The sequence below is a fragment of the Pseudomonas violetae genome (genome assembly GCF_023072615.1).
Classification (GTDB): domain Bacteria; phylum Pseudomonadota; class Gammaproteobacteria; order Pseudomonadales; family Pseudomonadaceae; genus Aquipseudomonas; species Aquipseudomonas violetae.
In genome coordinates this window covers 1-113,933 of record NZ_JAKNRW010000015.1, presented here as the reverse complement: position 1 = coordinate 113,933, position 113,933 = coordinate 1, and the positions used below count along the sequence as shown (strand labels likewise).

At 57.7% G+C, this 113,933-nt stretch carries 95 protein-coding genes and 9 pseudogenes; 53 read left to right on the top strand and 51 right to left on the bottom strand.

Annotated elements, in window-relative coordinates:
* Positions 1-128: 128 nt before the first annotated feature.
* The 18 genes and pseudogenes from tssK to L9059_RS18020 form a co-directional block, all read left to right on the top strand.
* Positions 129-872, top strand: a pseudogene (tssK, locus tag L9059_RS18105) (type VI secretion system baseplate subunit TssK); the annotation flags it as partial.
* Positions 869-1,549 (top strand): type VI secretion system protein TssL, short form, encoded by a 681-nt coding sequence (gene tssL, locus L9059_RS18100; protein ID WP_247292328.1) that lies wholly within the window; start codon positions 869-871, stop codon positions 1,547-1,549. The pseudogene tssK and the gene tssL, both read left to right, overlap by 4 nt.
* A gap of 8 nt (positions 1,550-1,557) precedes the next feature.
* A complete protein-coding gene (locus L9059_RS18095) occupies positions 1,558-3,285 on the top strand; it encodes an OmpA family protein (RefSeq protein WP_247292327.1) in 1,728 nt (575 codons plus the stop codon).
* Positions 3,286-3,300: 15 nt separating this feature from the next.
* Positions 3,301-3,792 carry an Hcp family type VI secretion system effector gene (locus L9059_RS18090; protein WP_247292326.1) on the top strand — a complete coding sequence of 164 codons (492 nt, stop codon included), beginning with the start codon at positions 3,301-3,303 and terminating at the stop codon, positions 3,790-3,792.
* Between the two features lie 155 nt (positions 3,793-3,947).
* The gene (tssH, locus tag L9059_RS18085; RefSeq protein WP_247292325.1) at positions 3,948-6,605 is read left to right on the top strand and encodes a type VI secretion system ATPase TssH; all 2,658 of its coding nucleotides are present in this window, start codon (positions 3,948-3,950) and stop codon (positions 6,603-6,605) included.
* A gap of 2 nt (positions 6,606-6,607) precedes the next feature.
* Entirely contained in the window at positions 6,608-8,989 is a 2,382-nt protein-coding gene (locus tag L9059_RS18080) for a type VI secretion system Vgr family protein (RefSeq protein WP_247292324.1), read from the top strand.
* A 31-nt stretch (positions 8,990-9,020) separates the two neighbouring features.
* The gene (locus tag L9059_RS18075; protein ID WP_247292323.1) at positions 9,021-11,630 is read left to right on the top strand and encodes a hypothetical protein; all 2,610 of its coding nucleotides are present in this window, start codon (positions 9,021-9,023) and stop codon (positions 11,628-11,630) included.
* Between the two features lie 2 nt (positions 11,631-11,632).
* Positions 11,633-12,145 carry a hypothetical protein gene (locus tag L9059_RS18070; protein WP_247292322.1) on the top strand — a complete coding sequence of 171 codons (513 nt, stop codon included), beginning with the start codon at positions 11,633-11,635 and terminating at the stop codon, positions 12,143-12,145.
* A gap of 111 nt (positions 12,146-12,256) precedes the next feature.
* Positions 12,257-12,763: a hypothetical protein gene (locus L9059_RS18065; RefSeq protein WP_247292321.1), complete on the top strand. Its 507-nt coding sequence runs from the start codon at positions 12,257-12,259 to the stop codon at positions 12,761-12,763.
* Positions 12,764-12,994: 231 nt separating this feature from the next.
* Positions 12,995-13,258 carry a PAAR domain-containing protein gene (locus L9059_RS18060; RefSeq protein ID WP_247292320.1) on the top strand — a complete coding sequence of 88 codons (264 nt, stop codon included), beginning with the start codon at positions 12,995-12,997 and terminating at the stop codon, positions 13,256-13,258.
* Positions 13,259-13,260: 2 nt separating this feature from the next.
* The gene (locus L9059_RS18055) at positions 13,261-14,496 is read left to right on the top strand and encodes a hypothetical protein (protein WP_247292319.1); all 1,236 of its coding nucleotides are present in this window, start codon (positions 13,261-13,263) and stop codon (positions 14,494-14,496) included.
* Between the two features lie 9 nt (positions 14,497-14,505).
* A complete protein-coding gene (locus L9059_RS18050; protein WP_247292318.1) occupies positions 14,506-17,880 on the top strand; it encodes an ImcF-related family protein in 3,375 nt (1,124 codons plus the stop codon).
* Positions 17,877-19,460 carry a type VI secretion system protein TssA gene (gene tssA, locus L9059_RS18045; RefSeq protein ID WP_247292317.1) on the top strand — a complete coding sequence of 528 codons (1,584 nt, stop codon included), beginning with the start codon at positions 17,877-17,879 and terminating at the stop codon, positions 19,458-19,460. Before L9059_RS18050 ends, tssA begins: the two co-directional genes overlap by 4 nt.
* A 24-nt stretch (positions 19,461-19,484) precedes the next feature.
* Positions 19,485-21,254 (top strand): type VI secretion system baseplate subunit TssF, encoded by a 1,770-nt coding sequence (gene tssF, locus L9059_RS18040; RefSeq protein ID WP_247292316.1) that lies wholly within the window; start codon positions 19,485-19,487, stop codon positions 21,252-21,254.
* Positions 21,218-22,315 carry a type VI secretion system baseplate subunit TssG gene (tssG, locus tag L9059_RS18035; RefSeq protein ID WP_247292315.1) on the top strand — a complete coding sequence of 366 codons (1,098 nt, stop codon included), beginning with the start codon at positions 21,218-21,220 and terminating at the stop codon, positions 22,313-22,315. Before tssF ends, tssG begins: the two co-directional genes overlap by 37 nt.
* Entirely contained in the window at positions 22,296-22,832 is a 537-nt protein-coding gene (tssJ, locus tag L9059_RS18030) for a type VI secretion system lipoprotein TssJ (RefSeq protein ID WP_247292314.1), read from the top strand. Before tssG ends, tssJ begins: the two co-directional genes overlap by 20 nt.
* A gap of 3 nt (positions 22,833-22,835) precedes the next feature.
* A complete protein-coding gene (gene tssE / locus L9059_RS18025) occupies positions 22,836-23,276 on the top strand; it encodes a type VI secretion system baseplate subunit TssE (protein WP_247292313.1) in 441 nt (146 codons plus the stop codon).
* A 23-nt stretch (positions 23,277-23,299) separates the two neighbouring features.
* Positions 23,300-24,451, top strand: coding sequence for an OmpA family protein (locus L9059_RS18020; protein WP_247292312.1), 1,152 nt, complete (start codon positions 23,300-23,302; stop codon positions 24,449-24,451).
* Between the two features lie 440 nt (positions 24,452-24,891).
* Here the strand turns inward: L9059_RS18020 and L9059_RS18015 are convergent, their stop codons facing one another.
* Genes L9059_RS18015 through L9059_RS18005 form a run of 3 tightly spaced genes read right to left on the bottom strand, consistent with a single transcriptional unit; the run spans position 24,892 to position 26,398 of the window.
* Complete coding sequence (locus tag L9059_RS18015; RefSeq protein WP_428480284.1) at positions 24,892-25,317, bottom strand: LIC_13387 family protein; 426 nt, start codon at positions 25,315-25,317, stop codon at positions 24,892-24,894.
* Positions 25,318-25,325: 8 nt separating this feature from the next.
* On the bottom strand, positions 25,326-25,847 hold the full coding sequence (locus L9059_RS18010) for a thioesterase family protein (protein ID WP_247292310.1): 522 nt from the start codon (positions 25,845-25,847) through the stop codon (positions 25,326-25,328).
* Positions 25,844-26,398, bottom strand: a complete 555-nt coding sequence (locus L9059_RS18005; protein WP_247292309.1) for a winged helix-turn-helix transcriptional regulator — start codon at positions 26,396-26,398, stop codon at positions 25,844-25,846. Before L9059_RS18005 ends, L9059_RS18010 begins: the two co-directional genes overlap by 4 nt.
* Positions 26,399-26,751: 353 nt before the next feature.
* On the opposite strand from L9059_RS18005, the pseudogene L9059_RS18000 reads away from it, so the two are divergent.
* Positions 26,752-27,123, top strand: a pseudogene (locus tag L9059_RS18000) (transposase); the annotation flags it as partial.
* Between the two features lie 128 nt (positions 27,124-27,251).
* Here L9059_RS18000 and glyA read toward each other — a convergent pair.
* The 3 genes and pseudogenes from glyA to L9059_RS17985 form a co-directional block, all read right to left on the bottom strand.
* On the bottom strand, positions 27,252-28,490 hold the full coding sequence (glyA, locus tag L9059_RS17995; RefSeq protein WP_247292308.1) for a serine hydroxymethyltransferase: 1,239 nt from the start codon (positions 28,488-28,490) through the stop codon (positions 27,252-27,254).
* An 11-nt stretch (positions 28,491-28,501) separates the two neighbouring features.
* Positions 28,502-28,872 (bottom strand): annotated as a pseudogene (locus tag L9059_RS17990) (threonine synthase); the annotation flags it as partial.
* A gap of 103 nt (positions 28,873-28,975) precedes the next feature.
* The gene (locus L9059_RS17985; protein ID WP_247292307.1) at positions 28,976-30,181 is read right to left on the bottom strand and encodes a benzoate/H(+) symporter BenE family transporter; all 1,206 of its coding nucleotides are present in this window, start codon (positions 30,179-30,181) and stop codon (positions 28,976-28,978) included.
* A 349-nt stretch (positions 30,182-30,530) separates the two neighbouring features.
* Between L9059_RS17985 and L9059_RS17980 the strand changes: the two genes are divergently transcribed.
* A complete protein-coding gene (locus L9059_RS17980) occupies positions 30,531-31,919 on the top strand; it encodes an aminotransferase-like domain-containing protein (RefSeq protein WP_247292306.1) in 1,389 nt (462 codons plus the stop codon).
* 190 nt (positions 31,920-32,109) lie between these two features.
* Here the strand turns inward: L9059_RS17980 and L9059_RS17975 are convergent, their stop codons facing one another.
* Positions 32,110-33,162 carry an SDR family oxidoreductase gene (locus L9059_RS17975; protein WP_247292305.1) on the bottom strand — a complete coding sequence of 351 codons (1,053 nt, stop codon included), beginning with the start codon at positions 33,160-33,162 and terminating at the stop codon, positions 32,110-32,112.
* A 116-nt stretch (positions 33,163-33,278) separates the two neighbouring features.
* On the opposite strand from L9059_RS17975, the gene L9059_RS17970 reads away from it, so the two are divergent.
* Positions 33,279-34,166, top strand: a complete 888-nt coding sequence (locus L9059_RS17970; protein ID WP_247292304.1) for a LysR family transcriptional regulator — start codon at positions 33,279-33,281, stop codon at positions 34,164-34,166.
* Positions 34,167-34,385: 219 nt separating this feature from the next.
* On the opposite strand, the pseudogene L9059_RS17965 reads toward L9059_RS17970, so the two are convergent.
* Positions 34,386-34,498 (bottom strand): annotated as a pseudogene (locus L9059_RS17965) (transposase domain-containing protein); the annotation flags it as partial.
* A 65-nt stretch (positions 34,499-34,563) separates the two neighbouring features.
* Between L9059_RS17965 and L9059_RS17960 the strand changes: the two are divergent.
* The gene (locus L9059_RS17960; RefSeq protein WP_247292303.1) at positions 34,564-34,818 is read left to right on the top strand and encodes a helix-hairpin-helix domain-containing protein; all 255 of its coding nucleotides are present in this window, start codon (positions 34,564-34,566) and stop codon (positions 34,816-34,818) included.
* Complete coding sequence (locus L9059_RS17955; RefSeq protein ID WP_247292302.1) at positions 34,811-35,524, top strand: helix-turn-helix transcriptional regulator; 714 nt, start codon at positions 34,811-34,813, stop codon at positions 35,522-35,524. The genes L9059_RS17960 and L9059_RS17955 overlap by 8 nt, the downstream gene beginning before the upstream one ends.
* A gap of 702 nt (positions 35,525-36,226) precedes the next feature.
* On the opposite strand, the gene L9059_RS17950 is transcribed toward L9059_RS17955, so the two are convergent.
* The 5 genes from L9059_RS17950 to L9059_RS17930 all read right to left on the bottom strand — a co-directional run bounded on the left by L9059_RS17950 (position 36,227) and on the right by L9059_RS17930 (position 42,367).
* The gene (locus L9059_RS17950; protein ID WP_247292301.1) at positions 36,227-37,570 is read right to left on the bottom strand and encodes a TRAP transporter large permease; all 1,344 of its coding nucleotides are present in this window, start codon (positions 37,568-37,570) and stop codon (positions 36,227-36,229) included.
* Entirely contained in the window at positions 37,563-38,135 is a 573-nt protein-coding gene (locus L9059_RS17945) for a TRAP transporter small permease (RefSeq protein ID WP_247292300.1), read from the bottom strand. Before L9059_RS17945 ends, L9059_RS17950 begins: the two co-directional genes overlap by 8 nt.
* A 168-nt stretch (positions 38,136-38,303) precedes the next feature.
* A complete protein-coding gene (locus L9059_RS17940) occupies positions 38,304-39,317 on the bottom strand; it encodes a TRAP transporter substrate-binding protein (RefSeq protein ID WP_247292299.1) in 1,014 nt (337 codons plus the stop codon).
* A 321-nt stretch (positions 39,318-39,638) separates the two neighbouring features.
* On the bottom strand, positions 39,639-41,366 hold the full coding sequence (locus L9059_RS17935; protein WP_247292298.1) for a cobaltochelatase CobT-related protein: 1,728 nt from the start codon (positions 41,364-41,366) through the stop codon (positions 39,639-39,641).
* Positions 41,367-41,386: 20 nt separating this feature from the next.
* Positions 41,387-42,367 (bottom strand): AAA family ATPase, encoded by a 981-nt coding sequence (locus L9059_RS17930; RefSeq protein WP_247292297.1) that lies wholly within the window; start codon positions 42,365-42,367, stop codon positions 41,387-41,389.
* Between the two features lie 218 nt (positions 42,368-42,585).
* On the opposite strand from L9059_RS17930, the gene L9059_RS17925 reads away from it, so the two are divergent.
* On the top strand, positions 42,586-42,834 hold the full coding sequence (locus tag L9059_RS17925; RefSeq protein WP_247292296.1) for a hypothetical protein: 249 nt from the start codon (positions 42,586-42,588) through the stop codon (positions 42,832-42,834).
* On the opposite strand, the gene L9059_RS17920 is transcribed toward L9059_RS17925, so the two are convergent.
* From L9059_RS17920 to L9059_RS17905, 4 genes are all read right to left on the bottom strand, one after another.
* Complete coding sequence (locus tag L9059_RS17920) at positions 42,824-43,231, bottom strand: DUF3461 family protein (RefSeq protein ID WP_247292295.1); 408 nt, start codon at positions 43,229-43,231, stop codon at positions 42,824-42,826. The two genes, L9059_RS17925 and L9059_RS17920, sit on opposite strands and share 11 nt — an antisense overlap.
* Positions 43,232-43,526: 295 nt before the next feature.
* Positions 43,527-44,459, bottom strand: coding sequence for a CobW family GTP-binding protein (locus tag L9059_RS17915; protein ID WP_247292294.1), 933 nt, complete (start codon positions 44,457-44,459; stop codon positions 43,527-43,529).
* Positions 44,446-46,074: an amidohydrolase gene (locus tag L9059_RS17910; protein ID WP_247292293.1), complete on the bottom strand. Its 1,629-nt coding sequence runs from the start codon at positions 46,072-46,074 to the stop codon at positions 44,446-44,448. Before L9059_RS17910 ends, L9059_RS17915 begins: the two co-directional genes overlap by 14 nt.
* Positions 46,071-47,486 (bottom strand): sodium/glutamate symporter, encoded by a 1,416-nt coding sequence (locus L9059_RS17905; RefSeq protein ID WP_247292292.1) that lies wholly within the window; start codon positions 47,484-47,486, stop codon positions 46,071-46,073. Before L9059_RS17905 ends, L9059_RS17910 begins: the two co-directional genes overlap by 4 nt.
* Before the next feature lie 237 nt (positions 47,487-47,723).
* Between L9059_RS17905 and L9059_RS30745 the strand changes: the two are divergent.
* Together L9059_RS30745 and L9059_RS17895 are read left to right on the top strand one after the other, a co-directional pair.
* Positions 47,724-47,855: pseudogene (locus tag L9059_RS30745) on the top strand (LysR family transcriptional regulator); the annotation flags it as partial.
* A 108-nt stretch (positions 47,856-47,963) separates the two neighbouring features.
* Positions 47,964-48,617, top strand: a complete 654-nt coding sequence (locus tag L9059_RS17895; protein ID WP_247292330.1) for a LysR family substrate-binding domain-containing protein — start codon at positions 47,964-47,966, stop codon at positions 48,615-48,617.
* 67 nt (positions 48,618-48,684) lie between these two features.
* Here the strand turns inward: L9059_RS17895 and L9059_RS17890 are convergent, their stop codons facing one another.
* From L9059_RS17890 to L9059_RS17880, 3 genes are all read right to left on the bottom strand, one after another.
* Positions 48,685-49,818 carry an aminotransferase class V-fold PLP-dependent enzyme gene (locus L9059_RS17890; protein ID WP_247292291.1) on the bottom strand — a complete coding sequence of 378 codons (1,134 nt, stop codon included), beginning with the start codon at positions 49,816-49,818 and terminating at the stop codon, positions 48,685-48,687.
* Between the two features lie 195 nt (positions 49,819-50,013).
* Positions 50,014-51,336 carry an MFS transporter gene (locus L9059_RS17885; protein ID WP_247292290.1) on the bottom strand — a complete coding sequence of 441 codons (1,323 nt, stop codon included), beginning with the start codon at positions 51,334-51,336 and terminating at the stop codon, positions 50,014-50,016.
* A gap of 68 nt (positions 51,337-51,404) precedes the next feature.
* Positions 51,405-53,069, bottom strand: a complete 1,665-nt coding sequence (locus L9059_RS17880) for a GMC family oxidoreductase (RefSeq protein ID WP_247292289.1) — start codon at positions 53,067-53,069, stop codon at positions 51,405-51,407.
* A 186-nt stretch (positions 53,070-53,255) separates the two neighbouring features.
* Here L9059_RS17880 and L9059_RS17875 point away from each other — a divergent pair, with 186 nt between their 5' ends.
* From L9059_RS17875 to L9059_RS17850, 6 genes are all read left to right on the top strand, one after another.
* A complete protein-coding gene (locus tag L9059_RS17875; protein ID WP_247292288.1) occupies positions 53,256-54,074 on the top strand; it encodes an IclR family transcriptional regulator in 819 nt (272 codons plus the stop codon).
* Positions 54,075-54,276: 202 nt separating this feature from the next.
* Complete coding sequence (locus L9059_RS17870) at positions 54,277-55,665, top strand: aminotransferase family protein (RefSeq protein ID WP_247292287.1); 1,389 nt, start codon at positions 54,277-54,279, stop codon at positions 55,663-55,665.
* A 223-nt stretch (positions 55,666-55,888) separates the two neighbouring features.
* A complete protein-coding gene (gene pdxR, locus L9059_RS17865; RefSeq protein ID WP_247292286.1) occupies positions 55,889-57,355 on the top strand; it encodes a MocR-like pyridoxine biosynthesis transcription factor PdxR in 1,467 nt (488 codons plus the stop codon).
* Between the two features lie 511 nt (positions 57,356-57,866).
* On the top strand, positions 57,867-59,627 hold the full coding sequence (gene xsc / locus L9059_RS17860) for a sulfoacetaldehyde acetyltransferase (protein ID WP_247292285.1): 1,761 nt from the start codon (positions 57,867-57,869) through the stop codon (positions 59,625-59,627).
* A gap of 147 nt (positions 59,628-59,774) precedes the next feature.
* Positions 59,775-60,725, top strand: coding sequence for a bifunctional enoyl-CoA hydratase/phosphate acetyltransferase (locus L9059_RS17855; protein WP_247292284.1), 951 nt, complete (start codon positions 59,775-59,777; stop codon positions 60,723-60,725).
* 27 nt (positions 60,726-60,752) lie between these two features.
* A complete protein-coding gene (locus tag L9059_RS17850) occupies positions 60,753-61,052 on the top strand; it encodes a DUF6506 family protein (protein ID WP_247292283.1) in 300 nt (99 codons plus the stop codon).
* Positions 61,053-61,081: 29 nt separating this feature from the next.
* Here L9059_RS17850 and L9059_RS17845 read toward each other — a convergent pair whose 3' ends face one another.
* Positions 61,082-61,765, bottom strand: coding sequence for a hypothetical protein (locus L9059_RS17845; RefSeq protein WP_247292282.1), 684 nt, complete (start codon positions 61,763-61,765; stop codon positions 61,082-61,084).
* Between the two features lie 282 nt (positions 61,766-62,047).
* On the opposite strand from L9059_RS17845, the gene L9059_RS17840 reads away from it, so the two are divergent.
* A complete protein-coding gene (locus L9059_RS17840; RefSeq protein ID WP_247292281.1) occupies positions 62,048-63,118 on the top strand; it encodes a YeiH family protein in 1,071 nt (356 codons plus the stop codon).
* A 103-nt stretch (positions 63,119-63,221) separates the two neighbouring features.
* The gene (locus tag L9059_RS17835; RefSeq protein ID WP_247292280.1) at positions 63,222-63,995 is read left to right on the top strand and encodes a TSUP family transporter; all 774 of its coding nucleotides are present in this window, start codon (positions 63,222-63,224) and stop codon (positions 63,993-63,995) included.
* 23 nt (positions 63,996-64,018) lie between these two features.
* Here L9059_RS17835 and sorB read toward each other — a convergent pair whose 3' ends face one another.
* The 10 genes from sorB to L9059_RS17785 all read right to left on the bottom strand — a co-directional run bounded on the left by sorB (position 64,019) and on the right by L9059_RS17785 (position 74,827).
* Positions 64,019-64,657, bottom strand: a complete 639-nt coding sequence (gene sorB / locus L9059_RS17830) for a SorB family sulfite dehydrogenase c-type cytochrome subunit (protein WP_247292279.1) — start codon at positions 64,655-64,657, stop codon at positions 64,019-64,021.
* Between the two features lie 10 nt (positions 64,658-64,667).
* Positions 64,668-65,927, bottom strand: a complete 1,260-nt coding sequence (gene sorA, locus L9059_RS17825; protein ID WP_247292278.1) for a SorA family sulfite dehydrogenase catalytic subunit — start codon at positions 65,925-65,927, stop codon at positions 64,668-64,670.
* Between the two features lie 449 nt (positions 65,928-66,376).
* Positions 66,377-67,084 (bottom strand): hypothetical protein, encoded by a 708-nt coding sequence (locus tag L9059_RS17820; RefSeq protein WP_247292277.1) that lies wholly within the window; start codon positions 67,082-67,084, stop codon positions 66,377-66,379.
* Between the two features lie 189 nt (positions 67,085-67,273).
* Positions 67,274-67,570 (bottom strand): DUF6388 family protein, encoded by a 297-nt coding sequence (locus L9059_RS17815; RefSeq protein WP_247292276.1) that lies wholly within the window; start codon positions 67,568-67,570, stop codon positions 67,274-67,276.
* Between the two features lie 65 nt (positions 67,571-67,635).
* The gene (locus L9059_RS17810) at positions 67,636-68,850 is read right to left on the bottom strand and encodes a D-alanyl-D-alanine carboxypeptidase family protein (protein ID WP_428480283.1); all 1,215 of its coding nucleotides are present in this window, start codon (positions 68,848-68,850) and stop codon (positions 67,636-67,638) included.
* Positions 68,851-68,960: 110 nt separating this feature from the next.
* Positions 68,961-70,346, bottom strand: coding sequence for a sensor histidine kinase (locus tag L9059_RS17805; RefSeq protein ID WP_247292274.1), 1,386 nt, complete (start codon positions 70,344-70,346; stop codon positions 68,961-68,963).
* Positions 70,324-71,004: a response regulator transcription factor gene (locus L9059_RS17800; protein ID WP_247292273.1), complete on the bottom strand. Its 681-nt coding sequence runs from the start codon at positions 71,002-71,004 to the stop codon at positions 70,324-70,326. Before L9059_RS17800 ends, L9059_RS17805 begins: the two co-directional genes overlap by 23 nt.
* A 375-nt stretch (positions 71,005-71,379) precedes the next feature.
* The gene (locus L9059_RS17795) at positions 71,380-71,766 is read right to left on the bottom strand and encodes a DUF1850 domain-containing protein (RefSeq protein ID WP_247292272.1); all 387 of its coding nucleotides are present in this window, start codon (positions 71,764-71,766) and stop codon (positions 71,380-71,382) included.
* Positions 71,763-73,790, bottom strand: coding sequence for a TRAP transporter permease (locus L9059_RS17790; protein ID WP_247292271.1), 2,028 nt, complete (start codon positions 73,788-73,790; stop codon positions 71,763-71,765). Before L9059_RS17790 ends, L9059_RS17795 begins: the two co-directional genes overlap by 4 nt.
* Positions 73,791-73,873: 83 nt before the next feature.
* Entirely contained in the window at positions 73,874-74,827 is a 954-nt protein-coding gene (locus tag L9059_RS17785) for a TAXI family TRAP transporter solute-binding subunit (RefSeq protein WP_247292270.1), read from the bottom strand.
* 346 nt (positions 74,828-75,173) lie between these two features.
* Between L9059_RS17785 and nhaA (L9059_RS17780) the strand changes: the two genes are divergently transcribed.
* The gene (gene nhaA, locus L9059_RS17780) at positions 75,174-76,370 is read left to right on the top strand and encodes a Na+/H+ antiporter NhaA (protein WP_247292329.1); all 1,197 of its coding nucleotides are present in this window, start codon (positions 75,174-75,176) and stop codon (positions 76,368-76,370) included.
* Positions 76,371-76,631: 261 nt separating this feature from the next.
* Here nhaA (L9059_RS17780) and L9059_RS17775 read toward each other — a convergent pair whose 3' ends face one another.
* Positions 76,632-77,150 (bottom strand): peroxiredoxin family protein, encoded by a 519-nt coding sequence (locus L9059_RS17775; protein ID WP_247292269.1) that lies wholly within the window; start codon positions 77,148-77,150, stop codon positions 76,632-76,634.
* Between the two features lie 168 nt (positions 77,151-77,318).
* Between L9059_RS17775 and L9059_RS17770 the strand changes: the two genes are divergently transcribed.
* Positions 77,319-78,059 carry a glutaredoxin gene (locus L9059_RS17770; RefSeq protein WP_247292268.1) on the top strand — a complete coding sequence of 247 codons (741 nt, stop codon included), beginning with the start codon at positions 77,319-77,321 and terminating at the stop codon, positions 78,057-78,059.
* A gap of 104 nt (positions 78,060-78,163) precedes the next feature.
* Here L9059_RS17770 and L9059_RS17765 read toward each other — a convergent pair whose 3' ends face one another.
* The 6 genes from L9059_RS17765 to L9059_RS17740 form a co-directional block, all read right to left on the bottom strand.
* The gene (locus tag L9059_RS17765) at positions 78,164-79,405 is read right to left on the bottom strand and encodes a cation:proton antiporter (RefSeq protein ID WP_247292267.1); all 1,242 of its coding nucleotides are present in this window, start codon (positions 79,403-79,405) and stop codon (positions 78,164-78,166) included.
* A 405-nt stretch (positions 79,406-79,810) separates the two neighbouring features.
* Positions 79,811-80,515: an ROK family protein gene (locus tag L9059_RS17760; RefSeq protein ID WP_247292266.1), complete on the bottom strand. Its 705-nt coding sequence runs from the start codon at positions 80,513-80,515 to the stop codon at positions 79,811-79,813.
* Positions 80,512-82,341, bottom strand: a complete 1,830-nt coding sequence (locus L9059_RS17755; RefSeq protein ID WP_247292265.1) for a glycoside hydrolase family 15 protein — start codon at positions 82,339-82,341, stop codon at positions 80,512-80,514. Before L9059_RS17755 ends, L9059_RS17760 begins: the two co-directional genes overlap by 4 nt.
* Before the next feature lie 2 nt (positions 82,342-82,343).
* A complete protein-coding gene (gene zwf, locus L9059_RS17750; RefSeq protein ID WP_247292264.1) occupies positions 82,344-83,750 on the bottom strand; it encodes a glucose-6-phosphate dehydrogenase in 1,407 nt (468 codons plus the stop codon).
* A gap of 303 nt (positions 83,751-84,053) precedes the next feature.
* On the bottom strand, positions 84,054-84,263 hold the full coding sequence (locus L9059_RS17745; protein ID WP_247292263.1) for a hypothetical protein: 210 nt from the start codon (positions 84,261-84,263) through the stop codon (positions 84,054-84,056).
* Between the two features lie 127 nt (positions 84,264-84,390).
* The gene (locus tag L9059_RS17740) at positions 84,391-84,999 is read right to left on the bottom strand and encodes a LysE family translocator (RefSeq protein WP_247292262.1); all 609 of its coding nucleotides are present in this window, start codon (positions 84,997-84,999) and stop codon (positions 84,391-84,393) included.
* A 111-nt stretch (positions 85,000-85,110) separates the two neighbouring features.
* Between L9059_RS17740 and L9059_RS17735 the strand changes: the two genes are divergently transcribed.
* Positions 85,111-85,974: a LysR family transcriptional regulator gene (locus tag L9059_RS17735; protein ID WP_247292261.1), complete on the top strand. Its 864-nt coding sequence runs from the start codon at positions 85,111-85,113 to the stop codon at positions 85,972-85,974.
* A gap of 90 nt (positions 85,975-86,064) precedes the next feature.
* Here L9059_RS17735 and L9059_RS17730 read toward each other — a convergent pair.
* The 3 genes and pseudogenes from L9059_RS17730 to L9059_RS31025 all read right to left on the bottom strand — a co-directional run.
* Positions 86,065-86,445 (bottom strand): annotated as a pseudogene (locus L9059_RS17730) (MFS transporter); the annotation flags it as partial.
* Positions 86,337-86,798, bottom strand: coding sequence for a PAAR domain-containing protein (locus L9059_RS17725; protein ID WP_247292260.1), 462 nt, complete (start codon positions 86,796-86,798; stop codon positions 86,337-86,339). The pseudogene L9059_RS17730 and the gene L9059_RS17725, both read right to left, overlap by 109 nt.
* 223 nt (positions 86,799-87,021) lie before the next feature.
* Positions 87,022-87,192, bottom strand: a pseudogene (locus L9059_RS31025) (DUF6124 family protein); the annotation flags it as partial.
* 192 nt (positions 87,193-87,384) lie between these two features.
* Between L9059_RS31025 and L9059_RS17720 the strand changes: the two are divergent.
* Positions 87,385-87,741: an ASCH domain-containing protein gene (locus L9059_RS17720; protein ID WP_247292259.1), complete on the top strand. Its 357-nt coding sequence runs from the start codon at positions 87,385-87,387 to the stop codon at positions 87,739-87,741.
* A 4-nt stretch (positions 87,742-87,745) separates the two neighbouring features.
* Here L9059_RS17720 and L9059_RS17715 read toward each other — a convergent pair whose 3' ends face one another.
* From L9059_RS17715 to nhaA (L9059_RS17700), 4 genes are all read right to left on the bottom strand, one after another.
* Positions 87,746-88,006, bottom strand: coding sequence for a helix-hairpin-helix domain-containing protein (locus L9059_RS17715; protein WP_247292258.1), 261 nt, complete (start codon positions 88,004-88,006; stop codon positions 87,746-87,748).
* Between the two features lie 344 nt (positions 88,007-88,350).
* The gene (locus tag L9059_RS17710; protein WP_247292257.1) at positions 88,351-89,217 is read right to left on the bottom strand and encodes an ADP-polyphosphate phosphotransferase; all 867 of its coding nucleotides are present in this window, start codon (positions 89,215-89,217) and stop codon (positions 88,351-88,353) included.
* A gap of 12 nt (positions 89,218-89,229) precedes the next feature.
* Positions 89,230-89,502: a hypothetical protein gene (locus tag L9059_RS17705; RefSeq protein WP_247292256.1), complete on the bottom strand. Its 273-nt coding sequence runs from the start codon at positions 89,500-89,502 to the stop codon at positions 89,230-89,232.
* A 529-nt stretch (positions 89,503-90,031) separates the two neighbouring features.
* Positions 90,032-91,393 (bottom strand): Na+/H+ antiporter NhaA, encoded by a 1,362-nt coding sequence (gene nhaA / locus L9059_RS17700; RefSeq protein WP_247292255.1) that lies wholly within the window; start codon positions 91,391-91,393, stop codon positions 90,032-90,034.
* A 379-nt stretch (positions 91,394-91,772) separates the two neighbouring features.
* Between nhaA (L9059_RS17700) and L9059_RS17695 the strand changes: the two genes are divergently transcribed.
* Positions 91,773-92,642, top strand: coding sequence for a YihY/virulence factor BrkB family protein (locus tag L9059_RS17695; protein WP_247292254.1), 870 nt, complete (start codon positions 91,773-91,775; stop codon positions 92,640-92,642).
* An 82-nt stretch (positions 92,643-92,724) separates the two neighbouring features.
* Here L9059_RS17695 and L9059_RS17690 read toward each other — a convergent pair whose 3' ends face one another.
* The 4 genes from L9059_RS17690 to L9059_RS17675 form a co-directional block, all read right to left on the bottom strand.
* On the bottom strand, positions 92,725-94,062 hold the full coding sequence (locus L9059_RS17690) for a DUF2254 domain-containing protein (protein WP_247292253.1): 1,338 nt from the start codon (positions 94,060-94,062) through the stop codon (positions 92,725-92,727).
* A 151-nt stretch (positions 94,063-94,213) separates the two neighbouring features.
* Positions 94,214-95,440, bottom strand: coding sequence for a DesA family fatty acid desaturase (locus L9059_RS17685; RefSeq protein WP_247292252.1), 1,227 nt, complete (start codon positions 95,438-95,440; stop codon positions 94,214-94,216).
* A 34-nt stretch (positions 95,441-95,474) separates the two neighbouring features.
* Positions 95,475-95,987: a peroxiredoxin family protein gene (locus L9059_RS17680; protein WP_247292251.1), complete on the bottom strand. Its 513-nt coding sequence runs from the start codon at positions 95,985-95,987 to the stop codon at positions 95,475-95,477.
* A 437-nt stretch (positions 95,988-96,424) separates the two neighbouring features.
* The gene (locus tag L9059_RS17675) at positions 96,425-97,231 is read right to left on the bottom strand and encodes a PRC-barrel domain-containing protein (protein ID WP_247292250.1); all 807 of its coding nucleotides are present in this window, start codon (positions 97,229-97,231) and stop codon (positions 96,425-96,427) included.
* Positions 97,232-97,837: 606 nt separating this feature from the next.
* Between L9059_RS17675 and L9059_RS17670 the strand changes: the two genes are divergently transcribed.
* The 4 genes and pseudogenes from L9059_RS17670 to L9059_RS17655 all read left to right on the top strand — a co-directional run.
* A complete protein-coding gene (locus L9059_RS17670) occupies positions 97,838-98,152 on the top strand; it encodes a DUF2834 domain-containing protein (protein ID WP_247292249.1) in 315 nt (104 codons plus the stop codon).
* Complete coding sequence (locus tag L9059_RS17665) at positions 98,149-98,577, top strand: MAPEG family protein (RefSeq protein ID WP_247292248.1); 429 nt, start codon at positions 98,149-98,151, stop codon at positions 98,575-98,577. Before L9059_RS17670 ends, L9059_RS17665 begins: the two co-directional genes overlap by 4 nt.
* A 337-nt stretch (positions 98,578-98,914) precedes the next feature.
* Complete coding sequence (locus L9059_RS17660; protein WP_247292247.1) at positions 98,915-99,448, top strand: GNAT family N-acetyltransferase; 534 nt, start codon at positions 98,915-98,917, stop codon at positions 99,446-99,448.
* A gap of 227 nt (positions 99,449-99,675) precedes the next feature.
* A pseudogene (locus L9059_RS17655) lies at positions 99,676-100,302 on the top strand (transposase); the annotation flags it as partial.
* A gap of 167 nt (positions 100,303-100,469) precedes the next feature.
* Here L9059_RS17655 and L9059_RS17650 read toward each other — a convergent pair.
* Positions 100,470-101,039 (bottom strand): DJ-1/PfpI family protein, encoded by a 570-nt coding sequence (locus L9059_RS17650; protein WP_247292246.1) that lies wholly within the window; start codon positions 101,037-101,039, stop codon positions 100,470-100,472.
* A 368-nt stretch (positions 101,040-101,407) separates the two neighbouring features.
* Between L9059_RS17650 and L9059_RS17645 the strand changes: the two genes are divergently transcribed.
* Both L9059_RS17645 and L9059_RS17640 read left to right on the top strand, forming a co-directional pair.
* The gene (locus tag L9059_RS17645) at positions 101,408-101,953 is read left to right on the top strand and encodes a GNAT family N-acetyltransferase (protein WP_247292245.1); all 546 of its coding nucleotides are present in this window, start codon (positions 101,408-101,410) and stop codon (positions 101,951-101,953) included.
* Between the two features lie 123 nt (positions 101,954-102,076).
* Entirely contained in the window at positions 102,077-102,946 is an 870-nt protein-coding gene (locus L9059_RS17640; RefSeq protein ID WP_247292244.1) for an AraC family transcriptional regulator, read from the top strand.
* 155 nt (positions 102,947-103,101) lie between these two features.
* Here the strand turns inward: L9059_RS17640 and L9059_RS17635 are convergent, their stop codons facing one another.
* Positions 103,102-103,989 carry a LysR substrate-binding domain-containing protein gene (locus tag L9059_RS17635; protein WP_247292243.1) on the bottom strand — a complete coding sequence of 296 codons (888 nt, stop codon included), beginning with the start codon at positions 103,987-103,989 and terminating at the stop codon, positions 103,102-103,104.
* 108 nt (positions 103,990-104,097) lie between these two features.
* On the opposite strand from L9059_RS17635, the gene L9059_RS17630 reads away from it, so the two are divergent.
* The 8 genes and pseudogenes from L9059_RS17630 (at position 104,098) to L9059_RS17595 (ending at position 113,845) form a co-directional block, all read left to right on the top strand.
* Complete coding sequence (locus L9059_RS17630; RefSeq protein WP_247292242.1) at positions 104,098-104,433, top strand: carboxymuconolactone decarboxylase family protein; 336 nt, start codon at positions 104,098-104,100, stop codon at positions 104,431-104,433.
* Positions 104,434-104,439: 6 nt separating this feature from the next.
* On the top strand, positions 104,440-104,814 hold the full coding sequence (locus L9059_RS17625; RefSeq protein ID WP_247292241.1) for a tautomerase family protein: 375 nt from the start codon (positions 104,440-104,442) through the stop codon (positions 104,812-104,814).
* A 110-nt stretch (positions 104,815-104,924) separates the two neighbouring features.
* Positions 104,925-105,254 (top strand): DHCW motif cupin fold protein, encoded by a 330-nt coding sequence (locus tag L9059_RS17620; protein WP_247292240.1) that lies wholly within the window; start codon positions 104,925-104,927, stop codon positions 105,252-105,254.
* Between the two features lie 311 nt (positions 105,255-105,565).
* On the top strand, positions 105,566-105,898 hold the full coding sequence (locus tag L9059_RS17615) for a hypothetical protein (protein WP_247292239.1): 333 nt from the start codon (positions 105,566-105,568) through the stop codon (positions 105,896-105,898).
* A gap of 88 nt (positions 105,899-105,986) precedes the next feature.
* Positions 105,987-106,530, top strand: a pseudogene (locus tag L9059_RS17610) (DinB family protein).
* A gap of 665 nt (positions 106,531-107,195) precedes the next feature.
* A complete protein-coding gene (locus L9059_RS17605; protein WP_247292238.1) occupies positions 107,196-108,320 on the top strand; it encodes a response regulator in 1,125 nt (374 codons plus the stop codon).
* A 99-nt stretch (positions 108,321-108,419) separates the two neighbouring features.
* The gene (locus L9059_RS17600) at positions 108,420-112,964 is read left to right on the top strand and encodes a PAS domain-containing hybrid sensor histidine kinase/response regulator (RefSeq protein WP_247292237.1); all 4,545 of its coding nucleotides are present in this window, start codon (positions 108,420-108,422) and stop codon (positions 112,962-112,964) included.
* A gap of 11 nt (positions 112,965-112,975) precedes the next feature.
* The gene (locus L9059_RS17595) at positions 112,976-113,845 is read left to right on the top strand and encodes a diguanylate cyclase (protein WP_247292236.1); all 870 of its coding nucleotides are present in this window, start codon (positions 112,976-112,978) and stop codon (positions 113,843-113,845) included.
* The last annotated feature ends 88 nt before the right edge of the window (positions 113,846-113,933 follow it).

The window sequence follows — 113,933 nt, the reverse complement described above, 5'->3', positions numbered from 1 at the left end:
CTCGGCTTGCTTGAGAATGGCCATGATTTGGCTGTCTGAAAAACGTGATCTCTTCACGCAAAATTTCCTTGATCCGATTAGGAGAAAATTCTACTTCTGGTGAGTATTTTTTTCAGGGGGGATTACCGGATAACCTGTTGACCCAGTTGTCCGCCAAACGGCAACGGCTGATGGGTATGCGCCGTGAAAGCAATCAGCGCATGGCTGACTTTGCTGTGGCCGATGTGTCGTTGTTCTGGCTGCTCAACGCGTTGAACACCTATCAACCGGTACTGGCTGATATTAAGGCACACCCTGCGCGGCATCCCGAGCAGGTGTACCTGGAGTTGATCAAGCTGGCTGGCAGCCTGCTGACCTTTTCGCTGGAACACGATATCGACAAGATCCCAGCCTATCGGCATGAACAGCTTGAAACCGTATTCCCGCCCTTGATGCGCACCATTTCTACCTTGCTGGAAGCCAGCCTGCCATCGCGGGTTATTGCCCTGGAGTTGGAAGAAGTGGGGGCCAATCGCTGGCAAGTCACGCTCAACGATGCACGCCTGCGTGAGCGGGACGGTGCCGACTTTTATCTGTCGGTGCGCTGCCGCATGCCGGCCGCACAGTTGCAAGACCAGTTTCCGCGCTTGTGCAAGGTGGGGACACCGGACGATGTCGATCACCTGGTCAACGCTGCGCTTGACGGTGTTCCGTTGCAGCCGCTCAGTCATGTGCCGGCGGCCATTCCGTTGCGCCTGGAGAACCAGTACTTCGCTCTCGATCTGGGTCATGCCAAGGGGCAAGCGATGCTGGCCGAAGGGACCTGCGCCTTCTACGTCCCGAGCACGTTGCTCGACATCAAGCTTGAACTGTTTGCGGTACTACGCGCATGAGCCTGACCTCCTCGAAAAAACGCACCCTCACCGCGCACGATCTCGATGCACTGTTGCAAGACAGCTACCTGCTAGTCGTCGAGCTGCGCCAGGGCGCTTCGGTGCAAGATAGCCCAGACCTGTGGAAGCGCTGCGAGAAGCAGGTCGAGCAGGTTCAACAGAGCCTCAAGAACGCCGGAGTGAACAAGCGCAGCATCGAGCTCATCAGCCACGCCCAATGTGCCTTGCTGGATGAGACCGCGCTCGGCTGCGCCAAGGGTGATGCCCATGCCAAATGGGCAAGCCAGCCTTTGCAGACCCGGTTTTTCAGCAGCCACCAGGCCGGTGAGTTTCTGTATGACGACATGCGCGAAGCACTTCGCCAACCCGCACCTGATGTGTTGGTACTGACGGCATTCCAGCGGGTCCTGATGCTCGGCTTTCAGGGTCGATACCGCGACGTGAACGATCCCGAGCGTGAGCAACTGTTAGCCGCCTTGAATGCACGGGTCGCTCCCTTGGAACTCAATCATGTGGTTATGACACAAGGCATCGGCCAGCGAATGAATTCCTTACGCGGATTGCGTTCGCCCCTGGCTCATATCCTCATGGCGGGCCTGTTGCTGGTCGGCGCCTGGTGGGGGTTGGATCATTGGCTGGGCGGTCTGATCGCTACGCTTGTGCCAGGCCAAGTGTGAGGGGTGTGATGACGCTCACGCTGACACGCGGTCTGTGGCTGTGGGCCGGCGTGCTGGCCTTGACGCTTTTGATGGTTATACCGTTCACCGGCTGGATAAGTGAAGTGGCGGCCTTGCTCGTTGTGATCGTGGTCGCTTGGGCCTGGATCCGGGCGGGACGCCGTTTTGCACGGCAGGGCCAGCGGCTGGTGCTGGCCGGTGATACATCCCTGCCGCCGACGGCCTACCGTCAGCCGGTGGTGTTGGTCTGTGGCGATGGTCTGACTGGCCTGTTCGGCGCGGTGCCTGCTGAACAATTGGCCCTGCGCACCACCTCGCAAGGCTGTTATGTGCGTATCCCTAGCCTTGAGCAATTATTACCGATCACCACTGGCATCCAGGCCTTGCGTCCGGACTGGAGTGGGCAACTGAGCGTGATGTTCATCGCCAACCCCGACGAGCACTCCGACGCCGCAGAGCTGGCTGGCCAGGTGCGTGCCTTTTGCAATCAGATCGCCCTGGTACGCAAACGTGGTATTGCGCTACCGCTGATGCTGGTGAGCTATCTGCAAGCTGCAAAAGGTGAGGATGCCTGGTTCAGTTGGGAGGGCGCTCAATCCAACCCTCTCGTGCGCGAGGCCGGTGCCTGCGTTAGCCTGGCCGACTGGCAGCGACAGGCCTCCGACAGCGCAACTTACGCTGCACGCTTGTGCAGTGGCGTACAAGTAAGCAGCGCGGCGACGTGGCTGAAGGAAACACTTCTCCCGCACTTCGAGACCCGTGACGCCCACTATCCACTGGCCTGCACCATCACCCTGGTACCGGTTCTGCCCCAACGGGTCACCGGCAATCTATGGCAGCAATGGTTGCGTGACAAGGTGGGGTTGAGTGACGTCGGGCAATTTCTGGTGGGGTCGAGTTCAGCCTTGCCGTTTCCTGACCCGCTGCTCAATCTGTTGCCGCTCCATGCCCGTCGCTCCCCGGCCCTGCGGGCGAGTGCCGTGGCGTTCTGGTTGTTCGCGGTGGCCGGTGCTGTGGCCTTGGCCAGCTCGGCCTGGCAGAACAACCTGCTGTTGCGCCAGACCAGTGATGATTTGCGGCGCTACACCTCTATTCCTCTGGCGGAGCGTCATGACCAGCCCGAGTTCATCTTGCGCGAGAGCGCTGTAGCAGTGCTGCGCCAGGACGCCATGCGCCTGGACGACTACTACCGGCAGGGTGAACCGCTGGCGCTGGGCCTGGGCCTGTATCGCGGTGAACTGCTGCGGCTGCCTCTGCTGGAGACCATCGCCAGTCATCGGCAACCGTCCCAGGCCCCGACGCTCGCGAAGATCCCCAATCCGGTGCGGCTGGACAGCCTGTCACTGTTCGGAACGGGAAGCGCCGAGCTCAAGCCGGGCTCGACCAAGGTGCTCGTCAATGCTCTGGTCAACATCAAGGCCCAGCCGGGCTGGCTGATCGTCATCGCCGGGCATACCGATGTCACCGGCAACCCTGAGCAAAACCTTGAGCTGTCCCGTGCTCGGGCTGCTTCTGTGCGCGACTGGATGCAGCGCATGGGCGACATCTCCGACAGCTGCTTTGCGGTCCAGGGTTTTGGCGCTAGCCAGCCCCTGGCCAGCAATGACACCGAGCTCGGGCGTGCAGCCAACCGTCGCGTCGATATCCGCCTGGTGCCGGAAGTGGGGGCCTGTGTGCTGCCCACTGCGACATCGGGCAGACACCCCTTGCCGCATCCTGCGGCATTCAAATTTTGAGAAAAGGAGCTTCACATGGCTATTCCCGTTTACCTATGGCTGAAAGATGACGGCGGCGCTGAAATCAAAGGGTCCGTGGACGTACAAAAGCGCGAAGGCAGCATCGAGGTCATCGCCCAGGACCACTGCCTATACATCCCCACCGACAACAACACCGGCAAGCTGACCGGCACCCGGGTTCACACCCCGTTCCTGTTCTCCAAGGAAATCGATGCCTCCAGCCCTTACCTGTACAAGGCTGTGACTACCGGCCAGACCCTCAAGAGCGCTGAGTTCAAGTGGTATCGCATCGATGACGCCGGCCAGGAAGTCGAGTACTTCATCACCACGCTGGAAAACGTCAAGGTCGTAAAAGTCGCGCCGAAAATGCACGACGTCAAAGACCCGAGCAAGGAAAAGCACAACCACCTGGAGCAGGTTGAGCTGCGCTACGAGAAGGTCACCTGGACCTACAAAGACGGCAACATCATTCACTCCGATTCCTGGAACGAACGCCAGAGCGCCTGACGCGAGAGGACCGGCAGGCGGGTTTCCGTCTGCTGGTTCGCGGTGCGTTGGGTTGAGCGTCCGTTCGCGGGCGCTCAGCCAAACACATCGAGCTGCACACTCACTGCATGTTCCTTTGACGACACGTCGAGAATCCAGAACAGGGATGTATCCCCATGGCCCAGAATTCCACCCGTTTGCTCCGCCGCCTCAACCCCTATTGCGCTCAGGCACTGAGCGCGGCGGCCTCCTTGTGCCAGAGCCGCGCCCATGGGCTGATCAGTATCGAGCACTGGCTGCTCAAGTTGCTGGAGCAGGGCGAGGGCGACCTGACCCTCATCGCCCGTCGCTACGAATGGGATCTGGACGCCCTCTGGCGTGGCCTGCTCGACCACCTCGACACCCTGCCGCGTAGCGTGCAAAGCAAGCCGCAGCTGTGCGGCAAGCTGCAACAACTGATCAAGAACGCCTGGTTGCAGGCATCCCTGGACGGCAACAACGACACCCTGCGTTCGGCCCACCTGCTCGGCGCACTGCTGGAAACTCCCAGCTTGCTCGCCTGTGACGCCGCTTGGCCGCTGCTCAGTATCAGCGACACCCAGTTACAGCGTTTATTCGAAATGCTCGACCAGCACTCCGAAGAGCGCCCACAGGTGCAACAAGAGGCTGCACTGAGCCGAACCGAAACCTCTGTAGCGCACGCTTCATCCAGTGCCGAGCAGTCGGACGCCTTGCGAGCCATCTTGGACAAATTCACCCAGGACATTACCGCCAAGGCCTGGGCAGGACAGATCGACCCTGTGTTTGGCCGAGACGATGAGATCCGTCAGGTCATCGACATTCTTAGTCGTCGGCGCAAGAACAACCCGATCCTGGTCGGTGAGCCCGGGGTGGGTAAAACCGCTCTGGTTGAAGGTCTTGCATTGCGCATCGTCGAGGGCAATGTCCCTGACAGTCTCAAACCGGTCAGCGTACGTACCCTCGACTTGGGCCTGCTGCAAGCCGGCGCCGGGGTCAAAGGCGAATTCGAACAACGCCTGAAAAACGTCATCGACGCGGTACAGCAATCACCTTACCCGGTGCTGCTGTTTATCGACGAAGCCCACACCCTGATTGGTGCTGGTAACCAGGCCGGCGGTGCAGACGCCGCTAACCTGCTCAAGCCCGCCTTGGCGCGTGGCGAACTGCGTACCATCGCCGCCACCACATGGAGCGAATACAAACAGTATTTTGAGCGCGATGCCGCCCTAGAGCGCCGCTTTCAGATGGTCAAGGTCGACGAGCCGGACGACGCCAACGCCAGCCTGATGCTGCGCGGCCTCAAGGCGCGTTACGCCAGTCACCACGGTGTGCATATTCAGGACGCGGCGGTACAGGCTGCGGTCAACCTCTCGCGACGCTACCTGACCGGTCGCCAACTGCCGGACAAAGCCGTCGACCTGCTCGACACCGCCAGCGCACGGGTCCGCATGAGCCTCGACTGCGAACCGCAACCGTTGGTGCGCCTCAAGGCGCGGCAGACCGCCCTGGAGCTGGAACGTCAGGCCCTGGAAGAAGACCAGCAACTGAGTGGCAGCCCCGCCGATGAGCGCCTGGCAATCATTGCCGCGCTACATGCCGACTTGCACCACCAGAAAATTGAGCTTGAGGAGCAATACCGGCACGAACTCGACCTCACCCAGCAGCTGCTCGACGCCCGTCAGGCCGAACCGCCACGGATGGAGGCCTGCCTGCACCTGCAACAACAGCTGAGCGACGTACAGGGCAGCCAGCCATTGCTGTCTCTCGACGTCGACGCGCGCAGCGTGGCTGAAGTGATCGCCGACTGGACCGGCGTGCCCTTGGGCAGTTTGCTCAAGGACGAACAAGCCAACCTGCTGGAACTGGAATACCAATTGGGCGAACAGGTAATCGGCCAGGACCACGCCCTCGGCGCCTTGGCCCAGCGCCTCCGTGCGGCCAAGACCGGCCTGACGGACGAGAAAGCGCCATTGGGCGTATTCCTGCTGGTGGGTACCAGCGGCGTCGGCAAGACCGAAACCGCCCTGGCCCTGGCCGACAAGCTGTTTGGTGGCGAAAAATCGCTGATCACCATTAATCTCTCGGAATACCAGGAAGCCCACACCGTCAGCCAACTCAAAGGCTCACCGCCTGGCTACGTCGGTTATGGCCAGGGTGGCGTGCTCACCGAAGCTGTGCGCCAACGGCCCTACAGTGTGGTGCTGCTCGACGAGGTGGAAAAAGCCCACCGAGACGTGCTTAACCTGTTTTATCAGGTGTTCGACCGTGGCTGCATGCGCGATGGCGAAGGGCGGGAAATCGATTTTCGTAATACGGTCATTCTCATGACCTCAAACCTTGGCAGCGATGAACTGCAAGCCTGCCTGCAAGAGTTCCCCGACGCGCCGGACAGTACCCTGCACGAGTTGCTGCGCCCGATTCTGCGCGAACATTTCCAGCCGGCCTTGCTGGCCCGCTTCCAGACCCTGATCTACCGCCCGCTGCAAGCCGACGCTCTTAAACGCATCGTCGCCATCAAGCTCGCCCAGGTGGCCAAGCGTTTGCAACGACACTACGGCTTGACCTGTCAGATCGACGCCGACCTCAACGACGCCTTGGTGGCTGCCTGCCTGCTGCCCGACACGGGCGCACGCAACATCGACAGCCTGCTCAACCAGCAGATCCTGCCGGTGCTCAGCCAGCAACTGCTGCAACGCCAGGCCGCGAGGCAGAAAACCCTCGGTGTGACCCTGGGCTATAGCGATGAGGAAGGCATTGTTCTGCATTTCACCGACGCTCACGACACGGCGGCCACCGTCGCCCTGGAGGCCTGATCATGCTCAATCAACTGCGCACCTTTTTTGATCACAGCCGCCACAAACTCAAGGTGCGCGACGTTGACGCACTGCTCGACGTCCTCGCCTTTGAAGGCACAGAGGCCCTGAGCCAACCGTTCAACTACCGCGTGGAATTTACCTGCGTCGACGGCGATATCGGCGCCGAAACAATGCTCGGCCAGAACGCCAGTTTCAGCCTGTACGGCGCCCCACAAAACCTGCCTTTTTTGGGTCTGAGTGCGCCCAAGGTGCAGCCATTGCGCACGCTGCATGGTGTGATCACCGGTTTTAAACGCTTGTCCGGCTCTGTTGATGAAGCCCGCTACGAAATCACCCTGGAACCGCACCTGGCCTTGCTTGGCCAAGGCCAGCAATTTCGGATCTACCAACACCAATCGGTGCCGCAGATTGTCGAAAGCATCCTGCGCAGTCGCCACGATTTTGAAGGCCAGGACTTTTTCTTCAATCTGGTGCGTGAATACCCCAAGCGCGAGCAGGTCATGCAGTACGGCGAAAGCGACCTGGCTTTTATCGACCGCCTGCTGGCCGATGTGGGCATCTGGTACCGCTTTACCCGCGATGAGCGCCTGAACATCGACGTGGTGGAGTTTCACGACGATCAGCGTCATTACCAGTTCGACGTCAAACTGGCGTACCGCCCGCAATCCGGGCTGAGCAGTAGCGGGCAAGACGGCGTGTGGGCCCTGCAATCCAGCCATCAGGTGGTGGAAAAGCACGTCAACATCCGTGCCTACCATCACCGCGTCGCCAACGCCCACCTGAACGGCGACATCGATCAAACCCGTGGTGCCAGTACCACCTACGGCGAGGCCTACCACTACGCTGAAGCCTACACAGTACTGGGCGACCCTTATGCCCATGACGAAGACCTGCAAAGCGAAAGTGGTTTTTTCTATGCCCGTCTGCGTCATGAGCGTTACCTCAATGGCCAGACCCAGCTCAGCGGTATTAGCAGCAGCGCCACCTTGGCCCCCGGGCAGGTGCTCAAGATCTCCGGCGGTGCGCCGCAGGCCTTTGCGCCTGGCGTGGTGATCACCCAACTGAGCACCCGTGCCGCACGGGATAGCAGTTTTGAGGTCAGCTTTGAGGCCATCCCGTACTCGGAAACCGTGTGCTTTCGCCCGGAGCAGCAAAACAAACCGCAAATTGCCGGCACCGTCCCGGCCCGCGTCACCAGCCCGCAGGAGCACGATCCTTACGGTCACATCGATATCGAAGGGCGCTACAAAGTCAATTTCCTGTTCGACCGCGACAGTTGGAAACCCGGCGAAGAAAGTCTGTGGTTACGTCTGGCCCGCCCGTACGCCGGTGACACCCACGGCCTGCACCTGCCGCTGATTCCCGGTACCGAAGTGGCCATCGCCTTCGAGCAGGGTGATCCGGACCGGCCTTACATCGCCCATGCCCTGCATGACAGTCAGCACCCCGACCACGTGACGCTGGGTAAACGCGACTACACACGCAACGTGCTGCGCACGCCAGCCAACAACAAGCTGCGCATGGAAGATCTGCGCGGGCAGGAGCACATCAAGCTCAGTACCGAGCACAGCGGCAAGAGCCAACTCAACCTCGGGCACCTGGTCGATGCGCAGAAGCAAAAACGCGGTGAAGGCTTTGAACTGCGCACCGACGGCTGGGGCGCGATTCGTGGCGGCAAAGGGCTGTTTATCAGTGCCGACGTGCAACCCAAAGCTCAGGGACAGATGCTCGATATGAGCGACGCGTTGGGCCGGTTGCAGCAGGCCGGCGATCAGTTGGGCGGGTTGTCAACCGATGCCCAGGCCGCCAACGCGGATCCAGCGGATGTGCAGGCGCAGCTAACGTTAATGCGGGACCAACTCGATACGCTCAAGGCCGCAGTTGTGCTTCTTAGTGCTCCCCAGGGCATCGCCCTGACCAGCGGCAAGCATTTGCAGTTGGCGGCGCAGGACAACCTGATGATTAACGCCGGGGCCGAGGCTGATTTCAGCGTGGTCAAGCGGCTGTTTATAGGCGTGGGCCAAGGGTTGAGCCTGTTTGTGCGCAAGCTGGGCATCAAGTTGATCGCCAACCAGGGCCCGGTGAGTGTCCAGGCCCAGAACGACACCCTAGAACTGATGGCCCGCCATGGCCTGGAGATCATCAGTACCGAAGATGAAATCCGCATCGTCGCGAAAAAGAAGATCACCCTCAATGCAGGGGGCAGTTACATCACCCTTGATCAGAGCTGCATCGAGTCCGGTACCCGAGGGGACTACAACATCAAGTCGGCGCACTTCGACTACCTGGGCCCCGCTCAGCAAGTACTGGATATGCCACAGCCACCTCAATTGACCGAGCATCAATCCAAGTCCCAGGGGCTTATGGATTTCTCTGGCTGATCCCTTTGCAGAACCAGGAGTGAAGTACACCATGGCCAGCTTGTTCTCTCAGTTTTTTGATCTTTTCAGTAGTGATCGGAAGGCACCGACTTATGTGTCAGATTCATCGGTTTTGCGGACGCCGGAGACTCCTCCTGCTCAGCCTCAGGCGCCGGTACCCGCCAGCACTGTCACGCTGCAACCGCTGAAGAACTGGAGCCATCCCTTCAAGGACAAAAATCCCCCACTGCTGCAATTGACTCAATTGGCTAAGGCGGCGTCGGGTTACTACCCGTTGGGACGTAATGGCTTGTGGCACGGCGGCGTGCATTTTGACAGCGGCACCGCTGGTACCCAGGAACAATCCAGCGTGCATTGTCTGGCCGATGGTGAAGTGGTGGCTTACCGCATCGACAAGCACTCGCCGACCACGGCCTACTTCGTCAATACACTGACCGTGCAAAAACCCTTCTCACGCAATTTTGTGCTGGTACGCCACCGTCTTCAGGCTCCTAAGATTGAAGGCAGCCCGGACGTGCCACCCAGCCTGACCTTTTACAGCCTGTACATGCACTTGCAGGACTGGGCGGTTTACCAGCGTGCGCCGGCCATACCCCGTCCAGCGTTCTGGCCCGAGGGGGAGACCCGTCGGGTCAAGGCGACGGCAAATGACGTACTGGCTGGCCCCCCAGAGCAACGAGGCTTGAATGTGCGAAACCAGGCGCAGCGGGGCAAAGTGCTCGCTCTCCTGCCACGGGGCGCGGAGGTGACGGTCAGCGGTGAGGGTGATTACCGCAAGCTGGAGAACACCAACGGACCGGACGTCCTGAAAAGTGCTGATGGCTCACTGCTCGGCTACCTTTCCTTTGAGCATTTAGAGCCCATCGCTGGGGGGGAGTTTCGAGTCAAGGCTACCTCTCTGAATGTCCGCGAAGAAGCGAGCGCCAGCAGTACCCTTATTAAGGAACTGCCAAATGGCACTGAGGTGACGATCAGCGGTGAGGGGGCGTTTCGAAAGCTGGAGCGGGTGAACCAGTACGTTCATTTCAATTCGCTGGAGGGCGCGCGCGAACCGATGGCGGACCGCATTGTGGTACTCGACCAGCCCATAGCCATCAAGGCCGCTGATTTGATCGGTCACATCGGCCTGTATCAAGACAGCGGTGCAGAGCGCCCAGAAGAAAAACTGCACCTGGAAGTGTTCAGCGGCGATAACGTGGAAACGTTCATCAAGGACAGTCGGGACTGGGCGGACCTAATGCCTGCCACAGACAAAACCTGGTTAAAGCTAGCCAAGGGCACCACAGTGGTGACCCACCAAGTTAGTTTCAGCGCCACACAACCGCCCACTCTGAGCGAAGCCAGCACACCCAGCGATGCCGATCTATTGGTCCCTAAAAGCCTGCTCGATGGTCTGCCTGCCGAGAAAAAAATCGTGATCCCTGCGACGGCTGAACGCAAAGCCTGCAACTGGTACCGTCTTGAGGGATTGCTCCACGACGCCAACAACACGTTGCTCGACGGTTGGGTGCGTGAAGAAGTGGGAGTCACTCCCACTCCTTGGGTCAATCCGTGGTCGTGGGAGGGCTACGATGTCATTTTCAACTATGACACCCCACGGCAAGCTCTGGCCTCCTTTCTTCGGGCCGTTAACCGCTTTAGTGAGGACCAGCTCGAACGTCATGGCGCCTTGGCCGATGCGTCGGACAAAGGACCGATGAAGAGTCGTCTGTACGACATCATTGACCGTGACCGTGATGGCAAAATGACCGCTGAAGAGCTGCAAGCAGCGATTAACCTGCCAGCACACGCGCAATCGTTGTCGCAGTTGATCATCCACTACGAAAGCGAGTGGCACTACAAACCGCAGAAGTGGGACGCGCTGGACGAAGTGCTTGGCCATAGCGGCTCGACCCCACACCTGAACTGGTTGGCGGAGAAAGAGCGGATCAAGCAGATGAGCTGGTGGGATGAGGTGGCGCCAAAGGTTGGGCTGCCGGCACATGGGCAGGTATATCACTTTCATCCGGTGGGGTTGGTGGGGAATCTGTATACCTTGCGACGGCAGGGTAGTGATCTTGTTGTGCAGCGAGGTCAAGTTACTTTCGACGCGGAGGGGAATGATATTCCGAACAGCCCTTATTTTAGCCGGCGCTTACATTGGCCGGGTGGAGCTTCTGGTGTGACATTGGGGCGCGGTTACGATATTCGCCACAGGACACAGGGCGCTGTGCGCGCGGATCTAATTGCAGCAGGAGTAGATATTGTTTCGGCCGAGAACTTCTCTCGTGGTGCGGGCCTGTCCGGGAATGCTGCTCGCGATTTTGTTAGCGCGAACCGTGATGCATTTGGAGCGATTTCACAGCGAGCACAGCGTGTTCTGTTTGAATATGTGGTGTATCCGCGATATGAGGCTGCGACTCAGCAACAATATAACTCAAGCGTAACGTCAGGTGGGGCAACATGGGAGCAACTGGATGATCGCGTGAGAGACATAGCAGTTGACTTAACTTATCAGCAAGGCAGTGTTTGGAATCGGCAGGCTCCACATATCCGAGGGAATAATAGGGAGTTGTTAGCAATATGCATTCAAGAAACTCCAGAGTTGGTGCAGTATGAGCAAGGCCGAAATAGAGCCAGGTACCTTAGGGGTGGGAATTAAGATTGAAAATCTATTACGGTTTTTTTATGTCGATGCTATTGATTTCCTCGTTTATTGTTGGCCAAGCGAGCGGGGCATCAAAAGAATTAACTCAGAAGGGTGAGGGTGAAGAAGCGTCACAGTCTTTTTTGTGGTCTGGATATTATTTGAAAAAAAGTGAGCTGTGCACATCTCCAGGTAGTGGAGATGACTGCTCGGAGCAGTTTCATGACTGTCTCAAGGTAGAGCCGGGGCGCCAAGGCTATCTAGTGAAACTGTACAGTACGCAGGCGGATCAGAATGTTTGCTCCTTTACGTTTCAGATGGATGCTGCGGATGGGGTACTTGTTTACAAAACACAATTTGGACGTGTGCTCTTACAACGAAATGGTGAGTCATTGGAAATTTCGTCGGAAGGAATAGATCCGACAGCTCTTGGCTTAGGTGTGTGCGGAGTGCACGCAGATATTGATGGCCTGAAATTTCCTCTGGTCAGTAAGTCTAATGCTATTTCAGCATGTCCGGCGCATAATTAAGATGTACACATTGTCGATGTGTTTGCACCATGTTGGGGAAAGGGTGAGCGGCGGCGTTGTGGGGTTTGAAGAGAGGAAGATTTTATACGACTTAGTTGAAAGAGCTCTGGTATGAAATCCTTTGAATTGAAGGTTGTTGTTTTTTTGATTTTCAGCGGTATACATACAATTTCGCACGGAGCCGAAACTACCCTGTGCACCACTGATGAGGTGATGATCGCCTCGTGTCATTTAAATGAGAAAAAAAATAGAATTCTATCTTTTTGTTCTAGCGCTGATAAAAAAGTAGTTAGTTACAGGTTTGGTTTAATTTCAAAGGTGGAACTGGATGCTGTTTTTTCAAGTGAGGCCCCGCTAAGTCGATGGGTGGATACTGCTACTTATACAGTTTATTTGGGGTTTAGACGGGCTAAGTATAGTTATGTTTTTGGTGTGCCACAGGAGACGCTTGGTGCTAAAGCATTTTTGGATGTGGCTAAGGATAACAAAGATTTAATGAGCGCTGAGTGCACTGATAATTCTTTCGGGGAAAAGGACTTGGGTAGTGAGGCAATACATGAGGTGGAGGATGAGTTTGTCAGGAGTAATGGTTTTATATTTCCGCCTAATGACAACTAGAAAAGTGACGAGAAGAGGCCTTGAATTCAATTCTCGGGGTCTTTCTGTCTGGGGTGGCAGTCATGCGAGCCATAAAGTCGCTTGACTGGGTATCGATGGTCCATCACGCGACATGAACGGTCCTAATGATTTTTTTGTAAAAATTTGATGGTTCTGCCTCCGGAGGTATTGAGTGAACAAAGCCCCAGCGACGAGTAAGTAACTGGATCTTTTTTTGAGTAGGGATAAGGCATGAAAAACATCATTCGTATTGGCGACAAAACAACCGGCGGCGGCACGGTTCAATCGGGTTCTATCGTTATGAAGTTCCGCGGTATCGGTGTGGCTCGCAAGGGTGACCCGGTCGATTGCCCGATTCCCGGCCATGGTAGAACGGAGGTTGCCGAGGGGCACCCAACGTTTCACGACAAGGGTATTCCGGTCGCGTTTCACGGGCATCGCTGCGCGTGCGGTTGCACTTTGATTTCGTCGCTGCCTGAAGCGAGCGCGAGCTAGCCATGACGGTCAGATTGGATCAAGTCCCAGCTCTGGCGCCACGACCTGTGCGGCCGAGGGCTTGGCTTTGGCTGGGTGTATTTCCACTGCTGCTGTTGCTGCTGGGTGTGGGCGGGATGTTTTTGTTCGGCACTCAAGCGTTGCGCGAACAGCCCGTGAGTTTCTGGGGACTGGCCTTTGGTGTACCGCTTCTGGGCTGGTGCCTGCTGAGTTTCGGGCGTGTTTTATTGTATCTCGGTCAACAGCAGGTCGCTGATGGGTGGGATCAGGCACGTGAAGAGGATTTGATTCAAAAACTCCGGCGTGGTCGACGCGTACAGCAGGTGCTGGCTGTCAGTCTGCACACGGCCCTGCGAGAGCCTGAGGCGTCGTCAGCCACACAACTGAAGGCCTTGCTCGACGGGGTCAAAGCCCTCAAAGCGCAACCGTCCAGGCAGGACCAATCTGTGTTGCGCCATAGCCGTATCGCCGGCGATACGGCTGAAGTTCCCGAACTGGCACTGCATCGGGTATTGACCCAGATGCTTGCCGATCTTGCGCCAAGCCTGACACAGGTACCTGACGCTACGCCGTTGGCCTTGTTGTTGGAGGTCGGTAGCACATTGCCGGAGAACGTGTGGCAGCGGGTATGGCGACAGGCATGGAGCGAGTCCGGTATTCGCCAGTCAACCGTGCTTGTTGAGGAGGATGGGTTAGAAGCCTTGGATCAGTGGCTTGATCACCGCATTGGTGATCAGGCGCTGCTGTTAGTGGTGGCGGTACAGTTTGCGCCGCAGCAGCCAGAAGGGACGGCTGAAGCGGCCGTCGGACTGCTGTTTGGCAACCGCCTGACGCAAACCGTCTTGCCATCTATGGCCTACCTGCATCGCCCGGAACAGGAACGCGAGCCGACCACCGATGCCTTGCTTTATGCCGCGAGCCAGGCCTTGGACTGGGTGCCACTGGACGCGCAATCAATCGAGCAGACGTGGCGAGTGGGGGTTGATACGCAACGTGATGCTGCGCTGACCACTGTCTTGGCCGACGTGTCGATCCCGGTGAAGCACAACCAAGGGTTTTACGACCTGGATGCTCAGTTGGGGCACCCGGGCAAAGCGTCACCGTGGCTGGCGATTGCCGCCGCAACGCAGACCATTCAGAGCGGCGCTGGGCCGCAGTTCATTTTTAGCGGGGGCGGCTGTGTTGATGCAGGGCTCTGGAGCACGGTCTTGACGCCTGTGCCATCGCTCTCGAAGTAGGAATTTCGAATGCAGTTTCGACGTGTTGTGTGGTTGGCGGTTCTGGTCGTCGTGCTGTTGCTGATCGGTACGGTACTGGGTGTATTGGTCTGGCATTACCCAGAGGTGTTTGGGTTTCGGTCCGGTAGTGATCGCCAAACTACGGGATTGTGGGTGATAGCCGCTACGATCTTGCTCCTGGTGATGTGCGTCGGTGGCTACCATTTGTTGGGGCATCAGTTGGGACGTTCGGCTTATCTCCGTCAGGAGGGGGATGATGTGCCCCAGCCCACGCAAGCTAGCCACCCTGAATCCCGTGATGCTCAGGCTGCGCAACGAGTCAGCTCGATTAAAGCCTATTTGCGCGAGCGTTACGGCGTCTTCTGGCGCCGCAAAGTCCGCCTGCTTCTCGTCGTCGGCGAACCCGCTCAAATCGAAGCCATCGCCCCGACCCTAGCCAAGCAATTCTGGCTGGAAGGCCAAGGCACCGTCCTGCTGTGGGGCGGCAGCGCCCAGGCGATGCTGGATCAGTCATTCCCTGCGCAGTGGAGTGGCCTGAGTCGCTGGCGAGCGCTGGACGGTGTGGTCTGGGCGCTGGACAAAACCCAGGCTGCTGATGATGCAGCGATGGGCGCGGGCGTGCGCCAATTGCAGCGCCTAGCCCGAGGTTTGCACTGGCAGTTGCCGTTGTACCTGTGGCAGGTCTGCGACAGTGGCTGGTCACAGGACACCCGTAAGGCGCATCCGGTGGGCTGCCTGCTGCCGGCACGCTTTGATGCACAGGCGTTGCAAGACCGTTTGAAGGGTTTGCTGGAGCCTTTGCGCCGTGAGGGCTTGGCGCAAATCAATGGAGTGATGGGGCATGACTTTCTGCTGCGCCTGTCCCGGGATTTACAGGGCGAGGGTATTGCCCGCTGGCGTCACACACTGGGCCCCCTGGCCGGTGAGTTTGCCCGTGGCGTGCCGTTGCGTGGGTTGTGGTTCAGCCTGCCGGTACCGCGCACGAAACAAGTGGAACATATCTGGTCGGTAGCCCCTGTATGGCGTGGCGTACTCGAAGACAAAATCGCCAGCGGCCGCCGACTGGGCTGGAGCGCGCCACGCGTCGGTTATGCGCTGGTGCTGGGACTGGCAGTGCTGTGGGGCGCCGGGTTATTGCTGTCGTTCGTCAGCAACCGGGTGCAAATCGCCCAGGTGCAGACCTCGTTGACGGCATTGCAGCAGCCGGGCAGTGGTGACGAGCAACTGAGTGCGCTCAACGATCTGGTGCGCGAACTGGCGCGTCTGGATTACCGCGCCGCACACGGCGTGCCCTGGTACCAGCGTTTCGGTCTGAACCAGAACCAAGCGCTACTCGATACGTTGTGGCCACGCTACGTCGACGCCAACAACCGCTTGATCCGTGATCCGGCGGCAGCCAATTTACAACGTCAGCTCAACGTCTTAATCAACCTGCCACCGGGCAGCGAGCAACGGATCGAGCGGGCCCAGGACGCCTACGAACAATTGAAGGCGTACCTGATGATGGCGCGCCCGCAAAAAGCCGACGCAACTTTCCTGACCAACGCGCTGGGCCACGCCGAGCCTGTACGCGATGGTGTGTCACCGGGGCTTTGGCAAGGCCTGTCGCCGAACTTGTGGCAGTTCTATGGCGAACACCTGGCGACGCACCCAGACTGGGCTATCAAGGCCGACCCGAGGCTGGTCGCTCAGGTCCGGCAGGTCTTGCTCCGCCAGTTGGGTCAGCGTAATGCCGAAACCAGTCTGTACCAGCAGGTCCTCGATGTAGCGGCCAATCAATACCCTGAGTTGAGCCTGCAACAGATGGTCGGCGAAACCGACGCCCTGATGCTGTTCTCTACCGACGCCAGCGTACCGGGGGTGTTCACTCGCCAAGCCTGGGAGGGCCAGGTGCGTCAGGCCATTGATGACATCGCCGAAGCGCGCCGCGAGGAAATCGACTGGGTGCTCAGCGGCAACCAGACTGACATCGCCGCCGAGCTGACCCCGGATGTGCTCAAGGAGCATCTCACCGAACTGTACTTTCAGGATTACGCCAGTGTCTGGCTGGACTTTCTCAACTCCCTGCGCTGGAACCAGGCCAATAGCCTGGGCGATGTGATCGACCAGTTGACCCTGATGACCGATGTCCGCCAATCGCCGCTGATTGCCCTGATGAACACCTTGTCCTACCAGGGGCAGGCCGGCACCCGCAGCCAGGCCTTGGCCGACTCGCTGATCAAATCCGCGCAACAGTTGATCGCCAAGGACAAAGTGCCCGTGATCGACCAACTGGCACAGGAGCCGCGTAGCCCGCTGGATGCGACCTTTGGCCCGTTATTGACCCTGCTGGGCAAGGACCCCGAGGGCAAGGCCGATAACGATCGCCTGAGCCTGCAAGCGTTCCTGACCCGGGTCACCCGGGTGCGCCTGAAACTACAACAAGTGAGCAATGCGCCCGACCCGCAGGAAATGACCCAGGCCCTGGCGCAGACAGTATTCCAAGGCAAGAGCGTCGACCTGACGGACACCCAGTCCTACGGCAGCCTGGTCGCCGCCAGCCTGGGGGCCGAGTGGAGTGGGGTCGGCCATACGCTCTTTGTGCAGCCGTTGGATGAAGCGTGGCAGCGGGTCTTGCAGCCCTCTGCGGCGGGCCTCAATAACCAGTGGCAACGGGCGATTGTCAAAGACTGGCAAGGCGCCTTCGCCGGGCGCTACCCGTTTGCGAACACCGCCAGCGATGCCTCGTTGCCCATGCTGGGGCAGATGATTCGCGCCGACTCCGGGCGCATCGAACAGTTCTTGCAGCGCCAACTGAGCGGTGTACTGCGCAAGGAAGGCAGTCGCTGGGTGGCCGACCCGCGCCATAGCCAAGGGTTGCGCATCAATCCACAGTTTTTGGCGGCGATTAACCAGCTCAGCCAGTTGGCCGATGTGATCTACACCGACGGCGGTATGGGCCTGAGTTTCGAGCTGCAAGGCAAACCGGTACGCGATGTGGTGCAAACCACCTTTATCCTTAATGGCAATGAACATCAGTACTTCAACCAGAAAGAGCTCTGGCAGCGTTTTAGCTGGCCCGGCCGCAGCGACCATCCGGGCGCCAGCCTAAGCTGGACCAGCATCCATACCGGTGAGCGCTTGTTCGGTGACTATCAGGGCACTTGGGGCCTGATCCGCCTGCTGGAAAAAGCCAGGATCACCCCCTTGGACGACGGCGACAGCCGCTACCGCATGGTCCTCAAGGCTCCGGATGGCCTGAACCTGACCGGGAACCTGCGCACCGAACTGGGTGCAGGGCCGTTGGCCTTGCTCAAGTTGCGTGACTTCACGTTGCCACCGCAGATATTTCTTAGTGAGGGCGCAGCAGACGTGCCCTATGCGCAGAACGGGGGCTTTGAATGAGCCTGCGCACCTTGATTAGCCACTGCCTGGGTGAGCGCGACCCTCTGGCCCTGGCCCGCAGCCAAGCCGAGCGCTGGCAACCGTTGCTCCAGCCCATCAGCGCCGACTCGCCCGTGGGTGAAGACCCCGGCTATGACGATGATTTTCAGCGCATGCGCGAAGAGGTCAACAAGTTGTCCGGGGCGGATGCCGAACGGGTCGTGCAACTGGCAGAAAAGCTACTGACCCATACCTGCAAAGATCTGCGGGTGGCCACCTACTACCTGTGGGCGCGCTTGCAGAAGGACGGTGAGGCGGGACTGGCGGATGGGCTGACCTTGCTGGCTGCATTGGTGGAACGTTACGCCGCCGAGGTGCTGCCGGCGCGGCCCAATAGTCGCAAGATGGCCCTGGAGTGGCTGGCCAGCAGTAAGGTGCTGGACAGCCTGTCGCTGTACCCGGAGGTGGTGCGCAGTGAGGCCGAGCGCACGGTGGCGGCGCTGGCCTGGCTGGAGCGCGGGCTTGAAGCGTGGCCGCAGGATCAGCGTCCGGCCCTGGGTGCGTTGTATGGCGCATTGTCCGCCCGGCTGACGCAATCTGGCGGAGTAGACGCACTGGTGCCGCAGCACACCAGTCATGACGCTAATGCCCACACGACCGCGCCGACCGCCATGTCCATCAAGTCCGGACGTGACCTCCTGGACAGTGGCCGGGCGCTGGCTGGTTATTTGCGCGAGCAGCCCCAAGGCTGGCTGGCAGCTCATCGACTGATGAAAAGTTTGCGCTGGGACACAGTCCACCAAGCACCGCCCCAGGAAACCAACGGCAATACGCGGCTGGCGTCGCCTCGTGCTGATTATCGGGCGCAACTCAAACGCTTGTACCTGCAACAGAGCTGGTCTGAACTGCTTGATCAAATCGAGCGGATCTACGCCGAGGGAGTGAATCATTTTTGGCTGGATTTGCAGTGGTACCTGTACCAGACGCTGAGCAAGCAACCCGCACCTCACGACAGCTGGGCCGATATCGTCAAACGTGATCTGGGCATGTTCCTCGAACGCTTGCCGGGCCTGGAACTGTTGCACTGGAACGACGGCACACCCTTCGCCGACGAAACCACCCGCGACTGGATCATCCAACACGTCAGTGGTAATCGCGCGCAGCAATGGCTGCCGACCCCGAAGGCGGTGCTGACCACAGCAGATAGCGACATCCTGTCGCTTGAGAGTGAAGCCCTGGCCCAGGCTGACAGTGACGGCGTGGACGTGGCCCTGGCCTGGCTGGCGGCACGTCCGAACATACAGACCGGACGCCAGCGCTGGCTGTTGCGCCTGCTGATGGCGCGGGTGGCCGAGCAATACGGCAAAAGCGACCTGGCCATGCACCTGCTCGCAGAACTGGACGCCACCGCCCAGCACCACGCTCTGGCGGTGTGGGAGCCGGAGCTGAATTTCGAGGTCAAGGCCCGCCTGCTCAAGCTGCTGCGCCTGAAAGCGCAGCGCAACGATGCCGACAAACCCACCCTGGCCCGGCGTACTGAGGCGCTGCTGGCGTCGTTGGTGGCCATTGACCCGGTACGCGCGGCAGTGCTCTGCGGCTAACCCTCATTTATCAGGAATCTCTCTGTGAGCACGGACAATTTAACCCTGCGCTACTTCGACGCCGAAATGCGTTACCTGCGCGAAGCCGGCAAGGAGTTCGCCGAAGCGTTCCCGGACCGGGCGGCCCAGCTCAACCTGGACAAACCGGGCGCGCAAGACCCGTATGTGGAGCGCCTGTTCGAGGGCTTTGCCTTCTTGATGGGGCGCCTGCGCGAAAAACTCGACGATGACCTGCCGGAGCTGACCGAAGGCCTGGTCAGCCTGCTGTGGCCGCATTATTTGCGCACTATTCCTTCATTGTCAGTCGTCGAGTTGGTGCCTGAACTCGCGCAGATGAAACGCAGCGAGCCCATCGGCAAGGGGTTTGAGGTGTTGTCGCAACCCATCGGTCCGCAACGCACCCGTTGCCGGTACACCACCACCCAGGACCTGATGTTGCAACCACTGGCCCTGGAGTCGGTGCGACTGGCCTACGAACCGGACGGCCGCTCGCTGCTGCGTCTGCGTTTTGCCTGCGGTGCATTGACCGACTGGAGCCAGATCGACCTGAGCCGCCTGCCGCTGTACCTGAATGCCGATGCGCCACTGGCCAGTGCCTTGCACCAGGCGCTGACCCTGAACACCCAGGCGTTGTACGTGCGTTTTTCGGGGGAACAAGAGCGCCATGCGCTGGACGGTCATTTTGCGCCCAAGGGGTTCGCCGACGAGGATCGCCTATGGCCCAAGGGCGACAGCGCCTTCAGCGGTTATCAGTTGCTGCTGGAGTACTTCACCTTTCGCGAAAAATTCATGTTCGTGACCCTTTGCGGCCTGGAACACCTGAACCTTACCGCAGGCTCACCCTGGTTCGAACTGGACGTGGTACTGCGTGAAGCCTGGCCACAGGAATTCAGTGTGAGCAGCGAACACATTCGTCTGCATGCTGTGCCAGTGATCAACCTGTTCCCGCTGGAAGCCGACCCACTGACCCTGGCGCCGTTGCAAACCGATTACTTACTGCGACCCATGCGCTTGCAGGACGGCCACACCGAAATTTATTCGGTCGACCAGGTGACCTCCTCAAAAAACGCCGTGCGCCAGGACTATGTGCCGTTCAGCAGCTTTCGCCACAAGGGCGGCATGCTGCGTGACGAGGCGCCGGAGCGTTATTTTCATACCCGCTTGAAGCGTTCTGCCAAGGGTTTGCATGACACCTGGCTGATCCTGGGCGGTGACGGTTTTGACCAGGATCAGTTGCAGGGCGGTGAAAGCCTGTCCCTGCGCTTGACCGGCACCCATGGATTGCTCCCGCGCAAGGCACTGCAAAGCACCTTGCTCGACACCCTGGTGCAATCCACCCAAACCGGCTTGCGGGTGCGCAACCTGTGTGCGCCGAGCTTGCCGCAGTACCCGCCGAACCGTGACCGTTTTCATTGGCGGGTGCTCAGCCACCTGGGCTCGAATTTCCTGCCGATGCTCGACAGCGCCGAGGTGCTGCGCGGGACCCTGGCGCTGTACGACTGGACCGGCAGCGAACTGAACCGCCGGCGCCTGGAGGCGATTGTCGAGGTTCGCCATCACCTGGTGCAGCGCTTCGAGAAAGGCTTTTTGCTGCGCGGGGTGGATATCGAAGTCACCCTGGATGCCAATGGCTTTTCCGGTGAGGGCGACATCAGCCTGTTTGGCGAGATGCTCCATCGCTTCTTTGGCCTGTATGCCGACATTCATTTGTTTAACCAGCTCACGCTGATCCTGCAACCTACTGGGAAGTGCCTGCGATGGAACGAGAACCACAGTCAGCGTATTCCCGGCTGAAAGCCGCTGGTTTACTCCAAGCGCTGGATGGGCGGGTCGCCGAGGCCAACCTGTACCGGTTCTGCCAGTTGCTGGAACAGGCCTTACCTAATCACCCGCCCCTGGGCAGCACCGCGCACCCGGCGGATGACCCGGTGCGCTTTCGGCCCGACCCTGGCATGGGATTTCCGGCGGGGGAATTGAAGGCCATCGAAACCGACGAGGACCATCCCGAACGTCCGGCGACGGTACGCACGCGTCTGCTGGGCCTGTACGGCGTCGACTCGCCGATGCCGACGACTTTTCTGGACGACATCGCCCAGCGTCGCGAAGGTCATGAGGCGCTGGAGGCGTTCCTGGACATGTTCAACCACCGGATCTTCACCCAGTTCTATCGCATCTGGCGCAAATACTCCTACCCGGCGACGTTCGAGGCGGGCGGGAATGACGCCACTTCGCAATGCCTATTGGGGCTGATCGGTCTGGGGATTCCCGGCACAGCCAAGCAAATTGCTACGCCGATATCGCGCTTCCTGGCGTTGCTCAGCGTGATGCGCCTGCCGACGCGCAACGCCGAAGGCATCAGCGCACTGGTCAAGTTACTGGCCCCCAACACCAAAACCCGGGTGACGCCGCACTGGCCACAGAAAGTGCCCCTATCACAACCGGCCAGCCTGTCCACCACTCACCCAGTGAGTTTGTCCCAGGGCACGCCGTTGGGCAGCGTTGGCTTTGATGCCAACAGCCAGTTGCACCTGGCGCTGTTCACCGAGGACCCAGGAGAGGCGCGCGGCTGGTTGCCGGGCAGTCAACTGCACAACGACTTGCTGGTGTTACTGCGGGTGTATCTGGGCTGGCGTTGCACCGCGAAATTGCAGTTGTCGCTGCCGATACACAGCCTGCCCAAACCGGTGCTGGGCGGAGCGCCAGTGCTGCTGGGCATGACCGGTGTCCTGGGTCTGGGCAGCGAAGCCTGGCAGGTTGGAGAACACGAAACCATCACCATCAACCTGGGCCGATACCAAGGCCTGCACAGCAACCCCCAGTACAGAGAGGCGCAGCATGTCGCGTATCGTTTTTAATCTATTGAAGGTGGCAATGCTCGGTGCACTGCTGGGTGGGTGCGGGTTGACTCAGACCGTGAGCGACGCCACCACGTCGACGGCCAAGGCGATTTTCTACAAACAAGTGAAGACCCTGCACCTGGACTTTACCGGCCGGGCAGCAATGAACACCGATACGGCGGACATGAGTGGCTTATCGGTGCCCACCGTGCTTCGTGTGTATCAGCTGCGCGACAACAAAACCGTGGACAAGGCCACCTATGACAGCATGCTGAGCGATGCCGACAACCTGCTGCGCGCCGATCTGCTGGATCAGCAAGCGATGGTGGTTAAACCCGGAGAGGGCGCACAACTGAACGTGCCCCTGAATAAAGATGCTCAGTTCGTGACCGTGGTGGCGCTGTTCCGCACCCCCGATACCCAGATGAACACCTGGCGCCTGACACTGACTCGCGATGATCTTGACCCGGACCGGGCGCGGGTCATCGAGTTGGGCAACAACCGCCTGACCTTGCAACCGTTGGCGGAGGATTAAGCCGTGAGCGAGCTGAACCCTTCGCTCTACGAAATGCTCCTGCAAAATTTCGATGACGAGTTGGACCTGTACCGGGTCCGGGAAGAGGACCAGCACACCCTGTCGGTGCTGGATAACCTGCAACGCATCCTCAACAGCCGGGCGGGATCGCTCAGTCATTTGCCGGACTACGGCCTGCCGGATATGGGCCTGATTCTTCAAGGACTGCCCGCCTCAGCGCATGGGCTGATGGGCACCCTGGTCAATACCTTGCTCAAGTACGAGCCGCGCCTGGAAGCAGTGAATATCGAACTGCTGCCGCAGACCCAGCCGGGTCATCTGGAGTATGCCCTGGACGCGCAACTCAAAGGGGGCGAGCGGGTGACCTTCGGCACGACCCTGGCGCCTGAGGGCAAAGTGTTGGTGCGTCACCTGAAGCGGCAGAACTACCTGTCGAAGCCGTAAACCTGTAACGGAAAGGAAGCTGGATGACGGCGTTATTTGAAATGCGTATCCGGGTCGGCGGTGACCCGCGCGACTACAGTGAATTTACCGCACTGCGTGACGAGTTGGCCAAGCTGAGCCACCCGGCGTGCCCGGACGTCGACTGGGCCAAGGTCGAGCAGTTGTGCCTGACGTTGTTCCACAACAATGGCGCAGAGTTGCAAACCGTTGCGGCATACGTGCTTGCACGTAGTCAACGCCACGGCCTGGAAGGCATGGCGCAAGGGGTGACGCTGATCAAGGCGCTGTGCAGCGAATGGGCACGCGTGTGGCCGCCCATGGCATCGGTGCGCCTGGACATTTTGTCCTGGCTGTTCGCCCAATTGCAGCCATTGCTGCGCAGCCTGCAAATCACGACGCAGACGCTGCCCGCCCTGGAGCGCCTGGACAGTGAGTTGGCGGGGTTAGCTACGCAGTTGAATCGTCAGGGGCAAGTGCCTCTGGTCACGTTACAGGTATTACGTCATCAGGTCGGCGGCCTGATGCAACGCCTGGAGCGCAACGTTTCTTCTGGCGAAATACTGCTGATGTCGACGAGGGTTCCGGAACCGGCTTTCGTGATGCCGGTGGTGATTCTGCCAGCTCACCCGATGCCGGACGTGCCGCCAGCGGCCTCGGAAACCCGCAAGCGCCGTATCGCCCTGTGGCTGTTTGCGGCGGCCGCGACGATTGCCCTGGCCAGCGGGTTTTGGTGGCGTGACTGGTTGGCTGCTCCGGACAAACGGCTGATTAAAATCATCCAGCAAGAACAGATGGCTCCCTATCCGGTGCGACTGGACAGCCTGTCACTGTTTGATGCCGGTAGCACCGAGCTCAAACCCGGCTCGACCAAGGTGCTGATCAATGCCTTGGCCAACATCAAGGCTCAATCCGGCTGGCTGATTGAGATCGTCGGGCACACCGACACCACGGGTAACGCGGAGCAGAACCTTCAAATCTCGTACGCTCGCGCCTCGGCAGTGCGCGACTGGATGCAACGCATGGGCGACATCCCCAGCAACTGTTTTGTTGTCCAAGGAGCGGCAGGCAGTCAACCGATTACCAGCAATGACACCGCGTCTGGACGAGCGGCCAACCGCCGTGTCGATATCCGTCTGGTGCCGCATGTGGAAGCCTGCATGAATGCTGCGCTTTGAGAAGGCGACGTCGAAGGTTGAACGTATCAAAAATGTACTGTGATGAATGCATGAGTAGGGTCCGCCGGACCCATATTGAAAAAAATAGGAGAGCTGATGACCCCGCCAATTGATAAAACGATCCAAGTACTGGAAGAGCTAAGCAGCAAAAGGAGATGGGGTGCTAGGGGGCGAGTGTTCGAATCACTCCGTCCCGACCATATTTTTCAATGACTTAGCCCAATCTGAAAGGATTGGGCTTTTTCATGGCTGCGTTTTTCGATTTCTGGTAGTTAAATGGTAGTGAATTGAGACTTGCTGGCGGCTCTTTGCTGAGACTGTCACAGAAAGTGGTCTTAATCCGCTTGATCGCATCCAGCATTGGGTGAAATTGGCCTCTGCTATGAAGCAGCAATCGGGCAAAGCCATGAGGGTATTTGCATGCGCTGAGCACCGCCGCCTCACGCGAAAAGGTGAATATTTGCGAGGATAAATCCGGCGACATAGGACAGGAATGCCAGCGAGATACCTTGCAACGGGCGAATGAACCAGTACAGTTTCGCCATCGTGAGGTAGGCAACAAGCACGATCAAGCCTGTGAATCCGAGGAAATAAGAATGAAAGAGCAGCATCGGATGCTGAAGTGCCAGATAACCGAAAACCATTCCGAACAAAATTGCGCCCAGACTGTGGCTTGCGTTGAAGCCGATCCATGCTTTCCACACGCTTGTCTGGCGGCTGATGACGGGCGACGTCGTTTTAAGTCGTGCTAGTAAGTCGGTGTCGCGCGGATGGAGCTTGTCGCCAACGTAGGTGTAGGCCAGATGTACCAGGCCTAACAACATGATGATTCCCGCACTGATTGATACGAGTATTTGCGCTAGCATGGTGGTTCCTAATAAACGCTCATCAGACGTTCGGTTTCGACCCACGCGGAGATCGATGCGGGGAATTCAGGCGAGGCCGGATTGAGCCCCATCGCATTGCGCACGTCCGTGCTGCTCACGAAACCTTCGCTGCCGACAATCGCGCCTTTGCTGTGGCCATGCGCCATCGTCCTGCCGTCCTGCAGAAACTCGAACGCCATGTAGTTCCAACGCGCGTCCCAGCATATCGTCGAAAAGCGCAAGGTATAAACCGCGAACGGCTTCAGGCCGCGACGATACGAAATGATGCTGCCGCCCAGCATGGGACGCCATCCCTTGCGTAGCGCGACCTTGATGAATCCGGCGCGGGTGAAGTATTCGATCAGGGCCAGGTCAGTGATCGTCATGTAGCGGCCGTTGTTCATGTGGCCGTTGATGTCGAGGTCATTGGGCCAGACGCGCATGATCAGCTCAATGGTGTCGCCCATCTGGATCGGTGATTTAAAACGGGCTCGTAGCCAGGTCCGGAACAGCCGAAAGTAAAGACTCATGCTGATTTCTCTTTCTTCGATTTTTTTGGCGTAGCTATCGGCCGCAGTTCGATGCGTCGCTGTTTTTCGTAGGCTGCGACTAGTGGGGCAATCCGTGGATCGGTACTGCCGGGGCCAGGAACCCAGTCAAGGTCGCGCAGGGTTAGCGCTTTGCCAGACCGATTGCGGGGCCGCATGGGCTCAAGCACCTCGCCCGACTCGCGCTCGATGATCTGGACCGGAATCGAATCGGGAGTTTGTAGCCAGCGGTCGCCCCACTGTAGCAATGCGATCAGGACGGGCAAGAGATCTCGTCCCTTTTCGGTTAGATGGTAGGCCTTGCGAAGCGCATCGTCACGGACCGGCGCCTGCACCAGAATATCGGCGGCAATCATTGCATTCAGGCGCGTAGTCAGGATGTTGCGTGCGATGCCGAGGTGCAATGCAAACTCGTCGAAACGGCGCGTGCCGAACACGACTTCGCGAATTAGGAGGAGCGTCCAGCGATCGCCCAGCACCTCAAGAGCGCGGGCGGCAGAACAGAGGGACTCGTTGACTCTCAGGCGTGGCATAGGGTTTCAATTGCAAAAAATGGAGTCTCGAGACTATGTTCTTCAGTTTTAATATGCAACTAATTTAGTTTCGTAATAAAACTTAATCTGTATTTTTTCGCAATTCTTTCAAGGCACCCTATACAGGTGGAGAGTGAGAGTGACCAGCACCGTGGGAAACCTGTCCGGCCTTGCATTCGTGGGGTAGTCACGGTGGTGAGTGGAACAAAAGACCTTTGAAAACAATCGGTTGTATCAGTGAGAAGGGCGGCTCTGGAGCTCATGCTCGACCGTTAGATCCTGACTCAGAGTGTGTGAAAACGCTGCGCGAACCCTTGCTATGATTTCTGAGGATTTCATCGCAAGGATCGCCCATGAAGCGCTTTATTCAAGGTGAGCATCGAGGTCAAAACACCTTGCTGCCCGAGGGCTTCGACGACCACGTCAGCGATACCAACCCGGTGCGCGTAGTCGACGTCTTCGTCGACGAACTCGAGCTGGTCAAGCTGGGTTTTGAAGGGGTCATCCCGGCAGGTACTGGCCGGCCTGCTTACCACTCCGCAATCTTGCTGAAGATCTATATCTACGGCTATCTCAACCGCATCCAATCGAGCCGGCGTTTGGGGTGAAAAGCTCAACGCAACGTCGAGCTGATGTGGTTGGTCGGGTATCTGATGCCGTATTTCAAGACCGTCGCCAACTTCCGGAAAGACAACAGCAACGCCATCCGAGGTGTCTGTCGCAAGCGCCCATGAGCTCGTTTATTGCTAGGGCGAGTGTTCGAAGTTGCCCGTATGACTTGCTACGCCTCTCACCACCGGTGATCACAAACTTGATGGGCAGCCTATAGGTATCCGGTATGTTCCTCCAGCAATCAACTCAGCAGATACACCGGAAAACATTCACACAAGTGCATCACCCGGAGCCGCGTGTTATCCCGCAGTGCCGCGTTGTTCGGTTGTTCCAGCAGGTCGGCGATCAGGTGCGCCACTTCAGCGCACTCTGCCTCGCCAAAGCCACGGGTCGTCAGTGCTGGCGTTCCAATGCGGATGCCGCTGGTGATGGCCGGCTTCTGCGGGTCGTCGGGAATCGCGTTTTTGTTTAGCGTGATGTGGGTGCTTTCCAACAGCGCTTCGGCGTCTTTGCCGGTGATGTTCATCGAGCGCAGATCAAGTAGGAACATGTGGCAGTCGGTGCCGCCGGACACCACGCGCAAACCACGACGGGTCAGGATGTCGGCCATGGTCCGGGCGTTGTTGATCACCCGTTGCTGGTAATGCTTGAACCCATCGCCAAGGGCTTCGTTGAACGCCACGGCCTTGGCTGCGATGACGTGCATCAGTGGCCCGCCCTGATAAACCGGGAAAATTGTCTTGTCCAGCAGCGCAGCGTATTGTGCTTTGGCCAGGATCAGACCGCCGCGCGGGCCACGTAAGGTTTTGTGGGTGGTGGAGGTGATGAAGTCGGCGATGCCGACCGGCGACGGGTACACGCCCGCCGCAATCAGCCCGGCATAGTGCGCCATGTCGACCATCAGGTAAGCGCCAACTTCATCGCATATGTTGCGAAAGCGCTGAAAATCAATGATTCGGGAATATGCCGAGGCCCCGGCAATGATCATCTTCGGGCGGTGCTCCCGTGCCAGCGCTTCCATTTCAGCGTAGTCGAGGGTCTCGGTTTCCTTCTCCAGGCCATAGGAAAATGCCTTGTAGAACTTGCCGGAAAAATTCACCGAGGCGCCATGGGTCAGGTGCCCGCCGTGAGCCAGGGACATCCCCAGAATCGTGTCACCGGGTTCGAGCGCCGCCAGAAACACCGCTTGGTTGGCCTGGGACCCGGAGTGTGGCTGGACGTTGACGTATTCGCAGTTGAACAGTTTGCGGGCGCGCTCGATGGCCAGGTTTTCGATCTCGTCCACGACCTTGCAACCGCCGTAGTAGCGCTTGCCCGGATAGCCTTCGGCATATTTGTTGGTGAGCACCGAACCCTGGGCTTGGAGCACTTCTTCGCTGACATAGTTTTCTGACGCGATCAGCTCCAGGTGGGTTTCCTGGCGATTGCGTTCGCGGTCGATCAGGTGGGCGATGGCGGGGTCTAAATTCTGCAGGCTCATGGTGTGATTCCTTAGGTAAGCGCTTCGGCCAGCGGTGTAGGCACGTGATGCGGCTGCACCCGTGACTGGCCTCTGGTCGAGTCGGATAGAAAAATGGAGGTGCCTTTCAGGCCGCTGTCGGTGATCAGGATTACGGCGGTCTGCGGGGTGTCGGGGGGTTCTTCGGCATATTTGAGCGGGTCAGCGAAGGCACTGGCGGCTTCAGGGGGCACGCCGGTACTGGCGGCCAATCGGAACGCTGCCGCGACAATGCTCGGGCCACTGACGCAGATGAACTCGCCACCGCTGGCGGTCGCTGCACGCATGGTTTGAGGCGGTCGCGCGGCAACGCGACATTAATGCTGCTGGCGAGGCTGGTGAGGGCAATGCGTTCGGTTTGCTCGGCCAGTTTGCTCCTGTTCGAGCAGGCAGACAGGCGTTGCCGTGGGCCGCCGCCGACACGCCGGCGATGCCACCGCCGACCACTATGAAGTTGTAACGAACGGTCATGGTCGGCTGCCCTCGGCGATGGCGGCGGCTTTGCTTTCCCTGGTGTAAGTCAGCACGAAGTGCGCCACGAGGCCGAAGATCAAGCCCCAGAATGCAGCGGCCAAACCGAGGAAGCTCATGCCCGAGGCGGTGACCAAGAAGGTGATCAGCGCCGCTTCACGTTGTCTCTCGTCCGTCATGGCGCCGGTCAGCCCGGCGCTGATTGCACCGAACAAGGCCAGGCCCGCGAGGGAGGCAATCAACTCTTTAGGCAGGGCGGAAAACACCGAGGCCAGGGTTGCGCCAAAGGTGCCTATCAGAATGTAGAACACCCCGCAGGCAATCCCGGCGATGTAGCGTTTGTCACGGTATTCGTGGGCTTCGTGGCCGGTGCAGATCGCCGCCGTAATCGCTGCCAGGTTAAAGCCGTGGGAGCCGAACGGGGCCATCAGAATCGAGCCAATCGCGGTGACCGAAATGATCGAGCGCGCCGGGGTGTTGTAGCCCGAGGTACGCAACACCGCCATGCCGGGGACGTACTGGCCGGTCAGCGTCACCAGGGCCAGTGGCAGGCCAATGTTGATGATTGCGTGCCAGCTCCACTCGGGGGCGATGAAGACCGGGTGGGCCACCGCGATGATGATCGAACTGCTGTTGAGCTCACCGAACGAGGCGGCTACGGCGCACCCGACAATCAGCACCGAGAGAATGGTGTAGCGCGGCGACAAGCGTTTGAAGATCAGGTAGGCCGCGATCATCGAGAGCACCAGTACAGGTTGCAGCTTGATCGAGGTGAACAGCTCAGCGCCGAAGCGAAACAGAATGCCCGCGAGCATGGCGGCAGCGATGGCTTTGGGCAGGCGACTCATCAGTTTGTCGAACGCCCCGGACAATCCGACTACGGCGATGATCACCGACGCCACTAGATAGGCGCCGATGGCCTGGGGCAGGGTAACGGTGGGCAACATCGACACCAGCAATGCCGCGCCCGGCGTCGACCACGCTGTGATCACTGGAATCCGCAGGCGCCAGCTCAGGAACAGGCCGGTAATGCCGCTGCCGATGGAAATGGCCCAAATCCACGAAGACACCACATCGTTGGGCAGATGGGCCTCCTTAGCTGCCTGAAATACGATGATCAAAGGGCCGGCATAGGAAATGATCACGGCGATGAAGCCCGCAATGACCGCTGACAGGGATAGATCCTTTCTGAGTGTGTCCATGATGTCTCGACTTGGCGCGGCAGGGTCGCGCAGTGATCAGGGGTGGATTGAGTCGATTGGTTCGATTCTAAATGAGTGTATTTGAATGGATTGAGTTGATTCAATAGGCGGTGAGGTTGTTGCACGATGTTTTTTTGCTGTCGGCGCCATATTATCGGTTGTTATTCTCTTAAATAATTGATTTATAGGCTTATTATCTCTTGTGTAAATATCTTATCGTTGTGGCGAATTTCGATTAAATTGCCACATCAATCGACTCAATTTATGGATTGAGTCGATTGATTGGTTGCCTGGCCTCAATGTGATATGCTCAGATATTGATCATTTCTACGATGGGCAGTAATCATTCATGTGGGTTCCCCAGCTAAGCGAGTTCAGCCAGCCGATGTATTTATCGATTGCTGATGCGTTGGCGCGCGATATCAGCAACGGCGTGTTGAACGAAGGTGATCGCCTGCCGACCCTGCGGGAGCTGGCCACCACCCTGAATGTCACTCCGGGCACCATCAGTCGGGCCTACAGCGAAGCCCACCGACGTCGTCTGGTGCAGGGGGAAGTCGGGCGGGGCACTTATGTGCTCAATCAGAAGCCGCTGGAACTGCCAGCCAGCAGCAGCGTCGCGCCGCTGAACCTGGGGCAATCTGAATTACTCGATCTGTCGATCATCAAGCCCTACAGCGAAACCCTGGAATACTGGTTGCGCGACGCATTGGTGGGCATGGCCAAGAGCCCCGATTTTACCCGTACCCTGGATTACGCACCGGAGGGCGGTCACCCGGCTCATCGCGAGGCGGGTGCGCAGTGGTTGCGCCATTCGTTGCCCGATGCTCAATGGCAGCAAGTGGTGATCACCGCCGGTGCCCAGCATGGTTTGATGGTCGCGATGAGCGCCCTGACCCACGCCGGTGACCTGGTGCTCTGCGAAGAGCTTTGCTACCCCGGCATAATTTCCCTGGCTCATGGTCTTGAGCGCCGCCTGCGTGGCGTGCCGATGGACGATGAAGGGATCATTCCCGAAGCGCTGCGCGAACTGTGCCTGCGGGAGAAACCGGCGATGCTGGTTTGCGTCGCGACCTGTCAGAATCCGACGGCGGCGATCATGTCGCAAAAACGCCGAGCACAAATCGCGGCACTGGCCGAAGAGTTTGACTTCATCATCCTGGATGATGATATCTACGGCTTCCTCGCCACCGACCCGTCGATCAAACCGTTGTCGGCGTTTGCGCCGGATCGTTCGGTGTACCTGACCAGCCTGTCGAAATCGATCATGCCAGCGCTGCGCGTCGGCTATATCTATAGTCCGCCCAAATTGCTGTCGCGTCTGACCTCGATGGTGCGCAGCAGCGTCTGGATGCCGTCGCCGCTGACTGCGCAATTGGCCAGCAATGTGATCACCGAAGGCCTCGACAAAAAACTGATCCGTATCCAGCGCAACGAAGCCGCTGCGCGGCAAGCGATTGCCCAGGAAGCCTTTGCCAATTTCGAGCTCAAGACCCAGCCGTATTCCTACCACGTCTGGTTGACGCTGCCCGAGCCGTGGACCTGCGACGAGTTCACCATGCTGGCGCGGAGCAACGGTGTGCTGGTGCTCAGTGGCACCCAGTTTCAGGCCGAACGCTCCGGGACTACCCGCTGCGTACGGTTGGTACTGATGTCGCCCACCAGCCAGGACGAATTGCGCTTCGCCCTGACCAAGCTGATCAGCCTGATCGAATCTGACCCGCGACGTTACTACTGAGTCGCCGCCGGCTGCGATCTTTCTCGCTCCCAATAGTTAACTTATTCGAGCATAGAGGGGCTTCTGTCGTGCGAAGTCCTCGACTAAGGCGCGCGGCGTTTTTATTTTTTGTTGAACAACAATCCTGGCGAACTTTGCCATGTCGTGGCCATCTTTTGCTGGCCGTGACGCATCAGGATTATTGTCTTGCTCACTGTTTGTTTTCGTCCTTGTTTTTCTTAAACCATCCATGCTTCCAATACCACGCCACAGTGTCAGAAATGGTCTGCTCCAGCACTCGAAAGCTCAGGCCAAGCTCTTGTTCACTTTTGCGGTGGTTAAAACAGGTACGGTGCTCCTCTCGTATCAATAGGCGCAACGTCGCCATGCTCAGCAAAATAGGCTTGCCGGTCAGGCGCGCGTAGACCTCCTGCACCGCCGCCAATAGGTATAGCGCGGGCAGTGGCAGTTGCCGAACAGGGGTTTTGACCCCCGCTATACGTCCCAGGACAGGTACCAACTGGCGCATGGTCAAGTTCCGGCCGGCCGCGAGGTAGCGCTCTCCTCGTCGTCCATTTTTGGCCGCGGCAATCTGAGCCCATGCCACATCACGGGCATCGACTACGGAGAAGGTACCGGGGATCAGCCCGGGTAACTTGCCGTTGACGACATCCTTGACCAATTGTCCCGAGGAGGTCGGGCCCATATCGCCAGGTCCCCACATCCAGCCGGGCAGAACCATGCAGGCATGCATCTGGGGGTGGGTTTCAAGAAACGTCAAGACGACACGGTCCGCGAGGATCTTGCTGCGGTAGTAGTCATCCGCATCGGTTTCGGACCGCAGGCATGTCTCATCGATAGAGGTGCCAGGGTCCCCGTCGAGCACGGCGATCGAAGAGGTATGGACAAATCGGCGTATCCCCGCGCGGTAGGCCTGGTGAAGCAAGTCTCGCGTACCGGCGACATTGATCTTTTCGAGTTCTGCCCAGTGGCTGCCACCCTTGTAGTTATCGCGAAAGAACGCCGCCGTATGAAACACCGTATCGCAGCCTTGCAGCGATGTTGCGAACGCGTCGATATCGGCCATGTCACCAACGACCAGCTCCACACTCGGGAGGTCGTTGAACTGCTGCTCACCTTTGTCTCTTGAACGGACGAGGGCTTTGACGGCGTAGCCACGGGCGACCAGTTCCCGCACCAGGTTGTTTCCCAGCAAACCGGTTGCGCCAGTGACGAATGCGTTGCGCAGGGGGCTCGTAGTCATACATTCCATTCCAGTCGTTTCGAAGGCCGGTAGATATACCGTTCAGGCTGCGTCCGAAAAACAGCGACTACTGCATAATGGCTTTGCATATATGCAGACCCTGGAGGATAGGAGGTATGACGTTGCAGGCAAATTGGGACGACCTTCGTCTGCTGTTGGCGGTCTCGCGGCGTGGCAGTTTTCTTCAAGCGGGCCAACTGCTGGGGATCGCGGCGTCTACCGTGTCCCGTCGCCTGACCCAACTGGAAGCGGCCCTGGGTGAGCCGCTCGTTGAGCGCGGCGTTGAAGGCTGTTGGTTGACCTCGCGGGGGCAATCGCTGGTGGAAGTCGCCGTGGCTGCGGAGGCGGGCTTGAGGCGTCAGACGGCGGCGGACCTGTCCGGGGAGCACACAGAACTATGCGGCAGTGTGCTGGTCAGTGCCGGTGAGGGGTTTTCTTCTTGTGTGTTGGAGGCCGCGAGTCATTTTACTGCCCTGCATCCGCGCTGTTCCGTGGAGTTACTGGTCGCCACCGACTTTCACAAGATCGTCCGCGGGGTGGCGGATATCGCCATACGCACAGCACATCTGGGCGAGCCATCGTTGATTTATCGGCCCATAGGCAAGCTCACCTACGGCGTCTTCGCTGATGCAGGGTACCTGAAGCGATCTCCAGGGGTGACCCTGGCTACGGCGGCAAACATCGCCTTGCTTCCTCCGCTGGATATGTTGCCTCAAATGCGTGCCGCAAAGGCTGCGGGTCTGGACCGTGCGCACATCAGCGTGAACTCGTTCGCTGTCCAACTGGAGTCGGTGCGGCAGGGCATGGGCGTGGCTGTACTGCCGCGTATTCTGGCGACGGGCCTGACGGAGTTGTTCCCGGAGCTTGAACTTCCAGAGATGGAGGTCTATCTGGTAACCCGGCCTCAGGCGTTGAAACAGGCGCACATCAGGTGTTTCTTTGACATCTTGGAGCAGGTATTGCTCGAAGTCCTCTGCGTCGGCAGGCGTCAAAGGGCGAGCTGACAACATCGCAGACAGGCGTCGCAGCATGGGGGTGAGTACGGATCGCTGAGGGGTACTGCTGATCTTCATCGCCGCGCCGGCGATGGTTGCCGCTAGCCAAAGCATGGTCATGCTGATTGCAGGCAGAGCGCTGCAAGGCGTCGGGGCCAGTTCAAATACAAAACGCCCGATGCGATGCATCGGGCGTTGGGGTGAAACAGGTGTAAACCTATTTCAGGACTACACAGCCCGCTGAGTTGGCAGCCGCTCAGCACGTCCTTGATATAGGCATACGGATCATGCCCGTTCATGCTCGCCGACTGGATTAAACTCATGATCGCAGCCGCCCGTCTATTGAGATGCCCTCTGCCGTCGGGCAAACTCCGGTTGCTTCATTGGCTGATAACAGGAGTTACGGATGCCATTTCCACAGACGGAACATAATGCCTTGTTGGCCCTAAAGGGCACAGGGCCGGCCGTTATCGCTCGCCTTGAGCAGATGGGCATTGACTCGCTGGCTGTGCTCAGCGAAGCGAATACTTGTGAGGTCCTGGTTCAGGCATCGGCAGCAGTGGGATCGACTTGCTGGAAGAATAGCCCCCTGGCTCGGGCCGCCACTAACGCGGCCATTGAGCTTGCAAAGGACTCTCAGTTGAGCACACCTAGTGCGTAAAGCTGATCGCTTATTTCAATTGGTAAATCTGATTCGTGTCCATCAGCCAATCTCTGCTGAACGATTGGCTAGCCGAATTGGCGTTTCCGTTCGCTCAATTTATCGATATATCGACGACCTTTCCTTCAGTGGTATCCCAATCTATGGTACCGCCGGCGTGGGGTATGCCTTGGATGCCGATTTTGAGATGCCGCCTTTAACGTTGAACAGGCTTGAACTGGATGCATTGATGCTCGGGGTGGAAATGCTTTCAGCTTCCGCCGATAACGATCTAAGTGCTGCGGCAAGGATGTTGTTGAGCAAAATCTCAGCGTCCATAGCCCATCACAAGGTTGACCCCAGCACGGCAAAAATCAGGGCGCTTGGAACAACACCTTCGTCGACGCGTTGCCATCTGGCAACCCTTCGAAATGCCATCGAAAACACTCAGGCGCTGAAGATAACTTATACCAGCTTGGACGGTGCGGTTTCGCAACGCCTCATTTCGCCCCTTGGCCTTTTCTACTGGGGAGGAAAGTGGACAGTTGGAAGCTGGTGCAGTGCCAGGGCGGCTTACCGCGATTTTCGGGTCGATCACATAACCTCCATCGCTATCGCCCAACAACCATCACCTGACAATCCTGCCCTTGATCTCCAAGCGTATATGAAGCACCAGGCACGTCAGTGGAAGGCGATCACCGCCACTGACACTACGCTGTCAGTATGAGCCACTGATATTTGGGACCCCTCAACACACAGAAGGTCATTCCTATGCAGCACTCATCTCATGTACTCGAATTAGCCATTTTCAAGGTCAAACAGGAATGCGTTGCGCAAGTGCCTGTACTCCGCGCTGGACTTCGTGAAACGTTAAAGACCTTCCCCGGATTAATCGAGTACCGTGCCTACTGCCCTATGACTGACGACCGAGTCTTCGCGGACTTAGCAATGTGGGACAGTCTTGAGAACGCACAAAAAGTGGCAAAGGCGTTCAACGATGGAGATCCGAGATTCTCCGAGTATATGTCCGCTATTGAAAACCTGACGTTTATGAGTCACCTCGTTCCAGAGATGAGTTGACCCTGACAGACTGCCAGAGCAGGTAAGAGACACCGATGCCTTTGTTGTTTGACATCGGTGTCGTCAATTCCTGTCTAAGTGTTCTCAGCTCACCTATTGCTAGGTTCCGGGATAAGCGTCCGGCGAAGACACCTTGATGCAGCATCCAGGGCAATGGTGACCTCTGCGACATTACCTCAAAACTATTTCAGACCTATTCGAGTGGGTCATTCAACCAAATATGATGAGTGCCATCGGTTTCGATTTTGATCCCCCCTGATCCCGATATCCCTATCCTCCAAGGCATAGGCCTTGGATCTCCAACACTTGGCGTGCTGGAGATCCCGGTCAAAAAATCAGGTCAGTACCGTCAATAACCCAATAGTGCGGGTAGGGTTAGGGTGATCGCAGGCACATAGGCGATGATCAAGGTCGCGATGGTCAGGATCGCCACGAAAGGCAAGGCCTTGTGCGATATCTCCTCGATGGCGGTGCCTGAGATGCCGGAGGCGATGAACAGGTTTTCGCCCATCGGTGGGGTCATGAAACCGATACTCAGGCAGCAGATCAGTACGATGCCGAAGTGCACCGGGTCGATGCCCAGGCTGTAGGCAATCGGCAGAATCACTGGGGTGAGGATCATGATCGCCGCCAGCGTTTCCATGAACATGCCTACAAACAGCAAGAAGCCGATGATCAATATCCAGATGAGATAGAGGTTGTCGGTCAGGCTGAGCATCGAGTCGGCAACGATGGCAGGAATCTGGTTCTCCACCAGCAGGCGGCCGAATACAGTAGCGGTGAACAGAATCACCAAGACCCGTCCGGTGATCCAGGTCGTGGTTTCCAGGGACTTGAACAGATCCTTGATGTGCAGTTCCTTGTGAATGAACAGGCCGACAAACAGGGTGTAAAAGATTGCCACGATGGCCGATTCGGTCGGTGTGAACAGACCGGTGTAGATGCCTCCGAGAATCACGAAGGGTGCGAGGATCGACCAGAAGCCATCACGCAGGGCTTTGCGGATTTTCGCCGTGGACCAACCTTCGTTACTGCCGGTGTAGCCCAGTTTTTTGCAGCGAAAGTAGTTCATAAACAGCAGCCCGCCGGCCAGCATCAGCCCGGGTACGACCCCTGCGATGAACAGCTTTGGAATGGATACCGAGCCGAAGGCGCCGTACTTTTCTATGGCCTGCGATGAAGGCAGCAGCCCCATGGCCGAAATGCCGAAGATCACCATTGGAATCGACGGTGGGATGATGATCCCCAGGCCGCCGGAAGAGGCGGTGACAGCCGAGGCATAACCCTTGCTGTAACCACGCTTGACCATCGCTGGAATCATCAGCATGCCGACCGCGGCAGTGGTGGCCGGGCCGGAGCCGGAAATAGCCCCGAAGAACAGACAGGCCATCACGGCGGCGGCGGACATGCCACCTGTAATAGGTCCGGCGAAACTTTCCGCCAGGGTCACCAGGCGTTTTGAGATGCCCGCCGCCTCCATTAAGGCTCCGGCGAGAATAAAGGCCGGCAACGCCATCAGGGGAAAGGAGCCTACGGAGGTAAAGGCGATCTGCACGAACTTGATAGGGTTCTCGCCCAGGTAGACAAAAGAGGCCAGGGCTGAGACGGCCAATGAAATGCTGATTGGAGTGCCTATCAACAGGAGCAGGAGAAAGGTGCCGAATAGGATGTAGACGATATTGGTGTCAAGCATGGACCCGCTCCCGGAGTTTTTCGTCGTCGTGCTGTGCGGATTCTTGAATGATCTTGTCGAGCTCCTGGGTTTGCGGGTCGCGGATGTCGATGCCCTTGACCAGCTTGTAATAGTTGACCTGGAGAACGCGCAGGGTCATCAGGCTGAATGCGATGGGCAAGATCAGGTACAGGTATTTCATCGGAATACCCAGAGTTTGGGATTTCCAGAATACGTTGGCCTTCATGAAGAAGATCACACTGAGGTAGACGAAATAGCTGTTGAAAGCGACCCAGATCAGATCAGAGAGGACTTCGAGTGCTGTCGCCAGCTTGCGAGGCATGAACCTGAACTGGAAGGTAACGCGGTTGTGGGCTGCCAGCTTGGCGGCGTAGCTGGCGCCGAAAAAGGCGAACCAGACAAACATGTAAGTGACCAGTTCTTCGGTCCAGGAGATCGAATGGTTAAATAGGTTACGGCTGAGAATCTGGGCAAACAGGATGATCACGAACAGCGCCAGCAGAGTGCGGCAAATGTAGTTTTCCAGGTTGTCGATGATCTTGAACAGCGTACTGGCAGGTTTCATGTGGGCACCTCCTGAAACGTAGCACCCAAGGCAGGGTTCAACGCTTCACCGCGTGGGTCGAATAGCCAGGCGTTGCCGGTCGGCGAGCTGGCGGTTCTGAGTCGAGGACATCGGGCAGTTCAGCCGCCCGATGTTTGCACAGTGGGTTCTGGAGCCTCGCGTACAACGCTAGATCTGGTCGCGACCGAGCGATTTTAGGGCTTTGTTCAAGTTGTCCTTGCCGAGTTGGTCGTAATACTTGGGCCATACCTGGGAGACGGCGGTATTGATCCATTCCTTCTCATCATCGGCCGGGTCGGAAATGACCATGCCTTTTGCGGTCAGATCCTTCCTGATTTTGGTTTCCTCAGCTACCAGAAAGCTCGCACTGTATTCGGTGGCTGCCTTGCCGGCCTCCAGGATGGCCTTCTGTACATCGGCGGGTTGCTCCTGGAATACTGACTCGCTGACGATCAGTGGTTCGATGGAAAACAGGTAGCGAATGTTGGTGATGTACTTTTGTACCTCGTCGAACTTCATCGTGCTGACGGTGATGTAGGGGTTGTCTTGGCCATCGACCACTTTTAACTGCAAGCCGGTGAACGTCTCTGACCAGGCCATCGGCGTCGGGTTGATGCCCCAGGCGCGGTAGGTATCGATCATGATCTCGTTCTTCGGCACTCGGATTTGCAGGCCTTTGAGGTCGGCAAGCGTGGTGACCGGACGCTTGGAGTTGGTCAGTACGCGAAAGCCCGAGTAGGCCCAGCCAACTATACGCACACCGGCATCACGCACGGTGTTGTCGACCAGCGTTTGGCCGATATCACTCTGGGTCAGTTTCACGGCATCATCCAGGCTCTGGATCATATAGGGCAGGGTGAGCACACCGACCGTTGGAGAGAAGGGCGTGACGTTGTTAACGGCCAGGACAGAGAAGTCCAAGGTGCCCATGGCCGCGTTGCTGACGGTGTCCTCTTCGCTGCCTAGCTGGCCATTGGGGAACAATTTGGCATCGTGTTTTCCACCTGTTCTGGCCTTGAACTCCTCGGCAAACTTGACGCCAAGCTCATACTGGGTGCCGCCTACGTTATCGCCCAGAGCCATTCGGAAGGTCTTGGCCTGAGCCAGACCGCTGCTGAGGGCTGCGGCCGAAAGGCACAGGACCAGGCCGAGCTGGCGGGTAAAGTTTTTGCTGGGTGTCATGACTGCGTACTCCTCTGTAGTTTTTGTTGTAGTTGTTTGCTACGAAAGTGCAGAAATAGCCTGATGCAACGAGCTGCAGCAGTGCTCCGCGTAAAGTCAGACTGGCTGAATGAAGCCTCGTTGTTTCCTTCAACAAGTTCAATATCCGCCCAGGATACGACCCTGTTTAGGGCCACATTATGCCCGCGGCTGGGGCCAGAAAATTGAGCGCATCAATAGGGTGCGTAAGTGCTCTGGAACTCTGCCCAAGGGGGTGTTTTCGCTTTTTTTCAGTGCGTTTATGTAGAGTGTACGAAGGCCTTGCAGAGGCGTCGGTGAATGTCAGTGCCTACCGTTGAGCAGACGCAGGATCTCGTCGAATACGGCATTGTCCAGGCTACGCGACAAATCAAGTTCCAGGCTATGGCGATAATAAGCGCTCAGGTCAAGCCCGACGCCGAGGGCGTACAACTCGATGCTGTTCTCCTGTTCTATCTGTTGTGACACGTGTTTGAGGTGCAGGTCGAGGATGTCCTGCTGGTTGGTCTGGTGGGTGGCGCTGTCCATCGGGCAGCCGTCGGAGATGATGATCAGGATGCGCCGACGTGCGTCGCGCTGCAGCAGTCGCTGACGCGCCCAGAGGATTGCCTCGCCGTCGATGCCTTCGCGAAAAAGATCGGACTTGAGCAGCGCTGCAATGTTCGGCCGGGCGCGGCGCCAGGAAGTTTCGGCATCCTTGTAGACCAGATGGCTAAGCTCGTTAAGTCTTCCCGGATTGACTGGCTGGCCCATGGCGCGCCAGCGCTTTAAAGGGCGTCCACCGTTCCACTGGCCGGTGGTGAAACCGAGGATTTCACTGCGAGCACCAGCCAGCTCCAGGGCACGGCTGAAGGCGTCAACCAACAAGGCGACGCTCTCGATGTGGTTGCGCATGGAGCCGGAGTTGTCGATCAGCAGACTGACCAGACAATCACAGTGCGGACGCTCATGCTCGTGACGAAAAATCTCGCGTTGCTCGGGGCTGATGATCAGGCGACTGAGGCGGCTGGCATCGATCTGTCCCTCGGTCTGGGCGAAGATCCAGCCATCTCGACGAGGCGCTGCCAGCAAGGCACCCAAGCGCTTGGCCAAGCGGGGCAGATTAAGGCCCTGGCCGGCCAGGCGACGGTCCAGGCGCTGACGCAGTTCGCGCAACAATTCGGGCCGTACCAGGCCGTTGGCGTTACGCTCGCGATCGTATTCGCGGCTGAACACCTGATAAGTAAAGGCGTTGTCGCTGGCCCGTGGATTATTTTGGGCAGCACCGCTGCTGCTGTCATCACCTTCGCCATCCTGATCAAAGTCCAATAACAGGGCGAAGGCCAGATGAGTCTTTTCGGCGACTTCCGAGACCTTGCGCTCGTCGCTACCGAGCAGGTCGTCATCCAGTTGCTCGATCAGTTCCTGTGCCTTGGCGGCAATCAGTAAGGCGTACTCGGTAAACTCGACCTGGATATGGCGACAGCGGCGCATCAGCCCGAAGGCCGCACCGAAATGGCCGAGCAGGCTCAGGCGTGGTGCTTCAATGAGCATCTCCGTCTGTTCCCCGGTGCGGCCGCCACACAGCAGAATCCAACTCATCTGCGCCAAAGTGAAGAGCAGCAACCCGACGTGACCTTCGGCCTGTCCAGCATCCAGAAACTGCTGGCTCCACTGCTCGAAGCGCTGCAACAGATTGCGCCGCGCGCCTGGGTGACTGTCGGCCACCAACGACTCCACGCGCAGTTGTTCCAGCAGCTCGAACACCAGGCGCGCGATGGGCTGCGCCGGGAGAACCTGGCGCACCAGCGCTTGATCACTGTGCTTCAAACGCAGCGCCAGGCTATCCGCCACCCCACGCCAGGCTCGACTCTCATCGTGTTCGGGGTCTGGGTGCAGGTGTGGGGCGCGCACCGGGAAATGCCGTTCCTGCACTTCAAGGCGGCCGCCGCGGTAACGTAGGTACCGCTCGCCGGACAGTGCCCGCAGTGACGCCGCGCAAAGTTCCTCAAGTTGTTGCTGGCGTTTTTCGCGGCGTGGCGGCGGGTTCATGATGGTCTTCCTGTGTGGGTTCAGGCCAATGCCAGCAGGGGGAACGCCGATTCGGTCAGCTCCTGGTCAAAACAGCGTTGGTAGTATTCGGCGACGATCGGCCGCTCGGATTCATCGCATTTATTGAGAAACGACAGGCGGAAAGCCAGCGCCGTGTCGCTGAAAATTTCTGTGTTTTCCGCCCAGGAGATCACGCAACGTGGCGACATCAGGGTCGACAGGTCACCTGCGGCGAAGCCTTGGCGGGTCAGGTCAGCTACCGCCACCATCTGCGTCAGCAGCCGTTCGCCATGCCGGGCCTGCAGGTGTGGCACTCGCGCAGCAACAATCGCGACTTCTTCAGACTGGGGCAGGTAGTTCAGGGTGGCCACTATGTTCCAACGATCCAGCTGCGCCTGATTGAGTACTTGGGTGCCGTTGTAAAGCCCGTTGAGGTTGCCCAGGCCAACGGTGTTGGCGGTAGCGAACAGGCGGAATGATGGGTGCGGATGGATCACTTGATTCTGGTCGAGCAGATTGAGCCTGCCGTCGCGTTCAAGGATGCGCTGAATCACGAACATGACGTCCGGACGGCCAGCGTCGTATTCGTCGAAGATCAGCGCCATGGGCCGACGCAGAGCCCAAGGCAAAACACCTTCCTGGAATTCGGTGACTTGCTTACCCTCACGCAGGACAATGCCGTCCTTGCCGATCAGGTCCAGGCGGCTGATATGACCGTCCAGGTTGACGCGTGTGCAAGGCCAGTTAAGCCTCGCAGCAACTTGTTCGATATGGGTCGATTTACCGCTGCCGTGCAGGCCTTGCAGCATCACTCGGCGATTGCGGGTGAAGCCCGCGAGAATCGCCAGGGTGACTTCCGGGTTGAAGCGATAGGCCGAGTCGACCTCCGGCACATGTTCCTTTGAGGAAAGGAATACGGGAACGCGCATGTTGGAGTCGATACCGAACAACTCCCGGACAGGGACCAGGCGGCTGGCAGGTTCGAAGTTCAGGTCGGTCATCAATATCGCCTTGGGGCCGTAAAGGAGGTCTTGATTCTAGGGAGGTGGCCCGTGTTGGGGAGGGACCAGATACCGTCACCCGATGCGGCCAGTCGGGGTGGCTGGCGCCACGTTCGGGCTACAACTGGCTCTATGGTGTGTAGCAGTAGCGGCTAAGGATGGTGTCAGTCGTTAATCCCGCGGCTGTTGCCGCCCAAAAAACCTGAGGGGCCAATCAGATGTCCACCGATTCGCTGACGATCAAGCTAGGCCCGGAGCTTCTCGCGCTATTTCGCCGTTACGAGGCGCACACGCAGATTACCCCGCAGTTTTACATCGACGAGCTGCTGGCCAAGACCCGGCCGACCTTGCAGGCCGTGGTCGAGGCGTTGGACGAAGCCGCAGGCAATCCCGAGGCGCTGGCTGAGTTGTTCGGTCGCAAGATGGCCAGCCTGGTGCAGCAGCAGAACGATCGGGTCAGTGCTTGAGATCGACTCGATTCAGTTGTTCGATGTTCTCGCGGATCTCCACCAGCCTCGCCTCGACCACATTCTCCAGGTGATGCAAATCCTGTAGCCACTCTTGCTTGGCTGAGAGGGGCTGTTCATTGGTACCGGTCAATTGCTTGAGCTCGGCCAGAGCCTGTTGCAGCATCGGGCTGCAATCGGTCAGTTGCCGCCAGGCCTGGCTGTGACGGCTCTGTCCCGGAATGGAGATACGTGGTCGGGCGAAGGTGAATTTCTGACTATGCCGGCGCAATGAGGTAACGGGGCGCAGGTAATGGATCTTGAGCACGTCGCGGTCGTGCTCGCGGCGCAGACTGAAGCGGGAGATGAGTTCGAAGGCACTGATGCCCATTTCTTTTAGAGTCGTAAAGTCGGTCATGGCAGGTATCTCGTCTGTCGTTAGTCTGTTGGGTGGTTGTCGGCTCCTTTGGTGTCTGCGCAACAGGCAGCAGTGGGCCTGCTGTAGTCGCAGGTTACGGAGCTGTCTGGCGCGATTGTTATTGTTTTCAGACCTGGGTCGTTGTGGCCTGTCGAGTAACGACAGGCTGGACCGAGGTGAGGAGGCCGCTCTCATCGAATGAGAGGTGCGCGCAGTTTAGCCAGCGCGGGCCCGTCGCCAAGGACCAGCCCGGATCGTCCTGTGGGGCCAGGCGCGGGTCGCAAGCGGGTCCGGATCAGGCCGGCGGGCTTTGATTGCGCTCGAGTTGCATCAGTCCGGCGGTCAGTTCATCAAAGCGCGCGCATCTGATGCCAATACACACCAAATAGTTGCCCGCCATGGCCCGTGTGGCAGCCAGCCAGCGGATGCTACGACCACTTAGCTGCAAAACCTGAGGCCCGTTACGATCGAGCCGGTCCAGTATCCCTTTGGCGCGCAATACGACATCGGCATATTCACGCAGCAGTTGTTCGAGCCGGGTGGCATCAATGGCCGCTGCGTACTTCAAACTGACAGAACACCAGCTATTTTCATTCGCGGCGGCTGCCATGGGTCTCAGGTGATCAGCCGCCGGGACTGGGCGGGCTATGGCTGATGGACTTGGCAAGCTGTCATTGAGTGCCCGCATCGCCCAGCCATTCAGGTCCCGAAGGGCGGCCAGCACTTGCGCATATTCGGCGGTATCGACCGCCGGCAGGCGATTGATGATCAATTGGTCGGAGGCGGTAATCTGGGCGCGCCAGACGTCCCCGGTATAACGGTTTCGGGCATGAAGGGAAGTCTGACTGGCGTCGACCAGGCAGACCACCGAGTTCAGCTTCAACTGACGTGATACCCGCGCAATATCGGCGATTCTTGCAGGTTCAGCGACACCGCTGGCTTCGATATAGATCGCGCCGGGGCGCTGCTCCATGCGCAACGCTTGGGCCAATTGTTCTGCCAGGGTGCCGCCCAGGGTGCAGCAGATACAGCCATTGCCCAGTCGCAGGATTCTGTCATCGCGGTAATCAATGAGCTCGGCGTCGATATTGATGTCGCCGAAGTCATTCACCACGATCAGGCTGTCGCGGGGCAGCCCCTGTCGAATCAGCTGATTGAGGTAGGTGGTCTTTCCCGCACCGAGGAAGCCGGTGATGACCGTAAGGGGGACCGGATCAGGTAGTGGCATGGACCTCACCTCCCAATACCGTCGCCAGTACACGGATAGTGCGCAATTGCGCCGGGTCGATGGTCAGCGGGTCCTGATCGAGCACTACCATATCAGCGAATTTTCCAATCTCGAGGCTTCCGACCTGGTGGTCGAGGCGCAAGGTGTAGGCCGCGCCAAGCGTTATCATTTCCAGAGCCTGTGGAACACTCACTCGCTCTTCTTCACCCAACACTTCACCGGACGCGCTTTCTCGCATCACCGCACACCAGGCTGTGAATAAGGGCCCCAGTGGCGTGACCGGGGCGTCGCTGTGGATCGCGGTGACTATGCCCAAGCGCCGCGCCGAGGCAAGCGGCTCAAGTCGCCGACTGCGCTCGTAGCCCAAGGTGCGTCGGCGGTGAATGTCGCCCCAGTAATACAAATGGTTGGCAAACATGTTCAGGCACAGACCGAGTTTGGCCGTGCGCCGTAGCTGAGCATGATCAATCACTTGGCAATGCTGCAGCGTATGCCTGTGATCGGCACGCGGCCAAAGATCGAGGGCGCTTTCCACTGCATCCAGCATCAACTCGACCGCTTCGTCGCCGTTGGTATGGATATGCAGTTGCAGCCCGGCCTGGTGGTAAACCTGTACCATCTGTTGCAGGGCCTCGGGGGGCGCATTCCAGATGCCATTGGCATGACCGTCGTGGTAGTAGGGCCACTTCATTCGCGCCGTATAGCCCTGAATAGAGCCGTCCGTCATCATTTTCACCAGGCCGAACTTCAGCTTGTCGTTGCCCAGTGGGAGGCACTGTTGCAGTCGCTCGACCCCCTGTTCCGGCGACCAGGCCAGAGCGCTCATTGCCGGCACCAGGCGCACTGGAAAATGAGCTTCGCTCGTCACGAGTCTCAGCGCTGCGATACCGTCGTCGGTCAAGGGATTGTAGAGGTCAGTGATGGTCGTGATCCCGACATTACGGGCAGCCAGGCCATACCGTCGCAGCGTGCCGGGGGACGACACCGCCTCGAACAGATTCATCTCCAGGGCCTCGAAAATGGCATGCATCGCCGCCATTTCCTGCAGTTCGCCGTTGGGCTGGCCGTCGGCGTCGAGCGTGATGCCTTCAATACCAGGATGGCGGTGAAGATTAGACCGTTCGAGCATCCGGCTGTTGACCGTCATGACGTGCAGGCTCGCATGCATTACCACGACAGGTCGGTCTTCCACCGCGGCATCCAGCAGGTGTCGATCGAGCCGGGCACCCTCGAAATAGACGGGGTCGAAGCCCCAGGCAATCAGCGGTTCGCCGGGTGCGAGCGCCTCGGCAGTCTCGCGCAAGCGTTGTTGCATGGCCGCGATACTGTCTGCACCGGCCCAGTGAAACCCTTCAGGATCGACGCGGGAAAAGTATCCCAGATAGAGGTAATTCCACATTGCTCCTTCGAGGGCATGGCTATGGCCTTCGACGAAGCCCGGCATAATGATGTTGTCCGCAAAGCGCCGATCCAGCGTGTAGTCCCCCAGCTCCTGCATCGCTTCCAGCGGGCCGACGCACAGCACACGACCGTCGCGCACCGCAATGTGAGTGGCTTCAGGCTGGGATGGGTTCATTGTAAGGATGCGCACGGCGGTGAAGACGGTAATGCTCATTTGCAGGACTCCTTGATCCGAGTGAGCGGCGAAGGGGTAGTACTTGCTCTGAAATTCATCAGCAGTGGAATGCAGGCGAGAAAGAACAGTGCAGTGCCTGCGAAGACCATGAGGTAGTTCCACCCACCCAGCGAGGGCACGATCGGGGCAAAGAAGAACAGGATGTGGAAGGTGGTGAAGATGATCGCCAGGTTGAAGAAAGCGAGCTCTTTAGGCACGGACGTACTGAAGTCTGCATCCATCATGCGTAACAGCAGCAGCCCCGTGCCGGTCGAGCCACAGCAACAACCAAAGGCAGTAATGGCCCGCTCCGGCCCGAGGGCGCCGCTCAGGCGCCCGAAATAGAGACAGCCGATCAACGTGACCAGCGTAACGGTAACCGTCACCAGCAGGATGGGCGTCAGCAGTGCGTAGAGCACGGCAAACTGGATGCTCATCAGGGTACCCACGACCATGAAGTCGATTGATGAGCCGGTGATGCGTTTCAGCGTTTCGTCGTCGACGCGGTGGGACAGGCCGCAACGGTCGATCACCAGGCGCATCACCACACAGACAGCCAGGCCATGAAGGAAAAACAGGTTATAGCTGAATAACACCGAGAGATTGACGCCGCCTGCTGAGAAATCCTTGATCTGAACTTGCATGAAGCTCAGCCAGACGTAGGTAATCAGGTAGGCAACGGCGAGCAGTCCGAGATGATAGGCCAGCGAATCGAGATTCGCCGGGTGCGAGACCATACGGCCGCTGCTCGGTACTTGTGCCCCATTGTAAAAACCGGATTTGAATTGTTCATCGATGTTCGAGGCCTTGTTGGCATTGAGACCTCGGCGGATAAAGTTGTTAGCCATCGGCACACCGACAAGGAAGGCCACCAGAAAGCCAAGGGACGCATAAATCAGGCCGACCTGTGCGGCATTTTCAATGCCGTATTCTTTCTCCCAGATGCCGCCGTAGGTCAGCGCCTGGCCCGGGCCTTGGGTAAAACCATGAGTGACGATGGCGCCGAGCCATTCGCTGATACCGGCGCCGGTCATGGCGTCATAACCGCTGATGACCAGATAGCCGATCACGCCTTGCAGTCCCAGGCTGATCGTCCATATCAGTGTGAGCCACAGGCCTCCGCGCACCACGCTGCCGCCTGAAAGGGACGCGTCCTTGCTTTTGCCGGTGAGGCACAGAGACATGAAGCTCAGGGTAAAAAAGTGAAAGGTCAGGGTTTCGAAGTCACTGGCCTTAAAGCCAGGGATCAACTCGAACGATAACAACGTGAATCCGAGCATGCCGCCGATCATGCTGGCCGGTGCCAGTGAGTTACGGAACAGGCCAATGCGGTTGCGCAAGATGCTGCCCAACAGCAGCATGCCGGCCAGTAGGGCAAAGGCGATTATGCCGTGGAAGGTGCTTTCCATCATCAACCTCTTCTTATACTTATTATATTTTTTGAATGGTGATTTGACGTAGCAACGTCATGCACCACCGCTGTTTGCACTGTGATCTTTCAGGTCACTACCCCCTTTTCAGTGGGGGTTCAGCTCATTGCGGGAGACTTCGATCACGCCATTCATACTTGGCTCACCTCAACAGTAGAGTAATGAATGTGACCTGTATAATATCGGTTCGGTAACGAATGATGCCTGGAAGGTATTAATGTGCGAATCGATCTGCGCCATCTACGGGCCTTCGAGGCTGTCGCCGAAGAACTGCATTTTCGCCGTGCGGCCGAGCGCCTGAATCTGGCGCAACCGGCCTTGAGTCGAACCATTCAGCAACTGGAGGAGAGCGTCGGTGAGGTGCTGTTGTTGCGCAGCAACCGACGGGTCGAGTTGACCGAAGCAGGCCGCGTTTTCCTCGCTGGAAGCCGAATGGTATTTGAGCGACTGGACAGCGCCGTGCATCAGGCACGCAAGGCGGGTGCTGGCCAGATTGGCCAATTGCGTATCGGCTACACCGATTTCGCGGTCTCAGGACAGCTGCCACCCATCCTTGACGGCTTTCATCGGTGCTACCCGCAAATCAGGGCCGAGCTGGCTTTTGGTTCGACCCAACAGCAACTCGAATTATTGAAGGGTGGCACCATTGAGTTTGCGTTTATCACGGGCCCCCTGCTGGATCCGGATATCGACAGTATCGAGGTGCAACGCGATCGCTTTGTCGCGGTGTTGCCTCAGCACCATCGGTTGGCAGAACGGTCCGAGGTGATGTTGTCGGATCTCGCGCAGGAGCCTTTTGTGATGGGCGTGATGAGCCACTGGTCGCACTATCGACGACAGCTCGATGCGCTCTGCATCAGTGCCGGTTTCCTGCCCCAGGTCGTACAGGAGGCGTACAACAGCGAAGGGGTCTTTGGTTTTGTTGCGGCCAATATCGGCGTTACTGTCCATCTGGAAAGCGCGGGTAATTTCAATCGTAAGGGCGTGGTGCTGATTCCGCTGAAAGGGATCGACGCCCGCGTCAGTACTCTGGCCACCTGGTTGAAAAACCCGGTGACGCCGGTCCAGAAAAATTTTATCGACTTCCTCAGGCAGTGGGCGCCGCCGATTTGAGGCTACGTCGGCGGATCGGCTCACAGCAGGTAGTCATCCTCTGCGAGCCGCGAGGCAGGTCGGTGGTTCAGTTGCGCATGACCTCGTCCAGCGCCTGTTGGAGTGTGCTGACCGTGCGCTCGATATTGTGCAGCTTGTCGAGTCCGAACAGTCCGATTCGAAAGGTCTGGAAGTCGGCCGGCTCGTCGCATTGCAACGGCACTCCGGCGGCGATTTGCAGGCCGTGCGCGGCAAACTTCTTGCCGCTCCTGATCTCGGCATCATCGGTGTAGCTGACCACCACGCCAGGGGCCTGGAAGCCGGCGGCTGCCACACTCTTTATTCCTTTGTCGGTCAACAGGGCGCGAACGCGGTCGCCCAGCTCCTGCTGTTCGTCGCGGACCTTGTCGAAGCCGTAGGCTTGAGTCTCCTTCATTACGTCACGAAAATGCGCCAGGGCATCGCTGGGCATCGTCGCGTGATAAGCATGCCCGCCCTGTTCGTAGGCCTGCATGATCTGCAGCCATTTTTTCAGGTCGCAGGCGAAGCTGCTGCTCTGCGTCTGCTCGATGTGTTTGAGGGCCAAGGAGCTGAACATCACCAAGGCGCAGCAAGGGGACGCGCTCCAGCCTTTTTGCGGCGCACTGATCAGCAGGTCGATAGCGCACTTTTGCATATCGACCCATAGTGCACCCGAGGCGATGCAGTCGAGCACGAACAGGCCTCCCACCGCATGCACGGCATCGCCGACTGCGCGCAGGTAGTCATCGGGCAGGATCATTCCCGATGAGGTTTCGACGTGGGGGGCGAAGACGATCTGCGGCTTCTGTGCCTGAATGGTTGCCAGCACTTCGTCGAGTGGGGGAGGGGCGAAGGCGGATTGGCGGCCGGGCTCAATCGGTCGGGCTTTGAGCACTGTGGTGGCCGCCGGAATGTTGCCCATCTCAAGGATTTGGCTCCATCGATAGCTGAACCAGCCGTTGCGTATCACCAGGCATTGCTGGTCGCTGGCAAACTGTCGCGCCACCGCTTCCATGCCGAAGGTGCCGCTGCCAGGCACTACCGCAACGGCCTGGGCGTTGTAGACCTGTTTCAGGGTGCTGGAAATGTCGTTCATCACCCCTTGAAAGGACTGCGACATGTGGTTAAGCGAGCGGTCGGTGTAGACCACCGAATACTCGATCAGCCCCTCGGGGTCGATACTGGGATATAGCTTTGACATGTGTGACTCCTGTGGCAGAAATCTCAATGTGATCGACCCTGCCCTAAGCGTTGGCAAATGACAAGATTGCTCAAGAATGAATTGCAGTACCCGTCACGCAGGGCCAGGTCTGTCTGGCCTCCGTGAGGGGCGTGCGCGCAAAGCCTTGCCCTCGCAATGAGTCGGGCGATGCGCCGGGTTCATTGGATCAGTCTGTCATGAGGACGTGGTGCTTTGGGCGGCACTGAACTCGTTGGTCAACGGTTCGCCTTTGCGTTTGCCGATCCACCAGGCGCAATACGCACTGATGGCGCCGGCGAACAGTACGTAGAGACAGGTCGTCCAGGGCTGGCCACCGCTGCTGCGCATCAACGCCGTAGCGATCATGGGCGTCAGCCCGCTGGCGAAGATACCGGAAAATTGATAGACGAACGAGATGCCGGTGTAGCGCACTTTCGCGTCGAAAAGTTCACAGAACATGGCGGCCTCGGGACCATAGACCGCAGCGTAAAAAATACCGAAGGGAACCACAATGGCCATCCAGATCATGAACATGTCGCCATTGCTGGTCATCATCAGCCAGAAGGCCGGAAACGCGGAGAGGGCAGTGATCAGCGAGCCCCAGAAGTAAACGCGGGTGCGGCCGACTCTATCGGACAAGGCGCCGAACATCGGAATGGTGAAGCACATCACCACCGCTGCCACCATCACCCCGATCAATGCTTCGGAACGCGGCAGGTTGAGCGTCTGGGTCAGGTAACTGAGCGAGAATACGCCGAACACATTGAAGAACACGCCGTCGATGTAGCGTGCCCCCATACCGGCCAGCACGTTCTTTGGGTAACGTTTCATCATGTCTATGAACGGAATGGCGGCTTCGGCGTTGGCTGCTTTAACCTTGGCGAACTCAGGACTTTCCATCACGTTCAGACGAATCCAGGTGCCAACGAACACCAGGCCTGCGCTGAGCAGAAAAGCGATGCGCCAGCCCCATTCGAGAAACTGTGCGTCGGTCAGGATGTAGGACAGCAGTCCTACCACACCAGAGGCCAGGCACAAGCCTATTGCCAGGCCGATTTGAGGCAGGCTGGCGTAGAAACCGCGTTTATGTTCGGGTGCGTACTCGAAAGCCATCAGCACGGCGCCACCCCATTCGCCACCCAGGCCGATGCCCTGGACGATGCGCAGCAGCAGCAGAAGGATCGGCGCCCAGATACCGATGCTGTCGTAACTGGGCACCAGGCCAATGAGGAAGGTGGCCACGCCCATGATCATCATGGTCATGATCAGCATGCTTTTTCGACCGATCTTGTCGCCGAAATGACCGAAAATTACCCCCCCGATAGGTCGGCTGAGGAAGCCGACGGCGAATGTGCCGTAGGCCAGCATGGTGGAGACCAGTGGGTCATCGCTGGGGAAGTACAGGTGGTTGAATACGATGCCGGCGACGACGCCATAGAGGAAGAAGTCATACCACTCGATGGTGGCGCCTATAACACTTGCTATTACCACCTTGCGCACGGGGCTGGGCGTGGACATATCAGTATTCCTGTTGTTGTCTTTATATGGAGGGTGAGCGGATGTGGCGCGCTACTTTCAATGCTCCATCAGGATGCAAATGTGCTGCGTGCAGGTGCGGGTGCCGCTACGGTGTGTTGTGTGCGGGCGCCGGGCTGGAGGCAGTCTTGGAGGATCATCGTTGAGGCTTTCTCGGCAATCATCACCACGGGGACGTTGGTGTTGCCCGAAACCAGGGTTGGCATGATCGAGCAGTCGACCACCCGCAAGCCCTGCACGCCGTGAACGCGCAGGCGCGAATCCACCACCGCTTGTGGATCGTTACCCATCTTGCAGGTGCCGGACGGATGGAAAATGGTTGCCCCGTATTGGCGGCAGAACTCCAGAATCTGCTCGTCACTCTGGTGCTCGATTCCAGGCCGATACTCGCGGCGAATCAAACGCTTGAGTGGCCCGGTTTGTGCCAGCTTGCGGGTGTAGCGCACCGCTGCAATCACCGTTTTGCGGTCCAGTTCGGTCGACAGGTAATTGGGCTGCATAGACGGCGGCTGCAAGGGGTCGGTAGAGGTAATGCGCACGTAGCCGCGGCTTTCGGGGCGCAGTTGGCAAACCGACATAGTGAAGCCCGAGAAGGGATGTACGCTGCCGCCGGCAGAGTCGGCACTCAGGGTGCCGAAGTGATACTGAATATCGGGGGTGTCACTTTGTTCCAGCACCCGGGTGAACAGCCCGCCCTGGTTGATGCCAATCGCCAGCGGACCGCCGCGGGTCAGCAGCCACTGCAGGCCCATGCGCAATTTACGCAGCGGCGAACGCAGGTCATCGTTGGTGGTGATCGGTTGAGTGCATTCGTAGATCAAGCGAATCTGCAAATGGTCTTGAAGGTTTTCACCCACACCAGGCAGTGCATGTACCGTTGGGATGTTGAATTTTTTCAGCAGGTCTGCGGGACCGACGCCAGATAATTGCAGTAACTGCGGTGATTGCAGCGCTCCGGCGCTGAGAATCACTTCGCGCCTGGCGTTTACGGTGAGTGACTGACCGTTCTGGCGATACTGGACGCCGACTGCGCGGGCCCCTTCGAAAAGGACTTTTTCGGCTTGGGCTTGCGCCTCGATAGCCAGGTTCGCACGATGCTTGGCGGGGTGCAGGTAGGCCACTGCGGTACTGCAGCGCAAACCCTTGCGCGTGGTCAATTGGTAGTAGCCAACGCCTTCCTGATCACCGGTGTTGAAGTCCTGGATATGAGGCACACCGAGCTCCTTGGCCGCCCCGATAAAGCCTTCAGTGAGTGGATGCCGAGCCTTGATGCTGGATGCCGATAACGGTCCGTCGGTGCCGCGAGTGGGGCCGGGGCCCAGGTCGTTGCATTCGGCGCGGCGGAAGTAGGGTAATACATCGTCCCAGCCCCAGCCGACATTGCCGGCACTGGCCCAGGCATCGTAATCAGCGCGCTGGCCACGAATGAAAATGAGACCGTTGATTGAACTGCAGCCACCAAACACCTTGCCGCGCGGCCAGTAGATTCGCCGCTCGTTCATGCCGGGATCTGGATCGGTGTAGAAGCCCCAGTTGTAGACTGGGTGGAACATGGTCTTGGCGTAACCTATCGGGATGTGGATCCACGGATACCGATCCGCAGGCCCCGCCTCGAGTAAGCAAACGCTGTATCGTCCGTTCTCGCTGAGTCTATTGGCCAGCACGCAACCGGCTGAACCGGCGCCGACAATGACGAAGTCATAAGTACGTGACATCCGAAAACCTCTTTTTATTGTTGTGAATCCGAGTCGAGGATTTAAAATAGAACAGTACATTCCATTTATATGGGGCCAGAGTTAGAGCGTTTGTGAGTCCACTCGGTTTTTTTTACCAAGGTCTAAAGTAACTCGCTAATAATTAATGAGTTATCTGTGTGTTTTACTTTTATTGGATTTTTAATAATGGTACGAAATAGACCGAATAATGAAAGCGGCGTGTTGGAGCCGATTGCCGGAGACAACCCGGATCGCAGTCTGCGGGCCTTGCTGTTATTGGAGGCGGTTGCCACTGCCCACGCCCCTATGTCTCTCGCACAGTTGTGCGACCGGCTGGAGGCGCCCAAAGCTACTCTGCTGCGAATGCTCGTAGCACTGGAACGGCTTGGCTATCTGTTGCGCGAGGTGGACGAGAAGGCCTACCTGCTCGGCCCTCGCGCCAATCGTTTGGGACTGTCGCTATTGCGTAACGAAGTCGTGCTTCAGCGAAGCCGCCTGATTCTGCAGACGCTGGTGCGGCGACTGGGTGAAACCTGCAACCTGACGGCACTGGATGGCGACAGTGTGATTTACATCGACCGTGTGGAAACACACGAACCCCTGCGCCTGCATGTCGAGCCCGGTACCCATGTGCCGTTGCATTGCACCGCCAGTGGCAAGTTGTTTCTCGCCCAGATGCCGGCGGAACGCCGCAGTGCCGTGCTCAAGCAACTGGAGCTCACGGCGCAGACAGACCGCAGCATTACCGACATCGACCTGCTGGAGACCGAGCTGGAGCGGATCCGCGTACGCGGAGTAGGGATTGACAGTGAGGAGTTTGTCAGAGGAATGGTTGCCGTGGCCGTGCCCATCATCAGTGCCCAGGGTCACTGTCTGGCGGCGTTGGCCTGCCATGCGCCGACGGCACGCAAGAGCCTGGGCGACTTGATCGAATACATTCCCCGGTTGCAGGCGGCGGCCGAGCAACTGGCCCTTTCTTTTGAATTGGAATCCTCTCAGGGCTGAGCATTGCGGATGACGGCTGGCATCACGCGTGGGCGAAAACTGGTTCTAACTGTGCGCGCTGCTTGTTCTTACTTTCGACTACAGGGGTGGATCGGGCGGTGCTGCGTTGCGATGCCCAGTACTGCTCCTGCGTATGTCGGTGCGGGGAGCGAGTCTCCTGCCCGGTGACCAACAATAAAAGTGCACCAGTCGAGAGGTAAGCATGAAAACAACAGCTCACGAGTACGATGCAGTCGAGGCATTGGCCAGTGACCGCGCTCACGTCTGGCATCATCTGTCCCAGCACAAACCGCTGGAACAGAACGATCCGTTGATGATCGTCAAAGGCAAGGGCATGCAGGTCTGGGACATCAAGGGCAATGAGTACCTGGACGCGGTCTCTGGTGGTGTGTGGACCGTCAACGTGGGTTACGGTCGCGAGAGTATTGCCGACGCGGTGCGCGATCAGCTGGTGGATATGAATTTTTTCGCCGGCTCCGCCGGCAGCATCCCTGGCGCGTTGTTCGCCAAAAAACTGATTGAGAAGATGCCTGGCCTGAGCCGGGTTTACTACTCCAACTCCGGCTCCGAAGCCAATGAGAAGGCCTACAAGATCGTGCGGCAGATTGCGCACAAAAAATACGGGGGCAAGAAGCACAAGATCCTGTTCCGCGAGCGTGACTACCACGGCACCACCATTACAGCACTGAGTTCAACCGGCCAGTTCGAGCGCAAGAACCAATACGGCCCCTTCACCCCGGGTTTCGTCGAGTTTCCACATTGCTGCGAATACCGCTCGCAGTTCGGTGAAATAGCCGACTATGGCGTGCGCGCCGCTATGCAGATGGAGCGCGTCATCCTCGCGGAAGGGCCGGATACCGTGGGCGCCGTGGTGCTCGAGCCCATCACCGCTGGGGGAGGTGTAATCACGCCGCCGGAGGGTTACTGGGAGACCATTCAGGCGATCTGCAAGAAGTACGACATCCTCCTGCACATTGACGAAGTGGTCTGCGGTCTGGGCCGCACGGGCAAGTGGTTTGGCTATCAGCATTACGGCATCAAGCCGGACATCGTCACCATGGCCAAGGGCGTGGCCAGCGGTTACGCGGCGATCTCCTGCACAGTGACCACCGAGGAAGTGTTCGAAGCGTTCAAGGGGGAGGCCGATGACCGGATGGGCTACTTCCGTGACATCAGCACCTTCGGCGGCTGCACCGCAGGCCCGGCGGCGGCGCTGGAGAATATGCGAATTATCGAGGACGAGGACTTGTTGGAGAACGTCACCCATATGGGTGAGTACTTCATGGGTCGCCTGCGTGAATTGCAGGACAAATATCCAATCATCGGTGATGTACGCGGCAAGGGCCTGTTCTGTGGTCTGGAATTGGTCAAGGACCGCAAGACCAAGGAGCCGGTGGCGGAGAGTGTGCCGATTGCCATCGCCGCTGACTGCATGCGCCAAGGGGTGATGATTGGGCGTACTAACCGAAGCTTCGAGCAGCTCAACAATACGCTGTGCTTCGCTCCTGCGTTGATCGCCACACAAAAGGAGCTGGATGTGATCATCGTCGCCCTGGACAACGCCTTTGGCCGCCTTGCAACTCATTCGTAACGCTGGCGAACCCTGAGCAGACCGGCCCCTTTACTTCGTTGAGGGGGGCCGGTTTTGTGCGTCTGCAGCGTTATAGGTCGGGCGCTGGATAGTCTTGCCGAGGTGTTGTTGCTAGTCTGCTTGGCAATCGCCGCGTTAGCGCTGTGCTGGCAAGAGCATTTTGAAGTGACTGGCCGAGTGGTGTGCGGTGCCAGCGCTTCTCGTTCGTTGAGTCGAGGCCGCTATGTTTCAGTTGTTCCATTTGTCCGCCGAAAAATCTACCAACCTGCAGCAGCAACTGCGCGAGCAGATTGCCCAGGTGATTCTCAACGGCAATATACCGCTCGACAGCGCGTTACCCTCCAGTCGCAAGCTGGCCAAACAGCTGAACATTGCGCGCAATACTGTGGTTCTGGCCTACGAACACCTGCTCGACGATGGTTACCTGCTAGCCCGCGAACGTAGTGGCTACTACGTCAATCCGGATATTTTGGCGCGTAAGGTCGAGGCGCCGCGCGCCGACCGGGATGAGGCCGCCACCACCAAGCTGGACTGGTCGCACCGGCTCGTCATGCAACCCTCGCAGCAACGCAACATGAGCAAGCCACGGGATTGGCAGAATTTTAAATACCCGTTTATCTATGGGCAGTTTGACCCGGCCCTGTTTCCAACGGCCAACTGGCGGGAATGCTGCCGCGACGCGGTGAGCATCCCGGCGATCCGTGATTGGGCCTCGGACCGCTTCGATAACGACGATCCTCTGCTGATGGAACAGATCAGGACACGCCTGTTGCCGCGTCGTGGTGTCTGGGCTTCGCCTGAGCAGATCCTGGTCACGGTGGGCGCGCAGCACGCGCTTTATATGCTGGCGCGTCTGTTGTTGCGCCCCGACAGCCTGATGGGCATTGAAGAGCCGGGCTACATGGACATCCGCAATATCGCCATGCTCAACCCCTCGAGAATCCAGCCGTTGGCGGTGGACAACCAGGGCCTGATGCTGAGCGAGGAGCTCAATGGCTGCGATCTCATCTACACCACTCCCAGCCATCAGTGCCCGAGCACTGTGACCATGCCCTTGGAGCGCCGCTACGAATTATTACAGCGGGCCAATGATCACGATTTTTTAATCATTGAGGACGACTACGAAAGCGAGACCAACTTCAAGGGCAGCCCGATCCCGGCGCTCAAGAGTCTGGACAAGCATGATCGGGTGCTTTACGTCGGCAGCCTGTCAAAGACCTTGGCGCCCGGCCTGCGGGTGGGCTATCTGGTGGGGCCTGAAGCCCTGATCCGCGAGGCGCGGGCATTGCGTCGACTGATGGTGCGTCATCCTGCGGCGAACAATCAGCGCTCAGTGGCGCTGTTCCTCGAGCGCGGTTATCACGATGCGTTGATCATGAGCCTGATGCGCGCGTACGAGGAGCGTCATCAGCAAATGGGCGCTGCCCTGCGTGAGTACCTGCCTGAATCCTCCAAAGAGCCAAGCTTCGGCGGCTCTTGTTACTGGGTCAAAGGGCCCGACAGCCTCGATGCGCGACGCCTGCAGAAGGAAGCCGCCGAGCACGGCATCCTGATCGAGCCCGGCGATATTCACTTCTTCGGTGAGCAACCGCCGCTCAACTACTTCCGACTGGGATACTCATCGATTCCCGCCGATCGCATCCGTCCAGGGATCAAACTGCTTGCTGAGCTTATCCAGCCAATAAGCTGACCGTCCCTCTACAGCGCATTTCCTTGTGGGAGCTGGCTTGCCAGCGATGGCATCAACACGGTGCCACTAAGACACCGCGTCGTCTGAATCGCTGGCAAGCCAGCTCCCACATTGAGCGCGTATTGCCTCATGGCCAATTTTTTTGCATCGTCGCCCAAGTCAATAGCGGTGTGGGTTTCAGGCGTGCACGACGCCAGCCGTGCACGTCCCCGGATCGTCTGTGCGCGCTGAAAAATCTGGACCCAGCTGGCTCAACAGGTGGGCTTCAACTGGTTCTATCTGGCACCTCCACCGACTCCTACTCTAGCCCTAAGGCAGCCCGTCCTCGCTTCAAGACGTACGTGAGGCGGCTCACTCGACCTGCCCCAAAACTCCATCACAACAACAATCGGAGAGATCGGCATGCGTAAAGGACCTGACGTGTATCCCTATGTGCCATGCCGGTGAAAGGCTGAGCCCCGAGTCATTGGCGGCGCAGCCGCCGTACCTAAGTAACGAGAGGATTATCGATATGCCACGCATGACCCCCAGCGAAGCAATGGTTGAAACATTGGTAGCAAACGGCGTCACCGACGTCTTTGGCATCATGGGTTCGGCCTTTATGGATGCGATGGATATCTTCGCTCCGGCCGGCATCCGTTTTATCCCTGTGGTGCACGAGCAGGGCGCCGGTCACATGGCCGACGGCTTTTCGCGGGTCAGTGGTCGTCACGGCGTGTGCATCGCGCAGAACGGCCCCGGCATCACCAACTTCGTTACCGCCATCGCCGCTGCTTACTGGGCGCACAGCCCGGTGGTGGTGATTACGCCCGAAACTGGCTCGATGAGTCAGGGCCTCGGAGGCTTCCAGGAAGCCCAACAACTGCCGTTCTTCGAAACCATTACCAAGTACCAGGCCCATGTGCCTAATCCTGCGCGAATGGCGGAACTGACCGGACGCTGCTTCGATCGGGCGATGCAAGAAAACGGTCCGACCCAGTTGAACATTCCGCGTGACTTCTTCTACGGCGATATCAACGTCGAGATCCCTACGCCGATCCGTATCGAGCGTAGCGCCGGTGGGGAACAGAGTCTGGCCGAGGCGGCCCAGATACTGGCGGCGGCGAAATACCCGGTGATCATCTCCGGTGGTGGCGTGGTCATGGGCGACGCAGTCGAAGCCTGTCAGGCGCTCGCCGAATACCTCGGCGCCCCGGTGGTCAACAGCTACCTGCACAATGATTCCTTTCCGGCCAGTCACCAACTGTGGTGCGGCCCGCTTGGCTACCAAGGCTCCAAGGCCGCAATGAAGTTGCTGTCGCGTGCCGACGTGGTGCTGGCTCTGGGGACTCGCCTGGGTCCATTCGGTACCTTGCCGCAGCACGGCCTTGATTACTGGCCGAAGCAGGCGAAGGTGATCCAGATCGATTGCGACTCGAAAATGCTCGGGCTGGTGAAAAAAATCACTGTGGGCATCTGCGGTGACGCCAAGGCCGCGGCGGTTAACCTGCTCGGTCGTCTGGAGAACCTCGACGTTCAGTGCCTGGAAAACAAGGGAGCCCGTGCCGAGGAAATCGCCAAGGAAAAATTCGAATGGGAAAACGAGCTCAATGCCTGGATCCACGAGAAGGACGAATACTCGCTGGACATGATCAAGGAACAGAGTGGTGAGGAGGGCAACTACCTGCATCCGCGCCAGGTCCTGCGTGAACTCGAGAAGGCGATGCCGGCCGATGCCATGGTCTCCACGGACATTGGCAATATCAACTCGGTCTCCAACAGCTACCTGCGCTTCGAGAAGCCACGTTCGTTCTTCGCCGCCATGAGCTTCGGCAACTGCGGCTACGCGCTGCCGACCATCATCGGCGCCAAGGTCGCTGCACCGCACCGTACCGCCATCTCCTATGCCGGTGACGGTGCCTGGGGCATGTCGATGATGGAAATCATGACCTGTGTGCGCGAGAACATCCCGGTCACCTCGATTGTGTTCCACAACCGTCAGTGGGGCGCGGAGAAGAAGAACCAGGTGGACTTCTACAACCGTCGCTTCGTCGCAGGCGAGCTGGAAAACCAGAGCTTCGCCGGCATCGCCCGCTCGATGGGCGCCGAGGGCGTGGTCGTCGACCGTCTGGAAGACGTAGGCCCTGCGCTCATGGCGGCTTGCGAGGCACAAAAGGCCGGCAAGACCACGGTGATCGAGATTATGTGCACCCGCGAACTGGGCGACCCGTTCCGCCGCGATGCGCTGTCCAAGCCAGTGCGCTTCCTCGATAAGTACAAAGACTACGTTTAAGTTGCCAAGGGCGCCCGGCTTGCGCCGAGCGCCTGCAACCACTGGCCTGTTCGGCGGGGCAACCAGCCCTGCAGGCCACCCGGAATACTGCCGCGGCACCTTCGGGCGTTGTTGCAGCTTCGACCGAGAACAAACAGGAATCCAAGCATGTTGAGCACTATTCCACCGGAATGCCCGGCGTTCCTGCTCGATCGGGCCAAGGCCCTGCCGCGCGTCGTCACGGCGGTGGTCAATCCAGTCAATCTGCTGAGCCTGAGCAGTGCCAAGCGCGCTTGCGATGAAGGACTCATCGAGCCAGTGCTGGTCGGTGATCAGGCGCAGATCCGTGCCCTGGCCGAAGAACTCGACTGGGACTTGCATGACCTGCGCTTGCTGCATGTCGGTGAAGATGCACAGTGCGCCGAAGTCGCTTGCATCCTGGCGGGTGCCGGTAACGCGCAGGCGGTCATGAAGGGGCATCTGCACACGGATACCCTGCTGCGTGCAGTACTCAAGCGTGAAGTCGGACTTCGGGGTGCCAGCCGCCTCAGTCATGTGTTTCATATGACGCTGCCGGGCAGCGACAAAGCATTGTCGATCACCGATGCGGTGATCAACGTGCAACCTACGATCATCGATAAGATCCATATCGCCCGCAACGCCATCGAGCTGATGCACGCCTTGGGCTATGAGAAGCCGCGCATGGCGGTGTTGTCCGGTACCGAGGAAGTGACGCCCAGCATGCCATCCAGCCAGGATGCTGCCGAGTTGGCCAAACTGGCGGCGATCGGTGCGTTGGGCGACGCCTGCGTCGACGGTCCGTTGGCCTTTGACAATGCGGTGTCACTGGAGGCGGCACGGATCAAAGGCATCGGCGGCGACGTGGCGGGCCATGCCGATATTCTGTTGGTACCGAACCTGGAGGCCGGTAATTTTCTGTTCAAGCAGATGGTGTATTTCATGGGGGCCACGGCCGCCGGCCTGGTGCTTGGTGCGCGGGTGCCGATCATTCTCACCTCACGTGCCGACCCGCTGGAGGCGCGTCTTGCGTCGTGCGCTCTGGCTTCCATTTTCATCGACTATCGGCGTCAGTTGAGCAGCCAATTGCTGGCTGGCTAAGCAACCCCGGACCCAAGGAGAACCACGATGGCTGTGCAACGTTATGGCTTTATCTTCAAGGCGCCAGGCATGCAGTTCCTCACCCACAACGGGAGCCTCGAGTCCGAAGCCTTTGCCGCGACCCTTTGTGGGGTTGCGAGCGTGGAGGAAGCGGAGCTGGTGGCCCAGGAGTTGTTGACCCGCCATGTGCAATTGATCGAACTGTGCGGCGCCTTCACCGAGGCTGAAGTCGAGCGGATCCGCAGCGCCATTGACGACCGGATTTCAGTCGCGGCTGTGCACTACAGTCCTGAAACCCTCCAGCGCCTGCAGCAGTTATCCGACTGAGGTACGTCGCCCCGGATGATCGGCGGGGTTCAATTGCGCCCTGGCTTGAGTGCAGGGGCCGTTTCATCCTGCCAGGCCGCGAGCACCCTGCGACACCACCAGTCGCTGCCTTCGATCAGTTGGCGGACCAGCGCCTGCTGATGCGCGTCCCCCGCAAACTGCTGTGGGCGCGTTAATACCGGTAGCTGGGAAAGCAGCGCCTGGTAGATCTGCCAATCCTCTTCGGCACCACGGTCTGTTTCGCCGGGGCAGGGCATTTGCGGTAGCTGCGGGCATAGGAAGAACAGCAGCTGTCGAGTTGCCGTCTGCACTCGGTCGCTGGCGAACAATGTGAGGCTGCACGCCTTGAGCAGCTTTGCGGCCAGCGGCAGGCCCTCGGTGCGGCAGCTTTCGAGGATTTCTTCCCAGCGCGGAGCCAGCTCCTGGCGAATGAAACCATCCAGGCGCGCAGCCAGTTCATCCTCACTCAAACCCTGAAAATCCAGCCCGAAGCAATCCTTCATGATGCGCAGATAGGTCTTGTCGACCAAGGTGCGGCCGGCGTTTTGCCAGCCGAAACCGGCGGCTTTGGCCAGGCTGCCGTAGAACTGCAACAGCAGTGCGTTCTCGCTGCTACGCGCGTCCATGCCCGAGGCAAACGCAGGATGTGGCTGTGACCAGGCCCGACGCAGGCGATCTCCGAGTTGGACGAGACGCTGGCTATGCAGATTCATGTGGTTTTTCCGCATTGCAAAGTACCTGTTTAACGAGACATTCGCAGACACCACAGGACGCTTGGTCAGGGGCGCGGCCAGGCGGGCTGCGAAGACGTGCACGCATGACTATAGGGGCGGCTGCGACGGCGGATTAGCACCAGCTGCCTGCATAACTGTGGGCCAGGCGTCCAGGTGTTGGCTGGACCCTACGACGTCCTTGACGTGGTCCTAATGGGGCGACGGAGTTTTCTCTAGCATCGAAACCCAGTGATTTCATAACCACAGGGTGTAGGTGAGCACATGACAATAAAACAGCACCACACAATTGCCCCCGTGCGCAGCCCATCGCGTGACACGGCGCAGCCGTCGGCGTCCTGGTTAATACGCCGCAAACAAAAACTCAACCTGTTATTGCCGGGGGTGATCGCCTCGGTGATTGTCGCCGCCAGTGCCTCGTTCCTCTCCGAGCATTATGGTGCACCGGTGATGTTGATGGCCCTGTTGCTGGGCATGGCGCTGGGCTTCCTCTCCCAGGAGGGGCGTGCAGTTGCGGGTATTCGCTTCACCTCCAGCACCATCCTGCGTATCGGCGTGGCGCTGTTGGGCATGCGCATCACTGTTGAGCAGATTCTCTCGCTGGGGGGGACGCTGATGGCTGTGGTGATCGGTGCCGTTTTCTTGACCATCAGCTTCGGCATCATCCTTTCCCGGTTACTGGGTCAGTCTCGGGATTTCGGCATTCTCAGCGGTGGCAGCGTGGGCATCTGCGGCGCCTCGGCGGCGCTGGCGATTTCTGCGGTATTGCCGCAAGACAAGGACAGTGAGCGCAACACCATCTTCACGGTGATCAGCGTGACTGCGCTGAGCACCATTGCGATGATTGCCTATCCGCCAATTGCCCAGTGGGTTGGCCTGGACGACCAGCAGGCAGGGGTATTCCTGGGCGCAACTATTCACGATGTGGCCCAGGTGGTTGGTGCCGGCTACAGTATGTCGGAGCAAACCGGCGATACCGCGACGGTGGTCAAACTGCTGCGCGTGGCAATGCTGGTACCGATTGTCTTCAGTCTGTCGTTGCTGCTGCGTAAGCGCCGGGAAGAGGGGCCGCGCCCGGCACTGCCGTTGCCCTTGTTCATCATCTTCTTTGTGCTGTTTGTCGCTATTAACAGCAGTGGCGTTGCGTCGGCGCAGGTGCAGGAGTTTGCCGGCGATGTCTCACGCTGGTGCCTGATTACCGCTATCGCCGCTCTGGGAATGAAAACGTCACTCAAGGCATTGCTGGATGTCGGCTGGCGTCCGGCGACCCTGTTAGTCAGTGAAACCGTATTTCTCGCGACGTTGATCCTGATCGCGGTGAAGTGGCTGGGATGAGCCAGTGTCATGGGTTGATTAATCGCCCCCGTCTGAACATCGAGCTGCCGCCGACACGATAACTGTCTGGCGGCAGGCTGGTTTAACCAGCAATGGAGGCGGTATGAGTCTGCAAGTGCATCTGATCTTTCTGTGTTGCGTGGCCCTGGCGACCGTAGCCCAGAGTCTCACCGGCTTTGCCTTCGGCCTGATCCTGATGGGCTTGGTCGCCTCCCTGCAGATGGTGCCGCTAACGGAGGTAGCGGTGGTGATCAGTATCCTCACTCTAGGTAACGCCATGGGTGCGCTGGGTGGGCCGAAACCGCAGCTGGACCGTGCGGTGCTGATGCCCGTGTTGATCAGCAGTCTGCTTGGCGTCAGCCTGGGGGTGTGGGGGCTCGGTGCGTTGAATGGTAGTCAGCTGACCTGGCTGCGCCTTCTGCTCGGCGTACTGATCGTTGCTGCCAGCCTCATGCTGGTGGTGCAAAACAAACCCAAAGCGCAAGTGTCCCGGCAGCCTTCGTTCTGGCTGGCCGGTGGCCTGTGCGGCCTGCTCAATGGCTTATTCTCCAGCGGCGGGCCGCCGATTGTTTATCACCTGTATCGCCAGCCACTGGGCTACGAAATCATCCGTAACACCCTGATCACGGTATTTTCCGCCAACGCAGCGGCACGCCTTGGCCTGGTTGTCGCGCAAGGGCAGATGCAACAGTCCACGTTGTTGTTGAGTGCCGAAGCATTGCCCTTGGTGTTGCTGGTCAGCTGGCTGGTGCGCCGTCACCCTCCGAAGTTGTCGCCACGGACGGTGCGATGGCTGGTCTTCGTACTGATGGCGCTCGCGGGTGTCAGCTTGATCTGGGATTCATTGCCGGGGCTTTTGGCAGCAACCCCGGCATGAATGCTGGTTAACCCGGGGCGGGCTTACTGGTGCAGTATGAACGTCGCCAGGGTTTGCAGGTCTTCCGGGCTTAACTGTGCGAAAGGCGGCATTGGGATATCCCCCCATTTTCCGGTACTACCGTGCGCAATGCTGGACGCCATCCGGGCCAGTGCCTGCGGGTCACTCCCATACTGGGTAGCGACATCGTGATAAGCCGGGCCAACAACCTTGTGATCAACCGCGTGGCAGGACAGACAAGCGTGGTTCTGCAGCAACGCCATGGCGTCGCCTTTTGCTACAGGCGCCGCCGAGACGAGGCCCGCCGATGGATTCGAGGCCGCCAGCACTTCGGCATCACTTGCCTTGGCGCTGCCATAGGTCACCGCCAGATAGGCACCGATAGTGCTCACATCCTGATCGCTGATCGGAGCGCCATATACCTGTTGCATCTTGCTCGCCTCAGCAGTCCACTGCGCGAGGCTCCTGCCAGGAGGTTGGAAGTTGATGTAATCGGCGGAATGACAGATGGAACATTTCTGCTGGGCCAATGGGTAGCCAGGTAGCTCACTGGACTTGAACACCGCCGTTTCAGGCGGCAACGTAATCGACAGTGGCGCTGCGCTGGCCATGGTCGCCAAACAAACCTGAGCAGTGCACAGCAAAGTGATCAAACGATTCATGCGAGCCCCCTCAGGCGACAGTCACGTGGCTGGTTTCTACGACGTGGCGGCGGTAGCCACCGGGGTTCCAATCTGCGCGTAGCGGTTGAGTCTCGCCTGCATGGTTACTGGCGCGCACCATCAACTGAGTAGCGCCCTTGCTGGTGAAGGTGAGCGCCAGCGTCCACTCGCGGAAAGAGAAACGGCCCAGATCCTGCCCAAGCAGGGCGTCGCGCCAGCGCTTGCCACCGTCGATCGAAATGTCCACCTTGTTGATTCCGGCGCCACCGTCGAACGCGATGCCCTTGAGCACCACGCTTTTTTTCAGCGGCAAGACATCACCGTGCTTGATGCTGGTGATGAAGCTGCGGACCGGTAACCTGGAAATCGGCTGAGTCTTCGCCGCCGTGGTGCCCGGGGCGATGCAAAAACAATCGTTATCCGGAATCCGGTAGCCTTTAGCCATAAAAAAGCCATCATCGATGTGGTCTACGACTTCGATCTCACTCAGGTGCTTGACCCAATACGTACCGAAATAGCCTGGCACCACCAGACGTATCGGGTAGCCATTGAGGAATGGCAGGTCGGTGCCGTTCATCGACCAGGCGATCATAGGTTCGCCATCCATGGCATGGCTGATGTCCAGGGCCTTGATGAACTCCGGCGTGCTCGGCAGCACCGGCTTATCGAACCCACGGAATGTCACTTGCCGGGCGCCTGCTTTCACACCTGCCTTTTCCAGCACCGCTTTGAGCGGCACTCCCACCCAGCGGGCATTTCCCATCGAACCGTTGCCCAGTTGGGCACCGAACACGCGCGGCATAAAAAAACCACGGCTGTTACCCGAGCACTGATTGACAGCCGCCACCTCTACCGGTTGGGCGAGGGTCTTGAGGTCCGTGAGGGACGGTGACAGCGCAGTGCTGACCGAGCCCTTGATCGTCAAACGGTAGCTGTCCGGATCAATGCTGGTAGGGAAATTGGCCAGGTGGTAACGCACAAAAAAGGCGTCATTTGGCGTGATCGGCCCTTGGTTGAAAACCGAAAATGGCGTCTCCAGATGCGGCGGACGAGCAGTGACAAGGGTCAATGGCCGCTTCTGCGGATATTGCACCAGCGGCCTTGGGCCGGCCGCAAAGGTCACTTCATCAGTGTTTGTGTCGAGCGCCTGGGTTTCGGTGGCTGCCTTGGCGAGGTTTGCCAGGGGAGAGGCCGCCACCGCCAGGGTGAAGGCATCTCGTAAAATGCGCCGGCGACTCGGCTTGATGTTCTCTACAAAGCTGAACTTCATTCTGCACTCTCTATGATTGTATTAATGAGATGCAATTGACCGCTTCGCGCCAGGGCAGCGAAGCGTCGCGTAATTCCCCCATGTTTGATATTCAACAGAAATTGACATCAGGCCAATAGGGCCAACACCTGAGGAGGAATGATTCCTCAGGGGGCCATATTCGGACGCTCCCGACGGTATGTGTAGATCCAATTCATACCGAGCCTTGGGCCTCGGCTAGCGCGCTGAAGGGCATGACCAATACTGAGGGCGACATGGTTCAATACTGCGCAACATGCCGCCCTGGTTCTGCCCACGTGCCCGGGTCCAGAGCGATGGGGCGACCTGACTCATCACCCAACGGGCGGGGATAGTTCACCTTGCCTAGTGCGACAATGCAGGGATATCGCCGGAGGTCAGGCAGGTGAGCAACTCTTTAACCGAATCGGCCAAAAGCAGTCACCTATTGTTCACTGGGGAAATGATTTTCTGATTGCTGCCTTAAGCATAGGTTTTGCTGCCTCACGCAATACCTGGCCATGAGCGCCGACAATATGCTCAAAATCGAGTGCCAGCAGTTTCTCGAAGTCAGAGGCCAAGCTCCCACCCTGCACAGTTACCCGTTTCAACCAGGGCCCACCAATCAGTAGTGTCAGCTTGAAACCCATCAGCTGCAAAATGCATCGGGTCAGGAAAGTCGTGTAACTCCAGTCGGCCCAATATTGAATGCTGTCAGTGGTGATCAGTAATTTCAGATCTTCCAGAAGCAGGCAGGCTTCCGGGAACTTCGCCGCCTCATACACAAAAAACTGCGCATTGGGCAGCGGTGGTATTGCGGCGCTGCTGATGACGTGACTTGCTATGGGGACCTTGTAAGTCTCCGGTGGTGATTGACACCAGAACTGCGCCTGATATCGATCCACGTAGAATAGATCATCCAGACCATGGAAATCCCCAAGGCGCATGACATGCCTGACGGAGCCTAAATCCTCCAGCGAAAGGAGTGCTTCATCGTTCATGCGCACCGGATTGATGAGTGTCAGTTCGTCCCCGTTTTTGACGATGACCATATTTCTGTTCATGCGCAGTCCGGGGCCCATCCTGATGCTGCCATGGACTAGATAAACGTTTTCGAAAATGGGCGTGATCGGGTCGTGAGGGAAGGCGGCCGGGTACACTGTCTATTCCTTGTGATGTTTATTCCATCCATTCCCTTGCGTGCAAACAATCAATACAAGAGAGGTAACGCTCACCTTACCTTGGGACGGTCCGCACATCCATATCAGCCTTGTTTGAAGCTGCCGACTGTTTCCTGTTCTCATCCGGAACTGCTGATGCTCGCTTGCCAACTTTGGGGGGCGGTACGATTACTCATTAATCCCATTGAGTTGGCAATACTGCGGCCAGTCCATCTCGACCATGTCTGCGACTTCTTGATGGAATTGCAGGGTCAGGTATTTCAGTTCTTCGGGAGATTGCGAAATCAGTGTAAGCGTCAGCTCCCACACCTCAATCCCCAGACGCGCAGCCTCTTGCTCAAAGGCTGACTCAATACACATTTTTTTTTCGTCCTGACTCAATCCCTGGACAGCGTCATTGAGCGATGAATCGCCGTTGAAGAATTTCGAGAGCGCTAATTCTTTTCGTAAATCATCTGAGTTCACAGTTGCTCCAGCTTTGTGAGCCGTCCGGGAATTTTTTCATTGGCGCGATATGGCATTGATCAACGTCAGGCAGTATCAGTTTCATCGAACCAGCCGCGGATCATCTGGGTGAAAAACAGATGCGTCGTATCCCACCAGCGTGTCCACCAGCTGCCTATTTCACCGTCCTCAAGTGCTATCAAGGGCCGACTCCCCAGTTTTTGCCCGGCATCGTACAGTTCCAGTTTTCCAACGACGGTGCCGATAGCGATAGGCGCTTCAAGCGGTCCATCAATCTCCATGCGTGTCTCTAACTCCCGGTTTTTATTTTTAGGCAAGGTGAGGGTCATATCGTCCAGTAACCCCAGAGCGATCGATCGATTTTTACCTTTCCAGAGCGCAGACCACTTGAGGATTTTTCCGGCTTTTTCATAGGTTTGGGTGTCGTAGAAACGAAAGCCGTAACCCATGAGTTTTTCCGTTTCTGCGGTGCGCTTATGCGTGCTGCTCGCGCCAAAGATCACACTGATCAAACGCCGCCCGTCTCGGTGCGACGAAGCCACCATGCAATAGCCAGCCGCTTCGGTATAGCCGGTCTTCAACCCGTCGAAGCTTGCGTCTCGCCACAATAGAAGGTTGCGGTTGGCTTGCCGTATTCCATTCCAGGTGAAGTGCTTCTTGGCATATAGCGGGTAGGAATCAGCACCTTCGCTGATGATCGCCCGAGCCAGCGTTGCCATGTCTCGGGCTGATGAGTAATGCTCTGGCTCAGGTAGGCCGGTGGAGTTCATGAAGTGTGTGTTGGCCATCCCCAGTGTCGTAGCGGTTGAATTCATCATCCCGACAAAGACGCCTTCGCTTCCGGCCACATGTTCGGCGAGCGCAACACTTGCGTCATTTCCCGAGTTGATGATCACACCGCTGAGCAAGTCGTGAACCGAAACAGAGCTGCCTGGGTCAAGAAACATGCGCGACCCGCCGGTACGCCAGGCATTTTCGCTGACAGTCACCGTGTCATCAGCTTTCATTCGTCCGGCCTTGATTTCACGACTGGTGACAAATGCCGTCATCATTTTCGTCAGGCTGGCTGGCGGCAGACGCTTATCACTGTTGTGGCTGGTAATAACGGTACCCGTTTCGGCGTCGATCAGTATCCAGGCTTTGGCGCCGAGCTTCGGCGCAGCAGGGATCATAGCCCCACGAGTGCTATTGCCAGCCAGAGCAGGGTTCGCCCAGGCAAGAGGCGTTATGACACACAGAGCGGTTAACAGGAGCCGGGACAACAGGTATTTCACAAGCAAAAGGCCTTGGGTCAGCAGAAAGTGCTGCCAAGCTAGCCGCCAGGGTAGAGGGGCTCAAATTAAGCTGTATTAAGTTAAATTTAAGGTTCAGTCACCGATGAGTACGTAGATCAGTCGGAAACCATCGGGCAATGAATCAAGACACGGGTACCACGACCGATGGCGGCAGGCTGAATATCCAGCGAGTAACCGTGCAATTTCACAATGGCAGCGACCAGCGATAAGCCGAGGCCGTGGCCGTGTTGCATTCTGCTGGCGTCCCCTCGATAGAGCCTGCGAATGACATGTGTACGCTCGGCCTCGGGAATACCGGCCCCATCGTCGGCGACTTCAATGATGACCGTTGAATCCTTGATGCTACCGCGCAATTCGATATGCCCTCCCTCCGGCGTAAATTTGATAGCGTTATCCAGTAAGTTGACCAGCGCTTCGAACAGCAACGATGAGTCGCCATATAACCTGGGCAAGTCACTGGTAATCTCCAGGGAAAGAGTCTGAGCGCGGTCCAGTGCCATCGGCTCATAAAACTCATGTGCCTGTTGCAATAGCGCCATGATCGGAAAAGGAGCAAATGCCGAGCGACGCCGGATATCGTCGAGTTCGGCAACCCGAAGCAGTCCTTGAAAGCGCACCATGATCGATTCGCTTTCTTCAAGGGCCTGATTCAATGTGTGCTGGTGATTACTGTCCAGAGGCAATTGTTGGAGCTGATAAAGCCTTGCTCGTAACCGTGTCAGTGGCGTTCGTAGATCATGGGCGACCCCATCGCAGACGCTTTTGACCTCATGCATCAGTTGCTCGATATGATCGAGCATTGTATTAACGGCGCTTGCCAGCATATCCAGTTCATCACGGCGGGCGGACAGGGGCAAACGCTCCGCCAAGTTGCCTGAAACGATACTTTCCGTACAAAGCTGCAAGCGCTTGACACGACGCAACGGTCGGCGCCGCAACAAACGCCAGCCAATTAACCCGGGAATCAGTGTTAACGAAAAACCCCACATCAAGGCCTGTTCGATAATCCCGCCTACAGCGGAAATCGAGCCGCCGTCACGCGCCAGAATCAGAATATGCCCGTCGGGGCGGCGTGCTAACAGCGCATAACTGCTTCTGGTTTTTTTGTCGGGTAACGCAATACTCAGTCCGCGCTCAAGATAATGAACCTTGCCATCATCGGGCAGACTGGAGCGCAGATTTAGCAGGTCTCCGGCAACGTGTTGTCCATCGGAAGTGAACAATCCGTATGCATCGATCCCGGGCGTTGAATAAGTTTCACTGGCGGCCAGTTCTTTCAACAGTTGTTTATCATCGATCTTTTGATAGTAATGAGCCCGCTGGAGCAATGTTCGCTCTGCAACGGTGCCCAGATAGTGGGAGATTTCCCAATACAACACGCCAGTAAAGAGCGCACCCCAAGCTACAAAAAACAGGGCATAGAAACCGATCAATCGACTACCGGACGAGCGCCATTCCTCAGTCTTTGACAGCAAGGACATAACCCGCCCCGCGTATGGTATGAATGGCGGGAGTCCCTTCATCACCTTCAAGCTTTTTGCGCAGACGGCCGATATGGACGTCAATGATGTTCGTCCCGGGATCGAATCGGTAGCCCCAGACTTCTTCAAAAAGCATCGTGCGGGTGACCAGTTGGCCGGCACTGCGCATCAGGTAATTGAGCAGTTTGAATTCGGTTGGCAGCAGCAGGATATGTTCGTTATTTCGAGTCAGTTTGTGCTCGACCAGGTCCAGTCGCAAGTTTCCACAACTGAGTTGCGGATGGCTTGCATCTGTGCTGGTGCGCCGAAGCAATGCGTCAAGACGCGCAACCATCTCGATAGCAGAAAAGGGTTTGGTCAGATAGTCGTCGCCGCCCGCGCGAAGCCCTTGGACGCGCTCATCTACATCAGAAAGCGCACTGATCATCAAGACGGGCGTCTGAATCCCCAGACTCCGCAACGTACTGACAATCGTCAGTCCATCAAAGTCGGGAAGCATCCGATCCAGGGTAATGGTGTCGTAACCTCCTGCAATCGCCAGGGCCAGGCCGTCTCGTCCGGTAGCGGCCCACCTTGAACTGAACCCATGGCGTTGGAGTTCAGCAATGATGACTTCCGCCGTCACCTTGTCGTCCTCTATGACCAACGCGCACCTCATAATTTCCTCCGTTTGGACCCGTTTTCGGCGATTGCGACTTAATGTCGACTGCCCATGCTGGCGTACCCTAGTGACCAACGATCCCGCCGAACATTAAATATTTCTTAACCCACCTTAACCCCGTCGCCCGCCAAAGCACGGATATATTCGCAATAACAATGGATCACCCGCACTGACGAGGATAAAAGATGTGACCCCTTATCTGGCTTTCTTTTTGCTGACGTTCGGCTTGGTGTGCACCTATGCGACCTGGGTCACCGGGCAAAGAAAACGGGGGTAGCCGAGCCTGCTCGGCCGTGTGCGCAGGTTGAGTGTTCAGGGGAATGCGTCGTGGACGTACCCATTGCCCGGATGGTGAAAGCTGCAGTTAGCACCTCAGCCTGTCTTACACGTCCACATTTGAATGAAAGGTTGGCTGTTGGTCGGCGCTCCAACCCATCGGCTCATGGCTTGACATTGGTCGTCAAAACACAGCTGGTAGTCACCAGCCTCGGGTGTTCGCCCCAAGTTAAGTGGCTGCAACGGCGGCAACTGACGTCGCATATGCCAACTTCCATTTTCCAGTCGTGCATCTGGCGCAATCTCCATCCCCGCGCCGTTGCCACGCACACGCGCTTCTTCCAGCACCAAGCCCTGCTCGGTGACGCGGTAGTCCTCCTCCCAGCGGATTTTTTCAATGGTGTGGTCCCACGCCAGCGTAAAGTGAGAAATTGAAAGCTGAGCCCAGACGGCGCCGGCGAGGCCCAGACATAAACCGATCATGGATTGGCGATCCCGGCCTGACGGGAGCGCCAGACGTGTTGGAGTATCAGCAATACCCCAAGGGCGAAGCCCAGTTCATCGGTCAGTGGCAACGCAACCACCAGCAAGGCGCCTGCGGCCACGCACAACAAACGCTCCCAAACAGGCATTTTGCGCTGCAAATAGCCGGTGGATGCCATCCCCCACAGCCCAACCGCCAACGCTGTCTTGATCAGCATGTATGCGGTCATCCACAAGTTGTCTCCTTGCAGCATGAGCGCCGGGTTGTAGACCGCCATAAACGGAATGACGAACCCCGCCAGTGCAATCCGCACCGCCCACAGGCTGATCTTGAATCCGCTTTCCTTGGCGATCGGTGCTGCCGCAAAGCACGCGAGTGCAACCGGTGGGGTCAGATCGGCGAGGATCCCGAAATAGAACACGAACATATGCGACACAATCAGCGGCACACCCAGTTCCAGGAGGGCAGGGGCTGCGATCGAGCTGGTGATGATGTAGTTGGGAATGGTTGGGATACCCATGCCCAATACCAGGCAAGTGATCATCGTCAGTATCAGCGACAGCAACAGGTTGTCCCGGCCGATAGCCAGAATGTAACCGGCAAAGGTCGAGGCCACGCCGGTCAGTGACACCACGCCGATGATGATGCCCACCAGTGCGCAGGCAATCCCTACCGGTACCGCATGACGCGCGCCTTCGACCAGCGCGTGCAGGCAGATAGTCAGTGTTTCTGGACCGCCCTTGATAAACCCGCACACCACCACCAGCACCGCGATCACGCCAAATATCACGGCGATTCCCAACTGGAAAAATCCGGTGCAGAGGATGCCTAGCGCTATCCAGAAAGCGCAGCGCAGGCCAAAACTCTGCACTCGAAGAATGATCGCCGAGCCGAGAATCACGATGGCCGTCAGTGCCAGCCCAACCATGCCCGAAAATAGGGGGGTGCGCCCGGAAAACAGCAGGTAAACCAGGACCAGTAGGGGGATCAGCAGGTACCAGTTTTCCTTGACGGCTCCCAGCGCGCTGGGGCATTGATCCTTGGGCAACCCCTTCAGGTTGGAGCGCTTGGCCTCCAGATGAACCATCCAGAACACCGAGCCGAAATAGAGGACGGCTGGAATCAACGCCGCTTTGGCAATCTCCACGAACGGCACGTTGATGGTTTCAGCCATGATGAAAGCGACTGCACCCATCACGGGTGGCATCAACTGGCTGCCCATGCTGGATGTCGCCTCGACCCCGCCGGCAAAAGCGGCCCGGTAACCGAAACGCTTCATCAGCGGAATGGTGAATTGCCCCGTGGTTACGACGTTGGCAATACCCGAACCGGTGATGGTCCCCATCAGCGCCGACGAGGCGACCGCGACTTTGGCCGGTCCGCCCAACTTGTGACCGAACAGACCCATGGCGAAGTCAGTGAACAGCTTGATCATCCCGGCCTGTTCGAGAAAGGAACCGAACAGGATAAACAGAAATATGTAAGTGGCCGACACGTAGGTTGGTGTGCCGTACAGCCCCTCGGTGCCAAATGACAACTGGTTGATGATTTGATCGAAGCCATAACCGCGGTGTGCCAACTCCCCGGGTAGATACTGGCCGAACAAGCCATAAGCCAGGAACAGGCCGCAGATGATTGGCAGCGCAATGCCCATGACCCGTCGGGCAGCTTCGAATACCAGGGCGACCAGCAAAATACCGATCACCGTATCGGCAGAGGTCAGATCCCCCGAGCGCTGGATCAGGTCAGCCTCGAACACCCACTGATACATCGCCGTGGCGATGGCTGCGAGACTGAACAGCCAGGCCAGCGGCTGCCAGGGACGGTCCTCGCCGTAAGCGGGGTAACTTAAAAACACCACCCAAAGCAGGAACCCTACGTGTACGGCGCGCAGCACCTGGCTTGAAAACGGTGCAAACGCAGCAGTGATGATCTGAAAAATCGAGAACAGTAACGCGACGTAAAACAAGGTTTTTGGCCAGTCTCGCGGATTCGCGGAGATACCCTGATGAGCTTCACTCATTAGCTGCCTGCCTCATGACTGCATTGAAAAAAAGGGGCTCACAGTTGGCGCAGCGATAACCCTGACCGCTGCGCCACGCGCCATTACAGCGCGCCTTTTTCCTTGTAGTAGCGCTCGGCGCCTGGATGCAGTGCAATCGGCAGGTTCTTGGCCGCGTTTTCCAACTTGATGTCCTTGGCCGCCGAATGAGAGTTACCCAAACGTGTCAGGTTCTCGAACAGCAGTTTGGTCATCTGATAAGCCACTTCATCTGGCAAATCAGCACGGGTAACCAGGATGTTGGTGATCGCGACCGTTGGCACTGCCTCAGGTTGCCCGTCATAGGTGTTGGGCGGAATCATTGCACTCTGATAAGCCGGATTACCGATCTTTGCGACCACGTCAGCCGGTACGGCAACGTAGTTCAATGGCATGACCGACGACAGGTCGCGAATGGCCGCCATGCCCAGTCCGGAAGATTGCAGCGTGGCGTCCAGTTGCCGGTTCTTGATCAGTTCAACCGACTCGGCGAAGGGCAGGTATTGCACTTTACCCATGTCTTCGTAAGTCAAACCCGCCGCTTTGAAGATCGCCCGCGCGTTAAGTTCGGTACCCGATTTTGGCGCTCCCACCGAGATGGTCTTGCCTTTGAGGTCGGCCAGGGTCTTGATCCCCGACTCCTTGCTGGCGACGATTTGAATGTAGTTGGGGTAAGCACCGGCAATTGCGCGCAACTTGGTCAGCGGCGCACTGAAGCCTGCGTCGGCAACACCATTCTTTGCATCGGCCACGGAGTCGCCCAGCGCCAGTGCCAGTTCACCTCGACCGGCCTGGAGCAGGTTCAAATTTTCCACCGACGCTTTGGTGGCCTGGACCGAGGTTTTCACGCCGGGAATGCCGTCGCTGTAGATTTGCGACAGACCGACACCAATTGGGTAATAAACCCCACTGGTCCCTCCAGTCAGTATGTTGATGAACACCGGAGCGGCTTGAGTTGTGGTTGCGACTGCGAAGGCTGCAGCGGCGGCCAGCAGGGTAAAGCGGCTTTTTACTCGCATGGGAAACTCTCCGTCTTGTTATGGCTGTATGCAGAGTGACTCCACTGTAGTTGATGGAGAAGTAAAAGTGGCGCGTTGCAGGGCAATCTCTGCACCGGAATGCTTTGGTGGCCGGACATGGGTGGAGAGGGGCCGCCGGAGAGCGCTGGTGAAGCGAGGAAAGAGATGCGTAAGTCGCTGGCTATCTTTGTCCCCAAAAATTAGCTCAGCGCCTGCCTGAGCCACTCTGCATACATGACACGGGGATTTTGACGTGTGACATAAACTGTTTCGGGTTGTTTAGCGTCGCCATACTTGTGTAGGGGGGATGTTAAAATATCGTCTTTTTTCCATGCGAAGGACATTGATGACCGATTCCCGAAATTCCGTAGAAACCCCTAGAGCAGCCGCAATTTTGGCTCGCTTCCTGTCATCGGAATCGGCTGGAGGTCTTGTGCTAATGGGGGCAGCTTTGGCAGCGTTGATTGTTGCTAACTCGCCTCTGTCCCAGAGTTACTTTTCAGCTTTGCACAGCATCTGGTTGGGCATGTCTGTCGAGCATTGGGTGAATGATGGCCTGATGGCAATCTTCTTTCTGATGGTCGGTCTTGAGATCAAAAGAGAGGTGTTGGCAGGTGGGCTTTCCACCTGGGGTCAGCGCGCCTTACCGGGCTTTGGAGCCATCGGCGGCATGGTTGTTCCTGCGCTGATCTACGTCGCAATCAACTGGGGCAATCCTGAGACCTTGGGTGGGTGGGCGATCCCCGCCGCTACCGACATCGCATTCGCCCTGGGTGTCTTGTCGTTGCTGGGCAAGCGGGTCCCGACTTCGCTAAAGGTGTTCCTCGCTGCCTTGGCGATCATTGATGATCTGGGCGCCGTGGTCATCATCGCCTTTTTCTACACCTCTGGCCTTTCCATGCCGATGTTGCTGGCCTCGCTCGCGACCCTGGTCATTTTGATCGCAATGAATCGACTGGGCGTAAGACGGCTGTTTCCATATCTCCTGTTCGGGGGTGTTTTGTGGTTCTTCGTGCTGCAATCGGGAGTGCATGCCACGTTGGCGGGTGTCGCTGTGGCTCTGTGCATCCCCCTGGGCAAGCCTGAGGAAGAGTCCAGGTCGCCTCTGCTTTTCCTGGAAGAGAAGCTGCACATGTGGGTAGCGTTCGCTGTCGTGCCGATTTTTGGCTTCGCCAACGCGGGTGTTTCGTTGGCCGGTATTTCCATGGAGAACCTGGTCGATCCGGTTCCGCTGGGTGTGGCGCTGGGACTGTTGGTGGGCAAGCAGGTCGGTATTTTCCTACTGGCCGCGCTGGCCATCCGTCTGGGGCTGGCCAAATTGCCGGAAGGGAGTACCTGGATGCAACTGTACGGTGTAGCGCTGCTGTGCGGTATTGGTTTCACCATGAGCCTGTTCATTGGCAACCTGGCGTTTGCTGGATCAGCTCATTTGATTGATGAAGTCAAAGTCGGGGTATTGATCGGTTCGATTCTAGCTGCGGTGGGTGGCGTTCTAGTCTTACGCCGAAGCAACGTTCTCGTAGGTGCTGCAGTAGCCAGATAGCCTTGCTTGAAGGGACTACATTATTTCTGAACAGGCATTGGTCATCACTAAATGAATTAGCAGACTCATACCTAAGGAATTTTCTACCCACACCTGCGGTATGCGTCCGGGCATCGGCGCAGTGGGCAATCAGTCAAGAGGGGCGGTTCCGGCACGGCTTCTCGCGCCCCTTTGACGATCATGGAGCCTTACCTCAACTCGTCGACCTCGAACAAGCGATTGCGCAGTTCTCAATCAAACAGTAGTTAACGGAGCGCCGCACTAATCAATCGAGCGGAGAGCCCGTTTTACTTCGTAGAGCTTAGCGTGGTTCGGCTTGCCCTCGACGCGCGCAACAATCTTACCTTCGGCGTCCAGAACAAACACGAACGCTTTGGGGCTACTGCGCGGGATGCTCAAAGCGCTTTCAAGGTTCGATTCACTCACGATCCAGGTCTTATCCTGATAGCGCACTGGGATTTTCTCCTTGGCACGGCCGATCGCATCTTCCTCGCTCATGAAGAACGGCAGCTCGATCGCGAGCACGGCTATAAAGCGCACCCCGCTTTGGTCGACGTTTTTGCGTAGCGCTTCGGCCCACAAGCGGGTGTCCGTTGCCGCATCTGTGCTTGGTGTAATTATCAGTACTGTCGGCTGGCCGATCAGTTGGGCAGAGCTGACTTTCTCCCCTGTCAGCACAGTCGCTGTAAAGTCTGGAATCGGGCTGCTCGATAGCTGTGACCGAGCGTCAACCGGCGCCTGCAGCAAAAGCGCCATCACTATCGCGACGTAGGTCTTCACTTTTCACACTCCCTGGACATGGCCCAAAAAGTTCCGAAATCGATTTCTCTGAACCATCCCATGCGCCACCCCTCCTAATACTTGTGCATGCGCTGCCTTGCCGATGCCCAGAGCCCAACGGCGCACAAAGGCAATGCCCGAATCCGCAGCAGGCTGGAGAGTAGAAGTATGAGCCAGAAAGCGACTATCTATCGAATGGTCATGAAAGAACACATTTGCCCCTTCGGTTTGAAGGCACGTGATCTTTTGAGGCGAGAAGGATTTGATATCGACGATCACTGGCTGCGTACACGTGAACAGACTGACTCGTTCATGGAGGAGCAAGGCGTTGATGCAACGCCGCAGATATTCATCGACGGCACCAGGATTGGTGGCTATGACGATTTACGGCAGTATCTTGGCAAGCCACTACCTGATCCTCAGGCCGTGACCTATCAACCTGTCCTCGCAGTATTTGCAATAGCTGGGTTGATGGCACTTGCCGCAAGTTGGTCTGCTTTTGATACTTTTGTATCTGTCCAGGCCATCCAATGGTTTATCGCGTTTAGCATGTGCATGTTGGCGATGCTTAAACTTCGAGACCTTGAGAGCTTTTCGAATATGTTTCTGGGCTACGATCTGCTAGCCCGGAAAGTCGTCCGATATGCCTACGTGTATCCGTTTGCAGAGGCCATTGCAGGTATCTTGATGATTGCCGGATCGATGATATGGCTGGCGGCTCCGATAGCATTTTTTATTGGTGTCGTCGGGGCATACTCGGTTTTTCGGGCCGTGTATATCGAGAAGCGAGAGCTCAAGTGTGCGTGTGTCGGCGGTGACAGCAATGTCCCACTGGGCTTTATTTCCCTGACGGAAAATCTGATGATGGTGGGAATGGCAATCTGGATGGGGCTGTATGCCGCGTTATAGGTCAACGAACCGTTTCCGCCCAGTGTTGCCATTCAAGCATCCCGCATGACTGATGACAGGGTAATGGCCAGGCACTGGGCGATTTTGATTTTAAAGCATGGTCTTCACCCGCCTTTGCAGGGAATCACTCGTTTGACCAATTTACCTATGGACATGCCTTGGATCAGGATAGAAAACACTACGACCAAGTAGGTTAAGGAAACCACTACATCGCGAGCCTCTCCCGGTGGCAGTGACAAAGCCAGCGCCACCGAAATCCCACCGCGTAGCCCCCCCCAAGTCAGCACACTCCAAGAACCTTTTGGTAGCCGAAAACTCTGACCCAAGACTGCAATCGGGACCCCAACAGTCAGCAGACGCGACAACAGGGTCAGCACTATCACCATCAATCCCGTGGTGATCAGGGGATTGGAGAAGTGGATCAAAACGACCTCCAGGCCGATGAGCACGAACAGCACCGCGTTTAGAATCTCATCAATCAGCTCCCAGAACATGTCCACATTTTTTTCGGTTTTTTCAGACATCGCATAAGTGCGCCCCTGATTTCCCACGATCAATCCCATTACCACCATCGCCAACGGCCCCGATACGTGCAAGTTTGTAGCGAGGGCATAGCCGCCGAGCACAGCTGCCAGCGTGATGAGAACTTCTTCCTGGTAGCTGTCAATACTCTTGAGCATCCGGTACGTGATGTACCCGACCGTAGCTCCTAGAAGGGCGCCGCCGCCAGCTTCCCTCAGTAAGACCAGCGATGCACCGGTAACAGTCGGCGCCTCACCGCTCGCGATCATTGCCAGTATCAGCGAAAACAGCACCACGCTGACGCCATCGTTAAACAGCGACTCACCCGAAATCACCACTTCAACACTTCGGGGCGCACCGGCTGACTTCAGGATACCCATCACGGCAATTGGGTCAGTGGGCGATATTAGCGCGCCGAACACCAGGCAGTATGAAAGTGGTAGCTCTAGATTGGTCAGGGACAGCAATCCCCAGAGCCCAAAACCGATGATCAGCGTCGATATGGTCGTCCCAACCACGGCCAACGATGCAATTTGCCATTTATAGGAACGCAGTTCCGACAAATGGACGTGCAATGCGCCAGCGAATAGCAGCAAGGACAACATGCCCTGCATCAACAACTCGGAAAAGTCGATGGACTCAATCAATGACTGCTCAATGGTGTGCAAAGTGTGAAAGCCCAGCGCATCGGATGTCATGTTCAATAACGAAAGGCCCAAAGCAATGCCCATCACGCCGATAGCGGATGGCAAGCCCACGTACCGGCGATTGAGAAAGGCGAGGACCGCAGTGATGCAGAGGAATATTGCAATAATGTCCAGCATTGGTCAGAGAGCTCCCCTTAAAAAGACAATCCGTTCGGCGACGCATCCACGCTGCCGGAAAGCCTCCATTGATCGATTGGACTATAGAACACCCTGCCAGTGCCTCTAAATGTGGCGCAAATTTATCCGACATTCAGTGCGACTCCACCATCACAAATGATGCTCCTCCTATTTTCTGAACCTTTAGAGATAGCCCACCTGCAATAGGTATTGTGCTCAAAAAAACTCGAGCCAAAACATCAAGTTCTGCAGCCATACCTTAATACATGGTTAGCCGAGACGACTAAACGATGTGCCCATCGTGCAGGATGAAGAGGGCCGGGCTGTTGTGAGCGACCACGCATGCCTTGAGGGCGAGCGCGGTGGGCTGCACAAGCGGCTTCGGTCAGCTTTTCGAGTTCGTGCTCATGAAAGGTCCGTGTAGGTGTTCGGTGTATCGTCCCACAGGCGAAAGCCGCCAAGAAAGGCCGCCGCGTTGTTGCCCAGTCGGCTGTGCGACGGGAGTTTTTTCAGGCGGTCGGCCTGTCCTCCGCCGATGACAATCTCGTCGGGTAACAATGCCGCGCTGAAACCCTCGACGACAGCCCGCACCTTCCGGCGCCACTTCTTCCTGCCCAAACGCTTGTAGCCGCGTTTGCCGAGCAGGTCTTCGTAATCGTGCCGCTTGCTACGTCGCAGGTGACCGAGTTCCATCGCCACGATCTTGCCTTCGACAATCAGCGCGGACCCCAGGCCGGTACCCAGGCCCAGAAATAGCATCTTGCCGCCCCGGTAGCTCCCCAGGGCCTGCATCGCCGCGTCATTGACGATTCGCACCGGTCGACCAAACGCCGTCTCGAAGTCGAAGCCGATCCAGCCGGGTGCCAGATGATGGGGCTCTCGTGCTGGGGTGCCCTGATTGACGACGCCGGGGTAACCGATCGAAACCACATCGAAGCGCCAGTCGGCGACAATTTCGAGCACCCCGTCAACCATCTGCTGCGGTGTGAGCGCAGGTCCGGATTTGAACTTGCGCCGGGTCCTCTCGCCGCTGAGCAGGCATTTGACGTGCGAACCGCCGACGTCTATGACCAAAATCTTCGACTGCGCTTTCTTTCGTGAAGTGCTCATGGCGTGGCTTTTGCGGTCGCTGGTCGCTCGCCTTTGCGGTCCGGTTCATTGATCTGATCCGGCGCCAGCGAAAGTAGTCGTGCGGTGTTGACCAGAGCCATGTGGCTGAGAGCCTGTGGGAAGTTGCCTTGCATGTGCCCGCTCCGGGGGTCGTATTCCTCGGCCAGCAGGCCGACGTCGTTGCGCAACGCCAGTAGACGCTCGAACAGCGCTTCGGCCTCGGCGCGCCGACCGGTCACTGTGAGGCAGTCGGCCAACCAAAAACTACACGGCAGAAAGACACCTTCGCCAGGTGGAAGGCCGTCGACGGACGTCGCGGTATCGACTCGGTAGCGCAGCACCAGGCCGTCGACGATCAGTTCGCGCTCGATCGCGGCAATCGTGGTCCTCACACGCGGATCATCTGCGGGTAGAAAACCCACCAAGGGAATCAGCAGCAGGCTGGCATCGAGCGCCGTGCTGCCGTAATACTGGGTGAAGCATTTGCGCTTCACATCGAAGCCTGCTTCGCAGACCTGTGCGTGGATCTGGTCACGGGTGCGACGCCAGGCCTCCACCGGGCCTTCCAGGCCATAGCGTTCGACGGCCTTGACCCCGCGGTCGAAGGCCACCCAGGCCATCACCTTGGAGTGGGTGAAGTGCCGTCGCGGTCCACGGACTTCCCAGATGCCCTCATCCGGCTCTTGCCAATGGCTGCCCAAAAAGTCCAGCAAGGCACGCTGGATGCGCCAGGCATGAGGCTGAAGTTCCTGCCCGGCCGCGCGCGCCAAATGCAGGGTGTCCATTACCTCACCGTAGACGTCGAGCTGGAACTGTTGGGCCGCTGCATTGCCGATGCGCACCGGCGCGGCCTGCAGATAGCCGGGCAACCAAGGTATTTCTCGCTCTTCCAGTCGGCGCTCGCCGGTCACACTGTACAGAATCTGCATGTCGGCTGGGCTGCCTGCCACAGCGCGCAAAAGCCAGCCGCACCAAGCTTGCGCCTCTTCGGTATAGCCGGCTAACAGCAAGGCGTTCAGTGTGAAGGTCGAGTCGCGTAGCCAGCAATAGCGATAGTCCCAGTTGCGCACACCGCCAGGGTGCTCCGGCAGTGAGGTGGTTGGCGCTGCAACGATGCCACCTGTGGGCTGGTAGATGAGCGCTTTGAGCGTAAGCAAGGAGCGCAGCACAGCGTCTTGCCAACGGCATTCGAAGCGGCAGCGTCGTGACCAGCCCTGCCAGTGACGCTCGGTCTGCACAAGGGTGCTTTCGGCGTCGATGGCCCCTTGGTCCGGCTCATGGGATGGTCGGTAGTTGAGCACGAAAGGCACACGTTCACCTGCACCGACCTCGAAGTCGGCCCGGGTGGTCATCTGTTCGCCGTGTGTGTGCACGGGTGTATGCAACTCGATCGTATCTGGTCCGGCAGTCGCGAACAGCGTGCCGTCGCGCCGGCTCACCCACGGGACGATTGAGCCGTAGTCGAAACGGATGATGAGTTCCATACTCATGGCCACGCGCCCCCGCAGGCCCACGACGATGCGCAACACATCCCAGCGTTTGTTTGACAGCGGCATGCAGTCGATCACGCGCACCGCACCGGATGCTGTCTCGTAGTCTGTTTCCAGAATCAGGGTGCCTTCGCGGTAGCGGCGACTTACCGTGGTGGACTCCTCGCGCGGTGCGATCAACCAGCGCCCGTTCTCTGCACCACCCAATAGGGCCGCGAAGCAGGCGCCTGAGTCGAAACAAGGGAAGCAAAGCCAATCAATAGAGCCATCGCGGCCCACCAGCCCGGCGGTGTGGCCGTCACCGATCATGGCGTATTCCTCAATAGGCAGGGGCACTGTCAGTTCGCCTTTTCGGGATTGTGCCAGCCACCATCGACCGCCATGAAAAGGGCCGCGGCGGGCGGGCCCCATGAGCCTGCGGCATAGACCTGAACCGGGGGCGGATCGAGCAGCACGGGTTCGAGTACGGCCCACGAGGTTTCGATGGTGTCTTCGTGCGCAAACAGCGAGCCGTCCCCGTCTATTGCATCGCTCAGCAGCCGTTCGTAGGGAGACTGATCGCCAGGTTCTTGTTCGAGCAGCGAGAACTCGCGCTGTTCGCCGACAAACGCCTTGCCGGCCCGTTTGACGCGGGCGGCGAGTGCAATTGTCGAGTGCGGTGACAAATGAAAGCGTAAATAATTGGCACCCTCGCTCACTCCAGCGTCGCCAAAAAGGTTCTGCGGTGGCGGCTTGAAGCGCACTACCACTTCGCAGGCGGTGGCCGGCAGGCACTTACCTGAGCGCAGGTACCAGGGCACGCCACCCCAGCGCCAGGAATCGATATGGAGGCGCAACGCGCAGAAGGTTTCGACATCGGAGTCGTTCGCGACCTGCGGCTCGTCGCGGTAGCCCAAGTATTGTCCGCGCAGGATGTCGTCGACGCCCAGCGGGCGCATCGCGGCGAAGACATCGGCCTTGTTGCGGTGCACGGCCTCGAAATGGCGGCTCGCCGGCGGTTCCATCGCCAGTAGCGCGACAATCTGGAAAAGATGGTTTTGTATCACATCACGCAGGCAGCCCGCGCTTTCGTAGAATGCCCCACGGCCCTCAACGCCAAACTGCTCGGCGAGCGTTATTTGCACGCTTGCGATGTGGTTACGATTCCAGATCGGTTCAAGAAAGGAATTGGCGAAGCGAAAGTACAGAATGTTCATGATCGCTTCCTTGCCCAGGAAGTGATCGATGCGAAAGATGGCGTCTTCGGGAAAGGCTTCCAGTGCAACCCGGTTGAGTTCGCGTGCCGAAGCCAGGTCGCGGCCGAACGGCTTTTCGACGATGACTCGCCCGCCGTCGGCCAGGCCGGCGACCTTGAGCGCGCGGATGACCGTGGGGAAAAGACTCGGTGGAATCGCAAGGTAGAACGCTGGGCGCTGCGCGCCGTTCAGGGCGAGTCGCAGCGCATCGAAGGTGGCTGTGTCCTGATAGTTGCCGCTGACGTATTGCAGCGTCGACAAGAGACGGTCCAATGCATGCGGGTCGACTTTCCGGTCTGAGAGATTGATGCTTTCGCGGGCTCGCGTGCGCAGTTGTTCGACACTCCACGTTGAGGAAGCCACGCCGATCACCGGCAACTTCAGCGCACCACGTTCGGACATTGCATACAGCGCAGAAAAAATTTGCTTGTGAGCAAGATCTCCGGTGGCCCCAAACACCACCAATGCATCGGCGGGTTCTTTATGGGAATGGGTGACGTTAATATTCATGTCATGCCCCTCTGGCGCCCATGCGATCAAGGCTTAATAGGCCGAGCTGCATCTTCATGCTCCTGATTATCGTTGCACGATGGGCCTGTGCTGCGGCAATCATTGCCTTGGTGACGGCGCATTGGTCACGCACATCATCCAGCGACCATCCTGAACCCGGGTGAATCTCAACCCGGTTGAGTTCGTTGTGCCAGCAATAGTTCAAATGGAACGAGAGCACTGCACAGTGTCGACGTGCGCTTGGCATCCTGTGTAGCAGCCCGGCGCTGAACCGGGATTGGCAGGGGGGTGAGGTCGCCAACTTCAGTGAATAGTCTTAACCCTGCGACTTTCACCAATTCTGATTCGATCCAGCGCGCGGTTGAGCGAGTCCAATGCGTCAAGCAGGGCTTTCGCTTCGGCCTCTCTGCCATCTCCCCAAAGGCGCTCAACCATTCTATTCAAGGCTTGGATCGATCTTTCGATGTCGGCAGCAGTGACTGCTGTCGTGTCTGTCTGTTGCTTCTTTGACATTTTGAGAGCCTCTGCAGCGCTTGAAGTACAACGCCTGCGATTTGGCGGTTTTCGGCACACATCTCGGCACGATAGGCAGGGTTGAGCGGTTACAAAAGCGACCGACCATTTTTTTCGGGGCCTGCCTTCAGGAATGAATCGGCAACGCCAACCCGAAAATCACAAAAAACCCACCACACACCTTATTGAACCGCCGCCCGGTCCGAGCCAACCAAGGCCTCACCCGATGTGCTGCGCTGGCGACCATAAACTCAACAACAAACTCCACCACTGCATACGTCAGCGCAATAGCCACCGTCTGCGCGACGATGCTCCTGTGCGGATCCAGGAAGGGTGGAATAAATGCGGTAAACAGCAGCAACGCCTTTGGGTTTGACAGGGCCGACACCAGTCCTTGGCGAAACAGCGACCAACGCCGCAAGCTTGTCGTGCCAGTCGACTCAAGACTGACAGGCGCAGACCGCCACAGCCCCCACCCCAGCCAGATCAAATACAGCCCGCCGACAACCTTCAATGCTGTGAACCAGGTGGCCGACGCCTGGATCAATGCGCCCAACCCCAAAGCGCAAAGCGAAAGCACGACGGAAAAGCCGAGAACGCCGCCCGTGATAGTGAACAGCGTTTTGCGGCTCCCGTGGAGAGCTCCATGGGTGAGTACCAATAGCGCATTAGGTCCTGGCACTACCGCTATGCCACAGCAGGTTATCAGATAGAGCAACCAGGTCTCGAATGGCATGATCAGACTCGCTATGTATTGATTCAGGCCAGGATCTTGCGGGTGAACTACTGTCATGGAAAGCGCATAATTCAGGCCTTAGTCATTCGATTACCGAATAGAGGAACAGCGATGCCTGCCAGTGATTTGCAGATCGATTGGCTCAAGTGCTTCGTGGCTGTGGTGGATGCAGGTTCGCTGTCCGGCGCAGCCCATGAGGTCAACCGATCGCAGTCCGCCGTCAGCATGCAGATGAAGAAACTCGAGGCTGCGCTTGGACGGCAGTTGTTGAGTCGTGGCCCAAGGCACCTTCAACTGACCGACGATGGCCAGACGCTGCTGAGCTACGCGCGTCGCATGCTCGCACTTCACGCCGAGACCCAAGCGGCTTTTCACGGGGAAGAGTTGACCGGACGAATCCGCCTTGGGGTCGCGGAGGACTACGCAGCCAGGTATCTGACGCCGGTTCTGAAGCGCTTTTCGCCGCGCTACGCAGGGGTGGAAATAGAACTGACCTGTGAACAGTCGACCACGCTTATCCCGCGCGTTCGAAGTGGCGACCTTGATCTGGCGCTGGTGTCCAGGGACTCGGCGCAAAGCGGCACGTTTCTGTTCAAAGAGCCCATGGTTTGGGTGGGCTCACCGCAGTTCGAACTCTGGAGGCGCGACCCGGTTCCGATCGCAGTCTACGAAAGTGCAAGCCTGGCTCGGCTTTATGCCGTGAATTCTCTGACCCAACGGGGACGCCAATTCAAGGTGGTCTACAACAGCTCCAGCCTTGCGGGCCAGGTCGCCGCTGTTGAGGGGGGGCTCGCTATTGCCGCGATCACTCAGTGCACCGTACAGCCATCACTTCAGGTCTTGAGTAGCGAGCACGGCTTGGGAAGTATTGAGCCTATGCAAGTGTCGATTCTACGCAGCCGTGCCTCGCGGAGTTCTAAAGCGGTTAATAGCCTTCATGCTTTCATCATTAGCGCGCTGAGGCTTCAGGTTTAGTTGTCCGGTTCTGGTAGCCAGGGTTCCTATGCTCTGAACGACAGCATCGGGTCGGCCGCTCAGGCCAACCCGCTCATGGACTCTGCAGTATCACGCTGTCCGTGTCCCTGTACTGGTTCCAGACGGCACAGGCATCGCCGCTCCGGCACTTGCCATTTCCCACGCATCGCAAGGCTCGTCCAGGTCACGGTTCAGCGTTTCCGGAGTCTTGAACGTGGTGTACAAAGTGATCAACGTAAGCAAAGCCAGATAGCATGCAATCGGCAGCCGGGCCCCAACTCCGGCGCTGGCGTCGCCGTCGTGACTCGCCACGACCAGGGCGATGATGCCGGCACCGATCATTGGCGCAATGCCTCCAGCAATCACTGCCGAGGCTTCCCGGGCGATCGACACGCCCATGTATCGGTGGCGCGAGCCGAACAGCTCAGGCAACAACGCCGCCTGTGTGCCGAACATGCCCCAGGTACCAATGGGGGAGAGGCAGTGGGCTGTGCCGCAGCAGGTTGCGCGGCCGGTCTGGCGCGTGGTGCTGCAGCGACCTCGATCCACTGGCAACGGAGTGTTTGGTTGGCAATCAGCTTGGGAGGTGGATCACACTTGCAGTTGCAAAGGTCGCCGTCGAGGGCGGCTTCGTGTCCACCCAAGTCGTGACCCAGACGCGGGCCTGCCAGGACAATCTTGCGGATGCTGTCGCATTCCGGGCACTCAACAGCATCGCCTTCGCGGGCCAATAAATGACCATTGATATCGCCGTATTCCCAGCCTGTGCGTACCGTGCCGTTGACGGTGGTCTTGGCTCCAACGGTGATGAAATAGCGCCGCATGCCTGGTCGGTCCTTGTTTTATTTCAGGGACAGGAACGCTAAGCGAGGGACTTACAGAAGGAATATCAGACGTTTCGTTGTTTTGCGTAGAGCGCTTCCTAGACGGCTAGTCTGGGCCCGAAGGACCTATCCGTTTGCGCGGCTATTTGTCATATGAACTTGCATAAATGCGGTCCCAAAAAGGGACCGCAGAGCAATCACAGGCTTCTATCGTAACCAGAACCTATTCACGCGGATCAATCTGATCCAGCATTCGATTCGCCGTAATTTCCGCCAGCATGATGCTGTTGGAAATGCCCAGCAGAGGGTGGCGAGATCAACCCTTCAGTTGGTCCACCAATTGGTGAACCATGACATCCACCGAGGCCAGTGTCTCGACTAGATAAACCGCCAAAAGCCTTTTTGCGGATGTTTAATTTGCGAGTGAGCACGTCTTCGTTTGTACTGCCCTTGGCTGCGCGTCGGTGCAGCCGGAATCATCTCGATGCCTTAACATCTGCTGTGGCGCGGTTGGCTCATCAGTCGTCGCCGCCAGATTTTTCCAGACATCTAATTCAAGGAGATAACGATCAAGGCTCTATCCATTGTGCGGCCCAGTGGCGGTCGAATCGCTTCGGGAGAGAAAACCCTCGAAGTTCGTCGTTGGTATCCGGATTTGGATCCTTGCGAAGATCTCCTGATAGTCGAAAACGGACGATTTCTCCATAAAGAGGGTGACGAAGACGCTGACGGTATAGCCGTCGCGATTGTGCGTGTAAAAGCTGTACGCCCATTCGTCCTGGCTGACATGCAAGCGGCCTGTGCAAGTTATTTCGAGGACGGCTGGCTGGCGTGGGAGCTGAGTGAATTAATACCAGTCACACACCCTGCGACCGTCCGCGCGGCACGGGGTATCTACGAGGTAGACTTCCTGCTCCCCGAGACGATTTACCAATTGAAATAGGTGATCAGCTATACGTAGCAGACGTGCTCAACTGCGCGCCTTTCGCAAGCTCAATGGCCGCGATAATAGCGGCCCGAGCTTGGGGGCTATTCTTCCAGCAAGTCGATCCCGTGGCCGCCGATGCATGAGCCAGGATGTCACAAACATTCGCTTCGCTGAGCGCAGCCAGCGAGTCAATGCCCATCTGCTCAAGTCGACCAATAACGGCCGGCCCCACGCCCTTCAGGGCCAACAAAGCATTGTATTCCGTCAGTGGAAATGGCATCCGTAAACTCCTGTTATCGGCCAATGAGGAAGTCGGAGTTTGCCCGACAAGAGAGGTCATCTCAATAGATGGAATCCTTGGCTCTAAGCGTAAGCACCAAAGGTCGGTTCAGCAGGCGGAAAACCGGCGCCAACCCTGTATGCGAGTTAGCTTGAGTAACTGCTGGCGCAGCGACACGGGGACGTTAGAGATCAGGGGAGAGCGCGCAAGCTGAAGTATGCTGGTGTTGCTAATGAGGGTCGATTAAGGCATTGGTTAAATTGACCTAGGTGTAAGCGTTCAACGAAACAGTCAGCGCGCCAGAGCGGGGGCTGCGAGAGGCTGTCTATCGAATCTGCACGTGCTCACTTCGCCAGCTGTTTTCGAATCGTTTTCAGCTCCTGCCGCCGCGCTGCGCTGACCGCCGGGTAACTCAACTTCAGACCTTCCAATGCATCGAGCACGATTTGCGACACGATCAGTCGCGCATTGTGTTTGTCGTCGGCCGGCACGATGAACCAGGGCGAGTCCGCCGTACTGGTCGCGGCCAGGGCATGGCCATAGGCTTGCATGTAGGCGTCCCAGTACTCGCGCTCGGCGATGTCGGCCGTGCTGAACTTCCAATTCTTGTCGGGCTCATCAATGCGCGCCAGCAGGCGCTTGCGTTGCTCCTCCTTCGACAGGTGCAGGAACACTTTGACGATGCGCGTGCCGTTGGCGTGCAAATGCCTTTCCAGATCGACTATCGATCGATAACGACCGTGCCACACTGATTCGTCGGGAGCCGGATCGGGAAGGCGCTCGCTGTGCAGCAGGCTTTTGTGCACGCGCACGATCAGCACCTCTTCGTAATACGAGCGGTTGAAGATGCCGATGCGCCCTCGCTCAGGCAGGTCGCGGGTGGTGCGCCAGAGGAAGTCGTGTTTCAGTTCCCGCGCACTCGGATGCTGAAAGCTGAATACCTGGCAGCCTTGCGGGTTGACACCCGACATTACGTGGCGGATGGCGCCGTCCTTGCCTGCAGTGTCCATCGCCTGAAACACCAGCAGCAAAGCATGGCGGTTAGACGCATAGAGCATGCGTTGCTGGTCACTTAAGCGATCGACGTGGCCTTGCAGCGCTTTGTGGTACTTCTTCTTCGACTTGCACAGCGGTTTGACGTTGGTAGGCCAAAGGCCGAGGTCGACTGCGTCGCCTTCACGGAGTTTGTATGCATTGGCGTCGATTTTCATGTGGTTTCCTTTTTAGTCGCCGGCGCCACTGTGCCCAGGCGCTGCTTGGTACAAGGGCTCAGCTTGCGTGTGCGGGCATGGACTGGCGCTGAGCGTCCGATTAAGCGCCTGATAGAAATGGGCGAGATCAGCACTTTGCGTTCTGACAATCAACTCCCCGTGTCGACGATGAGGGAAGCGGGTAGCCCTGGCGTGATCGTCGAAGTAAATATCTTTAGCCTGGCCAATGTCGCTGTTGGCGGTACTGATAACGCATTTCTCGATGTCTTTCTGGCTGTGCAACATGGTGCGTCTTCCTTTCGGGATGGCGACCACTGTGCATCGACAGGATGCGTTGGTGAGTCGTGGGTGGCAGGGGCGTCAGCGGGGGTGAGGTGACAGCCGCTGGCGGTGATGGGCGCGATGAGTTGGACATACAACCAATGTGCTGGCCCACAGGGGCTGACGTCTGTTCGTTGGCGCACACACCGTGCTTGCGTCAAGGCAGACCCCTGTGCAAGTTCGTGCGTCCCGGCACGGTCTCTGTGTGGCAGCGAACAGACTCAAGCAGGTAGCGTGAACAGAGTTTGGCCATGCTCAGCGGTGCCGATACCCAATGCGCGTCCCGCTTAGGTGCTGGGTTAATCGGCGTCTAGCGGCGCAGCGGATCGCTCTCGCCGAAATGCAAAAAGGAAAAAGGAAAACCGGCATGAAAGCATCGAACACGCTTGCACTGCTTGTGTCGGTCGGCGCCTGAGCACAGCTGTCGGACTGCCGGATTCCCAACTTCACGGCGACCGCGCTAAAGCCCGTCAAGGGTCTGGCAGGCCACCTCTTACTGCGCGGCCGGTTTCTTAGCTGCCTTCGTCGTCAGCAGAATGCTGATGCCGATGGCTGCGGCCAGCAATGAACCGATCAGAATGGCCAGTTGCGCTTCGCGCTCGAAATGGCTGTCATGAAACGCCAGGCTACTGATGAACAGCGCCATGGTGAAGCCGATACCGGCCAGGAAGGCGGTGCCAATAAGCTGCCGCCAGGTCGAGCCTTCGGGCAGTTCGGCCAGTCCAGTCTTCACTGCCAGCCAGCTGGCCAGGCTGATGCCGACCGATTTGCCGAGCACCAGTCCGACCATGATGCCCAGTGGCACAGCGGTTGGTAGCGTGCGCAACACCGTGGCGTCGATTGCGACCCCGGCATTAAACAAACCAAAAATCGGCAGGATGCCGTAGGTGACCCACGGCTGCACCACGTGCTCGAAACGCTGCAGCGGTGCGGTGGCCGCATTGAGGCTGCTGTCGAGCGCGCCGATGATGGCGACACGATCGGGATGCAGTTCGTCGGAGTCTTTATCGAGGGCCTGGGCTTCGATATTGTCGGCGCCACGGTGGATTACCTTTGGTAATGCGCTCGGCAGGATTTTCACCCGCGCCGGCACAAACAACGCCGTCAGCACACCGGCCAGCGTCGCGTGCAGACCGGACATGAAAAACCCGGCCCACAAACCCAGCCCGAGCAGCAGGTAGATCGAGCCCCGACGGGCCCCGAAGCGGTTGGCCACCCACAGCGCGAGCAGCACGGCAACGATCACGATGATGCCGCGCCAATCGATCGACGCAGTGTAGAAAATCGCAATGACCAACAGTGCGCCGAGGTCGTCGACGATGGCTAATGCGACCAGAAAAACCTTCAGGGGTTCGGGGATACGCGAGCCCAGCACGGCCAACGCACCGAGGGCAAAGGCAATGTCGGTGGCCATCGGAATGCCCCAGCCCTTGGCGCCTGCACCCTCGAAATTGAACCCGGCATAGATCAGCGCCGGCAGTATCATGCCGCCCACGGCGGCCACGATTGGCAACATGGCCTTTCGGCGTTCGGCCAACTCACCGACGAGGAGCTCGCGTTTGATTTCAAGTCCGACGCTGAAGAAGAAGATCGCCATCAGTCCGTCGTTGACCCAATGCTGCAGGTCCAGGCGCAACACCTGATTGCCGAGGGCAATGCTCAGCGGAACGTGCAGTAACTGCTCGTAGGTTGATGCCCACGGCGAGTTGGCCCACGCCAGTGCCAGGATGGCGCAGCCCAGCAGGACCAAGCCTCCGGATGCTTGCCGTTGTGCGAACAGCTGAAACGGCCGCACCACAAGGTCGCCCGCGCGCTCGGCGCTCGTCCGTTCACGCAGTTCCTCGTCCCGAACCAAGCTGTCCGGCTTCATGGTCGCAAGGGCAGATGCAAGCTGCCTGTTAACCGACAGTGCGGGGTTGCTGGCGGCAAATTAGCGTGTGTGGTGTTCATCCGTTCAGCCTATCGCGATCGGCGCGCACAGTATACGGTGCGTTAGCGAACAGGCGAATGTGTGCTGTCGTACAGACCCGCTCGCGCAAATGGGGCAGGGTGTATTTGATTTGCATCCGCCAATGCGTGCTGCCTGCCCGTTCCGGTTTAGGAAGCGCTTGCAGGGCGCAGCCGAAACTGCTGGCGTGCGCCCTTCGAGCTCGGTTGCCCCACCAGCTAGTCGCAGACACCCGCGAAGGAGTCGATATGAAGACCACTGAAATTCTATTCAGTACCGACCGCCTGTGACGCTGTCCCGCCGGCCCGCCGTCTGGTGGGGGCTGACCAAGCAGGTCGCGACCTCTTGGCTCGACGACTACGTGCCAAGCATGGGCGCCGCGCTGGCCTACTACACGATATTCTCGCTGGCACCGATGCTGCTGGTTGTAATTTCGATGGCCGGGCTGCTGTTCGGTGAAGACGCCGCTCGCGGTGAGATCCAGGCGCAGTTACAGAACCTGATGGGTGAACGCAGCGCCGGCGCAGTCCAGAGCCTGCTGGTCAGCGTACGCGAGCCCTCCGAGGGACTGATGGCCACTGCTGTGGGGTTGGTTCTGTTGTTCGTTGGCGCCACCAGCGTTTTTGCCGAACTGCAGAACGCGCTCGACCGGATTTGGCGAGTGCCTGAGAAGCAGCGCAAGAAAGGCTGGTTCTCGGTCGTGCGCGCACGCCTGATGGCGTTCGGTATGGTCCTCGCGTTGGGCTTCCTGCTGATCTTGTCGCTGGTCACCAGTGCGCTGCTGGCTGTCGTGGGCCGCCAACTGGAGCCGGTGCTTGGCGACTGGCAGACGGTGGTGGAGGCCGGCGACGCGCTCGGCGGCTTCATGCTAGTGGCGCTCATCTTCGGCCTGATCTACAAGGTTATGCCGCGACAGCGTGTCCTAGCGTCCGATGTGTGGCTCGGCGCATTGCTGGCGGCTTCGCTCTTCACCGGCGGCAAGGTGGTGATCGGCGCTTACATCGGCCGCAGCGACATAGCGTCGGGCTTTGGCGCGGCTGGCTCGTTAGTGGTGGTACTGCTCTGGGTCTACTTTTCAGCGCAGATCCTGCTGGTGGGCGCAGAGTTCACCTGCGTCTACGCCCGGACATTCGGCTCCCGAAAAGCCATCGACTGATCGCTGCCAACGCCGTTTATGCCGACGAGTTCTGCTCGGTCCGGCCCATAGTGAGGGGTTGATGGCGAGACGCATCATTGCGTCAGCTGCGAAAAACGCGCAGGGCACGTGTCGCCGTGGTGAAGCGCGCTTCGACGGCGAGCACATCCTCCGCTTCCGGCACAGCTTCTCGTGCCCCTTTGACGATCATACCGGCCTGGCGCTGGAGACATGTCGCCTGCTGCGCAGAGTTCACATGGCCAGCGATCTGGGCGATGGCATCGAGCATGCGGATTGCCACGGCCGGGTTCGATCGAGCGCTTTGCCTGATCTGGTTGAAGGCGGTATCAACGATGCCGGCAAAAGTGGCCCCCGATGCTACCAGCCGCAGCTGCCCGTGCGCGTCGAATCGATAGGGGGATGGGATCTCGCGTCGGGCCAGGTTACACAGGGCCGATTCTAGCCGGTCCACGCAGGCGACCGCCGTGAACGGATCGTTGATACCCGGTGACAAGGCCCGCACGGCGATCTCGACCAACTGTTGGAGAGAAAACTCGACATCCTGGGCGGCACTGCGCTGGTTCCCCAGCACGAAGGCGGCATTCAATTTGCCGGCAAGGATTTCAGTGACTCGATCCCCGGGCCAGGCCATCAGCATCACCCTGCCCTTGGCGAGGTAGTGCCCTGGCCGGCGCTCCAGCCGAAGCAGCAGATCTTCTTTGCTGGCCAACGCCATCAGGGTGTCAGCATCGATCATCTGGAGATAGCCGTCTTCAAGGGCACCCACAGGACATGCCTCGCGCGCGAACTCGGCTGGCAGGTTGACTTCGCTTGGTGCTCTTGAGGCTTCGGATCCAGGGTCACCAAGGTCACCGGGAAACAACCTGTCGATACCTTCATCGAGTTCCCGGCCGACCCGAGCCACGACCTGATCCGCCTGAATCGAGACTGAGATGTGGTGGATGAAGTAGATCAGCACCCCAACGCTGACAATGGCCAGCAACACGCCGATGCTGATGGAGAGATGAGGCACGAATGCAACTTCGTCGGCGCGCCGGATGGTGCGTAGCACGATCAGGCAGTACAAAAACGTGGCCACGAACGTACCCAGCACCACCTGGTTGGCGGTATCGCGCATGAAGTTGCGCAGCAGGCGCGGGCCCAACTGGGACGAGGCGAGCGATAGCGCCACCAGTGTCATCGAGAAAACAGTCCCGGCGATGGCGATCATCGACCCCGCCACGGTGCCCAGTAGCAGGCTGGCACCCTCCGCGCCGCCTGAATAACTCAAGCCCAATAGCTGCAGCCAGTCGTTGGTCACGGTCCTGTCGAGAGCAACGGCGCACAGGGCCAATGTCACGGCCAGGCAGGTCATGGTCGCTGGCACGAACCATAAACTGGATCTAAGTCGATACCAGTACTTCTGCAGCAATGTTTGCACGACGCCTCACTTCAACTCGTCAGCCTCGGACTAAGCATCCAGACACGCACTGCACGAGACCTCATTACCGTTTAAGTTTTCGAACCGAAGCTAGCTCTAGCTGTTCGTCCCGCTACATCGGTCCAAGTCTTGCTTTCGGAGGGCTGGCATCTCACGTGCGGACCGCCCGCAGCATCGCCGCGAACTGGTGCAACGTCTCGCTACCACTTGCCTCGGCTTTCTTTAGCCAAGCCTGCAGGTGAGCTACGAGTTGTTCGCCGGATTCGCCCGAGGGCGTCCACAGCGGTCGCAGTTGTTCGCGCATCGTGACCAGCTCGGTAAGTACCTGGTTTTGTTCAATCGCGCTTGACGCCTGCCGCTGCCGGGCGGTCGGCATGTGGCGCACGTCCCGGTGCAACCAGCGCCGCGCCCTGCGCAGGTTCGCAAGCTCGACTGAGTGCCCTTGCGCACGCAACCGCAACCATTCGGCAAGGGCCACGCGCTGTATACGCCTTGCGTAATTCGCCATGAGCTCGTAGCGGTTCGCAATGATCGCGTTCAGCATGGTCGCATCGGCCACGGGCCGCGCCGAGCCGAGCCGCAACTGCGGCTGGCCTCGGCGCACAGTGGCCAGCCCCAGCATTTGGAGGACGCGAATGTAGGCCCAACCGAGGTCAAACTCATAGCGGCGCACCGACAGCTTCGCCGAAGTCGGATAGGTGTGATGGTTGTTGTGCAACTCCTCGCCGCCGATCAGGATGCCCCAAGGCACGATATTGCGGCTTGCGTCGGCGAGCTCGAAGTTGCGATCCCCCCACCAGTGGCCGATGCCGTTGACGATGCCGGCGGCACTGACCGGGATCCAGAGCATTTGCACAGCCCAAACGGTTGCGCCTATCGCTCCAAATGCAAGCAGATCGATCGCTAGCATCAAGCCGACGCCGTACAAACTGTGCGGCGTATAGAGTTTTCGCTCGATCCAGTCGTTTGGCGTGCCGGCTCCGTACTGGTCGAGCATCTGGCGGTCCTTCGCGGCGGCTGCATAAAGCTCGCTGCCGCGCAGCAGCACGACTGCGATGCCGCGGGTCTGGGGGCTGTGCGGGTCCTCGGAGGTATCGCAGGCTGCATGGTGCTTTCTATGCACCGCAACCCATTCACGAGTCACGATGCCGGTGGTGAGCCAGAGCCAGCACCTGAAAAAATGTGAAACCGGTGGTCTCAGTTCGACTGAGCGATGCGCCTGGCTGCGGTGCAGAAAGATCGTGACCGCAGCGATCGTGATGTGCGTCGTCACAAGCGTATAGATGACGATCTGCCAGCCGCTGAAACCGCCAAGCCCGTGCATGAGCCAGTCGAAGAACGTGTCTTGCAGTGTGGTCAGAAGGTCGGTCATGTCCATCGGGAATCCTCAGAGATGATGTGCAGCTGTCGGGCTACTGGGTCGAGCGGACCGCTTTTTCCACCTCGATGATTTTGGCGTCGTTCGGATCGCCCTCGACGCGCGCGATGACGTTGCCCTGCGCGTCGAGCACAAACACGAATGCCTTGGCACTGTCGCGCGGGATGTTCAAAGCGCTTTCGAGGCTCGACTCACTCAAGATCCAGGTCTGGTCCTGGTAGCGCGCCGGAATTTTTTCCTTGGCTCGGCCGATCGCGTCTTCCTCGCTCATGAAGAACGGCAGGTCGATCGCGAGCACGTCTCTGATACGCACCCGGGTCTGGTCGATGTTCTTGCGCAGCGCTTCGGCCCACAGGCGGGTGCTCTTTGCGGCGTCCGTGCTCGGCGTGACGATCAGGATCGTTGGCTGGCCGATCAGTTGGGCGGCGCTGACTGTTTCCCCAGTGAGCGCAGTCGCCGTGAAATCGGGGATCGGGCTGTTCGAGAGCTGTGCCCAGGCGTTGATAGGCGACAGCAGCGCAAGCGTTAGCGTGATAGCTGTTTTCACGGCAGTTCTCCTCAGAAGTCCGACTGTACTGCGCAGTCTCTGACCAGACTTAAGCCTGCGCGGGAGCTGCTTGGGTTGTCGGTGCGGCAACGCACACACACACACACACAGCGGCTACGCAGCGATTGCTCATTGAGGCCCGCCCCGGGAGGATGTCAACTCAGCAAGTCATCACTTTGAAAACGCTAGTAGCTGGGTTACGAGGTGAACCTTGAAGACCCAATCCTTATTGAGCAAAGCCCTACGGAGAGCTGCCGCGAAATCGAAGCTGATCAACACTTCCAGTAGTCGTCCACCTTTTGACGCTGCTGGCCGAAATCGCCACGCGGAGAGAACCGGTCTTCTTCCACGAGCGGTGCTGCGCCAGAATTTGGGAAAGCGGGTTGCGTGTACAGCTTCAGAAACGGACCTGATGGGCATTAAATCGTTGCTTCGCACTACTCCCCATTCTCCCAATAGCCGGGACGGCCGTAGTACTCGTAGATTCTTGATTCCTGCTGGCGATCCAGCTGCACCGCTGCATCGTAGGGGGGCGCGTCTTTCACTGCCTGGCGGGTGAGGTTGACCGAGACCTTGTCATCGGGCCAACTCACGTCCTGGATCCATTGCGGTGGAATCAGCACTTGATGACCAAGCCACCAGTTGCTGGTGTCCACAATGATGTATCGAATGGCCCAGGTCTCCACGTCGACGATCAGACCCTGTACGTGGCCGATGTCGCCATCGCTCGCGTGGATATGGTAGCCCTTGACCGCTTTGCAACTGCGCAGGTGGAGGTCGTCATCCTGATGCGCCGTCGCGTCGGCCTGCTGGTAAGCTTCAGCCACTTCAGGCCGCCCGGCAGACTGTCCCACACCGAGGTTGGAATAGCCGCTCATGAGCATTCCCGGAGAAGCTCCTTCGCCCCAGAGCCCGGCACCTCCCCAATAATAGGGATAACCGTAGTACCCCATGTAATCCATCTCTTGTTGCCGCGATACCGGCTTGTCGCTGTCGATGACAGGGCTGTTCTTGACTTGCTCGCGGGTCAGCGAAACCGGCAACAACTTGGTGCTCCAATCGGGCGTGCCGGCGGCAATGGGCGAGATCAGAACTTTGCGGCTGGACAGCCATGAGCCGGCCTCAACGACGAGGTAGCGAATCACCCAGGCCTCGTCATCAAAGTAGAGATCCTTCACGTCGCCGATGGCGCCATCGGTGGCGTCTATGACGAGATCCTGCAGGTCTTTCGTTTGGTGAAGCATGGTGCTCTCCCTTTCAAAAAGTTTTGAACGCAGAACATTCGACAAGGGCAGGTCAGTGGATACGCAACAAGGTGCCTTTCCCGATGAATGTTGTCCCAAGGTACGGAAATCCAAATGTGCACGTCTGGCGACATCACGTCTGTTCGGTAACGTACAGACCTATTGGTATCGACAACCAATGACGGCTAAGGCTCGAATCTGTTGAAAAAGTCGGATTTTCAGCTGGCCCGAACTCAGGCACGACCACCACCAAAGAGCCTCCTCACCACATTGAGTGGTTTTTCGGCCCTTCGTTGATCTTTGCTGCTCGGTTATTGGGTTGGTTTGAGGGTTTTTGCTTAGTGCAGAGGCACCTAGCCCGTGAGCGGTGGCCCTTGAGATGTAAATTTGGCCAGCCGTCGTAGAGTGAAAGATCGAGCTGGCTTAGCCCTGCCTGCCGACGCAGGTGGAGCACGTGCTGGCCCGCGGGGGATGTTTATATGGAACAGGTGATTACTCACGCTTCGCCACTGACGTCCTTGTGTTCGGCCTCCATGACCTCACAGGTCATTGAGCGCCAACAACCCGACCACTACAGTGCCAGGAAACCCTACCAAGGACAGGACTATGGTACTTCGCCTCATTGCGCTGGCATCGCTGGTGCTCTTTTCGATGTATACCGGCTGGACGATGCTGAATGCTGAGCAGTCGCTGTTGGCCTTTGGGCTTGAGCTGATTACCCAACCTGACACTGCCCAGTTGGTCATCGACTTGTACCTTATGGCAGCGTTGGCCTGCGTCTGGATGGCGAAAGACAACCGAGCGCGAGGGGGGGCACTCATTAACCTGCTTCCCTACCTTATACTGACTGCTGTATTCGTTTCCGTGGGGCCGCTGCTGTACGTCGTGGTCAAAGGCTGCAATCGGGAGCGCCAGACATGAGCAGTGCTTTGACCGTCTACGCACTCTGCGTGGTTGTGCTGTTCCTCAAGATGTTCGCGGTTTCCTGTTACCAGGGCGTCTTCCGCTTGCGCTTCAGGGCATTCACGAACACAGAGGACGCCGCTGTTTTTAATCGAATTGCTCGTGAAAAAGAGCTTCCGCAAGTGACTCGCGCGGCAAGGGTCTGGGCGAACGACCTGGAAAACATCCCGGCATTTTTCGCGCTGGGTGGGCTCGCCGTTGCCATGAATGCACCCGCTTCCATCACGCTATGGTTGAGTGTTCTGTTCACCATCGCCAGAGTTCTGCACACGTTGGCATACATGAAGGGCGTCCAGCCTTGGCGCACCGTTTTCTATGGTGTTGGGATCCTGTGTCTCTTGGGCTTCTGCGCGACGATCACCATTAATGTGGTGGTGTCATGATCGGACGGGCCATAGCTTTGCCTTCGTTGAGAGTACGTCCGCTATCGGCCCAGGCTTTGTGAAAACGCATGCACCGTTTTGAAGTCTGCTTTGCTACGTAAAATCTGGCAGCGTTTGGCAGGTCCGCAGACCTGAATTTTGCGTAGGAATGCGATTTTCGTTGCGGTTCTGAGTGTCAAACCCGCTCTAAAACGATTTCACACAGCCTGGGTCGATTTCGGCCCTTCACGACGGGCAACAATTGGCCGATTCTGTTGAAAAACTCAAGCATCTCCGTCCGTGTCACCTTGGGCCTAAAAAGGACATAATCAGTGCACGACCATGAAATGTGACTTGGATGACCACGATAATTAAACGACTGACCCCGGATCATGCCTCGTCGTATCGAGCGCTAATGCTTGAGGCTTATCGCCTTCATCCCGATGCGTTTACTTCCGATGTCGGCGAGCGCGAAGCCTTACCCATCGACTGGTGGGAGAAAAGGCTTAATAGTGGATCTGATGCTGCCGATGTAGTGTTGGCTGCGTTTGAGGGGGAGGATTTGCTTGGTGTCGTTGGACTTTCTGTTGATAGAAGAAAGAAGGCCAGCCACAAATCCACGCTCTTCGGAATGTACGTTCCACTCGCTCATCGAGAGAGAGGCATCGGATATAAACTGCTGTGCAGCGTCCTGGCCTATGCGAAATCCCAGCCTCAGCTTTTGCTCGTTCAGCTCACCGTCACCGAGGGCAATCGAGGTGCACAAGGGCTCTATGAGCGAATGGGATTCAAGCCGTTTGGAATAGAACCTTTGGCGGTAGCAGTAGGGCAGCAATTCATTTCGAAAGTGCATATGTGGCACGATCTACGAAACGCTACCTGCGAAAATTAACGGCCATTCGGGTCATTTTTGATTGACTCGTATCGCTCCTGTCTGGCTTGCGGCAAAATCTACCCGTCGGCCAGCGGGAGAATACGCAGCATGATGGGACAGTTATCGAGTGGTCAGGAGCGGCTGTTTTACTCGTTCAATCTTGAAGGTCACATTCCAACAAATCATCTTCTACGGTTTCCGGGACAGCGATCTATTTCGCTGGCTGTTTAATGAAGTGCTGCGTCCCCGCCTTTTTTGCCTATTCCACAAACTACCTGATCGACACTGAGCACGGCGTGATCATGGATGTGGAATCCACACCTGCCCATCGAACAGCCGAAGTCGAAAGTACCAAGACGATGATCGATCGAGTCGAGTCGCAGTTCGAGATCAAACCTGAATGCCTCATCGGCGATACCGCTTACGGTACAGCGCCAATGCTGGCCTGGATGGTAGAGGAAAAGGATATCGAGCCGCATGTGCCGGAGTGGGACAAAACCGGGCGCAAGAATGACAGTTTCTCCAGCAACGATTTTCAAGGGAATGAAGAGACGGAGGAATATCTCTGCCCGGCCGGTAACGTATTGCGCAGCGAAGGGCGAGCCTTCAAGAACGAGCGTTCGCACGTCACCAAAGCCAACACTATGATCTTCCGATCGCGGCAGGCCGACTGCGTAGCCTGTCCGATGAGAACCCAGTGCTGCCCGAACACCGCATTCCGAAAGATCGCTCGCAGCGTTCATGACGCCGATCGCGATGTGGCTCGGCGTATTGCAGTAACGCCGGCGTATCAGCGCTCTCGCCACGAACGTAAAAAGGTTGAAAGGTTGTTTGCCCACCTCAAGCGCATCCTGAAACTGGATCGCTTGAGACACTAACCCACTGACAAAGCAGCAACATTAACAGTGGTGAATAGGTTCTCTGATGAGGCCAAGCTCAGTGTCAGGTCTTCTCAAGAATCGCCTTTTTTCAACTGAATCGGACATGAGCGGCCACTCGAACACATCACCTGGATCAGCTATTCTGTAGGACGAAGCGGTCACCGATGTTCCGCTGCCAACATTGACCTGAACTGAGAAATGATCTCTGAAGATAGCCCGGCACCTTCGAACACTGCGCACGTGAAGCTAACGGGTGCAGGGCCCGGAGCAGTTATGATGCGGTCTGCAACCACAGCTACCGGACTGTTTCGATAAAGCGTGCGCCCTTCATAACCTACGGCATTCTGTTGTAAGAAGTCAGCGCTGTTCGAAGTATGAGGAACCGTGTCGAGAAGCCCGGCCCTAGCAAGTGCCAGCGTTCCCCCACAGATACCGGCAATTGTCGCTCCATTTGAACGACTAGCATGAAGAAAGCCTCGAATATCCGGTGCTTCTGCACTTTCCCAGACCATTCCTCCAATGACGACAACAACGTCCGGTTTCCAGTCCAGGCATTGTTGCAAACTGCTATCAACCGTTACAGCCAATCCACCCTGCGAGCGGAACTGCCCCGTAGCAGAAGCGAAAAACCTGACGTCGATCCCGTAAAACGGGGACGCAGTTCCAGCAATGAAAGCATATTCCCAGTCCGCAAAACCGGGTGTCAGTATCAATCCCACACGTGCCATCAGTCAGAATCCTCCATGAATGCCAATAACATTTGGCGACAACCAACATACATCAAGGGTTGCTTTGGGTCGATTGAAGCCCCTTGCGACAGGCAGCGATCGGCCCAGAGTGTGTAAAAACGCTAGATCCCGTTTCGATCTTCAAGGCTGAGTGGCTGTCCGGCTTCGTAGCCTGATCAAGGCACGATGTCCCTTCCGAATGAGCTAAACCGCCCCAGCAACGCGCCAGATCATCGGGACATACTCGGAAAATAAATCCGTCCCCTTTTCTAACGATGGCTCCATCATTACCCGTCACATTGGATCTTTCTTTATCAAACTGCCGCTCTAGACTGGCTCCAACCCCTTGGCCAATCGGAAAGAAACCCATGTCCGCCCCCGACTTCGACTGCCAACCCGATCTGTGCGGAAGCAGCCTGAGGCTTAAACCTCTGGCAGACAGTGATTTTGAAGGTATGTTTCAGGCAGCGGCTGATCCAGACATCTGGGGCGGCCATCCCGCCAGGGAGCGCTATAAACGCGAGGTGTTCGAAGCGTACTTCGCCTCTCTACTCGCCACGAAGAAGGCGCTCGCTGTCATTGATATTGCCTCGGGGGATATCGTTGGCACATCAAGCTACTACACGCCGCCGGATCTACCGAATAGCATTGCCATCGGTTTTACATTCCTGGTGCGTGCGAAGTGGGGTGGCAATTCCAACCGCGAGCTTAAGCAGTTGATGCTGGAGCATGCATTCACGGCTTACGACATCGTCTATTTCCACATAGCGACTACGAACATTCGTTCGCAAACGGCCACGATGAAGTTGGGTGCGGTGCACTTGTATGACGCCGAACTGAAAATATCCGCCGCGCCTGCCTTGGCGAAGTGTTATGGACTTACGCACGCTCAATGGAAGACGTCGCGGGTGTGAAAGGGGCGGCCACTCACCTATGGATGTTCCAACCTAAAAACCGCGTTGAGCAAACCCGGCTAGGCACGCTCCCGTCGCTATAGTCGACTCTATTGCCGACCGTACTTCCAGGAGCTTGTCCCAGTGTCCGACACGCCGATCAACTTCGCTTACACAAAGCGCTTCAACGCCGTACTCGCCTACATTGATGAGAATCTCGAAGGTGATCTGTCGGTGAAGACGTTGAGTCATGTGGCGAATTTTTCGACGTTTCACTTCCATCGCCAATTCACCGCGTTCGTCGGCGTGCCGGTTTCACGGTATGTGCAACTGATGCGGCTACGACGCGCCGCCCATCGCTTGGCCGCCGTTGCGGATCACTCGGTACTGGAGGCGGCACTCGCTGCCGGTTTCGACAGTCCCGAGGCATTTTGCAGGGCGTTCAAGCGAGCGGTCGGTATGACGCCGAGTGCGTTCAGGAAGGCGCCGAACTGGCAGGTCTGGCATGCGGTGTTCGCCATCCCTCACTTTTCCAGGACTATCATCATGCAAGTACGAATCGTGGAATTCCCCGAAGTCCGGGTCGCAGCGCTTGAACATTGCGGCTCCCCCGGGCTCGTCAATGAGAGCGTGAGCAGGTTCATCGAGTGGCGCATGCAGAGCGGGCAGTCGCCGGTGGCATCGAGTCGCAGCTTTGGCATTCCCTACAGCAACCCCGACACCACGCCAGCAGAAGAATTCCGCTTCGCCATTTGCGGCGAGATTCACGAGGCGGTGGAACCGAATGCGTTCGGCGTGCGCGAACTGGTCATTGCTGGCGGTCGCTGCGTCGTAGTGCGGCACGTGGGGTCGCCGGACCACATCGGCGAATCGATCTATCCGATCTACCGCGATTGGCTGCCTGCCAGTGGCGAAGAACTGCGTGATCAGCCACTGTTCTTCCATTACCTGAGCGTGTATCCGCAAACACCGCAGGATCAATGGCAAACGGATGTGTATGTTCCGTTGCAGTAACGGAGCGAGCTGCTTTTTGATCGTGGCTGACGTTGGCGAGTGTCCGCTGAGGGTCTTTGGTGGGAGACAGTTATCCAAGGCCAGGCAGGGACTCGTCATCTTCTTTTTTTTGTTATTTTTTTCCTCACAATGTTTGAAGCCCTGAGAACCTCTAACTATTTCGCAACAGTGAAATTGAACGCCTGCTCTTGCAAACTAGTTTCGATCAACATGGCGAGTTGTCTGATGGCTGGTATAGGATCAGCACCACTGCTATGAAGCGTATATCCAATGCTTGGCACAGGAGGTAAGCCGTCAATGACGGTGAGATGACTTGGCAGTCCAATGCGGGTTCGCAGTGTCAGCCCCAATCCGGCGGCGACGGCCGCCCAGATTCCAGCGACGCTGGGGCTAGTCAGGGCGATTCGCCAGGGCATTTGCGCGGCATCCAGCGCCTGGGTTGCGGCGCTACGCAAGACACAAGGCGCGTCGAACATGATCAGTGGCAGGGGTGATTCTGCAAGGCGGGTAAACGGCGGTGCGTCACGCGCTGCGATCCAGTGCATCTGTGTTTCGCCCAGTCGCGTGGCATAGGGCGACGTGTGGCCAGCATCCCAAGTCAGGGCCAGGTCCAGGCCAGCGCTTTCGACCAACGCCAGCAATTCGGCATTTCGCGCAATCCTCACTTCCAGACTCACCATCGGGTAGGTCTGGACGAAGCGTCGAAGGATCTCGCTCAGGAAATGCTCCCCAAAATCTTCTTGAAGCCCGAGCCGAATTGTCCCGGCGATCTGGCTTTCATGCAGAGTCTGGAAGATCCCGTCGTTCAATTCCAGCAACCGGCGGGCATGGCTGAGCAGTGATTCGCCTACCTGCGTCAAAACCAGCCCTCGTCCAGATTTCGCCAGTACCGGAGTACCGACCTGCTCTTCTAGTTTCTTCAATTGGGCGCTCACGGCGGAAGTAGATCGACCGAGACGATCCGCCGCCTTGGCAAAACTGTTGAACTCCACGCCGGTGACAAATGTGCGCAATACATCAAGATCGAAGGTTGGGCGGCGCATTTAATAGTCCATAAATTTGGAATGGTCGCCTCTATTAAATCTGATATTCGGAACGATCGCGAATTGTTAGTTTTCCCCTGTCGATTAGTCAATTAGAGGGAAAACGTCATGAATGCATCCACGGGCACGGGGCGAGAGCAACAGGGTGAATACCCACAAAAGTTTGCCGAACTGACCGAAAACATACTGTTCGGTGACATGTGGACGCGAACGCAATTGACGCCTCGTGAGCGCAGCCTGGCGACGGTGGCTGCGCTGGTCGCGATGTACCGTCTTGAGCAACTGCCGTTTCATTTGCGCCGTGCACTGGATAACGGATTAGGTCTCGACGAGCAGGCTGAAGTCATCACCCATCTGGCCTTTTATTCAGGCTGGCCGACGGCCGCCTCGGCGCTGAGTTTGCTCAGTGAATTACGGGCTAGTCTCGCCACATGCCAGGAGTAACCGATTATGCCGTTTGCACGTATTTCACTGCATCGGGGGAAGTCGGCCGAGTATCTACAAGCGTTGTCTCAGGGGTTGCACGACGCCTTGGTCGACAGCTTCGAGGTGCCCAACACAGATCGCTTCCAGGTCATTCACCAGCATGAAGTGGGCGAACTGGTATTTGATCGCGACTATTTGGGTGGGCCGCGTAGCCACGACTTTGTGTTGATCGCGATCACCGCTGGCCGTCCTCGAAGCATCGAAACGAAACAGCGTTTCTACCGTGATCTCGTCGAGAAACTGAATCGTGCGACTGGGCTCGACGCGGAAGACGTCATGGTAGTGATCACTACGACTGAGACTGATGAATGGTCCTTTGGTGGTGGTCGTGGCAACTAGCCTTCGGGTTTGTGCAGCGCCTGTATTTCAAAATTGCGGGCCATCTGTGTCTATCGGCACTGTCGCCGGATTGATACGGTCCGCGTTCACTGAATATCAATGAGGCAACAATGGATCTCAACGCCATCCCGTTTGGTACTACCGACTGGTCAACGATTGAACCTGTGGAGCATGCCGGTCAGACGGGCGTGGCCTATTGGCGAACCTGTCAGTTTGGGGCCGCGCGCGTAAGGATGGTGGAATACAGCCCCGGTTACCTGGCCGATCACTGGTGCTGGAGAGGTCATATACTGCTGTGCCTTGAAGGCCAGTTGCAGACAGAACTGGAAGACGGCCGCCAGTTCACGCTGACCGCTGGCATGAGTTATCAAGTGGGTAATAATGCTGAAGGGCATCGTTCATTCACCACCACCGGGGCGAAGTTGTTCATTGTAGATTAGTCGTGCGGGAGACCTGCTAGTCGTGGCTTTTCAGTTTTTTTGTTGGCCACTGCGACTGCGCGGATGGGTTTAATTATGAACGTTGTGAATGACTGCTTCTGGCGGATTCTGTTGAAAAAGTCGACGATGGTTTGCTCGGCAGAAAAGTGCGCGTCTGAGATTGAAATCTTTACTTTGGGCAGACGCTGACGCCCGACGGTCCCTGGCGACCCTTTACTGCTTAAGGTCTGACTCAGCGACGTTTTACTACAGAGTCCAGCCATCCTGATAGAATCGATCAGGTTATAGATCACACCCTTTCGAGAAATGGTATGAATACAGAACTGATGGAAGATGAGATGCGTCGGGCGCTGTTCGGTGATGCTGAGCCCTCTGCGCCAGCAATTAATTCAGACGTGCAGGACACTGTCCCGGATGTTGTGATTGTGCAACCGGTCAAGGCAGCGAAGAAAAAGACAGTCTCAAAAGGCTTCACACCTAGGTTGAGAGTCACGCTCCGTGTGGGAAACGAATTTGAAGGCAAGATGCACGAGATCATACATGAGGCCGATACGCTGAGCTCCCTAGTTGCAGAGCAAGAAGCTACTAAGATGGCCAGAAAAAAATTCAGGTTTGTGGAAGTGGTTTCGGTCAAGTCGATGTAAGTGCGTACGCTCACTTAGTCCTACTCTACAATGGCGCCCCAGATGGGCATGGATCTCTTGTCTAGTACTCACTCAAAGGATGAACACGATGGGCCGCACCAATCATATCTGCCTGATGGCGAACTATAACGATTGGATGAACGCAAAGGTTTATGAGGCGGCCAGAAGTCTGACAGATGAAGAGCTGTCAGTGGATAGGAACGCATTCTTTGGTTCTATTCTCGGGACGTTGAACCATCTGGTGGCCGGGGACACTATCTGGCTAAAGCGATTCGCCATGCACCCAGCGAATCACTTGGCTCTGGAGCCGATTCGACAGCTTCCTGCGCCCCAAAGCCTCAACCAGTTACTGCTCTCAAATATCCGAGAACTTTCGGCACATCGCGCTTGGCTCGATCAGGTAATTGTCGAGTGGTCTCGCTCCATTACAGAGTCGGATTTAGATTACACCCTCAATTACACAAGCATGAAAGCCCCCCCCCGCTGACAAGAGCTTTTATGGCTTGGTCATGCATTTCTTCAACCACCAGACTCATCACCGAGGCCAAGTTACTACTTTGCTGTCACAAGGTGGTGTCGACGTAGGCGATACTGATCTGGTCGTCCTCATTCCTTCCGAGTCCGGTACATAATCTAGAAACCACTACCAGGCCGGGATGTCACATCGTGCCGCGTCGGTAAACCGTAATCGTCCGGCGAACACGGCTTGGCGAGTCAATTACAAATCGAGGTCAATGATGCCCTGGAAATGGCGGAACAGACGGAAGGTTAACCACCCTCTGCGACGGTCGATGCTAGACCGTCGCTATCCGACCCGTTGCAGCCATTCGGGGCGTGTTCCCTTGGAAGATGCCAGGACAGTCCACAAATGTTGGCGTAAAACCAGCCCAAACACGATGGGGCGACTGTCGCTCGGGCCGTTAGCCAAGACTGCTTGGATCAGTGAATCAGAGGGGGCTGCGCATTTTTTGGGGACCGAGGGCAGCGAGCAGCAGGACGTAATCACTCAAGAAATTCCGCTATGGGGGCGTTTCATGCACTAACTCCCACCAGCCTAACTACCTGTGAGCTGTTTGCTTGCTTGTATAGTTCGCGGGTCAGGAATAGATTCGATCCTTCGTGGATCCTTGAAGGATCCTATCAAGCTACAAGTCAAAGGGAAATTGCCGTGATTTACTCAAAATCGCTCAGTAATGACCTCACCCTTTGATCTCAATGACTTCTATGTTTGCTGTTGGCTGATAGCCAGCCACTGAGACATTGCGAGGTTGAGTATCAATCCAGTGAGGATTATCGAATGCGCGTGATGATTCTGGATGATGATCCCTGGATATCAGATCTCTTAAAACAGCTCGTGTTGAGCATCCGCCCGGTTGCTCAGGTCGATTGCTTTATCGATGTCGCTAGCGCTTTAGAGGCTTGGCAGCCAAGCACCTATCAGTTGGTGATGGCCGACTGGAATCTACCGGATGCCCCCGGCGTCAAACTGCTGCAGAAAATTCGCGAAAAAGATCAAAGCACGCCGCTGATCATGATCACTGGGCGCGCTGATCGAGACAGTGTGCTGGCGGTAAAATCGCTGAGGGTCAGTGCCTTTATCACCAAGCCATTCCAGGTTTCGCGCGTCGTACAATGCCTGGACGCGCTCCTTCCGCTTGATGAGCCCCCCCGGGCGATCACTGTCAACACTGAAGACCTGATCAGCTATCTCAGTGGCTTGTCTGCGGGTGAGTTGGACTTACCTTTACTGGCCTCGGTAAAAGACAAACTTCAGCTCGGCTATGGCGGGGCGTCAATGGATCTGCGAGAACTCGCCCATGATTGGCAGTATGACCCGGCGCTATGCGCCCACTTGATCGCCGCCGCCAACGGTGCAGCTTATCTCGGGCTCGGCCAGCCATGCACGAATTTGAACGGTGCTCTGACACGGTTAGGAAGGCTTACCAGCATTAATCTGGCCATTAGCCAGGCACTGCGACAGACCAATACTCAACCTGACGGCATGCTGATGACTTTCATCCAGGCTCATCTGGATGAGGCTGAGCGTTTAGCTGAAAGAGTTCTGCTCCTAGCTCAACAATGTGGTCTGGATCCCGCTCCGTTGCAAAGTGCCGCCCTGTTGCACCGCATGGGCGAACTTTGTGTGCTGTACCAAACTCAGAAATGGGAGAACCAGGGCAATAGCGTGGACGAAGAAATGCTCTTGCACGCAGTCCGCGATTTTGCAGCGCCTTTTGCGGTTCGCTTGAAAGCGCGCTGGGGGCTGCCTATGGTTCTACGTGAGTTGATAGGCGCGATTTATGCGTTGCCCCACATGCAAGTTCGCCGCGAACAAGTGGTGATGCGCCTTGCTGCCGCCATGAACAACGGCGAACCCGAAGCAGACATAGACCGACTTCAACGATTAGCCGGCCTGACCTGAGCGTACTCGTGACTTGCAGGTTGGACATCTTGCGGCCCCCCAACAGGGTTTGGAATTTAATCTTGAAGGCTCAAGGCCTTCAGCGATGGGACAACGCGGGTGAGAAAGCATAAGTTTTTTGCACGGAACTGGGGAGTAGCTATCACTCTGGTCGTGGGGTTAGGGGCAAGTGTTCTGGGTGGCTGGATCCTTGAACGCGTCAATGAACAGCAGGCTCAAGAAGCGATTACAGCGGCGACCGAAGACGCCGCAGAGTTGGTTTTAATGCGTCTCAATCTTTACCAATACGGTTTGCGAGGCGCTCGTGGAGTGGTGCTGACAGCAGGCGAATATGACATTAGCCGTGAAGTGTTTCGCCGATATCACAGAACCCGTGACCTCGCTTTCGAGTTCCCCGGCGCCAGTGCCTTTGGTTTTATCAGGCGTGTACCAGAGCGTGATGAAAACCAGTTTCTCAAGCACGCTCAAGCTGACGGCGCAGCGGACTTCTCCATTCATCAGTTCTCAGCGCATTCAGGCGAGCGCTACGTTATTCAGTATGTCGAACCGGCTGAAGATAATCGGGCTGCCATTGGCTTGGACATAGCGTCAGAGACATCGCGGCGAGAGGCGGCACAATCCTCGATAGAAAGCGGTGCGGCACGGATCACTGGGCCCATCACGCTAATACAGTCCATAGGAAAACCCCTGCAGTCTTTCCTGGTATTGATGCCCATCTTTCGCGGCGGAGTGACTCCGGTGACCGCTGCTGAGCGCGAGGCCGCAGCTTTTGGCTGGAGCTATGTCGTTTTGCGGACAGAGGAGGTGATCAGAGACCTGCGCATAGAAAATGAGACGGTACATTTACGATTAAGGGATATCACCGTCCCAGGACAAGAGAAGCTGTTTTATGAAAGCACCGACGACTCGGCTCGCCGTGAAAGGCTGATGACCCATCATCTGGAGCGCGAGGTATACGGGAGGCGGTGGCAAATCGAACTCGACGCAAATTCGCTGTTCATCCAGCGCCTACATCAGCTTTCACCAAAAGTTGTGCTGTTTTTTGGTGGTTTTCTCACGCTTCTTCTGGCGACCTTGGTGAGTGTCGTGAGTGTCAGCCGTCAACGTCGTCGGGAGATATTTGTCGAGCAGGCAAGGCTGGCTTCCATCGTTGAAAGCTCGGGCGATGGCATTATTGGAAAAACCCTCGATGGCGTCGTCACCGACTGGAACAAAGGTGCCGAGCACCTTTTTGGTTATACCGCCGAGGAGGCCGTGGGCCAGACACTGGCCAATTTGATTGTTCCGCTGAAGCTTGTCACAGAGGAAGCTCATATCCTTGCGCGCATCAGGGCGGGCGAGCGTATCGGCAGCTTTGATACGCAACGCCATCACAAAGACAGACGACTGATTGATGTCTCCGTCAGCATCTCACCCATTTATGGCGAGGGTGGTCGCGTCATTGGGGCATCCAAGACGTTAAGGGATATCTCGGCGAAAAAAGTGGCAGAGGCCCGAATTCTTGAACTTAACTTCAGCCTCGAAGAGCAGGTTGCGCAACGAACATCCGAGTTGCGGCATCTCAATCTGTTGTTGGACACGGTGCTACGCTCGGCTACTGAGGTTTCGATCATTGCGACGGATCTCGATGGCGTTATTCGTGTGTTCAACAAAGGCGCCGAGAATTTGTTGGGTTATGACGCCGATGAGTTAGTAGGCAAAGGCACCCCGGCGCTCTTCCATGTCCCAGAGGAAGTCGCTGCACATGGCGTTGAGCTCAGCGAGGAGTACGCTCAGACTATCGACGGTTTCCGTGTGCTTACCCATAAACCTGAGCTTGAAGGCGCACAAACCCGAGAGTGGACTTACACACGCAAGGATGGCTCGCGGTTTCCTGTCACGCTAGTGGTCACCTCCATGCGCGATGCCGATGGGGTCTTGAGCGGCTACCTGGGTATTGCGGTAGACATCACTGAACGTAAAGCGGCAGAAAAAGAACTGGCTGCGAGCCTGAAGACGACACTCGAACAAGGTAGCGAACTGATGGCGGTGCACGATCAACTGCTGATGGCTGCTGAAGTGGCCGAATTGGGCGTCTGGTCTTGGACGTTGGCGGACAATAACTTGCAGTGGAATGACCGTATGTTCGAGTTCTACGGGCAGCCACTGACGTTGCGTAATACCGGTCTGAGCTATATGCACTGGTACTCACGTGTTCACCCTGAGGATGTCGTGGCAGCGGCTGCAAAGCTGAATGCCGCCGTCGAGGGGACTGATGTGTATGACACAATTTTTCGTGTCGTTCGCCCGGACGGTCAGATCCGCTTTATACACGCTGGCGCGCAGATTGAACGCAGCCTGAACGGTGCGGCATTGCGTGTGACCGGGATCAATCGGGACATCACTGTCCAACGCGAGCTAGAGTCACATCTGCTTTACGCCAAGGAACAGGCCGATGCAGGGAGTGCGGCCAAGTCTGCCTTTCTGGCCAACATGAGTCATGAAATACGCACACCGATGAACGCCGTGCTGGGTATGTTGCAGTTGGTGCAAAACACTGACCTGAATGGTCGCCAACTCGATTATGTGACCAAGGCCCAAACCGCAGCGCAATCATTGCTGGGTTTGCTCAATGACATCCTCGATTATTCCAAGATTGAGGCGGGCAAGCTGCAACTCGATGTACACCCGTTCGAGCTTGAACCGCTCATGCGTGACCTCGCCGTAGTGCTGGCAGGTAACCAGGGTGAGAAGGCGGTTGAGGTCATGTTCGACCTTGACTCCAATTTACCCAACGACCTGATCGGCGATAGCCTGCGACTGCAACAGGTACTGATCAACCTGGCGGGTAATGCCCTCAAGTTCACCCTGGAAGGCCAGGTCGTGGTCAGCGTTGAGCAACTGATGCGCACGGAAAATGCTGTGAGTTTGCGCATAGCCGTTTCTGATACCGGCATTGGTATCAGCCCGGAACAGCTTCAGCGCATTTTTGAAGGTTTCACTCAGGCCGAGGCTTCAACCTCCCGGCGCTTTGGTGGCACAGGTCTGGGCCTGGTGATCTGCAAGCGGTTGGTCACCTTGATGGGTGGTGAACTGCAGGTGGAGAGTAAGCAAGGCGTCGGGAGTCGTTTCTGGTTCGATATAACTCTGGATGTAGCGCCGACGTCACTGCTGAGATCTGCCTGTATTGGAGTCGATGTGTCCTTACGGATTCTGGTCGTTGACGACAACGCCATAGCGGGTGAATTGCTGTTGCGAACCGTTCATGGATTGGGATGGAAGGCTGACCGCGTGAGTGGTGGCACTCAAGCGGTGGAATGGGTGAAGAAAGCCCAAGCGCTAGGTGAGGCCTACGACGTGGTGCTGATGGACTGGCGGATGTCCGATATGGATGGGCTGAGCGCTGCGCAATTGATCCATCAGCAGGGTAACGGAGTGCCACCTCCGATGGTCATTATGATCACTGCTTACGACCGCGAGGTATTGGCCGACGTCCACCAGGCGGGAAACGCTCCCTTCGTGGGGCTCCTCACCAAACCTGTCACTCCCAAGCAGCTAGCCGACGCTGTTCAGGGCGCGTTCAATGACAAAGGCCTGCTGCATTCCCCCATTCCCCGCTCAACGGTTCAGAGACCACCACGTCTGGCCGGGCTAAGGCTATTGGTGGTGGAAGACAACATGATTAATCGCCAGGTGGCCGATGAGTTACTGACAATGGAAGGCGCTCAGGTGACGCTGGCCGAAGGCGGGCTGGAAGGTGTGAGTAAGGTGATGAATGAGCGTGTGCCCTTCGACGCCGTATTAATGGATATCCAGATGCCGGATATTGATGGCTTGGAGGCGACACGTCGCATTCGATCGAATCCACGTTTTGCAGCATTGCCGATTGTGGCTATGACCGCAAATGCCTCCAATACCGACCGTGAAGCCTGTCTTGCTGCGGGGATGAATGATCATGTCGGCAAACCTATAGACCTGGAACAACTCGTCGTAACGCTGCTCTTTCAATCGCGCCGTGAAGATAGTCAGGCATCTTTAACCTTGGGACAAGTCAATGCAGGAGACGGCGTCATAGAGTCTCGTACATCAACTATTGACCGCTTTGGTGGTAACCTCGATTTGATCCACACGGTGCTACGTACCTTTGGCCCAGAGATGGAAAAACAGCTTGTCCAGTTGCGCGATCAGATCCAGCGGCAAGATGCATCGGGGGCCGCGTTTGTACTCCATACCATTAAAGGTAGCAGCGGTACTATGGGCGCCAAGGCATTGTCGCTGCTGGCAGGCGACCTGGAGCACAAACTGAAATCTGCCGATTCAGAGTCTGTAGTGAGGCTTTTGGCCGACCCAACATGGTTTGACGGGTTGAGCAGGTTACTGCAACAAAGCCTTGAGCAAATGAATACCGATTTTGGCCAGAGCCTGCGTGTAAAAAGCAGTGCTGACGAGGACTCCATGGCGCCAGTGCACTGGAGAGAGTCCCTAGAGGAGATTTTGCTATTGCTGGAAACGGGCAACCTTCACGCCATAGAACTGGCAGACGCGTTGGCGCCAAAAATGCCGCAATCCCTGCGCCCACAGTTCGACGAACTTGTTGTCAGGGTGCAGTCGCTAGACTTTTCCGCTGCGATGCCGATTGGTCGTGACCTGCTGAGATCTGCCTGATGGAACAAACGATGGAAACCTGGTTACCACATTCCTTTAACCGTCCAAAACTCCTTATTGTCGACGACCAACCGACTAATATCCGGGTACTTCATGAGCTATTTCGTGAGGACTGCGATGTGTTCATGGCCACCGGTGGTGAGCAGGCAATCAGCGTATGCCAGACCCAACTGCCCGATTTGATTCTGCTGGATGTGGTCATGGAGGGTATGGACGGGCATGAAGTATGCCGTCGACTCAAGGTTGACCCAATGACCCAAGGCATCCCCATCATCTTCATTACCGCACAGCATCAGGAGTCAGATGAGGTGCTAGGTCTGGAGCTTGGCGCGGTGGACTTCATTACCAAACCCATCAATACCACCATTGTCAGAGCGCGGGTACGAACACATCTAACCCTGAAAATACAGAGCGATCTGCTGCGTTCCATGGCATTAATGGATGGTCTTACTGGAGTGGCCAATCGACGCAAATTTAATGAGGACATATTGGCGGATTGGCGTCTGTGCTTTCGAGAGCAAAAACCGCTATCACTCATTTTGGTGGATGTCGACTATTTCAAACGCTACAACGACCATTACGGGCACCCGGCTGGAGATGGCTGCTTGAAATCCATTGCTCAAGCGTTATCTGAAGCGGTTAGACGGCCCTACGACCTGGTCGCTCGGTATGGTGGCGAAGAGTTCGCCTGCGTTCTGCCCAATACAGCTCTTTCTGGTGCGGTCGAGATTGCAGAAAGAATGCGAGAGCGTGTTCGGACATTGGGCATCGAACATGCTGCTTCTGATGTAGATCGTGTGGTGACTATTTCACTGGGCGTCGCAACATTGACTCCCACTAGAGATGGTAATCCCCCCATTCCTAAAACTCACCAGAAGTAGACCTCAGGCCACCAGGGCCAACTTCTGTTTTGGGGTAATGCCGCCGAGGGCCATATTCGGGCGCTCGTGATTGTATGTCCAGATCCAG

Bases quoted from the DNA above. Each gene is read 5' to 3' on its own strand.
- tssL (WP_247292328.1), top strand. From the start codon at position 869: ATGAGCCTGACCTCCTCGAAAAAACGCACCCTCACCGCGCACGATCTC.
- L9059_RS18095 (WP_247292327.1), top strand. From the start codon at position 1,558: ATGACGCTCACGCTGACACGCGGTCTGTGGCTGTGGGCCGGCGTGCTG.
- L9059_RS18090 (WP_247292326.1), top strand. From the start codon at position 3,301: ATGGCTATTCCCGTTTACCTATGGCTGAAAGATGACGGCGGCGCTGAA.
- tssH (WP_247292325.1), top strand. From the start codon at position 3,948: ATGGCCCAGAATTCCACCCGTTTGCTCCGCCGCCTCAACCCCTATTGC.
- L9059_RS18080 (WP_247292324.1), top strand. From the start codon at position 6,608: ATGCTCAATCAACTGCGCACCTTTTTTGATCACAGCCGCCACAAACTC.
- L9059_RS18075 (WP_247292323.1), top strand. From the start codon at position 9,021: ATGGCCAGCTTGTTCTCTCAGTTTTTTGATCTTTTCAGTAGTGATCGG.
- L9059_RS18065 (WP_247292321.1), top strand. From the start codon at position 12,257: ATGAAATCCTTTGAATTGAAGGTTGTTGTTTTTTTGATTTTCAGCGGT.
- L9059_RS18060 (WP_247292320.1), top strand. From the start codon at position 12,995: ATGAAAAACATCATTCGTATTGGCGACAAAACAACCGGCGGCGGCACG.
- L9059_RS18055 (WP_247292319.1), top strand. From the start codon at position 13,261: ATGACGGTCAGATTGGATCAAGTCCCAGCTCTGGCGCCACGACCTGTG.
- L9059_RS18050 (WP_247292318.1), top strand. From the start codon at position 14,506: ATGCAGTTTCGACGTGTTGTGTGGTTGGCGGTTCTGGTCGTCGTGCTG.
- tssA (WP_247292317.1), top strand. From the start codon at position 17,877: ATGAGCCTGCGCACCTTGATTAGCCACTGCCTGGGTGAGCGCGACCCT.
- tssG (WP_247292315.1), top strand. From the start codon at position 21,218: ATGGAACGAGAACCACAGTCAGCGTATTCCCGGCTGAAAGCCGCTGGT.
- tssJ (WP_247292314.1), top strand. From the start codon at position 22,296: ATGTCGCGTATCGTTTTTAATCTATTGAAGGTGGCAATGCTCGGTGCA.
- L9059_RS18020 (WP_247292312.1), top strand. From the start codon at position 23,300: ATGACGGCGTTATTTGAAATGCGTATCCGGGTCGGCGGTGACCCGCGC.
- L9059_RS18015 (WP_428480284.1), bottom strand. From the start codon at position 25,317: ATGCTAGCGCAAATACTCGTATCAATCAGTGCGGGAATCATCATGTTG.
- L9059_RS18010 (WP_247292310.1), bottom strand. From the start codon at position 25,847: ATGAGTCTTTACTTTCGGCTGTTCCGGACCTGGCTACGAGCCCGTTTT.
- L9059_RS18005 (WP_247292309.1), bottom strand. From the start codon at position 26,398: ATGCCACGCCTGAGAGTCAACGAGTCCCTCTGTTCTGCCGCCCGCGCT.
- glyA (WP_247292308.1), bottom strand. From the start codon at position 28,490: ATGAGCCTGCAGAATTTAGACCCCGCCATCGCCCACCTGATCGACCGC.
- L9059_RS17985 (WP_247292307.1), bottom strand. From the start codon at position 30,181: ATGGACACACTCAGAAAGGATCTATCCCTGTCAGCGGTCATTGCGGGC.
- L9059_RS17980 (WP_247292306.1), top strand. From the start codon at position 30,531: ATGTGGGTTCCCCAGCTAAGCGAGTTCAGCCAGCCGATGTATTTATCG.
- L9059_RS17975 (WP_247292305.1), bottom strand. From the start codon at position 33,162: ATGACTACGAGCCCCCTGCGCAACGCATTCGTCACTGGCGCAACCGGT.
- L9059_RS17970 (WP_247292304.1), top strand. From the start codon at position 33,279: ATGACGTTGCAGGCAAATTGGGACGACCTTCGTCTGCTGTTGGCGGTC.
- L9059_RS17960 (WP_247292303.1), top strand. From the start codon at position 34,564: ATGCCATTTCCACAGACGGAACATAATGCCTTGTTGGCCCTAAAGGGC.
- L9059_RS17950 (WP_247292301.1), bottom strand. From the start codon at position 37,570: ATGCTTGACACCAATATCGTCTACATCCTATTCGGCACCTTTCTCCTG.
- L9059_RS17945 (WP_247292300.1), bottom strand. From the start codon at position 38,135: ATGAAACCTGCCAGTACGCTGTTCAAGATCATCGACAACCTGGAAAAC.
- L9059_RS17940 (WP_247292299.1), bottom strand. From the start codon at position 39,317: ATGACACCCAGCAAAAACTTTACCCGCCAGCTCGGCCTGGTCCTGTGC.
- L9059_RS17935 (WP_247292298.1), bottom strand. From the start codon at position 41,366: ATGAACCCGCCGCCACGCCGCGAAAAACGCCAGCAACAACTTGAGGAA.
- L9059_RS17930 (WP_247292297.1), bottom strand. From the start codon at position 42,367: ATGACCGACCTGAACTTCGAACCTGCCAGCCGCCTGGTCCCTGTCCGG.
- L9059_RS17925 (WP_247292296.1), top strand. From the start codon at position 42,586: ATGTCCACCGATTCGCTGACGATCAAGCTAGGCCCGGAGCTTCTCGCG.
- L9059_RS17920 (WP_247292295.1), bottom strand. From the start codon at position 43,231: ATGACCGACTTTACGACTCTAAAAGAAATGGGCATCAGTGCCTTCGAA.
- L9059_RS17915 (WP_247292294.1), bottom strand. From the start codon at position 44,459: ATGCCACTACCTGATCCGGTCCCCCTTACGGTCATCACCGGCTTCCTC.
- L9059_RS17910 (WP_247292293.1), bottom strand. From the start codon at position 46,074: ATGAGCATTACCGTCTTCACCGCCGTGCGCATCCTTACAATGAACCCA.
- L9059_RS17905 (WP_247292292.1), bottom strand. From the start codon at position 47,486: ATGATGGAAAGCACCTTCCACGGCATAATCGCCTTTGCCCTACTGGCC.
- L9059_RS17890 (WP_247292291.1), bottom strand. From the start codon at position 49,818: ATGTCAAAGCTATATCCCAGTATCGACCCCGAGGGGCTGATCGAGTAT.
- L9059_RS17885 (WP_247292290.1), bottom strand. From the start codon at position 51,336: ATGTCCACGCCCAGCCCCGTGCGCAAGGTGGTAATAGCAAGTGTTATA.
- L9059_RS17880 (WP_247292289.1), bottom strand. From the start codon at position 53,069: ATGTCACGTACTTATGACTTCGTCATTGTCGGCGCCGGTTCAGCCGGT.
- L9059_RS17875 (WP_247292288.1), top strand. From the start codon at position 53,256: ATGGTACGAAATAGACCGAATAATGAAAGCGGCGTGTTGGAGCCGATT.
- L9059_RS17870 (WP_247292287.1), top strand. From the start codon at position 54,277: ATGAAAACAACAGCTCACGAGTACGATGCAGTCGAGGCATTGGCCAGT.
- pdxR (WP_247292286.1), top strand. From the start codon at position 55,889: ATGTTTCAGTTGTTCCATTTGTCCGCCGAAAAATCTACCAACCTGCAG.
- xsc (WP_247292285.1), top strand. From the start codon at position 57,867: ATGCCACGCATGACCCCCAGCGAAGCAATGGTTGAAACATTGGTAGCA.
- L9059_RS17855 (WP_247292284.1), top strand. From the start codon at position 59,775: ATGTTGAGCACTATTCCACCGGAATGCCCGGCGTTCCTGCTCGATCGG.
- L9059_RS17850 (WP_247292283.1), top strand. From the start codon at position 60,753: ATGGCTGTGCAACGTTATGGCTTTATCTTCAAGGCGCCAGGCATGCAG.
- L9059_RS17845 (WP_247292282.1), bottom strand. From the start codon at position 61,765: ATGAATCTGCATAGCCAGCGTCTCGTCCAACTCGGAGATCGCCTGCGT.
- L9059_RS17840 (WP_247292281.1), top strand. From the start codon at position 62,048: ATGACAATAAAACAGCACCACACAATTGCCCCCGTGCGCAGCCCATCG.
- L9059_RS17835 (WP_247292280.1), top strand. From the start codon at position 63,222: ATGAGTCTGCAAGTGCATCTGATCTTTCTGTGTTGCGTGGCCCTGGCG.
- sorB (WP_247292279.1), bottom strand. From the start codon at position 64,657: ATGAATCGTTTGATCACTTTGCTGTGCACTGCTCAGGTTTGTTTGGCG.
- sorA (WP_247292278.1), bottom strand. From the start codon at position 65,927: ATGAAGTTCAGCTTTGTAGAGAACATCAAGCCGAGTCGCCGGCGCATT.
- L9059_RS17805 (WP_247292274.1), bottom strand. From the start codon at position 70,346: ATGTCCTTGCTGTCAAAGACTGAGGAATGGCGCTCGTCCGGTAGTCGA.
- L9059_RS17800 (WP_247292273.1), bottom strand. From the start codon at position 71,004: ATGAGGTGCGCGTTGGTCATAGAGGACGACAAGGTGACGGCGGAAGTC.
- L9059_RS17795 (WP_247292272.1), bottom strand. From the start codon at position 71,766: ATGATCGGTTTATGTCTGGGCCTCGCCGGCGCCGTCTGGGCTCAGCTT.
- L9059_RS17790 (WP_247292271.1), bottom strand. From the start codon at position 73,790: ATGAGTGAAGCTCATCAGGGTATCTCCGCGAATCCGCGAGACTGGCCA.
- L9059_RS17785 (WP_247292270.1), bottom strand. From the start codon at position 74,827: ATGCGAGTAAAAAGCCGCTTTACCCTGCTGGCCGCCGCTGCAGCCTTC.
- nhaA (WP_247292329.1), top strand. From the start codon at position 75,174: ATGACCGATTCCCGAAATTCCGTAGAAACCCCTAGAGCAGCCGCAATT.
- L9059_RS17770 (WP_247292268.1), top strand. From the start codon at position 77,319: ATGAGCCAGAAAGCGACTATCTATCGAATGGTCATGAAAGAACACATT.
- L9059_RS17765 (WP_247292267.1), bottom strand. From the start codon at position 79,405: ATGCTGGACATTATTGCAATATTCCTCTGCATCACTGCGGTCCTCGCC.
- L9059_RS17760 (WP_247292266.1), bottom strand. From the start codon at position 80,515: ATGAGCACTTCACGAAAGAAAGCGCAGTCGAAGATTTTGGTCATAGAC.
- zwf (WP_247292264.1), bottom strand. From the start codon at position 83,750: ATGAATATTAACGTCACCCATTCCCATAAAGAACCCGCCGATGCATTG.
- L9059_RS17745 (WP_247292263.1), bottom strand. From the start codon at position 84,263: ATGTCAAAGAAGCAACAGACAGACACGACAGCAGTCACTGCTGCCGAC.
- L9059_RS17740 (WP_247292262.1), bottom strand. From the start codon at position 84,999: ATGCCATTCGAGACCTGGTTGCTCTATCTGATAACCTGCTGTGGCATA.
- L9059_RS17735 (WP_247292261.1), top strand. From the start codon at position 85,111: ATGCCTGCCAGTGATTTGCAGATCGATTGGCTCAAGTGCTTCGTGGCT.
- L9059_RS17725 (WP_247292260.1), bottom strand. From the start codon at position 86,798: ATGCGGCGCTATTTCATCACCGTTGGAGCCAAGACCACCGTCAACGGC.
- L9059_RS17715 (WP_247292258.1), bottom strand. From the start codon at position 88,006: ATGCCATTTCCACTGACGGAATACAATGCTTTGTTGGCCCTGAAGGGC.
- L9059_RS17710 (WP_247292257.1), bottom strand. From the start codon at position 89,217: ATGAAAATCGACGCCAATGCATACAAACTCCGTGAAGGCGACGCAGTC.
- L9059_RS17705 (WP_247292256.1), bottom strand. From the start codon at position 89,502: ATGTTGCACAGCCAGAAAGACATCGAGAAATGCGTTATCAGTACCGCC.
- L9059_RS17685 (WP_247292252.1), bottom strand. From the start codon at position 95,440: ATGGACATGACCGACCTTCTGACCACACTGCAAGACACGTTCTTCGAC.
- L9059_RS17675 (WP_247292250.1), bottom strand. From the start codon at position 97,231: ATGCTTCACCAAACGAAAGACCTGCAGGATCTCGTCATAGACGCCACC.
- L9059_RS17670 (WP_247292249.1), top strand. From the start codon at position 97,838: ATGGTACTTCGCCTCATTGCGCTGGCATCGCTGGTGCTCTTTTCGATG.
- L9059_RS17665 (WP_247292248.1), top strand. From the start codon at position 98,149: ATGAGCAGTGCTTTGACCGTCTACGCACTCTGCGTGGTTGTGCTGTTC.
- L9059_RS17660 (WP_247292247.1), top strand. From the start codon at position 98,915: ATGACCACGATAATTAAACGACTGACCCCGGATCATGCCTCGTCGTAT.
- L9059_RS17650 (WP_247292246.1), bottom strand. From the start codon at position 101,039: ATGGCACGTGTGGGATTGATACTGACACCCGGTTTTGCGGACTGGGAA.
- L9059_RS17645 (WP_247292245.1), top strand. From the start codon at position 101,408: ATGTCCGCCCCCGACTTCGACTGCCAACCCGATCTGTGCGGAAGCAGC.
- L9059_RS17635 (WP_247292243.1), bottom strand. From the start codon at position 103,989: ATGCGCCGCCCAACCTTCGATCTTGATGTATTGCGCACATTTGTCACC.
- L9059_RS17630 (WP_247292242.1), top strand. From the start codon at position 104,098: ATGAATGCATCCACGGGCACGGGGCGAGAGCAACAGGGTGAATACCCA.
- L9059_RS17625 (WP_247292241.1), top strand. From the start codon at position 104,440: ATGCCGTTTGCACGTATTTCACTGCATCGGGGGAAGTCGGCCGAGTAT.
- L9059_RS17620 (WP_247292240.1), top strand. From the start codon at position 104,925: ATGGATCTCAACGCCATCCCGTTTGGTACTACCGACTGGTCAACGATT.
- L9059_RS17615 (WP_247292239.1), top strand. From the start codon at position 105,566: ATGAATACAGAACTGATGGAAGATGAGATGCGTCGGGCGCTGTTCGGT.
- L9059_RS17605 (WP_247292238.1), top strand. From the start codon at position 107,196: ATGCGCGTGATGATTCTGGATGATGATCCCTGGATATCAGATCTCTTA.
- L9059_RS17595 (WP_247292236.1), top strand. From the start codon at position 112,976: ATGGAAACCTGGTTACCACATTCCTTTAACCGTCCAAAACTCCTTATT.